Source organism: Pseudomonas sp. H26/SER47-MNA-CIBAN-0231 (assembly GCF_040310465.1).
Taxonomy (GTDB): domain Bacteria; phylum Pseudomonadota; class Gammaproteobacteria; order Pseudomonadales; family Pseudomonadaceae; genus Aquipseudomonas; species Aquipseudomonas atacamensis.
Window position 1 is genome coordinate 1 of sequence record NZ_JBEOPW010000019.1, and the last position, 111,301, is coordinate 111,301.

The window sequence follows — 111,301 nt, forward strand, 5'->3', positions numbered from 1 at the left end:
CGATGGTAGTGTGGGGTTTCCCCATGTGAGAGTAGGTCATCGTCAAGATTAAATTCCGAAACCCCAATTGCGAAAGCGGTTGGGGTTTTGTTTTGCCTGCGAGAAAGTTTTCAGCGCTATGGCGAACAAAATTGCACAGTTATTTTCGAAGCAGAACACTAGAATAGCCCCATCTTTATCGGAGTCAGAGCCTGTATGTCAGAATCGGTTGACGCCCCCGGGCTGTCAGATTTACCGCTGGAAGACTTGATAGCCTGCCACGAGTGCGACCTGCTAATGCGCAAGCCGACACTTGCCCATGGTGAAAAGGCCCTATGCCCGCGTTGTGGTTATGAGTTGTACGCCCACCGCCATAACGTGGTGCAGCGCAGCCTCGCCCTAGTGATTGCCGCGTTATTACTTTACGTACCGGCAAACTTTTTACCCATCATGCAACTCAATATCCTCGGGCAAACTTCGCAGGATACGGTCTGGAGTGGCGTGGTCGGTCTGTTCAATACTGACATGCAAGGAGTGTCGATTGTCGTCTTCCTTTGCAGTATGGCGATACCGTTGCTCAAGTTGCTGTGCCAGCTGTTTGTGTTACTGACGATTCGTTTCGATGTCGGCCGAAGCTACGGTTTGCTGCTCTATCGTATTTACCACCACCTCAGAGACTGGGGCATGCTCGAGGTCTACCTCATGGGCGTCCTCGTCGCGATCGTGAAGCTGGCGGACATGGCGGCCATCACCGTCGGCCTCGGGCTGGCATGTTTCATTGGCTTGTTGTTGGTACAAGTCTGGCTGGAGGTGGTGATGTCACCGCATCAGATCTGGCAGGCATTATCAGGAGAGGATGCCCATGCGGGCGATTGATGCGGGCATTCTGGTGTGCGCCGAATGCCACGAACTGAACAAGCAGGAAGCTGACGTCGATGAGCAAAGCTGTACCCGCTGCGGCGCGCAGGTTCACGCTCGCCGCCCTAACAGCCTGACCCGCACCTGGGCGCTGTTGATCACGGCAGCCATTATCTATATTCCGGCCAACGTCTTGCCGATCATGACGGTCAGCTCTCTGGGCCAGGGTGAGCCGAGCACCATCATGTCCGGCGTGATTGAACTGGTGCAGCACGGCATGATTCCAATCGCGAGCGTGGTGTTCATCGCCAGTATTCTGGTGCCCACGTTCAAACTGGTCGGCATCGCGTTGTTGCTGTTTTCAGTGCAGCGCCGGCAGCCATTGTCGGCCCGTCAGCGCATCTGGATGTACCGATTCATCGAGTTCATTGGCCGCTGGTCGATGCTCGATATTTTCGTGATCGCCATTCTCGTGGCGGTCGTTAACTTCGGCCGTATAGCCAGTGTCGAAGCCAATTTGGGCGCCGTCGCCTTTGCCTCTGTGGTGATTCTGACGATGCTCGCCGCAGTAACTTTCGATCCCCGACTGATTTGGGATAACACGGAGTCGGACGACGACCATGACTGATTTGCCTGTAGCGAAAACCCGACCGGCTTCGAACTGGTCGGCCATTTGGGTGCTGCCTCTGATCGCGCTGATCATCGGCGGCTGGCTCGGCTGGCGTGCTTATTCCGAGACCGGTATCGAAATTCAGGTGCGCTTCGAAAGCGGCGAAGGCATCCAGGCCAACAAGACCGAAGTGGTCTATAAAGGCATGCCGGTCGGCAAGGTCAAGACGCTCAAGCTCGACGATGAAGGCAACTCCAAAGGAGTGATCGCCACTATCGAAATGAACAAGGACGTCGAGCAATACCTGAAGACCAGCACGCGGTTCTGGCTGGTCAAACCGAGCGTGACCCTGGCCGGTATCACTGGTCTGGAGACATTGGTCTCGGGTAACTATGTCGCGATCAGTCCCGGTGAAGGCGAGCCGGTGCGCAAGTTCAAGGCACTCGCCGAAGAACCGCCGCTGTCCGACGCCAAGCCCGGTCTGCATCTGACCATCAAGGCCGATCGCCTCGGCTCGTTGAATCGCGGCAGCCCGGTGTTCTACAAGCAGATCAAGGTCGGTCAGGTCAAAAGCTACGTGCTGTCCGAGGATCAGAGCACCGTTGAACTGAAAGTGTTCATCGAGCCGACCTACGCCAAACTGGTGCGCAAACATACTCGTTTCTGGAACGCCAGCGGCATCAGCATCGACGCTAACCTGTCCGGCGTGAAAGTGCGCAGTGAATCCCTGGCCAGCATCGTCGCCGGTGGTATCGCCTTCGCCACGCCGGAGAATCGCAAGGACAGTCCGGCGACCGATCCGAGCCTGCCATTCCGTCTGTATGAAGACTTCGACGCCGCCGCTGCCGGAATTCGCGTGAAGGTCAAACTCAGTGATTTCGAGGGCCTGCAGGCCGGTCGCACACCGGTGATGTACAAAGGCATTCAGGTCGGCAACCTGAAAGCGCTGAAGGTCGATCCGGACCTGAACAGCGCCACCGCCGAGCTGACCCTTGATCCTTTGGCCGAAGACTATCTGGTTGAGGGCACGCAGTTCTGGGTGGTCAAGCCTTCGATTTCCCTGGCGGGTATTACCGGCCTGGAAGCGCTGGTGAAAGGTAATTACATCGCCGTGCGCCCGGGCGATAAAGGCGCCGCGCCAAAGCGCGAGTTCGAAGCGCGACCGAAAGCACCACCGCTGGATCTGCGATCGCCGGGCCTGCATCTGGTGTTGTTTACCGATTCGCTGGGTTCGATCGATGTCGGCAGTCCGATTCTGTACAAGCAGGTCAAGGTCGGTTCGGTGCAGAGCTACCAGTTCTCCAGAACCAAGAAACAACTGGTCATTGGCGTGCACATCGAGAAGGAATACGAAAACCTGGTCAACGCCTCGACGCGCTTCTGGAACGTCAGCGGCATTACCCTCACCGGTGGCTTGACCGGGGGCATTCAGGTCAAGAGTGAATCCCTGCAAACCCTGATGGCCGGCGGTATCGCGTTCGAAACGCCGCAAGCCAATGCGCCGTTGAAGAAACGCATCCCGCGCTTCCGTCTGTTCGCCGACCACGATGAGGCAAACAAGAAAGGTGCGGTAGTGACGATCAAGGTTGATCGCGCTGACGGCTTGAGCAGCGGTACGCCGGTACGTTTCAAGGGGCTGGATGTCGGCAAGATTGAAAGCGTTGATCTGACCGATGACATGCAGTCGGTAATCCTCACCGCACGCATCACCGAAGTACCGGAAAAGATCGCCCGAGTCGGCAGTCAATTCTGGGTGGTCAAGCCGGAACTGGGCCTGATCAAGACGCAGAATCTGGAAACGCTGGTCACCGGTAAATACATCGAAGTCCAGCCGGCGGCGAAGAATCTTGGCCCGCAGAAGAACTTCGTTGCCTTGGCCGAGGCGCCGGAAGTCACCAAGCAGGAAGCCGGTTTGAGTCTGGTGTTGAGCGCCGCACGTCGCGGTTCGTTGAAGCCGGGTGTGCCAGTGACCTACCGCGAAATCACGGTCGGCAAGGTCACTGGTTATGAATTGGGCCAGACCGCTGACCGTGTGTTGGTGCACATTCTGATCGAGCCGAAGTACGCGCCTCTGGTGCGCAGCGGCAGCCGTTTCTGGAATACCAGCGGCGTGGGCTTCGATTACGGCTTGTTCAAAGGCGTGACGGTGCGCACCGAATCGCTGGAGACGCTGATTCAGGGTGGCATTGCCTTCGCCACCCCGGACGGTGAACGCATGGGCAACCCGGCGCGGGCCGAGCAGACGTTCCCGTTGTTCGACAAATTCGAGGATGAATGGCTGACCTGGGCGCCGAAGATTCAGCTTGGTAAATAGCAGCGTCTGTTGAGACGCCTTCGCGAGCAGGCTCGCTCCCACAGGGGAACGCATTCCAATTGTGGGAGCGAGCCTGCTCGCGAAGGGGCCAGCCAAATCAACACAAAATCCAGGCGATAAAAAAGGGCCGCGATCCCATCAGATCGCGGCCCTTTTTTTGCCTTCAGCTAAAGCCGATCAAACCGCATCCAGCTCCGGCTCATCGGCCTGCACATTCAGCGTGGCCTTGACCACATCATGGCGACGGATGTACTTCCAGTCCGCCTCATCGATGTAGATCCCGGCCGGGCCGCTGCCGCCTTCCAGGTCGATTGCGACACTGGCGCAGACCTGCGGCTTCACACTCGCCAGAATCGGCACGAAGCCCAGTTGCAGACTGGTTTCCAGCAGCGCCGCCTGGTTCTTCTCGTCGATATCCGCCGCCTCGTCGAGGTAGTACGGCAAACGCACGCGGCCGGCCAGATCGCGATCCATCAAGTGCAGCAACAAGTACATGTTGGTAAGCGCCTTGATGGTCATGGTCGTACCGTTGGACGCCGCGCCGTCGATATCGGTGTGGATCACCGGTTGGCCGTTGACCTTGGTGATCTCGAAGGCCAGTTCAAACAAGTCCTTGAGGCCGAGCTGGTTGTGGTTCGCTGCCACCAGCCGCGCGAGGTATTCCTTGGCCTCTTCGTTCTTGTTGTCCTGCTCGGCGCTCTGGCTGAGGTCAAACACCGACAGGGTTTCGCCTTCCTCATACTGGCCGGCGCTGTGGATGATCTGGTCGATGTGCTTGAGCGCTTCCTTGTTCGGCGCGAGGACGATGCGGAAGCTCTGCAGGTTGGAAACCTGACGCTTGTTGATCTCGCGGTTGAACAGCGCCAGTTGGTGCTCGAGGCTGTCGTAGTCGCTGCGGATGTTGCGCAGAGTGCGGGCGATGTCGGTGACCGCCGCGCGCCGCGCCTTGCCGAGGGTCAGGGCTTCATCGGTACGGTGTGCGTAAGCGTTGATCAGCAGCGACAGACGCCGCTCCATGTCGTCTTCGCTGTCGAACTTGGCCACACCTTTCAAACGCACCTGCGCGTACAGCGCCTCGATCTGCCCATCGGCGCGCAGCAGACCCTGCCAGCTATCCTGATAGTCGTTGAGCAGCGGCAGCAGGTTGTCCATCGAGTCATCGACCGGATCCATGAACGGCGTTCCGAACGGCAGGTCCGCTGGCAGCAACTGACGACGGCGCAGCGCGTCGTCGAGGGTGCGCTGCTTGGCTTCCATGTCGGCGATCTGCCGGCCGACCAGTTGCAGCTTGGCCGACAGTTGCTGGACGCGCTCGGTGAACGCATCGCTGGAGCGCTTGAGTTCGTCCTGCGCGGCTTCCATCTGCGCCAGTTGCTCGAGCTTGTCGCTTTCTTCGGCGCTCAGGGTCTGGGTGCGACGGAAATCTTCCAGCGCCTTCTGCGCGTCCAGCACCTGCTGGTACAGCGCTTCGGTCTGGGTCTTGCTCGCGGCGCGGTCGGCGGCCACGGCCTGCTGGGTTTTCAGTTGCTTGAGCTCTTTTTCCAGACGCTCCTTCTGATCGCGCAACGCGGCGCGGTCAGCCAGAGCCTGCAAGGCAGGCGGCTCAATGTGCGAGATGTCGATCGACAGGCCCGGCACTTCGAAGCGCTCGCCCTTGAAGCCGTCAAGAATCAGCTCCACGGATTTGACCCACTCGCCATTCTCGTCGAGGGTGATGCCATGTTCGCCCAGCGGCAGGCTGAACAGCGCGCTGTTGAACAGACGCATCAGACGCTCGACGTCCTGTTGCGAGAACTCTTCGCGCAGGCGGGCGTAGCTGTTGTTGTCGGCGTGATCGAGTTGTTGCTTCACTGACTTCAGGCGTTTTTCCAGATCGCGCAGACGCTCTTCGAGATCTTCGGCACTGAACTGACGCGACTGCGCCAAGGCACCGGCCAGTTCGTCGTGTGCATCCTTGGCCGCGAGCAATTGTTGCTCGAGCACTTTGACGTCATCGACCAGGGCGAAGCGGTTCTTCAGCACCGACAACTCGCCGAGCCAGCGCTGTATACCGGAAATTTCCCGCTCCAGACGCATCAGTTCCTGGGTGCCGCCGCGCTGATCGTTTTGCAGATCGTCCTGCTCGCGGCGGTAGTGCTCGGCCTGGATGGTCAGCTCTTCCTTGCGCGCCGTGGCGTAATCCGACCAGGTGCCGAGCAAGGAATCGAGCAGCGGCGACAGGCGATGCAGTTTGCCGCGCAGCACATCGCGCTGTTTCACGCCGTTGGCCAGCGCTTCAACCAATGGGCCAGCGGCGACCAGCGAGTTGTAGTCCTGCTCCATGCGCCGCACATCGCGGAAAGCTTCTTCGCACGCGGCGATGTAGTCGACGCTGCCGGAACGCAGGCTGTGCTCGAAAGCATCGAGGAACAGTTGCTTGAGCTTGGCCGCGGTGATTTCGCGCATGTGCAGCAGGTTGATGAACAATGCGCGGAATGTCTTCAGGCTCTGCTCGCTGGTGGAGCGCAGCGGGATCAGCGTCAAGTCGAGCGGGATCGACGTATGGCCGCCAACCAGCAAGCGGCGCAGCTCATCCGGCTTGAGTTCGTAAGCCTTCAGGCCTTCTTTTTCGAGATTGCTGAACAGTTCTTTCTGGCGCAGGCAGGTGTCGTTTTTCTGGTAATGCGCCAGATCGAGCTTGCCGGCGTAGGCGAAGAACTGGTGCCCGAAACCGCCGCCCGGGCCGCGACCGACCACGCCGATCACGTGGGGGCCGTGGGGCAGGTTGACTTCGACGAGGATGTAACTGGTGTCGGAGGCGAAGTAGAAGCGCCGCGATTGTTCCAGGCTGTACTTGCCGAAACTCATGTCCGACATGCGCGCCAGAATCGGAAACTGCAAGGCGTTGATCGACGCTGATTTACCGAGGTTGTTCGCGCCGTAAACCGACAACGGTTCTTCCAGCGGGAACAGACCGAGGCTGTAACCGGCGGTGTTCAAAAGGGCAAAGCGGCGGATGCCGTAGCGTTCCTGGCTCATGCATCGGACTCCTGTTCTTCGGCAATGGCGCGGGCCAGTGCGTCTTCTTCGCTTTCTTCTTCAAATTCGGAAAGATCGAGCGGATCGTCGGTTTCGAGGAATTTCGCTTCGGCTTCTTCGTCGATCAGCACCGGCGCCGGCAGCGGCAGAACGCTGTGGACGCTGGCTGCCAGGTCGCGGTCCTGTTGTACCGACAGGCACACGTCGAGGAAACGGTGCATCGGCGGCAGGAAGCGGTAGACGCCGTTTTCTTCGCCGGCAAAACCAAGCTGGGTCATGCGGCGCATGATTTTTTCCTCGAGTTCTTCGACGGTCTGCACTTCGGCCTGGATGAACAGGTCGCGGTACTTGTCCAGCAGCGACGGCAATTCTTCGCGGCCGAGGCTGCCGCCGTCGAGCACGGCGATCGGGTCGCGGCCCTGATCGGCCAGGTGCTCGACGAGGATGAAGGTGAACAGCGCCAGACGCTGGGCGGTCTTGTTCACCGCTGCTGCGGCCATGTCCGGCACGAAGTAGTAGAAACCACGGGTGTCGCAGACCAGTTCAAAGCCCAGCGCCTTGAACAGCGTGCGGTACTGGTCCTGGAAATTCGACAGTTGTGCGTACAGCTCGGGATCACGGCGGCTGACGTGGTAACCCTTGAACAACTCGCGGAAGATCGGCGCCAGTTGCGACAGTTCGGAAAGATCAAGATGCATTTGGGATGCTCGCAGAATCCTCGGCGGCGGTGTCGCTGGCCGAGAGCAGGGCGAAGGAGCGCAGGCTGACCTGGTGCTCGTGAGTGTGGTATTCGCGGCGTTCCAGACGCTCGCGCTTGAAGCGTTTTTCCCGCGACAGGCGCGAGAACCAGTAAAGCAACTCGTCGGTGGCGCCGTCCGGTTCCTGCTCCAGCAGCCAGGTCATCAGATCCGGCATCGGCAGCGATTCTTCGCAACGATCGACCATCTCGCGCACGGTGCGCGGTGCACGTGGAGCGTCGCCCGCCTTCTGGGTTTTGTGCGCCTTGGGGAAGCGCGCCGGTTTCGGCTCGAAACGCGCCAGCGCATAAACGTAGGCTTCGACCTGACTGGCGCTGCCCAGGAAAGTGCTCTGTGGGCGGGTGAACAGCGGCATCGCCGCTTGCGGCACGGCGTCGATGCCTTTACGCCGGATCGCCGCCAGCGCCAGTGCGGCGCCACGGGTCACGGCGTTATGCCGACGCGCTTCTTCACGCAACGGCAGCAGCAGTTCGCGGGCATGGCGCAGGGTCAGTTGCGCGCTGGTCTGCATTTCGAGGATGCGCGCGTGGGTGCGCAGGAGCATGTCGTCATCGACCAGATGGCCGAGGCGCTGCTGTTCGCTGAGCATCTTCAGTAGCACCGTTTCGACCTTGCGCACGCCTTGTTCGAAGGCGCCGTCGGCGTTGACCAGATCGATCATCGGCTCGACGTATTCGTCCCACGTCGCCAGTACTTCGGCGTAACGCTGACGCAGCGGAATCTGCCGGTCGCTGGTCTTCGCCCGTTCGGCGACTGCCACCAGGGCCTGTTCATCGTTGTCGAGTTTCTTCAGTACGTCGCGCACGCGCATGTCGAGCAAGCGCAGCTGGCGCGCCAGATCGTTGCCATCACGAACGTCGAAAGCGTCCTGGATATAACCGGCCAGACGCTCAAGGTGACGCAAGTAGGCTTCGATTTCCAGGCACAGACCGAGGCGGTGTTCGCGGCGCAGATAGGCGAGGAAGTCGTGGATCTGCGCGTTGAGCTCGAAACGGTTCGGGCTTTTCGCCACCGGAACCAGAATATCGAGGCGAATCCACACGTCGAGCAGGCTGGTGATGTCCTGCGGCGTGCTGTCGAGTTGTTGGGCGGCCAGTTGCGTGCGCAGTTCGTTGAGGCTCAGGGTGCCTTGGTCGAAGTGCTCGCACAGTGGCTCCAGAAGTGCCCAGTGTTCAGCGAGGGCGCGCAAGACGCGCTTGGGTTCGATCATCGGAATGGCCGGCTGGTTGGCGATTAAAAGCGGCGATTGTACTGCATCAAAGGCGCGGCGATTCACTCTCGGGACGGGCTGTCGCATTCTTTGCCCAAAGGGCAGCGGCGCAGCGCAGCGCGGGGTATCGATCAACAGCGAGCGATCTTGTGCGAAGGGCGGTAGAATCAGCGCACTTTCCGTTATCCACAAGTGGCCGACCTTTGCTTATCGAGTCCCGCCGCCGCGCCTATTTGAACGCCATGCAGGTGGTCAACTGGCTGCCGCGCACCGAACTGCCTTTCGCCGCGCCTTCGCGGCCCGAGCTGCTGGAGATGCCCGAGCCTGAGCTTGAGGTGCCGGTTGCTCCGGCGCCTCTGGCTGAAGCACCGGCGCAGCCTGCCGCACGTCAGGCCGAGCGACCGAAAATCGAGGTGCCGCGTCCGTCGCTGGCCAGTACCCGCAACGGCGCCAAACCGGTGGAAGAAGTCGACGAGACGCCGGTGGTGGTCAAGCCAGCGCCAGTGCCGCCACCGCGTTTCGCCCTGCAACTGCTGCGCGCCGGGCGCTGCCTGCTGCTGGTCGAGTTACCCACAGGTGAAGCGTTTCAGAGTCGCGATCCGGCCTACCTGCTGCTCAAGGACATGCTGCGCGCCGCCGGTCTGCCGGATGCGCCGCAAATCGTCGGCGAACCTGTGCGCTGGCCGTGGCTCAATCGCGGCACGCTGGATCAGGGCCCGGAAGCGGCGCGCGACTTCGTGCAAGGCTTCCTCTCGGTGCAGATGGAAGCGGCGCCCTGCGCCTGTCTGTGGCTGATCGGCCTGCCGGCGGTGAAATTTGCCGGGGAAGCGGACGCCGAAGCGTTCAATAGTGAATTGCAGATCGAAGGTTTGGGCCTGGCCTGGGCGATTCCCGGTCTGGAACTGTTAATGGAAGAGCCACAGCGCAAGGCCGCTGTGTGGCAAGCCATGCGTCGGCTGATGGCGCGCTGGAAACAATCCGATGAGTGAGGCTGTAACCTTTCGCCCGATGACCGAGGCGGACCTGGACGCTGTGTTGAAGATCGAATACGCCGCGTACAGCCATCCGTGGACCCGGGGCATCTTTCTCGATGGCCTGGGCAAATACCAGATCTGGCTGATGTTCGAAGGGCAGCAGCAGGTGGGCCACGGTGTGGTGCAGATCATTCTTGATGAGGCGCACCTGCTCAATATCACCGTCAAGCCGGAAAATCAGGGGCGCGGGTTGGGCCTGACGTTGCTTGAGCATTTGATGTCGCGTGCCTATGCGGCCGAGGCTCGGGAGTGCTTTCTCGAAGTGCGCGACAGCAACACGGCTGCGTTCAGGTTGTATGAGCGTTATGGCTTCAACGAGATTGGCCGGCGTCGTGATTATTATCCGGCGGTGGGTGGGCGTGAAGATGCGGTGGTGATGGCCTGTACCCTGGTTGACTGATCGACCTTGAAAGCTTCGCGAGCAGGCTCGCTCCCACATTTGATTCTGTAACCATCCCTGAACCCTGTGGGAGCGAGCCTGCTCGCGAACGCGTCAGATCAGGCGCCTCTTATCTCCGCTTGCCATCCAGCGGATCCAGATCCGCCAGTTCCGCCTCATCCAGCCCGTCACCGCCGCCGATGTCATTTTCATCGACCACGCTCAGATCCCAATCCGCCTGATTACCCTCGCCGACTTCCTCGGCATCGCGCGCACCATCCTCGCGAATCAACGTTTCCGGACTCAGGTCATCGTCGGTCGGCTGATGATCATCCACCGAAGCCCCGGTCATGCCAGCCTCACGCACTCGCTCAGCCGGCATCAGTTGTTCGCGTTCACGCTCGGGCAGTTCATCTCCGATTTTCGCGCTGGGCTCTTCGTCGTCGAAATCCAGCTCGTGCACCGAGCCCATGCGGTCTTCGTTATCATCGATGGGTTCCGGTTGCACCGCATCATAAGGGCGTCGTGAATCAGTCATGGCAATTCCTCATAGTGTGGGCCTTACTGAGTGGACTCACCGGGCGCGCGAGAATTCCAACGAAAACACTTTGCGCTGGCGGCGTGACTTCGACGGGTGGTCGTCTATCAAACCTGCGCATCTTTCTTGAGGCCTTATCCATGCACGATCTACAAGACCTGATTGATAACAACGAGCGTTGGGCTGACGCGATCACCAAGGAAGACCCGGACTTCTTCGCCAAACTGGCGCGCCAGCAGACCCCGGAATATCTATGGATCGGCTGCTCCGACGCACGCGTACCGGCCAACGAAATCGTCGGCATGCTGCCGGGCGATCTGTTCGTACACCGCAATGTCGCCAATGTCGTGCTGCACACAGACCTCAATTGCCTGTCGGTGATCCAGTACGCGGTTGATGTGCTCAAGGTCAAACACATCCTCGTCACCGGCCACTACGGCTGCGGCGGCGTGCGTGCTTCGATGCAGGATCGTCAGTTCGGCTTGATCGACGGCTGGCTGCGGTCGATCCGCGATCTGTACTACGAGAAACGCGAAGAGCTGGCCAAGCTGGCGACCGAAGAAGAGCAGGTCGACCGCATGTGCGAACTCAACGTGATCCAGCAAGTGGCCAACGTCGCGCACACCAGCATCATCCAGAACGCCTGGCATCGCGGACAGCCGCTGTCGATCCACGGCTGCATCTACGGGATCAAGGATGGCCGCTGGAAAAGTCTGAACACCACCATCAGTGGTTTCGAGCAATTGCCGCCGCAATATCGTCTGCGCCCGGTCGGCGCGCCGTAACCGTCGCTCTCAACCCCGCCCCGCGTGACGCCAGCGCTGTAAAAAGTGCTGGCCTTCAGGCGTGGGGTGCTCATCGTAACCGGTGATCCAGCCACGGCAGCGCGGCGAGCCGCAATCGCAGGCGAACTGGTGCAGCAGTTTGTCTTCGGTCGATGCGTAATCGATGCTCAGGCGCTCGCCGCTATGGATATCTTTCAAGGCCCACAGCCACAGTTCGCTCATGTCGAGAAAGGCATTCGGGTCGCAGGCGTGTTCCAGCACTCCGCAAAAGCGCGGATCGTAAACATGGATACCGGTTTGCAACTGACGGGTCTGTCGACCGCGGTAGGGCAGCAATTGCCCTGATACCCGACACATTCGGCTGATACGCAGAAATTCGCGGCGCGCGACCACTGCCGTGGCCATGCCACGTTCGTCGTGGATAATCTGAAAGTCCTGGCAGGATGGGAAGCCCAGCCGCACCGGAAGTCCGGCGAACGGATAGATGCCTTCTGTGTCGCGCGGCAGGTGCCGGCCCATGGCTTGATTGTTCATAACGATCCTTGTTGTTGAGTGTTGCCTCCGGGTTGTGCCCATGCCTCGCCAGGCGAGGCATGATTGGATCCAAGCGTCGCGCAATTGAAGGTAGCGGTCTACTGTCAAACCTGACAGGCGCGATCACCGCTGGCCCGCGTCAGCATTGACTGACACGGGGGGCTCCGGCAGCGATTACAGAGCGGGTGCGGGCAAGGCGGCCGCAGGCAGTGGCGCTTTCAACTGCTGCAGTTGTGTCTTGATTCGTGGCGTGGCGCACTTGGCGGCGGCTTGTTCGGCGCTGAGGTCGCGGATCGAGGTGTAGAACAACTCGCAGGTTTTGACCTTTTGCGTCACCTGCCATGTTTGCGTGCAACTGTTCAGCGTGGCCTGCGCATCGCTGCCCGGCTTGCTGCCCATCCCGGCCTGCCAGCAAGCCGCGCTCAAATCCTGGCCCATGACTTTAAGGCCCGCCGCGTCAGCCTTGGCCTGGGCATCGTCGCCGGTATAGCTCTTCGGATCGGCGGCGTACCAGATATAGCTCGGATGATTCGAGCCGAGCACCGGCACATTCACCCCTTCGCTTGGACTGATGCTTGCCAGACCCAATACGCCCACCGTCGGCCCATACTGTTCCTTGATCCAGTTGCGCACCGGCGCCCCGAACGCAACCATCGGCAGCGTCGTGCCGCTGGCGGTCTGGCTGAACTGCTTGACCAGCGTGGTCTGGTAATCCTTGAAGTAGTCGTAGACGTCCTCCAGATCCCCGCCGGCATTGGACGGCGCGGCGATCGGCGCGATGTCGATGATGGTCTGATAGGCCGGCGTCTGCCCGGCGGGGATGCCGTTATCGGTCAGCAACGTCGCCCAGCGATCGGTGGTGTTCGAGCGCAGATAGTCCTGCGCCTGGGTCAGCGAGTAATCAGGCGGGAAGTGCAGCAACTCGATGCTCTTGCGATTTTCCAGGGCCATGCCCAGCGGCAGGAACAGATACCAGCTGTAGGCCCACTTGCCATCGGCATTCAGCTTGCTGGCGCCGGCATACGCCAGGTCGCCGGCATCGAGCAACGCCGACAGCGGCTTGTCATAGTCGTCCGGCACCCCGGTGATCTCGGCGTAGAGCTGATCGTTGTCATTTTTCACCAGCACCTTGGCATCGGCGTAACCGTCGCGCTGTACGCTCTGGTTCAGGTAGTGAGCAACGGTCTGCTCCAGCGTCCAGTTGCGAAAGCAGATCACGCTGCAATTGTTGGGGTAGGCGAAGAGGCGGGTGACGCGCTCGGTGCTGCCCAGTTTCACGTCGACATCGGCGTGGACGGCGGCGCTTAGTGTCAGTGCAACGAGGGTAAGGCCTGCGAGTTTGAACATGCTCAGATCCTTTTCAGCGTGGGTTCCCCTCGATTTGGGGGCGCTTCATAGTGGATCAGAGGTGTTTGACAGAAAAGCGGTTGAGTGTGGATTCTTGCCTGAATGCGGTATTACCCAAGCAGCGCACATATTGTTACGGCTGTGCCAACAAGCACGCTGCCTGGTGCGCGTCCGCACTGCTAGACTGCAGCGACATCGAATTTTCCAAGGGTGAGTCATGAAGCCTTCTACTGCTCTCGACATGCAAAGGTCCGCCGTCCGCGAAGTGATCGGGCGCTTTCGTGTGGCCAACCCGCGTGTATTTGGTTCAGCATTGCTGGGGACGGATCTGGACGGTAGCGATCTCGATCTGTTGGTTGACCCGCTGCCCGGCACGACGCTTTTTGATCTGGGCGGACTTCAGGTTGAGCTTGAAGACCTGCTGGGCGTTGCAGTCGAAGTGTTGACGCCCGGTGACCTGCCAGTGAAATTTCGTCAGCAGGTGCTTGATCAGGCGCGACCCGTATGAACGAGAACCGGCGAGATGATTATCTTGAACATATTCGTCAGGCCGCGAGCGATGCGCTTATCTTCGTCGAGGGCCTGAACAAAGATGAATTTGCTGACGATAAGAGAACGCAACAAGCGGTGATCATGAGCCTGATCATCATTGGAGAGGCAGCGACCAAGATCATGGATCGTTACCCTGAGTTCACTGTTGAAAACGCGCAGGTGCCGTGGCGCAGCATGCGTGGGATGCGTAATCGAATTGCTCACGGTTATTTCGATATCAATCTGGACGTTGTCTGGGAAACCGTTCAGGTTGCGTTGCCTGCACTGTTGAAGTCCCTTCCGACCGCTCAAGGTTGAATACGCCTGTCCGCAGACAGGCGTATTAAAGTCTACCTACGGCATCACCGGCGGCGTATACGCCAATGTCGTCCCCAGCGCCCACAACAGCAGCAGCACCAGTGGCGTGTGCACCAGCAGTTGCACGAACGAAAAGCCGATCAGATCCCGCGCCTTCAACCCGAGCACGCCCAGCAGCGGCAGCATATAGAACGGGTTGATCAGGTTCGGCAAGGCTTCGGCGGCGTTGTAGATCTGCACTGCCCAGCCGAGGTGGTATTGCAGGTCATTGGCGACTTGCATCACGTAGGGCGCTTCGATGATCCATTTGCCGCCGCCGGACGGGATGAAGAAACCGAGAATCGCCGAATAGACGCCCATCAGCAGCGCATAGGTGTCGTGGGAGGCGATGCTGACGAAGAAGGTCGAGATGTGATGTGCGAGGGTTTGCGCATCGGCGCCTTTGACCGTAGTCATCAGTGCGGCGATCGAGCCGTACAACGGAAACTGGATCAACACGCCAGTGGTGGTCGGCACCGCACGGGCCACCGCATCGAGGAAGCTGCGCGGGCGCCAGTGCAACAGCGCGCCGAGCATGATGAACAGGAAGTTATAGGTGTTCAGGCCGGAAATTGCGGTAATCGCCGGTTTGGTCGAGAACTCGTGGAACAGCCATCCCGCCGCCAGAAGCACCAGCACAATGATCAGCAACGGGCTGTGTTCCAGCCATTCACCGGGGCGAGTGCGCGGTTGCAGCGGCGGCAGGTTGAACGCCGGGTCGATGCCGCAGGCCTTGGCGTCGCGTGCCGAGTTCGGCCCGGGCGCGGTGGCGTAGGCGATGATGATCGAAATCACGATCAGCGCCAGCAGCATGACCCCGGACTGCCAGAGAAAAATGGTTTCGGTGAACGGGATTACGCCAGTGATCGACAGGATCGACGGCGGCAGGCTGCCGGGGTTGGCCTGCAACTGCGCGGCCGACGATGACAAGCCCAGTGCCCACACCGCGCCAAGGCCAAGGTATGCCGCAGCACCGGCCGCGCGGTAATCCATTTTCAGATCGGTGCGGCGGGCGAGGGCGCGTACCAGCAGCCCGCCGAATACCAGCGACAGACCCCAATTGAGCAGGGAGGCGACCATCGAGATCAACGCTACCCAGGCCACGGCGGAGCGGCCGTTTTTCGGGATGCGTGCCAGTTTGTCGATCAGTTTGACTGCGGGCGGAGAGCTGGCGACGACGTAGCCGCCGATCACCACGAAGGCCATCTGCATGGTGAACGGGATCAGGCTCCAGAAGCCGTCGCCGAAGGCCATCGCCGCAGCGGTAGGTTTGGCGCCCATGGCCAAAGTGGCCAGCGCAACGATGATCACGGCCAGCGCGGCGAATACCCAGGAATCGGGAAACCAGCGTTCGGCAAAACTGGAACAGCGCAGGGCAAAGCGCGCGGAGCGGCTATCTTCGATATCAACGGCCACGGGAAGTACCTCGGATTTTTATGGTTATTTTGGTCTCTGGCCACAATTTCAGCATTGTCACCGTACCTTGTGGGAGCGAGCTCGCTCGCGAAGGCGTCAGGTCAGTCAACAGTGATGTTGAATGTACCGGCCTCTTCGCGAGCAAGCTCGCTCCCACAGGGATTCATCGTGCTTTGTAAGCTGTGGCCCAGCAGACAGGCGCTAACAGTAAATCAAGCGCCACCCTTTTGTTGAGCAGGTTTTCGCAAACCGAGACTATGGTCTGACGGGTTGTCGATCCGCGCTTTTGCGTAGACCATGAGCGCCTTGGTTTTTGCCGATGCCTGAGTTCTTTGTCATGACTGCCAATTCTCCAGCCCGACCGGCGCCGTTCAGCCGCTCCGACTACAAGACCCTCGCCCTTGCGGCGCTTGGCGGGGTGCTGGAAATCTACGATTTCATCATCTTCGTATTCTTCGCACTGACTCTGAGTCAGCTGTTCTTCCCCCCGGAAATGCCCGAGTGGCTGCGTTTGCTGCAGAGTTTCGGCATCTTCGTCACCGGTTATCTGGCGCGGCCGCTGGGCGGGATTCTGATGGCGCATTTCGCCGACCGCCTGGGCCGCAAAAAGGTGTTCAGCCTGAGCATCCTGATGATGGCCCTGCCGTGTCTGCTGATCGGGATCATGCCGACCTACGCGCAGATCGGCTATTTCGCACCCTTGCTGTTGCTGGCGCTGCGCATCCTGCAAGGCGCGGCGGTGGGCGGCGAAGTGCCAAGTGCCTGGGTGTTCGTCGCCGAGCATGCGCCTGTCGGCCATCGCGGCTACGCCCTCGGATTCCTGCAGGCCGGCCTGACCTTCGGTTACTTGATCGGCGCACTCACCGCGACCTTCCTCGCGCAGGTTTTCACGCCTGCCGAAATTCTCGATTACGCCTGGCGCTATCCGTTTCTGCTCGGCGGCGTGTTCGGCGTGGTGGGCGTTTATCTGCGCCGCTGGCTCAGCGAAACCCCGGTGTTCATGGCCATGGAAGCGCAACGCGAGGCGCGAGTCGAACTGCCGTTGCGCACGGTATTGCGCGAACATCGTCTGGCCATGCTGCCGGCCATGTTGCTCACCTGCGTACTCACCTCGGCAGTGGTGGTGTTCGTCGTCATCACCCCGACCATGATGCAGAAAACCTTCGGCATGACCGCCAGTCACACCTTCGGCCTCAGTGCCCTGGGCATCGTCTTCCTCAATATCGGCTGCGTGATCGCCGGGCTGCTGGTCGACCGCATCGGCGCCTGGCGCACGGTCATGCTCTACAGCTTGTTACTGCCGCTGGGCATTGGCGTGTTGTATGGCTGCCTGATCATGGGCGGGCATTGGATCGGCATGGCCTATGCGGTCGCCGGCCTGGCTTGCGGGGTAGTGGGTGCGGTGCCTTCGGTGATGGTCGGGCTTTTTCCGGCGCGGATTCGCGTGTCGGGCATTTCCTTCACCTACAACATTGCCTACGCGGCGTGGGCAAGTATCACCCCGCTGCTGCTGATTGGTCTGATGCCGTGGAGCCCGTGGGTCTGCGTGATCTTTTGTGCCGTGATGGGCGCTGTGGGGATTGTGACGGCGGCGTATTTCGGTGCGCGCATGCCACGTACCGGACCGTGTCAGGCGGCCGGGGCTGCCTGATCCGCAAGCGCCGGATTATTTTCGACTGACGGGTCTGGAGCTGGCTTCAGAAAAGCTGTGCAAGGCCGATGGCTAGGTTGTATCCGCTAACTACCCTGCCATCGGTGCTTTCCCATGTTCAATAAACGCTTGAAACAAGAGCTGGCTGCTCTGCGCGAAGAACTCTCCAGCCTTGTACAAGTGAAGGAAAGCCTGGAAAGCGAAATGCTCGCGCTGACCCTTGAGCCCGACGGGCGGATTCGTTCGGTCAACCAGAATTTTCTCGATGAAATGCTCTACAAGAGCCAGGACCTGGTCGGCCGGGCAATTGAAGACATCGTGCCGGCCCACGTCAAAACCGACGAATTCCATCAGCGCTTCAAAAACTCGATGAGCCGTGGCGAGCATTTTGCCGGCGCCGTGCGCCTGTTGCGCGGCAATGGCGACGAGGCGTGGCTGCGTTCCATCGTGCAACCGGTGCGCTCGTCCGATGGCCGGATCAGACACATTTCCTTCTACGCCAGCGACCTGACCCGCACCATCGAAGCCTCCCGCGAGCATGAGAACCTGATCGGCGCGCTGGTGCGCTCCACCGCCGTGATTGAATTCGATCTCAACGGCAATGTGCTCAGCGCCAATGACCGCTTCCTCAACGGCATGGGTTACAGCCTGGCGCAGATCAAAGGCAAACATCACCGCACCTTCTGCGCACCGGAAGAATACAACAGCGCCGAATATCAGAATTTCTGGCGGCGCTTGAACAGCGGCGAATTCGTCGCAGGCCGCTTCAAGCGTATCGACAGCCATGGTCGTACGGTGTGGCTGGAAGCGTCCTACAACCCGGTGGTTGATGCCAACGACAAACTGTACAAAGTGGTGAAGTTCGCCACGGTGATCACCGATCAGGTCAACCGCGAGCAGGCGGTTGCCGACGCAGCGAGCATCGCTTACATCACCTCCCAACAAACCGACAGCACCGCACAACGGGGCACCACGGTCGTCACCGAAGCGGTCAACGTGATGCGTGATTTGTCGCGGCACATGCAAGCCGCCGGCGAAGGAATCGAAGCGCTCAACGAGCAGTCGCTGGTGATCGGCACCATCGTCAAAACCATCAGCGGCATTGCCGAACAGACCAACCTGCTGGCGCTCAACGCCGCGATCGAAGCCGCCCGGGCCGGCGAGCAGGGCCGTGGTTTTGCCGTGGTCGCGGACGAGGTCCGGCAACTGGCCTCGCGCACCAGCCAGGCGACGGACGAAATCGTCGGCGTGGTACGGCAGAACCAGGAAATGGCCCGCAATGCCGTGGCGCTGATGACCGACGGCAAGCTTCAGGCTGAACAGGGCCTGGCGCTGGCGGCGGAGGCGGGCACGGTGATTGTCGAGATTCAGGACGGTGCGCAGAAAGTGGTGGATGCGGTGGGGCAGTTTGCCAATCAGCTCTCTCACTGACACCGCACTGATCGTTCCCACGCTCTGCGTGGGAATGCCGCCCGGGACGCTCCGCGTTCCTTCGCTGGCGTGACGCAGAGCGTCACAGGATGCATTCCCGCGCAGAGCGTGGGAACGATCACCGAGGGGCAGCGCCGCATCTGCTCGCTCCCACAGGTTCTGCGATTCTCCAGTGACAGCGCTACAATCGGCTCCTTTTCCTCCGGAGCAGATCCCCATGAGCGTCTCCCACCGCCGTCCGGTGCCTCTGAACAAAGCCTACCGCCTGCTCAATCACGGGCCGACCGTACTGGTCAGCGCCGCTCACGACGGCCAACGCAACATCATGGCCGCCGCCTGGGCCATGCCGCTGGATTTCGAACCGCCGAAAGTCGCCGTCGTCCTCGACAAATCCACCTGGACTCGCCAGTTGCTTGAAGCCTCCGGCACTTTTGTGCTGAACGTGCCTTGCGTCAATCAGGCCGATATCGTGCAAACCGTCGGCAACACCTCCGGCCTGGAACTCACCCGCAACCAAGGTCACGACAAGTTTCAGGCGTACGGTCTGCAAACCTTCGCTGGCGAACAGGTTGAAGCGCCGCTGCTCGAGGGCTGTGTCGCCTGGCTCGAATGCCGCCTGCTGCCGGAGCCGCGCAATCACGAGCAATACGACCTGTTCCTCGCCGAAGTCATCGCCGCCCAAGCCGATGAGCGTGTGTTCAGCGATGGGCGCTGGCATTTCGAGGGGCAGGATGGACTGCGTACCTTGCACCACGTGGCGGGCGGGCATTTCCTGAAGATTGGGGATGGGGTGGATGGCAAGACGTTGGCGGTCTGATTTACTCCCGGGAGAAGGCCTGCTGCTCGGCAGGCCTTTTTCAATGCGGTGTTTCAGTCCCCCAACGCCTCTCCCTCACGCCGAGGGTCGGCACCCCCCGTCAATGTCGCTTTGCCCTGCGCATCCTTCACCCGCACGATTGCTTGGGTGCCGCTGGTCATGTCGATTTCACTGACCGTGTGCCCTTTGTCTTTCAACGCCTGAATCAGCACCGGGCTGAACTGTCCCTGTTCCAGTTCGGTGGGGCCATTGCGGCTGCCGAAGTTGGGCAGGTTGATCGCACTTTGTGCATCGAGGTTCCAGTCGAGCAGGCCGATGGTGGTTTTAGCCACGTATTCGATGATTTGCGAACCGCCGGGCGAGCCGACTGTGGCGACGAATTCACCAGTGTTGCGATCAAAGATCAGCGTCGGCGCCATCGACGAGCGTGGGCGTTTTCCGGGTTCGACGCGGTTCGCGACTTTCTGCCCGTTCTCTTCGGGGATGAAGGAAAAGTCGGTCATCTGGTTGTTCAGCAGAAAACCCTGAACCATCAGGTGCGAGCCGAACGCGGCTTCGATGGTGGTGGTCATCGACACGGCGCCGCCGAGGTCGTCCACCGCCACCACTTGCGAAGTCGAGATGCGCAACGGCGAGCGGTCCGGTGCATAGGCCACCTGTACGCCCGGCGGTGTGCCCGGTTTGGCGCTGCCCATGCTGCGCTCGCCGATCAGGCTGGCGCGGCTGGCCAAGTAGGCTGGATCAAGCAGACCTTTGACCGGCACCGGGACGAAATCGGTGTCGGCCACGTATTGCGCACGGTCGGCATAGGCCAGACGTTCAGCCTCGGCGATCAGATGCACCGCTTGCGGCGCCGGTTCGATGCCGGCCGGCCTATTGCTGTTCACCGGTTTGAGCGGCGTCAGCGACAGGCGTGGGTCGCGAGTCTCCAGCGCCTGCAACGTGCCGAGAATCTGCGCTACGGCAATTCCGCCTGACGATGGTGGCGGCATGCCGCAGACCTGCCAACGCTTGTAGTCGGTACACAGCGGCGCGCGCTCCTTGGCCTGATAACGCTGCAAATCGTTCAGCGACAGGCTGCCGGGGTTGGCGTGCTGTTGAACCTTGGCGACGATCTCTTCGGCGATCGGACCTTTGTACAGCGCATCGGCACCTTCGCTGGCGATGCGTTTGAACACGGCGGCCAACTTCGGGTTTTGCAGGCGTGTGCCTACAGCTTTGACGCTGCCATCGTTATTGAGGAAGTAGGCGGCCATGTCTGGTGACTGGCGTATCAGCGGATCGGCAGTCAGCAGCGAATGCAGGCGCGGGGAAATCGCAAATCCTTGCTCGGCCAGTTTGATCGCCGGCTCAAACAGCTTCGCCCATGGCAAGCGACCGTGCTGCCGATGCGCCAGCTCCAGCGCCCGCAATACCCCGGGCGTACCGACCGAGCGCCCGCCGATCTGCGCTTGCGTAAAGGCCATCGGTTTACCATCAACCTTCAGGAACAGCTCCTCGGTGGCCCCGGCCGGCGCCGTTTCGCGGCCGTCATAGGTGCGCACCTGCTTGCCATCCCACAACACAATCATCGCCCCGCCACCGATCCCGGAAGACTGCGGCTCAACCAGCGTCAACACCGCCTGCATCGCAATCGCCGCATCAATCGCCGAACCACCCTGACGCAACATCTCCCGCCCGGCTTCGGCCGCGAGTGGATTGGCAGCAGCGGCCATGTGCTTATTGGCGTGACGGGTTTGCAGATCAGTGCGGTAACCGGAAGCGGCTTCCGGTGCCAGCGGCAACGAGGAAGAGGGCGGGGCGTTGCATGCGGTGAGGGTCAGAGCGCTGACAAGCAGTGTCAGGGCTGGCAGGCGAAAGCGCTTCAAGGGCTGGGCTGGAAACACGCTGGCTCTCCGTCCGTGGGGTAGAAGTCTTCGGGGACTTTATCGAGCGGGCCGGCGGGGTGCAAACTGCGTGAGGATTACAGCCCTCCCGCTCAGCGGCCGCGCCAATCGATTAGCCGAAAACGATGCCTTTGTGGGAGCGAGCCTGCTCGCGAAAGCGGTAGCTCAGGCGGTGCTATTTTCTTAGTTCTTCGTCGGTGTGAAGCGTGCCGTCGGCCATTTTGCTCGGCAGCATTCCCAGCACAAACACGCTGGCCGGCCCGCCGGCGCCACGGATGGCCCAGTTCAGGCGCTGTTGCAAAATCCCGCCGCCGGCCAGACGCCCCAAAGCCAGGTCGGCGCCTATTGCCGTCGCGATCGCGGTGCTGGCGGATGGCATGAGCATGGCGCCGGCGACCATGATCTTGCCGAAGTTGCTGGCTGGCTCCTTGGCAGTGCCAGCGTCCGTGCGACACCAGTTGTCCGGCGTGCAGGACTTGGCAAATACCCTGTCTTCGCGTGGCTCGGGCGCAGGCCACTCATCCTTCTCGATGTACACCGGCTCCGGTGCTTTCGGTGGAAGCAAAGTAAACCAGGCCCTGCCACCGCTATACGGATTTAATAACCAGTCATCGTCGAGAAGGTATTTGTATTGACGCATGCCAACTCCCTGTATGGCGCTGAATCGAGCCAGGGGAGCTTGTCGGTCGAAGGGCAATTCGGGGAGAGAGGGGCGAGTGCTTGAAGTGATGAAAAATACAGTTCTTACGTGAGCAAAGCCTGCTTCCTACAGGGCTATCTCAGTCCAGCGGTTTTGCGCCTGATTCAGGCAAAACCATTGTCGGTCGCGCCTGTAATCTTTTCCTTTGAATCGCTGACTACGCCGGATTTCTCTTACAGATTATTCAGGTCGACAGCCTACACGGCGTTGCCTGAGGATGGTTTCTGTACGGTTGCCAGGAGGGGCTTCACTTTTGCTGGGCGGTGGAACAAAACAAAGGCAGCAACACGACATCAATCAAAAGAAATCTGGAAGGCGCTGAAGAGGTAGCTCAATGAAAAGCGTAAGCAATCACGAGGGCAGTGTTCTCGAAATGCTGCGCACGGAAGAGAATTTCGCTCTCGAATATCTCGTTGCAGCATTGGAAGAAATTGATGAAGAGGGCGGTGAGTCTGTGTTTCTCACCGCGTTACGACGTGTGGTGGAAGCGAGAGGCGGTTTTGCCGCTGTCTCCAACGCAACCGGACTCAATAGAGGCAATCTTTACCGCCAGTTTTCAGCAGATGGGAACCCAGGCCTTTCTACGCTACTGAAGGTGCTGTCTGCTGTGGGGCTCGGTTTGTCGAAGGTGGTCGCTCACAGTCAGGATGATCAGGAACACACAGCAGCGTGATCCACCGTGGTAATAAGAAGCCCGGCTCGATGTCGGGCTTTCTGATTTTTTCCCTGCGGCATTTCTCTGATGGGGCACGTGGAATTGATCCGCTGACATTAAGCGGTAGGTTGCGAGTGAAGCAGAGCGCAACTTTTCTCAAGGCATAAAAAAACGGCCTACCTTTCGGTAAGCCGTTTTTAGTACTTGGTGGCTACACAGGGACTTGAACCCCGGACCCCAGCATTATGAATGCTATGCTCTAACCAACTGAGCTATGTAGCCAAGTGGCGCGCATTATTCCCCTGAAATGGCAAAGCGTCAAGCGTAAATCGAAAATATTTCTTCCTGTTTTCAACCGCTTATCCTCCAGCCCCGAAAATCGGGGCCGGGGAGGGCGTCAGCGCAGTTGGAATCTGGCGGTATTGGCGCTCAGGGCTTCGCTGCCCTGGCTCAAGGTGTCGGCCGCGAGGTTCACCGCGCGTGCGCCTTCAAGCAAACGCACCGCTGCTTGATCGACCTGCTGGATATTGCCGCTGACTTCGTCGGCGGTGCTGGCCTGTTCTTCAACTGCCGTGGCGATTTGCGCCAGGGTGTCGGTGACGCTCTGTACGGCGCTGGCGATTTCTCCCAGGCGTTCGCCGAGTCCGGTGACCGCCTCGGCATCCGATTGCGCCTGACCACAAGCGGCTTCCATCAGGCTCACCGCTTCGTTGACCGTGGCACGCAGGCTGTCGACGGTGCCGGCGATCTGCGCGGTGGACGATTGCGTGCGTTGCGAGAGGCTGCGCACCTCGTCGGCGACCACGGCAAAGCCGCGACCCTGTTCGCCGGCGCGGGCGGCTTCGATGGCGGCGTTGAGCGCGAGCAGGTTGGTCTGCTCGGCGACGCCGCGAATGGTGTCCACGACCAGTTGAATCTGCTGGCCTTGCTCGCTGACCCGGCCAAGCGCGGCGGCGGTGTCGTTAAGGCGCTGATTGAGCTGCTGAATGCTGGCCGTGGTGCGTTGGCTGTCGCGGCTGCTGTCGGCGGCGATGCGCCGGGTTTGCTGGGCGCTGCCGGAGGCCTGTTCGCAACTTTGCGCGACGCCTTGCGAGGTGGCGGCCAATTGCGTGGCGGCAGCGGCGATCTGGCTGATCTGCAACTGCTGCGCCTCGACTTCGCTCAGGGCGCCGCTGGAGTGTTGGTTGAGGCTGCGTACCGCGTTGCTCAACTGCGAGGTCTCGTGGTCGACGCCGAGCATGCTGCTGCGCAGTTGCACCACAGCGACGTTAAGCGCGGTGCTGATCGCTGCCAGCTCATCGCGCCCCACCACTGGCACTTGCAGGCTCAGGTTACCGTCGCGCAAGGCCTCAGCGAGCAAGGTGATGCCGCTGGCACTGCGGCGGATCGAGGCTTGCAGGCAGACGAACAGGTACAGCGCGGCCAACAGCAGGCAACCGAAGATTGCGGCGACAAGAATGAACTGGCGAATCGCCGAGCTGTAATACGCATCGAGCCGCTGATCCAGCGCGACCAGGGATTGCTGGCGCAGGGAAGCGAGGTCGGTGAGCAGCGCGTCGAGGCTGCGTTCGAAGTCCTCTGGCTTGAGGTTGATGCTGCCGCCAAACACACCGTCGTCGAGGACTTTCAGGCCGCTGTCGAGGTGTTTCAGGCTGTCTTGATATTGACCGGCCCAGGCTTGCAGCTCGGCTGGCAGACGCGCCTCCAGCAGGCTGGCGGTTTTCACCAGTTGCTCGCGGGCGTCCCCGATGCGACTGCGCAGGTCGCGCAACTGCAAGCGGCTCTGCAGGGTGAACTGCCCGGAGACCACCGAGGCTTGGCCGACCGCGGCGAGACGGCCGACCCGCTCGATCAGGTCCGGCGCGTGCTGCGTGGAAATCTGCGTCAGCAGGTAGGTTTCCAGCCACGGTGCAAGGGTCAGGCGATTGTCCATGACGATCTGCTCGCGCAAGGCTTGCAGCGCGCCCAGGGCATTGGTGAAGCGGTCATAACCGTCCGGCCACCAGCCGACACTGCTCAGGCTTTTCGAATCAAGGCCATTGAGCGCGGTTTGCAGCGCCTGAAAGCGTTCGAGGATTGCGCCGTCGGCGCCTTGCTGGTTCAGGGCATTGCCCAGCTCCGTGGTGGCTTGCAGCACCGCCGGTTGCACGGCGTCGAAGGCGGCCATGGCGGCGAGGGTGGCCGGTGTCGGCTGACGATTGGTCTCGGTGGCGCGCCAGCGGGCGGCGCGGTCGCGTTGCGCGGCGAGCAGGTTGTCCAGCGCATCCAGCGCGAGCAATTGACGCACACCGGCACGTTCGCCGGAAATCAGATTGAGCTTCTCGCGATAGTCATGGCCGATCATCAACAGGCTGCCGGCCAGCGGCAGAATGAACAGCAGAAACAACAATTGGAATTTACCTGCGAAGCCAAACCGCCCCAGCAATTTGATCCCCGGTGAAAGGAAAGCCTGCATGCCTCATGACTCCTCTGGACACCACGCACCATTGGCGTGCATCGCGAACCTTTCGGCTGCGACCTGTGCCCTCTAAAAGGCCTCGAAAGTTCACCCATGCCCGCTCTGTAGGCCGGCTCTGTAGCGAAACTTCCCATTGTCGAGCGCCTTTGTAAGGCGATCGTGTTCAAGGGCAGAAGGAAGGCAAGATTCAGACCATGGCGTTGCGCTATCACCGTTTGCTCGACGACCAGTCAGTTAGTTAGCTGCCTAAGGGGATAGCGCGAGCGCACCGAAAAATGGCACATTGACGCACCTGCCTGCGGGCACCCATCTGCTGTCCGGAATTTTCCATGGCTATCAGCAACGTTCAGACCGCCGCTGCCTCGGCGACCGCTGCTCCGCAAAGCAGCCCCTTGGTGATGCGCATCATCGGCGCGGTGGCGCTGGCGCATCTGATCAATGACCTGATCCAGTCGGTTCTGCCGTCGATCTACCCGATGCTCAAAGCCAACTATGGCCTGACCTTCACCCAGGTCGGCCTGATCACCTTGACCTTCCAGTTGACCGCGTCGCTGTTGCAGCCGTGGGTCGGATATCACACTGACCGGCATCCGAAACCGTGGCTGCTGCCGGCGGGCACCGTGTGTACGTTGATCGGCATTCTGATGATGTCGGTGGTCGGCAGCTTCCCATTGATTCTGCTGGCGGCGGCGCTGATTGGTATCGGCTCGTCGACCTTTCACCCGGAAGCCTCGCGTGTTGCGCGACTGGCCTCGGGCGGCCGGTTTGGTCTGGCGCAATCGACCTTTCAGGTCGGCGGCAATGCCGGCTCCGCGTTCGGCCCATTGCTGGCGGCGGCGATCATCATTCCCTTCGGCCAGGGCAATGTGGCGTGGTTCGGTCTGTTCGCAGTGTTTGCGCTGTTCGTGCTGTACCGCATCAGCCGTTGGTACGCCAATCACCTCAACCTGTTCAAGCTAAAGGCCGGCCAGGCGGCGACGCACGGCTTGTCGAAGGGCAGGGTGACCAGTGCGCTGGTGGTGCTCGGGCTACTGGTGTTCTCCAAGTATTTCTACATGGCCAGTTTCACCAGCTACTTCACTTTCTACCTGATCGAGAAGTTCGACCTGTCGGTGGCCAGCTCGCAATTGCATCTGTTCCTGTTCTTGGGCGCAGTGGCGGCGGGGACGTTCTTCGGCGGGCCGATCGGGGACAAGATCGGGCGTAAGGCAGTGATCTGGGTTTCCATCCTCGGCGTCGCGCCGTTCACCCTGATCCTGCCGCATGTCGATCTGTTCTGGACCAGCATTCTCAGCGTGGTGATCGGCTTCATTCTGGCGTCGGCATTCTCGGCGATCGTGGTGTACGCGCAGGAACTGGTGCCAGGCAATGTCGGGATGATTGCCGGGATTTTCTTCGGGCTCATGTTTGGTTTCGGCGGGATTGGCGCAGCGCTGCTCGGGCATCTGGCGGATGTGCACGGGATTGAGTACGTGTACTTCCTGTGCTCGTTTCTGCCGTTGTTTGGTGTGTTGGCGATCTTTTTACCGCGTACCAGAAAGGCCTGAACAGACGAATCGAACTGTGGGAGCGAGCCTGCTCGCGAATGGGTGTGTCAGTTGACGAATGCTTAGCTGACACGCCGCATTCGCGAGCAGGGAAATGTACTCAGTCACTGAATTTCAGGCACAAAAAAGCCGCGTATGAAACGCGGCTTTTTCTTGCCCGGCTGTTGCTTAGACGTTGAAACGGAAGTGCATCACGTCGCCGTCCTTGACGATGTAATCCTTGCCTTCCAGACGCCATTTGCCGGCTTCTTTGGCGCCGGCTTCGCCTTTGTACTGGATGAAGTCGTTGTAGGCGATGACTTCGGCGCGGATGAAGCCTTTTTCGAAGTCGGTGTGGATCACGCCAGCGGCCTGTGGTGCGGTGGCACCGACCTTGACGGTCCAGGCGCGGACTTCTTCGACACCGGCGGTGAAGTAGGTCTGCAGGTGGAGCATTTCGTAGCCGGCGCGGATCACGCGGTTCAGGCCAGGTTCTTCCAGGCCCAGAGCCTCGAGGAACATGTCCTTCTCTTCGCCGTCGTCGAGCTCGGCGATTTCCGCTTCGATCTTGTTGCACACCGGAACGACCATGGCGCCTTCTTCTTCGGCGATGGCCTTGACCACGTCCAGGTGCGGGTTGTTCTCGAAACCGTCTTCAGCAACGTTGGCGATGTACATGACCGGCTTGGTGGTCAGCAGGTGGAAGCCCTTGATCACTGCCTTTTCGTCAGCGCTCATGTTCTTCATCAGGCTGCGCGCCGGTTTGGCTTCGGTGAAGTGCGCGATCAGTTGCTCAAGCAGAGCCTTCTGAACCACGGCGTCCTTGTCACCGCCCTTGGCGTTGCGCGCGACTTTCTGCAGTTGCTTCTCGCAGCTGTCGAGGTCGGCAAAGATCAGTTCCAGGTCGATGATTTCGATGTCGCGTTTCGGGTCGACGCTGTTGGACACGTGGATCACGTTGTCGTCTTCGAAGCAGCGCACCACGTGAGCGATCGCGTCGGTTTCGCGGATGTTGGCCAGGAACTTGTTGCCCAGGCCTTCACCTTTCGAGGCGCCAGCGACGAGGCCGGCGATGTCGACGAACTCCATGGTGGTCGGCAGGATGCGCTTCGGATTGACGATGGCCGCCAGGGCTTCCAGGCGCGGATCCGGCATCGGCACGATGCCGCTGTTCGGCTCGATGGTGCAGAAGGGGAAGTTCTCGGCCGCGATACCGGATTTGGTCAGGGCGTTGAACAGGGTGGACTTGCCGACGTTAGGCAGGCCGACGATGCCGCAATTGAATCCCATGGTGTTTCCCCTCGGGTAAAAGTCAGGCCTTCTGGCTGTGCAGGTTTTTCATCGCGCGGTTCCATTCCCCGGCGAGGATATCCGGCAGCACGCCGAGGGCAAAGTCGATGCTGGCATCGAGTTTTTCCTGTTCGGCGCGTGGCGCACGACCCAGGACGAAATTTGAAACCATACTGGCAACGCCCGGGTGGCCGATGCCAAGCCGCAGGCGGTAGAACGTATTCTGATTGCCCAGTTGCGCAATGATGTCGCGCAACCCGTTGTGACCGCCATGGCCGCCACCCTGCTTGAGCTTGGCAACGCCCGGAGGCAAGTCGAGTTCGTCATGCGCCACGAGGATTTCTTCAGGCTTGATGCGGAAGAAACCGGCGAGTGCCGCCACGGCCTGGCCGCTGCGGTTCATGTAGGTGGTGGGAATCAGCAGACGAACATCCTGACCCTGATGCGAGTAGCGCCCGGTCAGGCCGAAATATTTGCGATCGGCCACAAGATTCACATTCTGTGCGTGGGCGATGCGCTCAACAAAAAGGGCCCCTGCGTTATGCCGGGTCTGTTCGTATTCAGCGCCTGGATTTCCCAGGCCAACGATCAGTTTGATGGCAGTCACGATAGGGGCCCTTCCTTGGAGTGGTGGATAACATCGCCGCGATCGGGGAAAGCGGCGAAAGTGGACGAAAAATGCTCATTTACCATGGATGTAAACTCCGCGTTCTCGCCCGCTTTCTCGCTACGTTCCAGTCCGCGATGTTACTTGCTCACTCCGGCATGACAGAGTGAATTACTCTGCTTCGCCTTCTTCGGTAGGTTCTGCAGCAACACGTGGAGCGTGGACGTTGGCAACAGCCTTGTCATCGCCGTGTGCCAGAGCAACGAACTCAACACCTTTAGGAGCTTTGAGGTCCGACAGGTGAATGATGGTGCCGATTTCTGCTTTCGACAGATCGACTTCGATGAACTCAGGCAGATCTTTTGGCAGGCAGGTCACTTCGATTTCAGCAACAACGTGCGAAACTTCGCCGCCTTTCTTCACTGGAGCTTCTTCGCCAACAAAGTGTACAGGCACGATGGCGGTCAGTTTCTGGCCGGCAACAACGCGTACGAAGTCAGCGTGCATCACGTGGCCTTTGGCCGGGTGACGCTGCAGAGCCTTGATGATGACGTTCTGCTTGGTGCCACCAACGTTCAGCTCGATGATGTGGCTGTAAGCCGCTTCGTTTTCGAGCAGTTTGGCAACTTCTTTGGCCAGCATGCTGATGGATTCAGGGGCTTTGTCGCCACCGTAAACAACAGCTGGAACCAGAGCGGCGAGACGACGCAGGCGGCGGCTCGCACCTTTCCCCAGGTCGGAACGCACTTCAGCATTCAGAGTAAAATCGTTCATTTTGTATCTCCAAAATAGCCATGACCGAGTGGCGTTTGCGACCAGCGCCGAACACGGTATGGGCAAAAAAGCCCCGCCCCGACAGGAATGCCGGGGCGGGGCGCTTTTCGTCAACGAGACATTTCGCGAAGGGCAGGGCCCTTAACGGAACATCGCGCTGATCGATTCTTCATTGCTGATGCGGCGTACCGCTTCGGCAACAACCGGTGCGATATCCAGTTGACGGATACGTGCACAGGCTTGTGCTGCAGCGGACAGCGGAATGGTGTTGGTCACCACCAGCTCGTCCAGCACGGAATTTTCGATATTCTCGATGGCCCGGCCCGACAGCACAGGGTGTGTGCAGTAGGCAAAGACCTTGGCTGCGCCATGCTCTTTCAGGGCCTTGGCCGCGTGGCACAGGGTGCCGGCGGTATCGACCATGTCATCGACGAGAATACAGGTACGCCCTTCGACATCACCGATGATATGCATCACTTCAGAGTGATTGGCTTTCTCACGGCGTTTGTCGATGATCCCGAGATCGACGCCCAGCGACTTGGCAACAGCCCGTGCACGCACGACGCCACCAATGTCCGGGGACACGATCATCAGGTTTTCGAAGCGCTGATCTTCAATGTCATCCACCAGAACCGGGGAGCCGTAGATGTTATCTACCGGAATATCGAAGAAGCCCTGAATCTGGTCAGCATGCAGATCAACCGTGAGAACACGGTCGATGCCGACTACGGTAAGCATGTCAGCAACGACTTTCGCGCTGATAGCCACACGTGCGGAACGCGGACGGCGATCCTGACGGGCATAACCAAAATAAGGAATAACAGCAGTGATACGAGTAGCCGAGGAGCGGCGGAAGGCATCAGCCATCACTACCAGTTCCATCAGGTTATCGTTGGTCGGAGCGCAGGTCGGCTGAATAATGAAGACGTCTTTACCGCGAACGTTTTCATTGATCTCGGCTGTGATTTCGCCGTCGGAAAACTTGCCGACAGAGATGTCACCGAGAGGGATATGCAGCTGACGTACGACACGCCGAGCTAGATCGGGGTTGGCATTCCCCGTAAAGACCATCATCTTGGACACGCGCAGTACCTAGAGGCTGAGGGTAACCTGGATGAGTAGAGAAAATGGCAGGGGCGGCTGGATTCGAACCAACGCATGGCAGGATCAAAACCTGCTGCCTTACCGCTTGGCGACGCCCCTGTATCTGTTGCTTTCAAGTGCCGGGCACTTGATTCCTTTAGAGCAGACTTTGCAGCTTGCGATGCAACATCGAAACGTTGCTTCCTTTCGCTACAAACCCTGTAAGGGTCTCTGTCAGAAGGGCCGAGACTTTATCAGCTTCAGCTTTGCTTGGGAAGCCCCCAAACACGCAACTTCCAGTTCCGGTGAGCTTTGCTTCGGTAAATTTACCTAACAAATCCAATGCGTTACGTACCTCTGGATAACGCCTTGCGACCACCGGCAAGCAGTCATTTCGACTGTTTCCCTCGGGAACGGGGCGCACTTTAATGGGCGGTGTGTTACGTGTCAACAAAGGATCGGAAAAAATTTCTGCCGTACTAACAGCGACTTGCGGCACGAGCACCAGATACCACGGTTCTTCGGGGTCGACCGGGGTCAGTTTCTCGCCAACACCCTCGGCAAATGCCGCATGGCCACGGACGAACACCGGTACGTCGGCACCGAGTGACAGGCCCAGTTCCGCCAGGCGATCTTCATCCCAGCCCAGTTGCCACAAATGGTTGAGACCGAGCAAAGTCGTCGCCGCATTCGAACTGCCGCCACCGATGCCGCCGCCCATGGGCAGGACTTTGTCGATCCAGATGTCGATGCCGAGCGCGCAGCCGGACTGTTGCTGCAACATCTTCGCCGCGCGCACGATCAGGTTGCTGTCGTGGGGCACACCGGCGAACTCGGTGTGCAGTTGAATCACGCCGTCATCGCGCACGGCGAAAGTGAGTTCATCGCCGTAATCGAGGAATTGAAACAGCGTCTGCAATTCGTGATAACCGTCTTCACGGCGACCGAGAATGTGCAGCATCAAGTTGAGTTTGGCCGGCGAGGGCAGGGTCAGGCGTGCAGCGGTCATGCTTTATTGCCCCAACTTGCGCGGTTGCCAGGTCTTGATCACCAGCGTTACGTCAAGGTCGGTGCCGTGCAGCTTGATGCGCTCGGGCAGCCAGTAACCATTCTGTTCGGTGTAGGCGGTGTATTCGACTTTCCAGCCGTCCTGCTCAAGGCTGGCCAGACGACTGTCGGCGTCCAGGTTCAAGCGACTCTTGCTTTCCGGCGCGGGCAGGCCACGAACCCACCAAGCCAGATTGGATACCGGCAATTTCCAGCCCAGCTGTTCTTCGAGCAGGGCTTCAGGAGATTGCGATTCGTAGCGGCCCTGGTTGGCGACTTCCAGCGACACCTTGCCCGGGCGCCCGGTCAGGCGTGCCGCGCCACGACCCAGCGGGCCGGACAGGCGAATGTCGTAGTAATCCTGACGCTGCAGCCAGAACAGCGTGCCGCTGCCGGAATCCTTCGGCGCGCGGATGCCGATCTTGCCGTCGATCTGCCAGCCATCAAGGCCGGTCAGTTGCTGTTTGTTCGCTGCCCATTGAGCCGGGCTGCCGTGACCCTCGACTGATTCGCGAGTGCCGAAACCCGAGCAACCGGCGAGCAGGGCGATGAAGCTGAAAACAATAACGTGGCGCAAAAGCATGGTTTAAAGATTCTCGGATCCGGTCAGGCGCTTGATGGTGCTGCGCAGAATGGTGCTGTCGGGCTGATCCTTGAGGAACTTGCCCCACACTTGTTTGGCTTCGCGTTGATTGCCCTTGGCCCAGAGGACTTCGCCAAGGTGCGCGGCGACTTCGTGGTCAGGGAAACGCTCGAGCGCCTGGCGCAGGTATTTCTCCGCGTCGTCCAGATTGCCCAGGCGATAGTTTACCCAGCCGAGGCTGTCGAGTACCGCCGGGTCTTCCGGATTGATCTGGTGCGCCTGCTCGATCAGCGTTTTCGCTTCAGCGTAGCGGGTGGTGCGGTCGGACAAGGTGTAGCCCAGTGCATTGAGCGCCATGGCGTTGTCCGGGTCGCGCTTGATGATCAGGCGCAGGTCTTTCTCCATCTGCGCCAGATCATTGCGTTTCTCCGCGAGCATGGCGCGGGTGTAAAGCAGGTTGAGATCGTCCGGGTATTTCTGCAGCGCTTGTTGCAGAACCTTCCAGGCCTTGTCGTCCTGTTTATTGGCCGACAGGCTTTCCGACTCGATCAGATACAGCTGGATCGCGTAATCGGGCTGCTCGTCACGCTCGGCCGCCAGTTTGCTTTGCGCTTCGGCGGTCTTGCCGTTGCTCATCAGAATATCGGCCTGACGCAGCTGTGCCGGCAGATAGTCATTGCCCGGACCGACCTGGGCGTATTCGATGAGCGCGCCTTGCGGGTCGTTGCGCTCTTCGGCAATCCGGCCGAGATTCAGATGCGCTGAATCGACGTGGCTTTCGCGAGCGATCAGGTCTTCCAGATAACCTTTGGCCTCATCCCACGCCTTGGCTTCCAGGCACACCAGCGCCAGCGAATAACGCAGTTCATCGTCTTCCGGGTATTGCTGAACGAGGGTGGAGAATTCGGCCTTGGCGTCGTCCATGCGGTCCTGTTCGACGAGCATGCGCGCGTAAGTCAGGCGCAGGCGTTTGTCTTCCGGGTATTTCCTGATGCTTTTCTGCAACAGCGGCAGCGCTTCGTCGCCACGGTTGAGCAACTGAAGCAGGCGCGCACGCAGCAGGATCGGTGCGATTTCGCCGTCTTCCGGCGGATTGTCTTCAAGCAGAGTAAGCGCACCTTGATTGTCGCCGTCCTGCTGCAACAGCAGGGCCTTGCCGAAAATCAGCTGATTGTTGTTCGGGTGGCGCTCAAGCAAACGGTCGAAGCTTTTCATCAGACCGTTGCGGGTTTCCTGATCGGTGTCGGCGGCCGACAGCGCGAGGAAATCGAAATGGGTATCGCCCTTGCCCTGCAGGACTTTCTCCATGTAGACCATGGAGTCGTCGTAGCGCCCGGCGCGGGCCAGCTGCACGGCGGCGGCGCGTTGCGCTTCGAGATCGTCCGGGGCATTGCGGGCCCAGATCAGCGCGGTGTCGAGGGCCGGTTGATCGGCGCCCAGATATTCGGCGATGCGGAAAGCCCGCTCGGAGACACCCGGATCCTGGGTGTTGATGGCCTGGGTCACGTAGTTGTCCAGGGCAATGTCGAAACGATTGCGCTGGCCGGCGAGTTCGGCGCTCAGCAGGCTGAACACGGTTTCCTCGCTGAATGAGCCGTAAACCTTGGGCTTTTCAGGTGCGGGCGTGGTGTCTTCGACCGGCGGGGTGCCGTCCGGCGCAACGGGCGCCATGGCCTGGCAGCCGCTGAGGAAGACAAAAGCGAGGAGCAACGCGGAAGATCTATTCATATAGGAAGAGGACGACTAACCTGCGGTCGGATCATCATGACACAAGCCTTCGGCCAAACATAACCGAGACTCAATTGTGGCCATTATAGGGGCTGACGATTGGGACAATAGTCAGCGGTAGTTGTTCTGAATCTTTCGAAGTAGGACAATTGCCGGCTTCACGTCACCACCAGCGACCTTGAATGGCCTTCCTTGCACTCGGTATTAACCACAAGACTGCTTCAGTAGACGTCCGCGAGCGCGTGGCCTTTACCCCTGAGCAGCTGGTGGAGGCCTTGCAGCAGCTCTGCCGACTGACCGACAGCCGCGAAGCCGCGATCCTCTCCACCTGCAATCGCAGTGAGCTTTATATAGAACAGGATCAGCTCTCGGCCGATGTCGTGCTGCGCTGGCTGGCCGATTATCACCATCTGAGCCTCGACGAGCTGCGCGCCAGTGCCTATGTGCATGAAGACGATGCGGCTGTTCGTCACATGATGCGCGTCGCCTCCGGGCTCGACTCGCTGGTGCTGGGCGAACCGCAGATTCTCGGCCAGATGAAATCGGCCTACGCCGTGGCCCGCGAGGCCGGCACCATCGGTCCGCTGCTGGGGCGGCTGTTTCAGGCGACGTTCAATGCCGCCAAGCAGGTGCGTACCGATACTGCGATCGGCGAGAACCCGGTGTCGGTGGCGTTTGCTGCGGTGAGCCTGGCGAAACAGATTTTCAGCGATCTGCAACGCAGCCAGGCGCTGCTGATCGGTGCCGGCGAGACGATTACGCTGGTCGCGCGCCATTTGCATGAGCTGGGGGTCAAGCGCATCGTCGTCGCCAACCGCACGCTGGAGCGCGCCAGCCAGTTGGCCGAGCAATTCGGCGCTCACGCCGTGCTGCTCTCGGACATTCCGGCGGAACTGGTGCGCAGCGACATCGTCATCAGTTCGACCGCCAGCCAGTTGCCAATCCTCGGCAAGGGTGCGGTGGAAAGTGCGCTGAAGCTGCGCAAGCACAAGCCGATCTTCATGGTCGACATAGCGGTACCGCGCGATATCGAGCCAGAAGTCGGCGAGTTGGACGACGTTTACCTGTACAGCGTCGACGATCTCCACGAAGTGGTCGCCGAGAACCTCAAGAGCCGTCAGGGCGCTGCGCAAGCGGCGGAGGAAATGATTTCGGTCGGCGCCGACGATTTCATGGTGCGCCTGCGCGAACTGGCGGCAGTCGATGTGCTCAAGGCCTATCGTCAACAGAGCGAACGCTTGCGTGACGAGGAATTGCAGAAGGCCCTGCGTCTGCTGGCCAACGGCGGCAACGCCGAAGACGTGCTCGGGCAACTGGCCCGTGGCCTGACCAACAAACTCTTGCATGCGCCCAGCGTGCAGTTGAAAAAGCTGTCTGCCGAAGGCCGCCTCGATGCGCTGGCCATGGCCCAGGAACTCTTTGCCCTTGAGGGCTCACCGGATAGTTTTTCGGATAAAAAACCGCAATGAAAGCGTCACTGCTCAACAAGCTGGACATTCTCCAGGACCGTTTCGAGGAACTGACCGCGCTGCTCGGCGACGGTGAAGTCATTGCCGATCAGGCCAAGTTCCGCGCCTATTCCAAGGAGTACGCCGAACTCGAGCCGGTAGTGGCCGCCTATAAAAAGCTGCTCGGCGTACAAAGCGATCTTGAAGGCGCGCAGGCGCTGCTCAAGGACAACGACCCGGACATGCGCGAAATGGCCGTGGAAGAAGTTCGCGAAGCCAAGGAGTTGCTGGTCACGCTGGAATCCGATCTGCAGCGCATGCTGCTGCCTAAAGATCCGAATGACGGGCGCAACGTCTTCCTCGAAATTCGCGCCGGCACCGGTGGCGACGAGGCGGCGATCTTCTCCGGCGACCTGTTCCGCATGTACTCGCGTTATGCCGAGCGGCGTGGCTGGCGCGTCGAGATCCTCTCGGAAAACGAAGGCGAACACGGTGGCTATAAAGAAGTCATCGCGCGCATTGAAGGCGACAACGTTTACGGCAAGCTGAAATTCGAGTCCGGCGCACACCGCGTCCAGCGCGTACCCGCCACCGAATCCCAGGGTCGGATTCACACGTCGGCCTGCACCGTGGCGGTATTGCCCGAGCCGGACGAGCGCGAAGCCATCGAGATCAACCCGGCGGATCTGCGTGTCGACACTTACCGTTCCTCCGGGGCCGGTGGTCAGCACGTCAACACCACCGACTCGGCGATCCGCATTACCCACATCCCGACCGGCACCGTCGTCGAGTGTCAGGAAGAACGCTCCCAGCACAAGAACCGTGCCCGGGCGATGGCGTGGCTGTCGGCAAAACTCAACGATCAGCAGAACGCAGCGGCAGCCAACGCGATTGCCAGTGAGCGCAAGTTGCTGGTCGGCTCCGGCGATCGTTCCGAGCGTATCCGCACCTACAATTACGCCCAGGGCCGGGTCACCGACCATCGCGTCAACCTGACCCTGTATTCCCTGGATGAAATTCTCGCCGGTGGCGTTGAAGCCGTGATCGAGCCATTGCTGGCTGAATATCAGGCTGACCAACTCGCAGCGATAGGTGAATAAATGACCATCATCGCCAGCCTGTTGCGCGCTGCCGAGTTGCCGGACTCGCCGACTGCGCGTCTGGACGCTGAATTGCTCCTGGCCGCCGCATTGGGCAAGTCGCGCAGCTTCCTGCACACCTGGCCCGAGCGCATCGTGCCGAGTGAAGCGGCGCTGACCTTTGCCGAGTATTTGCAACGGCGGCGTAGCGGTGAACCGGTGGCCTACATTCTCGGCCAGCAGGGCTTTTGGAAGCTGGATCTGGAAGTCGCGCCGCACACGCTGATTCCGCGTCCTGACACCGAATTGCTGGTGGAGGCAGCCCTTGAGCTGCTGCCGGCAACTCCGGCCAAGGTTCTTGATCTGGGCACCGGCAGTGGCGCGATTGCTTTGGCCTTGGCCAGCGAACGGCCGGCGTGGAAAGTCACCGCCGTGGATCGTGTGCTTGAAGCCGTGGCCCTGGCCGAACGCAATCGCCAGCGTCTGCACCTGAACAACGCTACGGTGCTGAACAGCCATTGGTTCAGCGCCCTCGAGGGCCAGCGTTTCCAATTGATCATCAGCAACCCGCCGTACATTGCCGCCGCCGATCCGCATCTGGTCGAAGGCGATGTACGCTTCGAACCGGCCAGTGCGCTGGTCGCCGGTGAAGATGGCCTCGATGATCTGCGCCTGATTGTTGCGCAGACGCCGGATCATCTTGAAACCGGCGGCTGGCTGATGCTCGAACACGGCTATGATCAGGCCGAAGCGGTGCGTGATCTGCTGCTTACCCGTGGCTTTGAAGAAGTCCATAGCCGCACCGATCTGGGCGGCCATCAACGCATCAGTCTGGGGCGCCTGCCGTGCTGAATGATCAGGAATTGCTGCGCTACAGCCGGCAGATTCTGCTGCAACACATCGACATCGACGGGCAGCTGAAACTCAAAGGCAGCCGCGTGCTGATCGTCGGCCTTGGCGGCCTCGGCGCGCCAGTGGCGTTGTATCTGGCAGCGGCGGGCGTCGGCGAATTGCATCTGGCGGATTTCGACACGGTCGATCTGACCAATCTGCAACGGCAGATCATTCACGACACCGACAGTGTCGGCATGTCCAAGGTCGACTCGGCGCTCAAGCGCCTGGGCGCGATCAATCCGGAAATTCAACTGGTCGCCCATCGCCAGGCGCTGGACGCCGATTCCCTCGCCGCAGCGGTGGCGGCGGTGGATCTGGTCCTCGATTGCTCGGACAACTTCTCTACCCGTGAGGCAGTCAACGCCGCCTGTGTTGCCGCGCGCAAGCCCTTGGTCAGCGGTGCGGCGATTCGTCTGGAAGGGCAGTTGTCGGTGTTCGATCCACGACGTGCCGACAGCCCTTGCTATCACTGCCTGTACGGTCACGGCAGCGAAGCCGAACTGACCTGCAGCGAGGCCGGCGTGGTCGGGCCATTGGTCGGTCTGGTCGGCAGCTTGCAGGCGCTGGAAGCGTTGAAAGTACTGGTCGGCTTTGGCGAACCCTTGGTGGGGCGGTTGTTGCTGATCGATGCGCTGGGTTCGCGATTCCGTGAGCTGCGGGTCAAGCGCGATCCGGGCTGCAGCGTCTGTGGCGCGCGCCATGCGTGAAGCGCCGATCGGCGTGTTCGATTCCGGGGTCGGCGGCTTGTCGGTCCTCGGCGAAATTCAGCGCTTGCTGCCCAACGAATCGCTGCTTTACGTCGCCGATTGCGGGCACATTCCTTACGGCGAGAAAACCCCGGAATTCATCCGCCAGCGTTGCAGTGCGATGGCAGGATTTTTTCGCGAGCAGGGTGCCAAGGCTTTGGTGCTGGCCTGCAATACAGCGACCGTGGCCGGTGTGGCCGATCTGCGTCGTGATTTCCCCGACTGGCCGATTGTCGGCATGGAACCGGCGGTCAAACCGGCCGCAGCGGCCACACGAAGCGGCGTGGTTGGCGTCCTGGCCACGACCGGCACGTTGCAGAGCGCGAAGTTTGCCGCGTTGCTTGATCGTTTCGCGGCCGACATAAAAGTCATCACCCAGCCCTGTCCGGGACTGGTCGAACTGATCGAAACGGGTGATCTGCACAGCGCCGAATTACGCACTTTATTGCAAGGTTACGTCGCTCCATTGCTGGCGCAAAACTGCGACACGATCATTCTTGGCTGCACCCATTATCCCTTCCTCAAGCCGTTACTCAGGTCGATGATCGCCGACGATGTCAGCCTGATCGATACCGGAGCTGCCGTGGCCCGGCAGTTGCAACGCTTGCTCGCCGAGCGTGATCTGCTGGCGCAACGTCCGAGCCAGCCGGTGAAGTTCTGGACCAGCGGGGATCCGCAATCCCTCAGAAAAATCCTACCGTTGCTGGGCCAAACTGCGTCGAATGTGCAAAACTTCGACTTGTAAAAAAAATGTGAAATAACTGAAAAAACGCTGAACTTCTGACCAAGCGCGGATTTCTATAGCGACAGCAGCAACTAAAAACCAAACGATCGTTCCGGAAAAGGAAGTTTCAAAGTGAAGCGACTATTCTGCTTGGCCGCGATTGCGGCCGCACTGATGGGGCAAAGCATTTCTGCACAAGCCGCTGGCGTTGAATTCGCCGTCGGCGGTACCAGCGATTCGACAATGACGTATCGCTTAGGCATGAATTTCGACTGGGACAAGAGCTGGCTGCAGAGCGACGTCGGTCGCCTGACTGGCTACTGGAGCGGTGCCTACACGTACTGGGAAGGTGACAAGACTTCCAGCAACAACAGCCTGTCGTTCTCGCCTGTATTCGTTTACGAATTTGCCGGTCAGTCGGTCAAACCGTACGTTGAAGCGGGTATCGGCGTGGCGTTCTTCTCCAACACCGAATATGAGAGCAACAAGCTGGGCGGGTCCTTCCAGTTCGAAGACCGCATCGGTGTCGGCCTGCGCTTCAACGGCGGCCACGAAGTCGGCATCCGCGCCACGCACTACTCCAACGCCGGCCTTTCCAGCGACAACGATGGTGTAGAAAGCTACGCGCTGCATTACACAATGCCGCTGTAACACGCCGCTACGCGGAACCGACGTGGGAGCGAGCCTGCTTGCGAAAGCTGAGTGTCAGTCAATTCAAATGGTGGCTGACACACCGCCTTCGCAAGCAGGCTCGCTCCCACAGTTGTTTCTGCGCCGTCAAACAAATCAGCGGTAGGCTGTCGCAATACCCCGGCGCTCTTCGATGCACTCCGGCGCGCCCATTTCAAACTCGCGGCAAATCAGCGGGCGTCGTTCATAGATCGTGCACATCATGCTGTCGCGATCCAGCGCCGCGCACCAGCCGTCGTCCAGACGCAGCATCACTTCACCGCCCCATTCATCGGTATCGATAAAGCGATCAGGCACGCCGGTGTCGGTGATCAGCATCACTTCGAGCTGGCAGCAGCACGCCGCACAGGTCGAGCAGGTGACCGCCGGTTCGGCAATTTGGGTGTGGGGGATGGTTTTCATCGTGGCAGTGTAAGGCACTGATCGCTGTGGGTGTGAAAGCGCTGACGGACGCTCACGGCGCCAGACGCCGCGCCATCAAATGCAGCAGTGGGAACAAGCCTGCCCAGAGCAGCCCGATAACAATCAGCGTCGCCGCCTCGCCATAGGGAAATTGCACGCCTGCCAGGCGTCCGCCAGCGTAGTACGACAATGCGCCGCCTACCGCGCCAAGTGCGCTGGCCAGCCACCATGGCCGCGCGCTCCAGGCCAGGCAGTGGCGCAACGTGGTGGCGAGCAGCGCCCACAGCAGCATCAGCCACAGCGGAATCAGCGGTGAGGCGTCTGCAAAGCGGAACACGTCGAGGTAACGCAAGACGCTGTCCACCGCCGTGCCGACAATCACCACGCACAGAATCAAACGACCTTCCGCCGCCCAACTGCTGATCCAGCGCAGATGAATCACCAGTGCCGCCAGCGCCAGCAACAGCCATAAACTGTTGCCGCCGAGCACGCAGGCCAGCCAGCCGAGCTGAAACAGCACGGCATTGGCGATTCGCTCACGCATCGAAGCGCCCGAGCAGCGGCGCGGTCATCGCCGCCGGTTTGGCCAGCAGCAATTGCGCGGTGCCGATGGTGCGTTCGAGGAATCCGCCCTCGCAGTAGCACAGATAGAACTCCCACAGGCGCAGGAAATAATCGTCGTAGCCCAGTTCGCTCAGGCGACCATGGGCGAGACGAAAGTTCTCGTGCCACAGGCGCAGGGTCTTGGCGTAATGCAGGCCGAAATCCTCCATGTGCAGCAGGTTCATGTCGGTCTCGCGGCTGACCACATCGAGCATCTTGTGCACGGAGGGCAGGGCGCCGCCGGGGAAGATGTAGCGCTGGATAAAGTCGACGCTGCGCTTGGCCTGTTCGTAGCGTTGCTCGCGAATGGTGATCGCCTGGAGCAGCATCAGGCCGTTGCTCTTGAGCAACTGCGCGCATTGCTTGAAGTAGGTCGGCAGGAACCGATGGCCGACCGCTTCGATCATCTCGATCGACACCAGTTTGTCGTACTCGCCGCTCAGGTCGCGGTAATCCTTGAGCAGCAAGGTGACGCGATCCTGCAAGCCGAGTTGTTCGATACGCTTGGCAGTGAACGCGAACTGCTCTTTCGACAGCGTCGTAGTGGTCACGCGGCAACCGTAATGCTGCGCTGCGTACAGGGCCATGCTGCCCCAACCGGTGCCGATTTCCAGCAGGTGGTCGCTGGGTTTGAGCGCGAGTTTCTGGCAGATGCGCTCGAGTTTGTTCAGTTGCGCCTGTTCCAGGGTGTCGCTCGGCGAAAGGAACTGGGCGGCGGAATACATCATGGTCGGGTCGAGAAACTGTTCGAACAGTTCATTGCCGAGGTCGTAGTGCGCGGCGATGTTTTTCTGTGATCCCTTGCGCGTGTTGCGGTTGAGCCAGTGCAGGCCTTGCACGAAGGGCCGGCCCAGACGCGCCAGGCCACCTTCCATGGCATCGAGTACATCGAGATTGCTGACGAACACGCGCACCACAGCCGTCAGGTCCGGCGAACTCCAATAGCCGTGGATGAATGCTTCGCCGGCGCCGATCGAGCCGCTACTGGCGACCATGCCCCACAGGGCCGGGTCGAGTACATGGACTTCGCCGAGCAGAGCACTGCCCGGGGTGCCGAAAAGCATTTGTTCGCCATCCTCGACGACCATCAATTGTCCGTGTTTGAGCTGGGCCAATTGGCGCAACACGCCACGGCGCAGCAGCGAGCCGGTCAAACCGTTGGTGCTGAAGCGACCGAGCGGCAGGCTAGAGGATTTCATGGTGCGGCTCCTTCGGAGGCACAGTGGCGGTTTTAAAGCTGCCGTCGGCAGCCTGGTGAGGGAAGATCGGCGCGCGCTTGAGCAGCAGTCGCAGTGCTTGCCAATAAATCGCCAGAGCGGTTTTTGCGGTCATCCACGGAAAGCGCCGCAGATAGCGATGCAGGCTGCGACGATCGAGCGGTTCGCGGCGCAGATTCAGTGTGGCGTCGAACAGTTTCTCGCTGCCCTGCCAATCGGCCATGTGCACACCCAGGCTTTGCGCGGCCGGGCTGAAGCTCATGCGGTATTCGAGGTCGCGGGGCAGAAACGGCGAGACGTGAAACGCCTTGGCCACAGCGAAATGCTGATGGAAATCCACCAGGCTGGTCGGCGTCTGCGCCGGCAGCACATAGTGATAACGCTCGCGCCACGGCGTGTTGGTCACTTCACAAACGATCGCCGCCAGTTGCCCGTCGGCTTCATGGCAATAGAAGAAACTCACCGGATTGAACGACAACCCCCAACTGCGCGGCTGGGTCAGCAGGCACACCGCGCCTTGTGGCTCATGACCGATGGCTGCGCCGACCTGCTGGCGCACCGCGTCGATCAGGCGCATGCCCTTGCCGGTGAAGGCTTTCAGGTAATCGGTTTCGCGAAACGAGAACGGCGCAAAGCGGCTGCGCCCGGCCAGTGGCGACAAGGCCAGCACGGCGTCCTGTTCGCTCAGGTCGAGGTAGAGCAAACCGATGCGGTAGCGGAATTCGTGGCGGCGCGGCGCAAAACGTCGGTGGCCGATGACGCCGCTGTACAGAGCGCTGTTCACAGGGTTTCACCGAACGCGGCGGCTACGCGCAGCCCGCTGACCACGCCATCTTCATGAAAGCCGTTGGCCCAGTAGGCGCCGCAATAATGCGTGTGCTGCTCGCCATCGAGTTCGCCCCAACGGTTTTGCGCGGCCGCTGCGGCGAGCGTGTATTGCGGGTGGGCGTAGGTGTAGCGGGCCAGTACCTTGTCCGGGCTGATGCCGGCAGTCTGGTTGAGGCTGACGCAGAACGTAGTGTCGCTTTCGATGCCCTGCAGAATGTTCATGTTGTAGGTGACCGCCGCGCGCGTATGGCCGGCGCCGCCAAGGCGATAGTTCCAGCTGGCCCAGGCAAGTTTGCGCGTTGGCAGCAGGCGCGTGTCGGTGTGCAGCACGACATCGTTATCGGCGTAGAGCAGGGCGCCGAGAATCGAGCGCTCGGCGTCGCTCGGGTTGGCCAGCAGGTTCAGCGCCTGATCGCTATGACAGGCGAACACCACTTTGTCGAAATGTTCGAGGCCGGCCGGGCTGTGGATAACTACGCCGTGCTGGTTGCGCTCGACGCGCTTGACTGGGCAGTTCAGGCGAATCCTGTCACTGAATGAAGCGGTCAGTGGCGCCACATAAGCACTGGAACCGCCTTCAATGACCTGCCACTGCGGACGATCGCTGACTGAGAGCAGGCCATGATTCTTGAAGAAACGCAGGAAGAATTGCAGCGGGAAATTGAGCATTTCCGCCATCGGCATCGACCAGATCGCCGCGCCCATCGGCACGATGTAGTGCAGGATGAAGCGCTCGCCGTAGCCGCCGGCCTTGAGGTAATCATCGAGGGTGGTGTCGGCGGCGATGCGCAGTTCGATCAGGTCGCGCTGGGCTTCTTTGTTGAAGCGCAGAATGTCGCGCAGCATGCCCCAGAACCCCGGCGACAACAGATTGCTGCGCTGGGCGAACAGGCTGTTGAGATTGTTGCCGTTGTACTCCACGCCAGTGTCCGGGTCGGTTACCGAAAAGCTCATTTCGGTCGGCTTGAACGCCACGCCGAGCTGGTTGAGCAAGCGAATGAAGTTCGGGTAGGTCCAGTCGTTGAACACGATGAAACCGGTATCGATGGCGAACGATTGCCCGGCCACGCTGACCGGTACGGTGTGGGTATGGCCGCCGACCCAGTCACTCGCTTCGAACACAGTGATGTCGTGGCGGCGGTTCAGCAGGTAGGCGCAGGTGAGCCCGGCGATACCGCTGCCAATTACGGCGATTTTCATATCGGGTCCCGCTGCGGTGGGTTCTTGCGCACCATGCGTTTGCCGATCGCCAATTGCGCGCGGGCGGGCAGTTTCGACAGCGGCCACAGCGCGGCCATGAACAGTCCCGGAAAGGCAATTTCCAGCGGACGGTCCTTGAGTTTGGCGAAGATGTGCCGCGCCGCTTTATCCGCAGGCCAGCTCAGCGGCATCGGGAAATCGTTCCTTTCGGTCAGCGGCGTTTCGACAAAACCCGGGCTGATGATGGTGACTTCAATGCCTTCATCCGCCAGATCGATGCGCAGCGATTCGAACAGGTAACGCAGCCCGGCCTTCGATGCGCCATAGGCTTCGGCCCGTGGCAGCGGCAGGTAAGTCACCGAGCTGGCCATGCCGACCAGGTGCGGCGCGGTGCCTTTGCGCAACAGCGGCAGGGCGGCCTCGATGCAATAGCTGCTGGCGAGCAGATTGGTGCGCACCACGTGCTCGATGATCGACGAATCGAACTGGCGCGCGTCGACATATTCACAGGTGCCGGCGTTGAGAATCACGCTGTCCAGCGATCCCCAGGCCTCGGCGATCTGCTCACCGATTTCGCGCACGGTCTGACTGTTGGTCAGATCGCCGGGCACCACCAGCACCTGGCCCGGGTAACGCTGGGACAAAACCTTGAGCGGCGCGGCCGAGCGCGAGCTGACCGCCAGGTGCGCGCCGCTTTTCAGAATGTCCTCACACAAGGCTGCACCGATGCCACTGCTGGCGCCGGTCAACCAATACCGCCGTGGAGGTGTACGACTCATCCCATTCTCCTTTTCAGCCAGGCAATCACCCGGCCCAATATTGGCAAGTGTTCATACAGCAGCGCCCCGGCATCGAAATAATCCCGATGGCGATAAACCTTGTCGCGCCAGAGCAGGTGCGAGCAGCCACCGACCCTGATTTCCCGACCGTTGGCCAGGCGCGGATGGCGATAACTCATGACCCAGCGCAGGTAACCCTCACCTTCGCGGATCTGGTCAAAGCCGTGAAAATCGAAACGCAGATCGCTGACGTTGGCGTACAGCTCACTGAAGTAATCCCGCAGTTGTGCCAGGCCCTGAACTTCGTGCAGCGGATCGGTGAAATGAATGTCGTCGCTGTACAGCTCGCCGAGGCGATGCAGGTTGTCTTTGTTCAACCCGCAAAACTCGCGGGCGAAGCTGCGCAGGAATTCACTCATCGCTGCCGCCCACAGGCTGGCGCGACGGCAGGTTCTTGAACGCCGTCAGCGCACGCTCGCGTGAGGCGCTGAGGTTGACGATCGGGGCCGGATAATCGGCCACGCCGAACAGTCCTCCGGCTGCCGCCGGATTGTGCACTTCCTTCTTGTTGAGCCCGGCCAGTTCCGGCAACCAGTGCTTGATGAACACGCCTTCGGCATCGAATTTTTCCGACTGGCTCAACGGGTTGAAGATACGGAAGTACGGCGCCGAGTCGGTGCCGGTCGATGAGCTCCACTGCCAGCCACCGTTGTTGGCCGCCAGGTCGCCGTCGATCAGGTGGCGCATGAAAAAGCGTTCGCCCTCGCGCCAGTCGATCAACAGATTTTTGGTCAGGAACATCGCCACGACCATGCGCAGGCGATTGTGCATCCAGCCGGTTTCGAGCAATTGGCGCATCGCCGCGTCGATGATCGGCAGTCCGGTGCGTGCCTCCTGCCAGGCCTTGAGTTCTTCCGGCGCATCGCGCCAGGCCAGCGCTTCGGTTTCCGGGCGGAAGGCGCGATGCCGGGAGACGCGTGGGTAGCCGACCAGAATGTGTTTATAGAACTCGCGCCACAGCAGCTCGTTGATCCAGGTCACTGCGCCGACTTTGCCGCTTTCGAACTCGCCCTGATTGCTTTGCAGTGCAGCGTGCAAGCACTGGCGTGGCGAGATCACCCCGGCGGCGAGGTACGCCGACAATTGGCTGGTGCCGGGTTTGGCCGGGAAATCGCGTTCGCTGCGGTAGTAGTCGATCTGCGCGTCGGTGAAGGTGTCGAGGCGGCGCCGCGCCTCTTGCTCGCCGGCCGGCCACAAGGCGCGCAGGGATTCGCTCGGCGTGGCGAAGCCTTTGACCGCCTCCGGAATTGCGTCACTTTCGATACCCAGAGCGGCCTGTTTGCCCGGTGCCTTTACAAGTGCAGGCATCGAGCGATGCAGGCGCTCGTAGCAGACCTTGCGAAACTGACTGAACACCTGGAAGTAGGTGCCGGTCTTGGTCAGGATCGTGCCGGGTTTGAACAGCAACTGATCCAGATAGCTGTGGAACTCGATGCCCTCGGCCCGCATCGTTTCGGCCACGGCTTCATCGCGGCGGCTTTCGTGGACGCCGTATTCCTCGTTGACGTGCACCGCCTCGATCTCCAATTGCCGGCACAGCTTGAGCAGTTCTGCTGGCGCCTGATCCCAGTGCGGCGCGCTGCGAATCAACAGCGGAATGTTCTGCGCGCCGAGGCTCTGGCTCAGTTCGCGCAAATTGCGCAGCCAGAAATCCACTTTGCACGGCGCATCGTCGTGCTCCAGCCATTGCTGCGGACTCAACAGATACACCGCCACGGCCGGGCCGCGCGCTGCGGCGGCCGCGAGGGCGGTGTTGTCATGTTGGCGCAGGTCGCTGCGCAGCCAGATCAGTTGCATGTGATTAAACCCATCATCAAATCAATCCGCGCTCGAGCAGCGCCTGGTGTGCGGCAAGCGGATCTTCAGCCAGGAACAGATCGGCAGTCTGGGCGGTGCGTGCGGACAACTCGGTGTGGTGAATGTGCACCGTGGGGCCAGCAATCAAGGTCGGGCAATTGACGTTCGCCAACAGCTTGGGCAACTGCGCCAGTTGCATGGCTTTGCTCGAATACAGCAGCACGCCACGGGCTTGCAGATGCTCGACGGTCAGCGCCAGTTCACCGGCCGGCAGTGGCCAGTCGAACACTTGCACCGGGCAATCGGCACTGCTGATCAGCCATGCGCACAGCCACAGATGTGGCTCCAGCGGCAGGTCGGAATGATTGATCAACAGCAGCGGCGCCGAATGCAGCTGGCGGTTGTTATGGTAGATGCGTGCGCCGAATTTGCTGCGCAACCAGGAAAAGAAAAACGTCCGTTCCATCTGTGCGCCGAACTGGCCCTGCCAGCGCTGTTCGAGCTCGGCCAGCAGCGGCATCAGCAATTGCTCGCACAACGTCCGTGGCGGATACAAGGCGATGGCCTGATTGACGCTGTCATCCAGCGCGCGCTCATTGAGCGAGGTGACCTCCGACAGCAACGTCTGATGCAGACGCTGCCAATCGTTTTCCACGGTTTCCGTGAAGGCCTGCGGCGCATCGAGCAGTGGCTTGACCTGGCTGACCGCAACGCCACGGTTGAGCCAGGTGAGGATGGCCATGATCCGCTGCACATGTTCAGCGCTATACAGTCGATGGCCCTTGGGCGTGCGCTGGGGCACCACCAACCCATAGCGACGTTCCCACGCGCGCAGGGTGATGGCGTTGACGCCGGTCTGCCGCGCTACTTCGCGAATCGGCAACCAGCCCTCGTCGAGGGCTTTCTTGAAGTCGGCGCCGAGGTCTTCCCGGGCGCTGCTATCGGTTTTATCGTTCATTAGATCGCGTTTCGCAGACTGAGGTTTTCCGGATGCGGCTGCAGGTAAACCTGCTGCGCGATGTACGGGTCCGGATGGAGTCGAAAATGGTGTTTGAGCAGCGTCAACGGCACCACCAGCGGCACGATGCCCTGGCGATACTGGCCGATGATCTGCTGCATTTCCTGTTTGTCTTCGGCGCTCAGCGATTGTTTCAAATAACCGCTGAGGTGCAGCAGCACGTTGCAATGGGTGCCGCGAGTGGCGCATTTCTTCAGCGCGGCCATCAGCTCGCTGAAATAGCGCGGGCCGAGTTCGGCGGGATCGCTGTCGGCCATGTTGCCGAGCATCTTGCCGAGGTTTTTGTATTGCAGCGGGTTGTGCGCCATCAGCAGGTACTTGTAGCGCGAATGGAACTCGGTAAGGGCGCGGCGGCTCAGGCCCTCGGCGAGCACTTGCTGCCAAGCGCTGTAGGCCAGGACGCGGGTGATGAAGTTTTCCCGCAGCACCGGATCGTTGAGGCGTCCGGCTTCTTCCACCGGCAGATCCGGATGCTGTGCACAGAATGCCTGCGCATAGATGCCGCGTCCGCCACCATTCACTGGCGCGCCGTTGTCGTGATAGACCTTGACCCGTTCCAGCCCGCAGGAGGGCGACTGCTGCATGAAGATGTAGCCGGACAGGTCCTGCAACTCGGCGGCCATTTTCTCGCCGTATTCGGCCAGCGGCCTGGTGACGTTGATGGTCCGGTCGACGGTGCCGACGGCCTCGGGTTGTTCAGGGTCGCCGACCAGCCGGATCGGCTCACGGGGAATGCCCATGCCGATGGCGACTTCCGGGCACAGCGGGACGAAATCGAAATATTCGGTGAGGGTACGGCTGCACAGCCGCGATTCCTTGTGCCCACCGTTGTAGCGCACTTCTTCGCCCAACAGGCAGGCGCTGATGGCGATCTTCGGCTTGGACAGGGAAGCAGTAGACATGAGCACCTCGAATCTATACCTGTACAGAGAGTTATCTCTGTACAACTTTTCCTCAGCATAGATCGATGGATGTACAAGTCAAATGATTTGTATAAGATTTTTCTACAGCGCTGAATATGTGGGAGCGAGCCTGCTTGCGAAAGCGGTGGGTCAGCAAAGGAATTTGTATCTGATACAGCGCTTTCGCGAGCAGGCTCGCCACCACAAGGGAAATCTATTTCCAACCGAGTAACCAGTGCTCGCTGTCTTTCAGCACCTGCCAATCCAGTCGCTCGCTACGCTGGGTCAGCACCGCCTGCAATTCAACTTCCAGCACCGTACCTTCCTCGTCGCGGATCAGTTCGGTGACCAGAAAATGTTTTTCGCGATTTTGCGGGTGGGCTGCTGTCCACTTCGACAGCAGCAATTTACGCGGATTGATGCGATTCATTGCAGGTGTTCGTGCAAGCGACGTGCAGCCTCCTGACCACTGAGCCAGGCGCCTTCAACGCGGCCCGACAGGCACCAGTCGCCACAGGCGTACAGGCCCAGATCGACATCGGCCAGTGTGGTCCATTCATGGCCGGTAGCGGGGCGGGCGTAGAGCCAGCGGTGAGCGAGGCTGAAGGTCGGCGCAGGCATGGCGCTGTGCAGCAGTTCGGCGAAAGCACCGTGCAGATGCTCGATCACCGCCTCCTTGGAGAGGTCGATGTGTTGCCGGCTCCAGGCGCTGGTTGCATGCAGCACCCACGTGTCGAGAGTGCTGTCGCGCCCGGGTTTGCTGCGGTTGCGCGCCAGCCAGTCGAGTGGGCTGTCCTGTACGAAGCAGCCTTCGATCGGCGTATCGAGCGGGGTTTCGAAGGCGAGAGCGACGGCCCAGGTCGGCTCCATTTTCACCCCGGCAGCGACGCCGGCAAGTTTCGGTGCGGCGGCCAGCAGCGCGGTGGCTTGCGGTGCCGGTGTGGCGATCACCACATGGCTGAAGGGGCCGTGGGTGCAGCCGTCGGCGTCCTGCAGATGCCAGTGTTCTTCGCCACGATAGACCTCGGTGATGCGGCAGGCAAACTGCACGTCCAGGCCATCGAGCAGGCCACGGGTGATGGCGCTCATGCGCGGCGTGCCGACCCAGCGGGTCTGCTCGTCCGGCGACATGTTCAGTTGGCCGCCCTGGAAGGTGTACAGCTGCGGCGTCCACTCAGCGGCCCAGCCCCGGCTCTGCCAGCGCTGCACTTCGGTGACGAAGCGCCGGTCGCGCGCGGTGAAGTATTGAGCGCCCAAGTCCAGCGAGCCGGCGTCGCTGCGCTTGCTCGACATGCGCCCCCCGCTGCCGCGGCTTTTATCGAACAGTTGAACGGTATGCCCGGTCTCTGTCAGAGCCTGAGCGGCGGAGAGCCCGGCGATGCCGGTGCCGATGATTGCGATAGGTACAGTCATAGGGGCCTCGTTTACCTTTCTGTACAGACTACGCCGTCGATGAAACCTGTACAATTCTGTTTTTTGGTATAACTTCTAGCGTTCTCGTTCTGACAGCTTGGCCTATTGTTAAACCATAGAGCCTGCCCGATCGAAAAGATCCCTGCCTATAAAAATAGACTAGTGATCCGGGTTAAACGCCACGCGAGGAAGATGTCATGCACATATTGCTGACCGGCGGTACTGGTTTGATCGGACGTCAGCTCTGCCGGCACTGGCTGGAGCAGGGCCATCGGCTGACGGTGTGGAGTCGCCGCGCGGAAAAAGTCGCGCAGATCTGCGGCGCGCAGGTGCGCGGAATTTCGCGTCTGGAGGACCTCGGCGAAGAGCCGCTGGATGCGATCGTCAATCTCGCCGGCGCGCCGATTGCCGACCGCCCCTGGACCCATCGTCGCAAGGCGTTGCTGTGGAGCAGCCGCATCACCCTGACGGAAACGCTGCTGGCGTGGCTGGAAACTCGCGCGCAGAAACCGTCGCTGCTGATTTCCGGCTCGGCGATCGGCTGGTACGGCGACGGTGGCGAACGCGAGTTGACTGAAGAATCACCGCCGGGCATCGACGACTTCGCCAGTCAGTTGTGCATCGCCTGGGAAGAAACCGCCCTGCGCGCCGAAAACCTCGGCATCCGCGTGGTACTGGTGCGAACCGGTCTGGTGCTGTCGGCTGAGGGCGGCTTTTTGTCGCGGCTGTTGCTGCCGTTCAAGCTCGGGCTGGGCGGGCCTTTGGGCAATGGTCGGCAGTGGATGCCGTGGATTCACATCGACGATCAAATCGCCCTGATTGATTTTCTTCTGCACCGGAATCAGGCGAGCGGTCCTTATAATGCCTGCGCGCCGAAACCTGTGCGCAACCGCGAATTTGCCAAGACCCTGGGCAGTGTGTTGCACCGCCCGGCGTTCATGCCGATGCCGACCCTGGCGCTGAAAGTCATGCTCGGCGAGCTGTCACTGTTATTGCTCGGCGGCCAGCGTGCGACGCCGGCACGCCTGGTGGAAGCGGGGTTCAGCTTCCGCTTTACGGATTTACGCGCGGCTCTGGATGATCTCTCCAGCCGCCTCTGAAATAGGACGTTGCATGACCGATCACGCTTTGCTTCTGGTCAACCTGGGCTCTCCGGCCTCCACCTCGGTGGCCGATGTGCGCAGCTACCTCAATCAATTTCTGATGGACCCCTACGTGATCGACCTGCCATGGCCGCTGCGGCGGTTGCTGGTGTCGCTGATCCTGATCAAGCGTCCCGAGCAATCGGCCCATGCCTATGCCTCGATCTGGTGGGAAGAGGGCTCGCCGCTGGTGGTGCTCAGCCGCCGCTTGCAGGAGCAGATGACCCGGACTTGGAAACACGGCCCGGTGGATCTGGCGATGCGTTATGGCGAGCCGTCGATCGAAACCTGTCTGCTGCGCCTGGTCAAAGCGGGACACAAGAAAATCACGCTGGCGCCGTTGTATCCGCAGTTCGCCGACAGCACCACGACCACCGTGATCGAAGAAGCCCGGCGCGTGCTGCGCGAGAAGAAACTCGACGTGCAGTTGTCGATCCTGCAACCGTTCTACGATCAGCCGGAATACATCGAAGCACTGGCCGCCAGCGCGCGTCCGCATCTGCAGCAGGACTACGATCATCTGCTGCTGAGCTTTCACGGCTTGCCTGAGCGCCATCTGAGCAAACTCGACCCGACGGGCAATCACTGCCTCAAGGGCGCCGATTGCTGCCAGACCGCCTCGCCGGAGGTATTGGCAACCTGTTATCGCGCGCAGTGTTTCCGTACCGCCGCCGCCTTCGCCAAAAGCATGGGCCTGGCGGACGGCAAATGGTCGGTGTCGTTTCAGTCGCGCCTGGGCCGGGCGAAATGGATCGAGCCGTACACCGAAGCGCGGCTGGATGAACTGGCCAAAAGCGGGGTGAAAAAGATTCTGGTGATGTGCCCGGCGTTCGTCGCCGATTGCATCGAGACGCTGGAAGAGATCGGCGATCGCGGCAAGGAACAGTTCCGCGAAGCGGGGGGCGAGGAGTTGGTGCTGGTGCCGTGCCTGAACGACGACCCGCAATGGGCCAAGGCGCTGGCGACCCTCTGCGAACGAGCGCCGCTGGCCCTCTGAGCAAGCCCGCTCACACAGTGATCGTTCCCACGCTCTGCGTGGGAATGCAGCCCGTGACGCTCCGCGTCACTGGACGCGGAGCGTCCCTTGAGGCATCCCCACGCGGAGCGTGGGAACGATCATTGCGGGGGGTTAAATCAGCGGCTCATCCGCCTTCTTCTGCTTCCAGCCATCATTGCCCGGCAGGATCAGGTTCAGCGCAATCGCCACCACCGCGCACAGCGCGATGCCTTTGAGGCCGAAGTCATCAGGACCGGTGCCGGTGCCGACCAGCACGCCGCCGATACCGAACACCAGCGTCACCGAAACAATCACCAGGTTGCGCGCTTCGCCCAGGTCGATCTTGTGACGGATCAGGGTGTTCATGCCCACCGCTGCGATCGAACCGAACAACAGGCACAGGATCCCGCCCATCACCGGCACCGGAATGCTCTGCAGCAGCGCGCCGAACTTGCCGATGAACGCCAGGGTGATGGCGAAGATCGCCGCCCAGGTCATGATTTTCGGGTTGTAGTTCTTGGTCAGCATCACCGCGCCGGTCACTTCGGCGTACGTGGTATTGGGCGGACCTCCGAACAGGCCGGCGGCGGTGGTGGCGATGCCGTCACCGAGCAGGGTGCGATGCAGGCCCGGCTTCTTCAGGTAATCGCGACCGGTCACGCTACCCACGGCAATCACGCCGCCGATGTGCTCGATCGCCGGGGCCAGCGCCACCGGAACAATGAACAGAATCGCCTGCCAGTTGAACTCCGGCGCGGTGAAGTGCGGCAGAGCGAACCATGGCGCTGCAGCAATTTTCGCTGTGTCGACCACGCCGAAATAGAACGACATGGCAAAGCCCACCAGCACGCCGGAAATGATCGGCACCAGACGGAAGATGCCTTTGCCGAACACCGCCACGATCAGCGTGGTCAGCAGCGCCGGCATGGAAATCATCATCGCCGTCTGATAGTGGATCAGCTCGCTGCCGTCGCCGGCCTTGCCCATCGCCATGTTCGCGGCAATCGGCGCCATGGCCAGGCCGATGGAGATGATCACCGGACCGATCACTACCGGCGGCAGCAAACGGTCAATGAAGCCGGTGCCTTTGATCTTCACAGCCAGGCCGAGGAAGGTGTAGACGAAACCGGCCGCCATCACGCCGCCCATGGTCGCGGCGAGGCCGAACTGGCCCTTGGCGAGGATGATCGGCGTGATGAAGGCGAAGCTCGACGCCAGGAACACCGGCACCTGACGCCCGGTGACGATCTGGAACAGGATCGTCCCCAGACCCGCGGTAAACAGTGCCACGTTGGGGTCCAGGCCGGTGATCAGCGGCATCAGCACCAAGGCGCCGAAGGCCACGAACAGCATCTGCGCGCCGGACAGCACCGTGCGCCAGAGCGGATCGTTGAACTCTTGCTGCATGGTCACGCGTCCTTCTGCTTGGTGCCGAAGATCTTGTCACCGGCGTCGCCAAGCCCAGGAATGATGTAGCCGTGCTCGTTCAAGCGTTCATCGATGGACGCGGTGTAGATGGTCACGTCCGGGTGCGCCTGTTCGACGGCAGCAATGCCTTCCGGCGCGGCCACCAGGACCATGGCACGGATGTCGCGGCAACCGGCCTTTTTCAGCAGGTCGATGGTGGCAACCATGGAGCTGCCGGTGGCGAGCATCGGGTCGATGATCATCGCCAGGCGCTCGTCGATTTCCGGTACCAGTTTTTCCAGATAGGTGTGCGCTTGCAGGGTCTCTTCGTTGCGGGCAACGCCCACAGCAGAGACCTTGGCGCCCGGGATCAGGCTGAGCACGCCTTCGAGCATGCCGATGCCGGCACGCAGGATCGGTACGACGGTGATCTTCTTGCCGGCGATCTTCTCCACCGACACGGTGCCGCACCAACCGGCAATGTCGTAGGATTCGAGCGGCAGATCTTTTGTAGCTTCATAGGTCAACAGGGCGCCGACTTCCTGAGCGAGCTCGCGGAAATTCTTGGTGCTGATGTCAGCGCGGCGCATCAGGCCGAGTTTATGACGGATCAGCGGATGGCGGATCTCGAGGATGGGCATGGGAAAGGCTCCGGCGGCGGGCAAAAAAACCGGCCTAGATTAATCTATCCGAGAGTGATGTCCTATAGGACATTCTGTACGTTAGTCCATAAGAGCTTGATTCGACCTCGCGGGATGCGTACCTTTGCCCGCTTTTCCAATTCCGCCAACCCCTGGAGAGCGCCATGTCCGCTGATCTCGAGCATATCCGTCAAATCATGCGAGAGGCTGACTGCCTGTACACCGAGTCTGAAGTCGAGGCGGCCATCGCCCGCGTCGGTGCACAAATCAACGAACAACTGGCTGACAGCAATCCGGTGGTGTTCTGCGTGATGAACGGCGGCCTGATCTTCTCCGGCAAACTGCTGACGCATCTGCAATTCCCGCTGGAAGCGTCCTACCTGCACGCGACCCGTTATCGCAACGAAACCAGCGGCGGCGACCTGTTCTGGAAAGCCAAGCCGGAAGTCTCGTTCATCGACCGCGACGTGCTGATCATCGACGACATCCTCGATGAAGGTCATACCCTGGGCGCGATCATCGACTTCTGCAAACACGCCGGCGCACGCAAAGTGCACACCGCCGTGCTGATCGACAAGGACCACGACCGCAAGGCACGTCCTGACCTGAAAGCCGATTTCGTCGGCCTGCCATGCATCGACCGCTACATCTTCGGTTATGGCATGGACTACAAGGGCTACTGGCGCAACGCCAACGGGATTTACGCCGTTAAAGGCATGTAAGAACCTGCATTGCCCCCTGTGGGAGCGAGCCTGCTCGCGAAGGCGTCGTGTCAGTCAGCATCATTGAAAACTGACACACCGCTTTCGCGAGCAGGCTCGCTCCCACAGTTGTTTTTGTGTGTGCTGATCCTTGCGCGACAGCCATGCTAGAGTGCTCGGCCCCGCCTCCGGAGCCTGTCATGCGCCTCTTGATCCGCAGTCTCGCCGCCCTGTTGCTGTCCCTCAGCCTGCCGCTGTCCGCTGCGCCGATGCACAGCCAGTTCCTGCCGCCGGACGATCTGACCCTGCGCGACGCTGAACCCGAGCAGCAGCAACTGCTGCAGGTCAGCGAGTATTCGGTGGTGGTCGGTGCGCAGCGCCAGTCCAATCAGCAGCCGATTCCGGTCACCTCATCCTTGTTGATCCGCCTCAAAGGCAAATCGCTGAACAAGGGCGCGAGCATTTCTCAGGTGCTGGTGAGTTTCGACGGCGAGAGCAAAAGCCTGAAAAAGCCGGCCTACGATGACAAAAGCAAAACCCTGACGCTGTTCTATCCGCTCGCTCAATACCGCGTGGTGATGGATCTGCTGCGTAATGACACGGTGTATGTGCAGTTCCTCAGTTATGCCAACGGCCATATCTGGGCCGATTTGCACACCGGGGCGATTCGTCCGCGTTGAGCCGGGCGGTCGGGCAGGGGTAAACTGCCCGCCCCGTGTCATGTCTGCGAGCTGGAGTCGGCAATGCGTAAAGATAAGAAACAAGTGATTGGTGACGAGATCGGCGATGAGCAGATCAAGCTGTTCCTCGATTTTGAGCCGGTCGACGCCACTTCGCCGTCGCTGCACAAACTGATCAAGGCCTACCGCGGTTTGCGCATCGATGACTTCGAGCGCTTTCTGGGCTTCTTTGTTGCGGCGGGTTATGACGTCGATGGCAAGGACGCGCAGGGCAAGACTTTTGTCGAGCTGATCAAGGATCAGCGTAACGCCGCTGAGTACATCGAATTGATCGACAAGGCTCGCAGCTGAGGCCATCTCACTACAAAGGTCTGTAAGCCAGGATTATTGGTTCTTGCCTGGCCATAAAAAAACGCCCCGCACTCAACGAGTACGGGGCGTTTTTTATGCCGCAAGATCAAGCGAAGCTTGGTGTCTCGCTGCTTTCTTCAACCAGTTCCAGGGCGATGTTGTTCTGCGTGTTGATCTTGCGATACAGCGCAGCATCGGTTTCCAGAACCTTTTCACGGGCCGGGAAGATTTCCGCCAGTTTGCTTGCCCACTCGCCGGACGCCTTGGCCGGGAAGCACTTCTCGATCAGCTCGAGCATGATCGAAACGGTCACCGACGCACCTGGCGATGCGCCGAGCAGGGCAGCGAGGGAGCCGTCCTTCGCCGCGACCAGTTCGGTACCGAACTGCAGGATGCCGCCCTTTTTCGGGTCCTTCTTGATGATCTGCACCCGTTGGCCGGCCACTTCCAGGCGCCAGTCTTCGGCTTTCGCCTGCGGGTAGAAACGGCGCAGGGATTCCAGACGCTGTTCCATTGACTGCATCACTTCGCTGACCAGGTACTTGGTCAGGTCCATGTTGTTTTTCGCCACCGCCAGCATCGGCCCGATGTTGCCGGCGCGCACCGACATCGGGAGGTCCATGAAGGAGCCATGCTTGAGGAACTTGGTGGTGAAACCGGCGTATGGCCCGAACAGCAGGGATTTCTTGCCGTCGACGACGCGAGTGTCGAGGTGCGGCACCGACATCGGTGGCGAACCCACGGCTGCCTGGCTGTAGACCTTGGCCTGGTGGTGCTTGACCACTTCCGGGTTATCGCAACGCAGCCACTGGCCACTGATCGGGAAGCCGCCGAAGCCTTTGCTTTCTTCGATGCCCGAAGCCTGCAGCAACGGCAGGGCCGCGCCACCGGCACCGAGGAAGACAAACTTCGCGTCGACTTCGCGGGTGTTGCCGTTGTTGACGTCCTTGATGCTGACGGTCCAGCCGGCGCCGTTACGCTTGAGGCCGGTCACGCGCTTGCAGTATTTGACCTGGGTGTCCGGAGCACTGCTCAGGTGCTTGAGCAACTGATTGGTCAGGGCGCCGAAGTTGACGTCGGTGCCGTTCATCACACGGGTGGCGGCTAGGACTTCGTCGGGCGAGCGGCCCGGCATCATCAGCGGCATCCACTCGGCCATCTTGCCTTTGTCTTCGGTGTACTCCATGTCGGCAAACGCGTGGTGCTTGCTCAGGACATTGAATCGCTCCTTGAGGAACGACACACCGCTTTCGCCCTGAACGAAACTCAGGTGCGGTACCGGGCTGATGAAGGATTTGCACGAGCCGAACGTGCCTTTTTTGGTCAGGTACGACCAGAACTGCTTCGACACCTCGAACTGGGTGTTGATGTGCACGGCTTTCTTGATGTCGACGCTGCCATCGGCAGCCTGCGGGGTGTAGTTCAGCTCGCACAGGCCGGCGTGACCGGTACCGGCGTTGTTCCACGGATTGGAACTCTCGGCGGCGCCGGAATCCATCAGCTCGACGACTTCCAGCTTGATCGCGGGGTCGAGCTCTTTGAGCAGTACGGCCAGGGTGGCACTCATGATGCCGGCCCCTACCAGAACTACGTCGACTGCTTCGTTATGCGCCATTTAACGCGTCTCCCAAATCTGCAGCACCAAATTGTCGGCATGGCTGCCAGGCGTTCCAGGGCAGGTCAGTGGGCCCGGGCTATCCGTGGTCAGGTGGGCCATGTCCGAATCTTCGCAATTTTTCGCAACTTCGACGGATGCGTGCGGCCTGGTTTCAAGCGTTCCATGAACGCATTTTCACGCAGGGCTGGCAATTCGACTTATGGTCGAGTCATCCGTTTTCGTGCAACCAAATCCGTAGCGGACAGGCTTCAGGCTCCGATGTTCGAGGTATACCCGGTCCTGTGTCGTTGGGCTGTTTCAGACGCTAATGGTGCATGTTCAGACGCAAAACTATTCATTTGCTCGCCACACTCTTGTGAAGTTGTGAAAACCCGTTTTTTTCACGCTCTTTTGAAGACGTGAACCTCAAAAAAGGGCTGCCTTGGCCTGGCACCTGCCCGCTAGGGCAAAACAACGCGGTGGCCGAGCGAATGACAGCTCTGCAGATTCGCGAAAAGCGGGTTTTTGCCGGAAGAACAGGCAAGCGCGCCAACTTCACTCGATCTGTGTGGGCGGCTCTCTGTGGGCGATTTTGATGTCGATGCATGCGCATTGACGCTGTTGCGGGGCCCGATCAGGAGACGTCCTTATAATCGGGGGGAGATTGTAGCGAAGAAATGCGCGCAGTTGCTCGTGTTTAATGACTTTTATTAGGCATCCGGTCAGATGCTCAACTGCACCTGACCCCGTGCGCGCATTTGTCGCGGTACGACCCGGGCGCTGGCGGGCAGCGGCTGGTTCAACCAGGTCAGGCGGATTTCTTCAATTTCCACCCAGCCGTCGCCCATCGGTTGCAGGCTGCACTGTTTGAAAGCCTGGCAACGGCCGTTGCGGTCGAGCAGGGCGAAGCTGCGATGCAGCGGGCGTGGGGCGAACAGCGAGATCAGATAACGCATGGCAGAGTTCCTTGAAGGAGGACTGCTTTGAAGATTGTCGGCAAGCCATGACGCCAGGGTGTATGGACGGTGAAGAATGTGTGACAGGAACCGCTTTCGGCGGGGTTTGTCTGACATTGCAGTATTCACTGTGCGGCGCTGGTTACGCGCAGTGGCCCACCGCTATACTGCCGGCCTGTTTGTGCCTGATTCTGGAGAGAAGAGCATGTTGCAACGCCTGTTGTTCGGTTTGATCACTGTCGCCGGTTTGACCCTCGCCGGCTGCGCCCACAGCCCGCAACAACTGAATCCGGAGCCGAAGCTGACCACGCAATTGCCAGCGGTCGGTCGCGGCCAGCCTGTCATCGTGCGTGTGGTCGACGGTCGTCCGTCGCCAACCCTCGGCACCCGTGGCGGTCTGTACCCGGAAACCAGCGCCATCACCGTACAGCGCGAGCAGATCCTGCCGAAGCTGCAGGCCCAGGCCGAAGCCGCCGTACGCCTGCTCGGCTTCACCCCGACCACTAACGCACCCAACGCGCCGCAGCTGACCGTGACCCTGGCCGAGCTGAAATACCAGTCGCCGAAAGAAGGCATGTACGTGACCGAAGCCACCATCGGCGCGACCTTCCGCTCCGACGTGCAGAATGCTAACCGCCGTTACAGCGGCCGTTACGGTGCGTCGCTGGACCAGCGCTTCGGCATGGCGCCGAATCAGGAAACCAACACCAAACTGGTCAGCGATGTATTGAGCGATGCACTGACGCGTCTGTTCAAGGACCCGACCGTGGGTCAGGTGCTCGCTGAGTAAGTTTGCAGCGAATGTGAAAAAGCCCGGGGCCAGTGATGGTTCCGGGCTTTTTTGTGAATCTGAGATTTGTGTCGTATGGGAAATCGATTCCCCTCACCCCAGCCCTCTCCCGAGGGAGAGGGAGCCGATCGCGTGTGCTTCAAAACCTGAATTCGGCGCGGTATCTCATGTCGGCGCATCTACCGCAAACACCTCGGTCAGTCCCCTCTCCCTCTGGGAGAGGGCTAGGGTGAGGGTGCTTTTGACGTTCAGGCAGCCTGGGAATAGAAATCAAGCACGCTCACGCCAGTCAACAAATCGGTCTCGGGCAAGTCCGCATGCTGATGCCCGCCCAGCGCGCAATACACCAGCCAGTGTCGATCCTGCACGTTGAAGGCAAGGCTGCCGACCAGGCTTTGCTGGTCGTCGTAAGGAGTGATGAGGTACAGGCGATCCTGGTTTTCCGCGTGCAGCATGTCGCATTCCATTCGGGTTTCGAGGCGCGCAGGGTGAAGCATCCACGTGACGATGCCATGACACAGGACAGCCATCGGTCGATTGTCAGGTTATTTGTCGCAAAGGCTGGGGCAGGGCGTCAGGGTTTGGGTAGAATCCGCGCCGCGGTCGTCGGTCTGGCGTCTGCCACACCGGTTAAGTTCGAGGTCTGTAATGTCGCTGCACTTGATGACGCTGTTTACCGCCCATCCCGCCAAGTTGATCAACCTGCTGGCCTTGCTCCTGGCCTTTCCGGGCAGCTGGCTGCTGCACGCGACCCGCCGCCGTGAGCAACGCGCGCAGGCCAGTCTCGCCGCCCAGCGCCAGGCGCAGCCCAATGCCGAGCCGATGCTCGATTGGGCGACGTTGCGCATGAACCGGTTTTTCTATCGTTTTGGTTTTGCTTGCCTGGGGCTTGCTTTGATCGTCTCCTGGATCAGCACCCGCTTCTGAAGCAATAGCAAACCTGTGTTGAGGGGATAAATCCCCTCGCCACTACAGCGGCAATCCAGCCTTGACCCGATACTGATTGCGCACCGGCGTTGCATATTGCAGCACCAGGTACGGGCGATGCTCAGCGGGGCAGGCGTCCAGACGGCTTTGCCACTCATCCTGCGCCTTGGCCAGTTCGTCAGCCGGGAACACCTCGGCCGCCGTTGGCACATTCAGTTGCGGATCGGCATCCGCCCACTGCGCATACGCCAGGTAATGCACCGGGAACAACCGGTAGCCGCCGAGAATCTGCTTGTCCATCTCGATCGCCAATTGCTTGGTGTCCTCGAACACTTCGGTGATCGGCGCGGCGAAGTTCACGTGCACCCGGCCCTTGTAGCCGGTGATGCCTTTGGCGATGCTCACGTCATCCTCGCCCGGCGCCTTGGCGTAGGTGCCGGTGGTGGCGCGGATGTAGAGTTCGCGGGCCTTGGCCTGATCGCACGGGTCGTACTCATAGCTGATCGACACCGGCGTCACGTTCAGCGAGCGGATCACTTCGCCGAACGGCTCGTCCTTGCGGCTCATGTGGAACATCTTGAGGATCGCCGACTCGGTACGGTCGTCGCCGTCCTTCGCCCGACCTTCCGCCTGAGCAATCCAGATCGACGCGCAATCGTTGCGGATCGAGTGGTTGATGTACGCCGAAAGCAGTTGATACGCAGCCATTTTCTCGCGGCGGCCGGTGATCGAACGGTGGACGATGAAGCTCTTGTTCAAGCGCATCAGGTCACTGACAAACGGCTTTTGCAGCAGGTTGTCGCCAATCGCGATGCGCGGCGTCGGCAGGCCGGCGTGGTACACGGCGTAGTTGACGAAGGCCGGGTCCATGACGATATCGCGGTGGTTGGCGATGAACAGGTAGGCGCTGCCGGACTTGAACTGCTCGACACCGGTATACGTCACGCCGTCGGTGGCGCGCTCGATGGTGTGGTCGACGTAGAACTCGACTTTGTCCTGTAAGGTAGCCACGGAATTCACGTCGGCAAACTCACGACGCAGCCGATGGGCTATAAGAGGTTTGAGCATCCAGCCGAAGGCACCGGCAAAACGCGGGAAGCGGAAGTGGGTGAGGATATCTAGAAACGCCTTGTCGCCGAGCAGCCTTGCCAGTACCGCAGGTACTTCGCTGTCGTCGTAAGGTCGGATGGCATCGAATTCGCCCATCATGCTCTCTTGTTGGAAACGGCTAGGGTAAGTAAAGGGTTAGATCGAAAACCCGCGGGGCACGGTCTGAAAATTAGCCAGACAAAAATAGCCCTGCAAATAGACCGGCGATTATACGCACAAGTCACTGGGGAGACCGCGATGCTGGAAAATGCACTGTATGAATGTCCGTATTGCGGTGAGGAAGTGGAGACCACTCTGGATTTGTCTGCTGGGGATCAGACGTATATCGAAGACTGCCAGGTGTGCTGTCGTCCGATCACCTTTGTCCTGCAGGTACATGAAGAAGAGTGGCATCTGGAAGTCTTCAGCGAAAACGAGTGAGGGCCGCGTATGCAGCGCATCTACGAACCGGCGAACCTGATGGAGGGCGAAATGCTCAAGGGCATGCTTGCCACTGAGGGGATCGAGGCGCATCTGATCGGTCGTGATCTGGTGGGCGGTGCGGGTGAATTGCCGATCTTCGGCCTGCTCTGGCTGTCGGTGGATAACGATCAGGCCGAATACGCCCGCGAGTTGATCACCGCGTACAATGCCGCGCTGCCGCTGCCCGGCGACGAACCGGAAAGCTTTCCCGGCACGCTGGTCTGTTAGGCTGGCCTTCGTTTTATTCAGAGTCGTGTTGCCCCATGTGTGGACGTTATGCCCTGTTTCGCTGGAACCGCGAGTTCGCGGCCCTGCCAGGTTTTCCCGCCGATCAGCAGGCGCAGTGGAACATTTCCCCGAATGATTCGGTGTTGATGCTACGTGCCGAAGAAGACGGCCAGCGCACCTTGGCCCGTGCACGCTGGGGCCTGACGCCGCCGTGGCTGACCGATCTGTCGAAGACCCCGGCCCATGCCCGCGCCGAAACTGTCGCAGAACAGCCGATGTTTCGTGAGGCCTTGCGCTTGCGTCGCTGCCTGCTGCCGGCCAACGGCTTTTACGAATGGCGCGGCACCCAGCGCAAGCGGCCTTACTGGTTGACGCCGGGGGAGGGCTCGTCGTTGTTTTTCGCGGCGATCTGGGAAGCGTATCCGGTGCAGGAACAGGTCTGGCTGAGTACGGCGGTGATTACTCAGTCGGCGGCGAGTCAGCGCCGGCCGTTGATTCTTGATGAAGCGGGGCAGGCTGCCTGGCTTGATCCCGAAACGCCGATGCATGTCTTGCAGGGTTTGCTCGCCAGTGAACCGGCGGCGCTGCGCGAGCGGGTGCTGGCGAATCTGGTGAATGATCCGAAGTTGAACGGGCCGGAGTGTTTGACCCCGGCTTGATTTGCGTGGATCAAAAGCCCCTCACCCCAGCCCTCTCCCGGAGGGAGAGGGGGCCGAATGGGGATACTTCAAAGGTTCACCGACCTGACCGATCTGTTGTGAATCCATAATCGACTGTTTTTTTCAGGTCGATGTATAGCGCAAGACATCGCGGTCGGTCCCCTCTCCCTCCGGGAGAGGGCTAGGGTGAGGGGCTCTTGATCTTTCAGACCTTGAACTGATTGATCAACCGCCGCTGCTGTTCCGCCAGTTTGGTCAACCCGGCGCTCGCCGAACTCGACTCATCCGCACCGCCCGCCACTTCATTCGCCACCTGACCGATATTGATCACATTGCGGTTGATGTCGTCGGCCACTGCACTTTGCTCTTCCGCCGCACTGGCGATTTGCGTGTTCATGTCATTGATCACCGACACGGCCTGGGTGATCGTCTCCAGCGCTTCGGCCGCTTTCGCCGCGTGTTGCACGCTTTCGTCGGTGCGGTTCTGGCTGTCTTCCATCACGCGCACCACATCGCGGGTGCCCTGTTGCAACTGCTGGATCATGCTCTGGATTTCTTCAGTGGCCTTTTGGGTTTTCTGCGCCAGATTGCGCACTTCATCCGCGACCACGGCAAAACCGCGACCCTGCTCGCCGGCCCGGGCGGCCTCGATTGCCGCGTTCAGTGCCAGCAGATTGGTTTGCTCAGCGATGCCGCGAATGGCGGTGAGGATGGCGTTGATGTTTTCGCTGTCCTTGGCCAGCGTCTGCACCACCTCGACAGCCTTGCCGATTTCCACCGCCAGTACGCCAATCGAATTCGAGGTGTCGCGGACGATCTGCATGCCCTGGCTGGCGGCCTGGTCGGCGTGGCTTGCCGCTTGTGCTGCCTGGGTGGCGTTGCGCGCGACGTCTTGGGCGGTGGCGGTCATTTCCTGCACCGCTGTCGCCACTTGATCGATTTCGGCCATTTGTTTCTGCACGCCGATGTTGGTGCGGATGGCGATGTCGGCGGTGTGTTCCGAGGAATCGCTGACGCTCTGCACCGAGGTCACCACTTGGGTGATCATCGCCTGCAACTTGGCGAGGAAAGTGTTGAAGCCTTTGGCAATCGAGCCCAATTCGTCGCTGCGGTCGCTGCTCAAACGCCGGGTCAGATCGCCTTCGCCCTGAGCGATGTCATCAAGCATGGCGACCATTTGCTTGAGTGGCCGCGCAATGCCGTGCCCCACCAGCCAGATCACCAGCAGGCCGATGCCGGCGATGATCAGGCCGACCATGGCCATGCCGAAGGTGTCGGATTTGCGCTGGGCATCAAGATCAGCCTGGAGGTTTTGCAGATCGGCCATGACCGCGTTGAGCGGCAATTGCAGCATCAGTGTCCAGCGCGCGTCGGTCTGGCCGATGCCGAACGGCAGGTACAGTTCGATGCGGCCCTTGGCCTGATTCACCGAATAGGTGACCTCGTCGCGCTTGAGACTGGCGAGATTGCTGGCCTGTTCGGCGTCGAGGATGTCGCTGACTTTTTCACCGAATTTGCTCGAGTCCTTGGTGTAGGCAACGATCCGCCCATTGCCGCCGACCAGCGCCATTTCGCCGGCACCGCTGTAGAGTTTCTGGTTGGCGGCGAGCAGCATGTCCTGAATGAAGTTCACCGAGAGGTCGGCGCCGACGATGCCCTGGAACGCGCCGTTGACCATGATCGGTTCGATGAACGAGGCGAGCATGACGATCTTGTCACCGACCTTGTACGGTGCCGGGTCGATCACGCAGGGTTTCTTCGTCTCTTTCGAGCACAGGTAGTACTCGCTGGCGCGTATGCCGGTGGACAAGGTTTTCTGGTCGTCGACATCGGCCAGTTTGTCCACGCCCAGGCTGCCGTCGGTATTGCGGAACCACCACGGCAAAAAGCGCCCGGTGGCCGGGTCGATACCGACCACGGCGCTGCCGATGTAGGCCGCGTCATTGTGGTCCAGTGCGTTTTTTTCCCAGCCGATGTAGGTGCCGAGAATCTTCGGGTTCTTTTCGACGTTTTCCTTGATCAGGCTGATCAGTTGCTCGCGGCTGACGCTCAGGCGTGGCTGGCCATCGGCGGCGGTTGTGCCGAGCAGGGCGTTGACCCGTACCAGACCGCCGGCAATCAGCAGCGGCGCTTCGAGTTCGCGCTGGATCTGGCTGACCTGGGTCTGCGCCAGCGAAGTCAGGCGCTGCTCGATGACTTGCTCGAACTGCGCCTGGGTGCGCTGTTGCACCATTTCTTGCGTGCGAGCGCCGGAGAACAGCGCGTACAGCACCAGCGCCGCGACCACGCTGAGAACGATGGCGCCGGCCAGGGCGGCGACGGAAAACTGGATCGACTTGAACTTCATGGGAGCTCCGCACGCAAGAGGACAATCTGCGAGGGATTTATCGGCGGGGTGTGCAGGGCCATAAGAGACGTTGGTCGGAATCGGCCCGCGATGTCGCTGATGGATCGGTGCGCGGCGGATTCAATGCGCTTGAGGAATTTCCACGAGGTCTTGCGGCCATAGGTGAATGTACGCGCAATGCGTCCGTTGTATCTGGCGCCGATACAATTAGCCGCCTAGGATACGCCTCAGGTTTTCAGGGAGCTTTTGAATGAACAAGACATTAGTAGTAAGTGCTTTGAGCGCAGCGCTGTTGCTGGCCGGTTGTCAGTCGGTCAACACCACCAGCGGCGGTGCCGTGGGCGTGGAGCGCAAGCAGTACATGTTCAGCATGCTGTCCTCGCAAGAGGTCGATCAGATGTACGCGCAGTCGTATCAGAAGACCGTCGGCGAGGCGTCGAGCAAAGGTGTGCTGGACAAGACCAGCCCGGAAGCCAAACGCGTGCAGACCATCGCCAACCGCTTGATCGCCCAGGCGCCAACCTTCCGCCCGGACGCGGCGCAGTGGCAATGGGAAGTCAATCTGATCAAGAGCGATGAGCTCAACGCCAACTGCGGTCCCGGCGGCAAGATCATCTTCTACACCGGGCTAATCGACAGTCTGAAACTCACCGACGATGAAATCGCTGCGGTCATGGGCCATGAAATCGCCCACGCCCTGCGCGAGCACGGTCGTGAAGCGATGTCCAAGGCATACGGGATGGAGATGGCGAAGCAGGGCGCCGGTGCCTTGTTCGGTCTGGGCCAGGACAGCCTGGCGCTGGCCGACACCGTGGCCAACTACGGCATGACCTTGCCCAACAGCCGCGCCAACGAAAACGAAGCCGACCTGATCGGCCTGGAACTGGCCGCCCGCGCCGGTTACAACCCGAACGCGGCAATCACCCTGTGGGACAAGATGAGCAAGGCTTCCGAAGGCGCGCCACCGGAATTCATGAGCACCCACCCGGCATCCAGCAGCCGCATTGCTGCGTTGCAGGCAGCGATTCCGAAAGTGATGCCGCTGTACGAAAAAGCCCCGAAGTCCTGAGATTGACGGGGTCATGATCGTTCCCACGCTCTGCGTGGGAATGCCGCAAGGGACGCTCCGCGTTCCAAGCGGGACGCAGAGCGTCCCCGGCTGCATTCCCACGCGGAGCGTGGGAACGATCCTTCTCTCAGGGTTAAACCCAGCCGCTGCTCTGCATCGCTTTATAAACCGCAACAATCGCCAGAATCATGAACGCCGAAGCCGCGAGGCGGCGGATCAGGGTCAGCGGCAGTTTCTCTGCAGCAAAGTTACCCGCCAGGACCACCGGCACGTTGGCAATCAGCATGCCCACGGTGGTGCCGATAATCACCAGCCACAGTTCCGGATATTGCGCGGCGAGCATCACCGTGGCGATCTGCGTCTTGTCGCCGATTTCCGCGAGGAAGAACGCGATCAGCGTGGTCAGGAACGGCCCGAACTTGCGCGCCGTGCTGGCTTCGTCGTCATCCATTTTGTCCGGGACCAGGGTCCACAGCGCCGTGGCGGCGAAGCTGGCGGCGAGGATCCAGTGCAGGACGGCGTCGGAGAAGAAACTGCCGACCCAGGCACCTACCGCACCAGCTGCTGCGTGGTTGGCCAAAGTCGCGGCGACAATCCCGGCAATGATCGGCCAGGGTTTGCGAAAGCGAGCGGCGAGAATCAGCGCGAGCAGTTGCGTCTTGTCGCCGATTTCGGCCAAGGCAACGATAGCGGTGGGAACGAGTAGCGAGTCCAGCATCAGGGATTTCCTAAGGGGCGGGTCGACACGGCTATGACACGTACAGCCTTCCCGCCCCGGGTAAGGTGTGCGTGTCATAGGTCTTGTCAAACCCTGCGATCCGTCTGTTGCGGACGCTTGGGTCGCATACGCCATGATCTGAGGATCAAGTGTGTTGACGTATGCCGGACGAGCTTGGTGCTCGTGGGAGACTACTCCCCTAGGACGGAGCGGATTCTGCCTAGGCAAATCCGATTGGGCAAGAACAAATTTTCAACCGCGCTTGGCCCGGTAAATCCGGAAACCATTGCCTTCAGCCTTGATCGCACACACGCCCAAGTGCTCCTCGATCAACGGCTGATACTTGAGAAAGCTGTTCGCCACAAGGCGCAGTTCGCCACCGTTTTTCAGATGTTTAGCCGCTTTTCGCAGCAGGTTCTCCGTAGCGAAATAATCGGTGTGCACGCCGACATGGAATGGCGGATTGCTCAGAATCGCGCTCAAACCCATCGGCGCGGCGTCGATGCCGTCGCCGGTCAGCACTTCGGCTTCCAGGCCATTGGCAGCCAGGGTCAGACGGCTGCTGGCGGCGGCGAACGCGTCGACATCCAGCAACGTCACCTGATTGTGCGGATAGCGACGTTTCACCGCAGCCCCGAGCACGCCGGCGCCGCAACCGAAATCGAGCAGATGGCCGCTCGGCAGTTTGTCCAGATGCTCCAGCAGCAGGGCGCTGCCGCGATCCAGGCGCCCATGGCTGAACACGCCCGGCAGGCTGATGACTTTCAACGGCCCTTCGGCCAGCGGCAGTTCGTAGGTCTGCGCCAGGCTTTCCAGCGGTTTCGCTTCAGGCGCATTGGCCACGGTGACTTGCCAGAGCTGGCAGTGGCGAGCGCTGTCGAGTTTGCGCGGCTTGCCGAACGGGTTGAGCTGTTTGGACGCGCCTTCGATGCCGCTGCGTTTTTCCCCGACCAGAAACACCTCGCGCCCGGCCAGACGCGACGCCACGGCGTTGAGGATGTAATCGGTCAGGTCCTTTGACTTGGGCAGGAACACCACAGCGCTGTCGAACTCGCGCTCCGGGACATTCACGCCGAACTGGCTGCGGCCCTCGAAACGCGCGTCCAGTGCGGCTTGGTCGCCAGCGTGCCAGCACCAGCCGAACGCATTCGGCAGACGCCCGAGCAGATCATCGGCGGGCAGGCCGGCCAACAGCAGCGAACCCTGGAATAACTCGGCCTGACGAAGCAGTACTTCACTGCGCGGATCCATAACTGCTCCTTGAAAAAAAGTGCCGCAGTTTATCAACTGACGACCCGCAGCGCCTCACTGCTGAAGAACGCCTGGGCGTTTTCGCTCAGTTGCCCGACGATCCGCTGGCGCGCCTCGCGACTGCCCCAAGCGTTATGCGGGGTGACGATCAGGCGCGGGATATCGGCGGCGAGCAGCGGATTGCCCTGGGTCGGTGGCTCGACACTCAACACATCGGTCGCCGCACCGCCGAGGTGACCGCTGCGCAAAGCGTCGGCCAGCGCCTGCTCATCAATCAGGCCGCCGCGGGCGGTATTGACCACAAATGCGCCGGGCTTCATCGCGGCCAGTTCGCCGGCGCCGATGAAGTTCCGGGTGTGCTCGTTGAGCGGGCAGTGCAGGGTCAGGGCGTCGATCTGCGGCAGCAGTTCTTTCAGCGGCAAGCGATCCGGTCGCGCCGGGCGCCCCGGAATCTGCCCGAGCAACACACGCATGCCGAACGCTTCGGCCAATCGCGCCACGGCGCCACCGAGCTCGCCATGGCCGAGCAGGCCAAGGGTTTTGCCTTGCAGTTCGACGATCGGGTAGTCGAGCAGACAGAACTGTTTCGCCTGTTGCCAGCGGCCTGCGCCCACAGCCTTTTGATAGTCGGCCAGGCGTGTGGCGAGGTTGAGCAACAGCATGATCGTGTGTTGCGCCACCGACGGCGTGCCGTAAGCCTGGCAATTGCACACGGTGATGCCGTGAGCGCGGGCGGCAGCGAGGTCGACGTTGTTGGTGCCGGTGGCGCTGATCAGGATCAGTTTCAGTTGCGGGTTGGCAGCCATTGCAGCGGCGTCGATCACGACTTTGTTGGTGATCGCCACACTGGCGCCGTGCAGGCGTTCGCTGACCTGTTCCGGCAGAGTCTGGGCGAACAGCTGCAAGTCGCTGAAGCATTCGCGCAACGGACCGAGGTCCAGATCGCCGAGATCCAGCGAAGGGTGATCAAGGAATACCGCGCGGCGCATGTTCGTCATCAACTGTACCTTTTGTGCTGTGAGCGGAGGGCGTACTCTGCCGAGCCTACCAGATGAAACAAATCGTTACGCTGACCCCGCAGCGGACACATAACCTTGTGGCGAGGGGATTTAGCGAAACGTCGCACCGCCCCGATCGGCTGCGCAGCAGTCGCAAAATCATTGCCTGCGGGCCAGACAGAAGTTTTTGGGGCTCCTTCGCAACCCAACGGGGATGAATCCCCTCGCCACCGGACTGTGTTCTTTACAGATTTTTTATTGACCAAGCTGCCCCAAAGGAGCCCCCATGTACTGGACCGAGTTCTTGACCGTTGCCCTGATCCATCTGCTCGCCGTTGCCAGCCCCGGCCCGGACTTTGCCGTGGTCGTGCGCGAGAGCGTGACCCATGGGCGCCGCGCCGGCACCTGGACCGCGCTGGGCGTGGGCTCGGCGATTTTCCTGCATGTCGGCTATTCGTTGCTCGGCATCGGTCTGATCGTGTCGCAGTCGATCGTGCTGTTCAACGCGCTGAAGTGGGCGGCGGCGGCTTACCTGCTGTACGTCGGCTTCAAGGCCTTGCGCGCACAACCGGCGAAAACCGTCACCGATGACTTGCACCGGGAAACCGGCGTACGCACCGCGCGGGGCGCGTTTACCTCGGGCTTCGTCACCAACGGTCTGAACCCGAAAGCCACGCTGTTTTTCCTTTCGCTGTTCACCGTGGTGATCAACCCGCACACACCGCTGGCGGTGCAGGCCGGTTACGGCGTTTACCTGGCGGTGGCGACGGCGATCTGGTTCTGCCTGGTGGCGATGCTGTTCAGCCAGCAACGCGTGCGCGCCGGCTTCGCCCGCATGGGCCACTGGTTCGACCGCACCATGGGTGCCGTGCTGATTGCTCTCGGCGTGAAAATCGCGTTCACCGAGATGCATTGAGAACTGGAATACATCAATCCCTGTGGGAGCGAGCCTGCTCGCGAAAGCGCCAGTCCAGTCACCAAAAGTGTCGACTGACCCGACGCCTTCGCGAGCAGGCTCGCTCCCACCGGTCGTGTTTTCTTCAATTTCGGCCCGAAATGCTGGCGCAAAGCTAGCATTTGTACGGCTCTGCAAATCATTCCTTTGGCTGATTTGACTGTCATGCAGGCGCACTAGAGTACGCATCTCTCCGCCAACACCGTGCAGTCAGAAAAGGGATTCTTATGTTGCAGACTCGGGTCATTCCGCCGGCCGATGGGGCCTACCAGTATCCATTGCTGATCAAACGGCTGCTGATGTCCGGCGCCCGTTACGAGAAAACCCGCGAAATCATCTACCGCGACCAGTTGCGCTACAGCTATCCGACCCTGATCGAGCGGGTTGCGCGGCTGGCCAATGTGCTGACGGCTGCCGGCGTCAAGGCTGGTGACACCGTGGCGGTGATGGACTGGGACAGCCACCGTTATCTGGAATGCATGTTCGCCATTCCGATGATCGGCGCGGTGATCCACACCATCAACGTGCGCCTGTCGCCGGAGCAGATCCTCTACACCATGAACCACGCCGAGGACCGCTTCGTGCTGGTCAACAGCGAGTTCGTCGGGCTGTATCAGGCCATCGCGCCGCAGCTGATCACGGTGGAGAAAACCCTGCTGCTGACCGATCTCCCGGAGAAAACCGCAGAGCTGCCGAACCTCGTCGGCGAATATGAGCAACTGCTGGCCGCTGCGAGTGCGCAATACGATTTTCAGGACTTCGACGAAAACTCGGTCGCCACCACGTTCTACACCACCGGCACCACGGGCAATCCGAAAGGCGTGTATTTCACCCATCGGCAACTGGTGCTGCACACCATCGGCGTGGCGACGATCATGGGTTCGATCGACAGCGTACGCCTGCTCGGCACCAACGATGTGTACATGCCGATCACGCCGATGTTCCACGTTCACGCCTGGGGTTTGCCTTACGTGGCGACCATGCTCGGGCTCAAGCAGGTTTATCCGGGGCGCTACGATCCGGAGTATCTGGTGGAGTTGTGGCGCAAGGAGAAGGTCACCTTTTCCCATTGCGTGCCGACCATCCTGCAGATGCTGCTCAACGCCAAAGCCGCGCAGGGTGCCGACTTCGGCGGCTGGAAAATCGTCATCGGCGGCAGCGCACTCAATCGCAGTCTTTATGAAAACGCCAAGGCCCGTGGCATTCAGCTGACAGCCGCTTACGGCATGTCGGAAACCGGGCCGCTGGTGTCCTGCGCGCACCTCAACGACGAACTGATGGCCGGCAGCGAAGACGAGCGCACCACTTACCGGATCAAGGCCGGCGTGCCGGGGCCGTTGGTCGAAGCGGCGATTGTCGACGGCGAGGGCAATTTCCTTCCGGCCGACGGCGAAACCCAGGGCGAACTGGTGCTGCGCGCGCCATGGCTGACCGAAGGTTATTTCAACGAGCCGCAGAAGGGCGCCGAGCTCTGGGCCGGTGGCTGGTTGCACACCGGTGACGTCGCCACGCTCGACAGCATGGGCGTGATCGATATTCGTGATCGCATCAAGGACGTGATCAAGACCGGCGGCGAGTGGATCTCCTCACTCGACCTCGAAGACCTCATCAGCCGGCATGCGGCGGTACGCGAAGTAGCAGTGGTGGGCATCGCCGATCCCCAGTGGGGCGAGCGCCCGTTTGCCTTGCTGGTGGTCCGCGAAGGGCAGGTGATCGGTGCACGGGAACTGAAGGAACACCTCAAGCCGTTCGTCGAGCTGGGGCACCTGAGCAAGTGGGCGATCCCCAGTCAGATCGCCCTTGTTACCGAAATTCCCAAGACCAGTGTCGGCAAGCTCGACAAGAAGCGCATCCGCCTCGACATCACCGAATGGCAGGCCAACAACAGCACCTTCCTTTCGACTCTATGAGTGTCTGCTGGCGCGCCGAAACCGGCGCGCCAGACCCACCAAGCAAGCGCTTGGCTTGTGAAATCGAAAAAATCAGCCATCCTTGCCGTGCCGACTTGTGTCGGACTGGCGAAAGGACTGTTCCAGAGTGGTTGGCGGCTGCAAATCACACTTTAGAGGGATCAAGCACTACCACCCGCTGGCTATAGTCCGCTCAAGGACTTTTTAGAAACGGAGCACACGCACTGATCGGGGCGAGCAACTCTGGAGCGATTTCGGGCAGCCTTGGCGCCCGGTCCTCCACAGCGTTTTTAAAAGTACTCACTGCCATAACAATAATGCACATGGAGTAGCGTCGATGACCTCAGTAAACCAGTTCTGGCGCCGGGCGAAACTGCCTCTGGCGGTCAGTCTTGCCTCCTCGCTCGCCGGGCCTGCATTCGGCGTCAGTTTCAACGTCGGTGAAATCGAAGGCCAGTTCGACTCGTCCCTGTCGATCGGTGCCAGTTGGTCTACTCAGAGCCCGAACAAGAACCTTATCGGCGTCAACAACGGCGGCCGTGGCCTGTCGCAGACTTCCGATGACGGGCACGCCAACTTCAAGAGCGGCGAAACCTTTTCGAAGATCTTCAAGGGTATCCATGACCTTGAATTGAAATACGGCGACACCGGCGTGTTCGTCCGTGGCAAGTACTGGTACGACTTCGAACTGAAGGACGAGAGCCGCCAGTTCAAGGACATCAGCGACAGCAACCGCAAAGAGGGCGCCAAGTCCTCCGGCGGGCAGATCCTCGACGCCTTCGTCTACCACAACTATGCGATTGCCGATCAGCCGGGCTCCGTGCGTCTGGGCAAGCAGGTAGTGAGCTGGGGTGAAAGTACCTTCATCGGCGGCGGCATCAACTCGATCAACCCGATCGACGTCTCCGCGTTCCGTCGTCCGGGCGCCGAGATCAAGGAAGGCCTGATTCCGGTCAACATGTTCTACGTGTCGCAGAGCCTCACCGATAACCTCTCGGCCGAAGCGTTCTACCAACTGGAATGGGACCAGACCGTCGTCGACAACTGCGGCACCTTCTTCTCCCAGCCGGACATCGTTGCTGACGGTTGCGACAGCAATCTGCGCGTACTGAACAAGCGTTCGCAGATTCCGGCGATCGCTTTGGGGCCGTTGGCCGCCAACGGTGTGAACGTCGACCAAGAAGGCGTGCTGGTGCGCCGTGGGCCGGACCGTGACGCGCGCGACAGCGGTCAGTGGGGCGCGTCCCTCAAATACATGTTCGAGCCACTCGACACCGAGTTCGGCGCGTACTTCATGAACTACCACAGCCGTGCGCCGATCTTCAGTGCAACCGGCGCACCGCAGTCGGTCTACAACACTGCCGCCGCGCTGCCGGGGCCGTTCGCTGCACTCGCACCGCTGCTGGTCGCGGGCAATTCGAATTACTTCATCGAATACCCGGAAGACATTCGTCTCTACGGCCTGAGTTTCTCCACCACCCTGCCTACCGGTACGGCGTGGAGCGGTGAGATCAGCTACCGTCCGAACGCGCCGGTACAACTGAACTCCACCGACATCCTGTTTGCCGGCGTGCGTCCATTGGGCGGTGCACTGACCAACGCTTCGCTGCTGACCGGCGTGCCGGGTCAGGATCTGCATGGCTATGAGCGCAAGGAAATCACCCAGATCCAGACGACGTTCACGCACTTCTTCGATCAGGTCATGGGCGCCAGCCGTCTGACCCTCGTCGGTGAAGTCGGTGCGACCTACGTCGGTGGCCTGGAAAGCCGTTCTGACAAACGCTATGGCCGCGATCCGGTCTACGGTCCGGGTGAGTTGCCTGCTACTGGCACAGTCGATACCTGCGCCAACATCCTCAACAACAGCACCATCAACGGCGCAGGTCCCGGTTCGCCGCAGAACAACCGCAGCCGCAATTGCGAAAACGACGGTTTCACCACGTCGATGTCGTGGGGCTACCGTGGTCGGGCGATCTGGGAATACAACGACGTGTTTGCCGGTGTGAACCTGAAGCCGAACGTGGCCTGGTCCCACGACGTCAGCGGTTACTCGCCAGGCCCTGGCGGCAACTTCGAGGAAGGTCGCAAAGCGGTCAGCCTGGGCGTCGACGCCGAATACCAGAACACCTACACCGCGAGCCTGGCCTACACCAATTTCTTCGACGGCAAGTACACCACCGTGGATGACCGCGACTTCGTGGCGCTCAGCTTCGGCGTGAACTTCTAAGCACTGCATTTCAGGACGAACGAATTTATGAAAATAACAAAGAGTCTGTTCCACGCCGGTGTTCTGGGCCTGTCGCTGCTGGCGACCAGTGTCATGGCGGCGGTGCCTGCTGCCGAAGCGGATAAACTGGGCAAGAGCCTGACGCCGATGGGCGCGGAAATGGCCGGTAATGCTGACGGTTCGATCCCGGCCTGGAAACCGCTGCCGAAGAATGCCGGCAGCGTCGACAGCAAAGGCTTCCTGTCCAACCCTTACGCCAGTGAGCAACCGCTGTTCACCATCACTGCCAAGGATGTCGACAAGTACAAGGACAAGCTTGCCCCGGGCCAGTACGCGATGTTCAAGCGCTACCCGGAAACCTTCAAGATGCCGGTCTATCCGTCCCATCGCGGCGCCACCGTGCCGGATGACGTGTTCGCCGCGATCAAGAAGAACGCCACCAGCACCAACCTGGTGTCCGGCGGCAACGGTCTGGAAAACTTCGATACCGCCGTGCCGTTCCCGATCCCGAAAACCGGTGTGGAAGTGATCTGGAACCACATCACCCGCTATCGCGGCGGCAGCGTGACCCGTCTGGTGACCCAGGCCACGCCACAACCGAACGGCTCGTACAGCCTGGTGTACTTCCAGGATCAGTTCGTATTCCGCGACAAGATGAAGGACTACGATCCGGCGAACCCGGGCAACATCCTGTTCTACTTCAAGCAGAAAGTGACTGCGCCGGCGCGTCTGGCCGGTGGCGTATTGCTGGTGCACGAGACGCTCGATCAGGTCAAGGAGCCGCGTTCGGCGTGGGTCTACAACGCCGGTCAGCGTCGTGTGCGCCGTGCACCGCAAGTGTCGTATGACGGCCCGGGTACTGCCGCCGACGGCCTGCGTACCTCCGACAACCTCGACATGTACAACGGTGCGCCGGATCGTTACGACTGGAAGCTCGAAGGCAAGAAAGAGATGTACATCGCCTCCGACAGCTACAAGCTCGACGATCCGAAACTGAAGTACTCGGACATCATCAAGGCCGGTCACATCAACCAGGACCTGGCTCGCTACGAGCTGCGCCGCGTCTGGCACGTGGTCGCGACCCTGAAGGAAGGCCAGCGCCACATCTACGCCAAGCGTGACTTCTACATCGACGAGGACACCTGGCAGGCAGCGGTCATCGACCACTATGACGGTCGTGGCCAACTGTGGCGTGTAGCCGAGGCACATGCCGAGAACTACTACGACAAGCAAGTGCCGTGGTACGCCCTCGAAACCCTCTACGACCTGCAGTCCGGCCGTTATCTGGCACTGGGCATGAAGAACGAAGAGAAGCAGGCGTATGACTTCGGCTTCACCGCCACCACCAGCGACTTCACTCCGGCCGCCCTGCGTCAGGATGGTGTTCGCTAAACCTGCGTAAACCCGAGGCCGCATCCTCGTGAAAACGCCCCGACCGGTTCGGGGCGTTTTTGTGTCTGTAGCCTTTTTGTAGCCATTTGTAGCAGTGACCTTCATTACCTCTTCGTTTAAGGCTAGGCTGCGGACATCTGCAACGCCGCCAATCGCCTTCGAACAAGAGCCGGCCATGACTGATCTGTCCCCACTTCCGGGTCCCGCAAGCATCACCGTCGCAGCACTGGACGGGCGTTTTTTTCGCCCACCGCTGCCTGACGGCTATGTCTTGCGGCCGCGCCTTTGCCAGCGTCTGCAGGCCGGGCTCGGAGGTCGGTTGCTGCTGGTCAGCGCCCCGGCCGGGTTCGGCAAAAGCTCGCTGGCGGTGGAGTTCTGTCAGAGCCTGCCGGCGCACTGGCAAAGTCTCTGGCTGGGCTTGAGCCCACGGGACAGCGATCCCGGACGTTTTCTTGAGCGCTTGCTCGAAGGTCTGCAGGACTATTTTCCTGCGTTGGGCGCTGGTGCCCTCGGCCTGTTGAAAATGCGTCAGCGCCATCAGCCGTTTGCTTTCGAAGAATGGCTCGACGGTCTGCTCGATGAGCTGGCGCTGCATCTCGATCCTGCTGCACCGCTGCTGCTGGTGCTCGACGACTACCACCTCGCCCAAGGGCCGGTGCTGGATCGTTGCCTGCAATTTTTCCTCAATCATCTGCCCGATGGCTTGCTGGTGATGGTCACCAGCCGTCAGCGCCCGGACTGGCATCTGGCGCGTCTGCGCCTGTCGCGGCAGTTGCTCGAGCTGCACGAACAGGATTTGCGCCTGACCCACGACGAAGCCCTGACCTTGCTCGACCGCCACAGCAGCTCACTGCGCGGCGAAGCACTGGAAAGCCTGATCCAGCGCAGCGAAGGCTGGGTCGCCGGCCTGCGCTTCTGGCTGCTGGCGGTGGCCGAGGCGGGCAATGATGCCGCGCTGCCGCAAGCATTGAACGGCGGCGAAGGGTTGATCCGCGATTATCTGCTCGAAGAAGTCATCGATTGCCTGCCGGCCGAAGTGCAATCGTTTCTCTACGAAACAGCTCCGCAGGAGCGCTTTTGCAGCGAGCTGTGCGACGCCGTCCGCGAAGCCCATGACAGCGCCGAGATCCTGCGCTTTCTCCTCGCTCACCAAGTGTTTCTGGTGCCGCTGGACGAGCACGGTCACTGGTACCGCTATCACCATTTGTTTTCTGACTTGTTGCGCAGCCGGCCAATCGCCCAGGCGATGGTGCCCAACGCTACCCTGCATTTGCGCGCCTGCCGCTGGTTCAACGCACAGGGCTTGCTCGACGAAGCGGTGGAGCAGGCGTTGCGTGCCGGGCATCTCGATGTCGCGGCAAATCTGGTACAGAACCTCTCCGAAGAGCAACTGCTCGCTGAGCAGAACGTCGGCATGCTGCTGCGCTGGAAAATGGACTTGCCCGACAGTCTGCTGATCAGCACGCCTCGGCTGATCGTGCTCTACAGCTGGGCGCTGGGGCTGGCCTGTCAGCTCGATGCCGCTGAAGAGCTGGCAAGCCATTTGAGCCGTTTCCTGCCGGCGCCTTCGGCCACTGCGCAGAAATCCATGCTGGCGCAATGGCTGGCGCTGAGCGGGATCATCGCTCGCGGACGCGGCCATCGCGAACTGACCCTGCGCTATTGCAGTGAAGCGCTGGAGAGCCTGCCGGCCAAGCGTTATGGCCAGCGGCTGATGTGCCTGTCGACCTTGTCCAATCTGGCGATCGCGGACGGCGATCTGTGGCGCGCCCGTGGCCTGAACCGTGAATCCCTCGAGCTGGCACAGCGGGTCGGCAATCCATTATTCGAAGCACTGGCGCACTACGACAGGGCGCGGGTTCTGCAATCACGGGGCGAGATTCTGCGTGCGCTGGATGAAGTGCATCAGGGCCTGGAACGCTTGCGCGGTCTGTCGCCGCAACGACTGTACGCCGTGCGCGCACGGCTGACGTTGTACGAAGGTTTCCTGCTGGCGATGCGTTTGCAGCCGCAGGCTGCACGCGTACGCCTGCTGGCCGGCATTGGCGAAGCGCGCGCCTGTCGCGACATCAGCGTGCTGATCGGCCACTGCGTGATTGCCCGCCTCGACGGCGCCAGCGGCGAGTTCGCCAAGGCCTTCGCCGAACTCGCCGAGGCCGAACGCCTGATGCACATCTGGGACGTACCGCCGATTTACTATCTGGCGATGATCACTCTGGTCAAATGCGAGCTGTGGCTGGCTCAGGGCCGGATTGATCTTGCCGAGGCGTGGCTTGCACGATTGGGCCAGACCTACACCGGCGAAAACGCTGCGGCACCGCCGGAATTCCATCCGCAACTGCCGTTGCATGTGGAGCTGCAACAGGCGCTGCTCGATGTGATTCAGGGGCAGCCGATGCTCGCCGAAGGGCGGTTAAACGTGTTGCATGAAAACGGCCAGCGGACCGGACGCCAGTTGCTCAGTGTGATGGCGTTGACGCAGAAGGTGGCGCTGTTGCTGTCGAGTGGACGCGAGCCCGAGGCGCGCAAAACCTTGAATCTGGCGCTGGAAGCTGCCGCCGGCGGCGTCTTCCAACCCTTCGATGCGCTGCTGAAAAACCAAACCGACTGGATGCGCGGACAACTGCAGACGCTCACTTGCAACGCGGTGAGCCAGCAATTGCTCACGCATTTTCCAACAGCTGCGCCGCGACCGAGCGTAGAAAACTCAACTACCGAACAACTCAGCAGCCGGGAATTGGCGGTGCTGCGCCTGATCGCTCAAGGCTGTTCCAATCAGGAAATCAGCGAGCAGTTGTTCATTTCCCTGCACACCGTGAAAACCCATGCCAGCCATATCAACAGCAAGCTCGGGGTTGAGCGGCGTACGCAGGCAGTGGCGCGGGCGAAGGCGTTGGGGTTATTGCTCTAGCGACGGTAAAATTCGCCATCGGCCGTTGCCAACGGCGTTGACCCTGTCCAGGATTTTTCCATGACCACGCCCAGCCCTGCACTTATCCGCGAAACCTTCCCCGTCGGCCCATTGCAGTGCAACTGCACCATCATCGGCGACCCGCTCACAAAAAAAGCCATCGTCGTCGATCCCGGCGGCAACCCTGATCTGATCATGGCGCGCCTCGACGCCCATGGCCTGAAAGTCGTCAGCATCATCCATACCCACGCGCATCTCGATCACTTTCTCGCTTCAGGGCAGATGAAGGAGAAAACCGGTGCGACCCTGCATCTGCACAAGGAAGACCAGTTCCTCTGGGACAACCTTGAAATGCAATGCCAGATGTTCGGCGTGCCGTACACCCCGGTGCCGTCGCCGGATCGTTGGCTGAGCGATGACGAAGAACTCGCCTGCGGTTGCGGCGTGGCCCTGCACACGCCGGGACATACACCCGGTTCCATGAGCTTCTGGTTTTTCGAGGCTAAGCTGTTGATAGCCGGCGACACGCTGTTTCGTCGCGGGGTAGGGCGCACGGATTTGTGGGGTGGCGATCAGGCGACCATCGTGCGTTCAATCAAGCAGAGGCTGTATACGCTGGACGAGGACGCAACGGTTATCACCGGGCACGGTCCGGATACGCGTCTGGGTGATGAGATGCGCGAGAACCCGTTTGTGCGTGCCTGAATTTTTTGTCACGGGTGTGCGGCGGAATTTTTGCGCATTGTCATGATCCAACGCCCGCGCAGGTCCATTGATTGATCAGTGGCCGCTGCACCACAGAATGCAAAAAGACCAGGAGCTCTCCATGTTCACCACGCGTCGTTTGATTATTGTCGCTACTGCCGTGGCCGTGCTGTCCGGCTGCGCCTCGCCCAATCCGTATGACAATCAGGGTCAGGCCGACGGTGGCTCGCAAGGCATGAGCAAAACCGCCAAATACGGTGGCCTCGGTGCGCTGGCCGGTGCACTCGCCGGTGCCGCCATCGGCCACGACAACCGTGGCAAGGGCGCCTTGATCGGCGCTGCCGTGGTCGGTGCTTCCGCAGCAGGCTACGGCTACTACGCCGACCAGCAGGAAAAGAAACTGCGCGCGAGCATGGCCAACACTGGCGTTGAAGTGCAGCGTCAGGGCGATCAGATCAAGCTGATCATGCCGGGCAACATCACCTTCGCCACCGATTCGGCGAACATCGCTTCCAGCTTCTATCAACCGCTGAACAACCTGGCCAACTCGCTAAAAGAGTTCAACCAGAACCAGATCGAAATCGTCGGCTACACCGACAGCACCGGCAGCCGCCAGCACAACATGGACCTGTCCCAACGTCGTGCGCAGAGCGTGGCGACCTACCTGACCTCTCAAGGTGTCAGCGGTGCCAACCTGTCGGCCCGTGGCGCCGGCCCGGATAACCCGATTGCCAGCAATGGTGACGCCAATGGCCGCGCACAGAACCGCCGGGTCGAAGTCAATCTGAAGGCTATTCCGGGTCAGCAGTACGGTGGTCAGCAGCAACAGCCGGGTACGGTGCAGCAGTATCCATAAGCGATTGCCCGAATGAAGAAATGCCCGGTCCTGTGATCGGGCATTTTTTTGTTTCATCGGTGCGGACCCTTTCGCGAGCAGGCTCGCTCCCACATTTGAAATGCATTCCCCCTGTGGGAGCGAGCCTGCTCGCGAAGAGGCCGGCGAGGGCAGCGAAGATTGCAGATACAAAAAAGCCCCCGGACACATCACTGTCCGGGGGCTTTTTGTTCGCAGCGAAGACTGCTTACTTCTTCAAACCATAATGCTCATCGAGCATGCCAGGGGAATTTGGCGATTTCGGTGCATAGTCACGCGGTGGTTCCTGATCGCGCGGTGGCGTCAGGCGTTCACGTGGTGCCTGCGCTGCGTCGGCGTGCAGGGCGGCGATCAGGCGCTGGCGGGTCTGCTCGTCCAGGGCCAGACGATTGGCGCCCTCGGCGAGGTGGTCCTGCACTTCCTGATAGCTCTGGGTCAGCTTCTTGACCAGCATCGCGGTGCTGTTGAAGTGGGTGACCACCTCGTTTTGATAACTGTCGAAGCGCTCCTGGATATCATCCAGTTGACGCTGCGTGCGGCTCGGTGCGGCGTTCGGCGCAACGCGCGCGATCAGGAATCCAATGGCGACACCCACAACCAGGGCAAGAGTCGGTAACAACCAAACTAAGAGCGAGTGTTCCACGAGTCCTTCCTCTATAAACGGCTTTGCTTTACGTTAACGGCTCGAACCTGCGCTGTATACCGCGATTCACTCGCAATAGATTGGCACAGACAATTTGCTAGACGAGTCGACCCGATTCGAGGTCACGGAGTTCCTCCCTTGCTGATGCGTGAAACCCCTGTAGTGATTGACGGCCCTGTCGGCCAAATTGAGGCTTTGTATCTGGATAACGAGCAGCCGCGCGGCATCGCGCTGATCTGCCATCCGAACCCGGTGCAGGGCGGCACCATGCTCAACAAGGTCGTCTCGACCCTGCAGCGCACCGCGCGCGACGCAGGCCTGATCACCTTGCGTTTCAACTATCGCGGCGTCGGCGCCAGCCAGGGCACGCACGACATGGGCACCGGCGAAGTCGACGACGCCCAGGCCGCCGCCACATGGCTGCGCGAAAAGCACCCGGATCTGCCGCTGACCCTGTTCGGTTTCTCCTTCGGCGGATTTGTTGCAGCAAGTCTCGGCGGCCGTCTCGAAGCCCAAGGCGTGCAGCTTGCACACCTGTTCATGGTTGCCCCGGCGGTGATGCGTCTGGGCGAGCAGGATCAACTGCCGCAGCACGGCGGGTTGACCGTGATCCAGCCGGAAACCGATGAAGTCATCGATCCGCAACTGGTCTACCAGTGGTCGGAACAACTCCAGCGCCCCCATGAGCTGCTGAAAGTGGCAGAATGCGGACACTTTTTTCACGGCAAGCTGACCGATCTCAAGGATCTGCTGCTGCCGCGTCTCTCGAATTGATTGCAGTCTGACAAGCGATTACCCATGACCAACCGTACCCGCATTCTCACCGGCATCACCACCACCGGCACGCCGCACCTGGGCAACTACGCCGGCGCGATTCGCCCGGCAATCCTCGCCAGCCGCGACAGCCAGGCCGATTCGTTCTATTTCTTGGCCGACTACCACGCCCTGATCAAATGCGATGACCCGCTGCGCATCCAGCGCTCGCGTCTGGAAATCGCCGCGACCTGGCTGGCCGGTGGTCTGGACGTTGATCGCGTGACCTTCTACCGCCAGTCCGACATCCCAGAAATCCCCGAGCTGACCTGGCTGCTGACTTGCGTCGCCGCCAAGGGCCTGCTCAACCGTGCGCACGCGTACAAGGCCTCGGTGGACAAGAACGTTGAAACCGGTGAAGACCCGGATGCCGGCATCACCATGGGCCTGTACAGCTATCCGGTGCTGATGGCCGCGGACATTCTGATGTTCAACGCGCACAAGGTGCCGGTCGGTCGCGATCAGATTCAGCACGTGGAAATGGCCCGTGATATCGGTCAGCGTTTCAACCATCTGTTCGGCCAGGGCAGAGAGTTCTTCACCATGCCCGAAGCGCTGATCGAAGAAAGTGTGGCCACCTTGCCGGGCCTCGACGGTCGCAAGATGTCGAAGAGCTACGACAACACCATTCCGCTGTTCTCCAGCGCCAAGGAAATGAAGGACGCGATCTCGCGGATCGTCACCGACTCCAAGGCGCCGGGCGAAGCGAAAGATCCCGATAATTCGCACCTGTTCACTCTGTTCCAGGCCTTCGCCACACCGGCGCAGGCCGATGAATTCCGCGGTGAGCTGCTCGGTGGTCTGGGCTGGGGTGAGGCGAAGAATCGCCTGTTCCAGTTGCTCGACAACGATCTCGGCGAAGCGCGCGAGAAGTATCACCAGTTGATCGAGCGTCCTGCGGACCTGGAAGACATCCTGCAGATCGGTGCGAAGAAGGCCCGCGCCGTGGCCACGCCGTTCCTCAACGAATTGCGCGAAGCCGTTGGCCTGCGTTCCTTCGTCAATCAGGTTCAGGTCGCCGCGACTACCAAGAAAAAAGCCGCGAAAACCGCGCGTTTCGTCAGCTTCCGCGAGGACGACGGCAGCTTCCGATTCCGTCTGCTGGCGGCCGATGGCGAGCAATTGCTGCTGTCGCGCAACTTCGCCGACGGCAAAACTGCCGGCCAGGTGACCAAACAGTTGCAGTCCGGCGAGCCGCTGGACGTGCGTACTGAAGAATTGAGCTTCAGCGTCTGGCTGGCCGGTGAGTGCGTCGGCGACAGCCCGGCCTTCGCCGACGCTGCCGCGCGAGACGCCGCCATCGAGGCGTTGCGCGTCGCACTGACTCCAGCTCAAGACTGATCGGCGGCACGACCCGACCAAGGGCCGATTGCCATTCCCACAGGCCGTCGCTACAGTGACGGCCCGTTTTTGTTGCCTTGCTAACGAATTATGACGCCCCTAGAACGATATCAAGCTGATCTGAAACGCCCGGACTTCTTCCATGACGCCGCGCAGGAAACTGCTGTGCGTCACTTGCAGCGTCTGTACGACGACTTGATCGCCGCTGACCAGAACAAGCCGGGTTTGCTCGGCAAGCTGTTTGGCAAAAAGGATCAGGCACCGGTCAAGGGCCTGTATTTCTGGGGCGGCGTCGGTCGCGGCAAGACTTACCTGGTCGACACCTTCTTCGAAGCGTTGCCGTTCAAGGAAAAGACCCGCACACACTTCCACCGCTTCATGAAGCGCGTGCACGAAGAAATGAAGACCCTGGGCGGCGAGAAGAACCCGCTGACCATCATCGCCAAGCGCTTCGCGGCCGAGTCGCGGGTGATCTGCTTCGATGAATTCTTCGTCTCCGACATCACCGACGCGATGATCCTCGGCACGCTGATGGAAGAACTGTTCAAGAACGGCGTGACCCTCGTCGCGACGTCGAACATCGTTCCGGACGGCCTGTACAAGGATGGCCTGCAGCGCGCGCGCTTCCTCCCGGCGATCGCGCTGATCAAGCAGAACACCGAGATCGTCAACGTCGACAGCGGTGTCGATTATCGTCTGCGTCACCTCGAGCAAGCCGAGCTGTTCCACTATCCGCTCGACGAAGCCGCGCACGAAAGCCTGCGCAAGAGCTTCAAGGCGCTGACGCCGGAGTGCACGGCGGCGGTGGAAAACGATGTGCTGATCATCGAGAACCGCGAAATCCGCGCTCTGCGCACCTGCGACGACGTGGCCTGGTTCGACTTCCGCGAACTGTGCGACGGCCCGCGCAGCCAGAACGACTACATCGAACTGGGCAAGATCTTCCACGCCGTGCTGCTCAGCGGCGTCGAGCAGATGAGCGTCACCACCGACGACATCGCCCGGCGCTTCATCAACATGGTTGACGAGTTCTACGACCGCAACGTCAAACTGATCATTTCTGCCGAAGTCGAGCTGAAGGATCTGTACACCGGCGGACGCCTGACCTTCGAGTTCCAGCGCACGCTGAGCCGACTGCTGGAGATGCAATCTCACGAATTCCTGTCGCGGGCGCACAAGCCTTAAACGGAGTTTCGGCAACGAACAAGGCCTGCGATTGCAGGCCTTTTTATGCGCTGAAGTTTTTCCCTGTGGGAGCGAGCCTGCTCGCGAAGGCGCAGTAACTGATCGTTCCCACGCTCCGCGTGGGAATGCATCCCGTGACGCTCCGCGTCACTTGCGAGCCGGACGCAGAGCGTCCAGTGGCGGCATTCCCACGCAGAGCGTGGGAGCGATCATCAGGCCGGGTTACGCAGCCTGCTGAAACTGCTGCCGATACTGATTCGGCGACAGCTCGGTGTGCTGGCGGAACAGTCGCGCGAAGAAGCTCGCATCGTCGTAACCGACCTCATAACTGATGGTCTTGATGCTCTTGCGCGTGCCCGAAAGCAGGCCCTTGGCCGTTTCGATGCGCAGGCGCTGCAAGTAGTGCAGCGGTTTGTCGCCGGTGGCGGTCTGGAAGCGGCGCATGAAGTTGCGGATGCTCATGCCGTGCTCGCGGGCGACGTCTTCGAAGCGGAACTTGTCGGCGAAATGTTCTTCGAGCCACTGCTGGATCTGCAGGATGATCACGTCCTGATGCAGCTTCTGCCCACCAAAACCGATACGTCCCGGCGAATAGCTGCGCTGCACTTCGTAGAGAATGTCGCGGGCTACGGCTTGCGCCACGTTCGCGCCGCAGAAGCGCTCGATCAGATAAATGTAGAGATCGCAGGCCGAGGTGGTGCCGCCGGCGCAGTAAAGATTGTCGGCGTCGGTCAGGTGCTTGTCCTGATTCAGATAGACCTTGGGAAAGCGCTCGGCGAAGGCATTGAAGAAGCGCCAGTAGGTGGTCGCTTCCTTGCCGTTGAGCAGCCCGGCTTCGGCGAGCCAGAACACCCCGGTGGCTTCGCCGCATAACACCGCGCCGCGCGCATGCTGTTCGCGCAGCCACGGCAGGATTTGCGGGTAACGGCTGCACAGCGTGTCGAAATCGTCCCAGAACGCCGGGAGGATGATCACGTCGGCGTTTTCCAGGCCGCCGTCGACCGGCATCACTACGTCGCTGAAGCTTTTTACCGGTTTGCCATCCGGGCTGACCAGGCGAGTTTCGAACGCCGGAGTCAGGCCGTGGCCCAGTTGTTTGCCGTAACGCAGGCTGGCCACATGGAAAAAATCCTTGGCCTGCATGAGGGTGTAAGCGAAAACCCGGTCGATGGCCAGGATGCTGACGCGCCGCAAGGGCGGGGAGACGTGCTTAGACATAATTCAACTTTTGTTTTGTTTTTATAAGGGAAAGTGGTCACCAGACGGCTGGATCGTCTTATTTTTTGTCGGATGTGTCCAGTGTCCCATAGCAGGAGTCGGGCTTAGTCTCTGAGAGCCGTATCCCTCCAACAACAAAGAAAGGTGCCGCATGATCCCCAGAACCCTGTTCAGCTCCGAGCACGAATTGTTCCGCGACAGCGTGCGAACTTTCCTCGAAAAAGAGGCCGTGCCGTATCACGCGCAGTGGGAGAAGCAGGGACACATTGATCGCGCGCTGTGGAACAAGGCGGGGGAGGCGGGGATGCTCTGTTCGCATCTGCCGGAAGAGTACGGCGGGCTCGGCGCGGATTTCCTCTACAGCACCGTGGTGATTGAAGAAGTCGGGCGTCTGGGACTGACCGGCATCGGCTTTTCGCTGCACTCGGACATCGTCGCACCGTACATCCTGCATTACGGCAGCGAGGCGCTGAAACACAAATACCTGCCGAAACTGGTCTCGGGGGAAATGGTCACGGCGATCGCCATGACCGAGCCTGGCGCCGGTTCCGACCTGCAAGGGGTGAAAACCACGGCGGTGCTCGACGGTGACGAATATGTGATCAACGGTTCGAAAACCTTTATCACCAACGGCTTTCTGGCTGACCTGGTGATCGTGGTGGCCAAGACCGACCCGAAGGCCGGTGCCAAGGGCACCAGCCTGTTTTTGGTGGAGGCGAATACGCCGGGCTTCGAGAAGGGCAAGCGCCTGGAGAAGGTCGGCATGAAGGCGCAGGACACCTCGGAACTGTTCTTCCAGGACGTGCGCGTGCCGAAGGAAAACCTTCTCGGCCAGGCGGGGGCCGGGTTTGCCTATCTGATGCAGGAGTTACCGCAAGAGCGCCTGACCGTGGCGATTGGCGGCCTGGCCTCGGCTGAAGCGGCGTTGCAATGGACGCTGGATTACACCCGTGATCGCAAGGCGTTCGGCAAGGCGATTGCCGACTTTCAGAACACCCGCTTCAAACTGGCCGAAATGGCTACAGAGATCCAGATCGGCCGGGTTTTTGTCGACCGCTGCCTGGAGCTGCATCTGCAAGGCACACTCGATGTGCCGACGGCGGCAATGGCCAAATACTGGGGCACCGACCTGCAATGCAAAGTGCTCGACGAGTGCGTGCAACTGCATGGCGGCTACGGCTTCATGTGGGAATACCCGGTGGCCCGGGCGTGGGCGGATGCGCGGGTGCAGCGGATTTATGCCGGCACCAATGAAATCATGAAGGAGATTATTGCGCGGTCGCTTTGATGATCGTTCCCACGCTCTGCGTGGGAATGCCGCCGGGGACGCTCCGCGTTCCGCTGTTGAGGTAATCCGACTGGCCTCTTCGCGAGCAGGCTCGCTCCCACAGGTACAGTGTTCCACTGTGGGAGCGAGCCTGCTCGCGAAGCTTTTGGCGGTCAGTTACGGCGCGGGATTCGGATGATCCTTGTGAATCGCCTCAATCCCGGCCAGCACTTCATCGGACAGTTTCAGATCAAAACTGGCAATGTTGCTGTCCAGTTGCTCAAGCGTCGTCGCGCCAATGATGTTGCTGGTGACGAAGGGTTGCTGGGTCACGAAGGCCAGGGCCATTTGCGCCGGATCCAGACCGTGTTCGCGGGCCAGTGCAACGTAACGGCTGCACGCCGCTTCGGATTGCGGGTTGAAATAGCGGCTGAAGCGGCTGTAGAGGCTCAGACGGCCTTTCGGTGGACGGGCGCCGCCTTCGTACTTGCCGGAGAGGAAGCCGAACGCCAGTGGCGAGTAGGCGAGCAGGCCGCACTGTTCGCGAATGGCGATCTCGGCCAGGCCGACTTCGAAGCTGCGGTTGAGCAGGTTGTACGGGTTCTGGATCGACACCGCACGCGGCCAGCCACGGGCTTCGGCCAGAGCGAGGAAGCGCATGGTGCCCCACGGCGTCTCGTTGGACAGACCGATGTGGCGGATCTTGCCGGCCTTCACCTGTTCGTCGAGGGCTTCGAGGGTGTCTTCCAGCGGCGTCAGGTTGGCTTCGATCTTGTGCTTGTAGCCCAGCTGTCCGAAAAAGTTGGTGCTGCGTTCCGGCCAGTGCAGTTGATACAGATCGATGTAATCGGTCTGCAGGCGCTTGAGGCTGCCGTCCAGCGCCTCGGTGATGTGCTGGCGGTTATGGCGCAGGTTCTTGTCGCGGATGTAATCGATGGTGTTGCCGGGGCCGGCGATCTTGCTGGCGAGGATCCACTCGGCGCGATCACCGCGACTCTTGAAGTAATTGCCGAGGTAGCGCTCGGTGGTGGCGTAGGTTTCGGCTTTTGGCGGCACCGGGTACATTTCGGCGGTGTCGAGGAAATTGATCCCGGCTTCCTTGGCCCTTTCGATCTGGGCGAAGGCTTCAGCCTCAGTGTTTTGCTCGCCCCAGGTCATGGTGCCGAGGCAGATTGCACTCACGTTCAGGTCGGTACGGCCTAGCTGGCGATAGTCCATCGGGTGCTCCTTGGGCAAAACAATCATAAAAGCAGGTTGAAAAATTTTTCGCAATCTGCATAATTGCCGACCTCTTTCTGCAGTGGAAGTGATGCGCCGCCGCCGAAGAATCTTGCCGTTGAACGGACGCGCCGACCCGAGCCCCCGAAAGCGTCTGTATCCGGCTGCCTTTGACTTGTCAAAGTACGCACTATTCAGTAAGATCCGCCGTCTTATTTACAGGCGGCCCCTGAGGCTATAAAGAATGAAAACTTTTACTGCTAAACCGGAAACAGTAAAGCGCGACTGGTTTGTCGTCGACGCTGCTGGTCAGACCCTGGGTCGTCTGGCCACCGAAATCGCGAGCCGTCTGCGTGGCAAGCACAAGCCTGAGTACACTCCTCACGTTGACACCGGCGACTACATCGTCGTCATCAACGCCGAGCAGATCCGTGTTACCGGCGCTAAAACCACTGACAAAATGTACTACTCCCACTCCGGTTTCCCGGGCGGCATCAAGTCGATCAACTTTGAAAAGCTGATCGCCAAAGCCCCTGAGCGCGTGATCGAGACCGCGGTTAAAGGCATGCTGCCTAAAAACCCACTGGGTCGCGACATGTACCGTAAGCTGAAAGTCTATGCGGGCGCTGCACACCCTCATACTGCTCAGCAGCCCCAAGAACTGAAGATTTAACGGAATAGTTCATTATGTCGGCGACTCAAAATTACGGCACTGGCCGTCGCAAGACCGCAACCGCACGCGTTTTCCTGCGTCCGGGTACTGGTAACATCTCCATCAACAACCGTTCGCTGGATAACTTCTTCGGCCGCGAAACTGCCCGCATGGTAGTTCGTCAGCCGCTGGAGCTGACCGAGACTGTCGAGAAGTTCGACATCTACGTCACCGTGATCGGCGGTGGTGTAAGTGGTCAGGCTGGCGCAATCCGCCACGGCATCACTCGCGCTCTGATGGACTACGACGAAACCCTGCGTAGCGCTCTGCGCAAAGCTGGCTTCGTTACCCGCGACGCCCGTGAAGTTGAACGTAAGAAAGTTGGTCTGCGTAAAGCGCGTAAGCGTCCGCAGTACTCGAAGCGTTAATTCCGCTTCCACGTTCAAAAAAGAACGCCCGCCTCCTCACGGAAGCGGGCGTTTTTTTATGCCTGCGATTTATCAAAGAATTGCGTTGTGACAACTTGCCACAGCCGTAGACCCCCTATACTCCAAGGCTTAAGGGGCTGAGCCCCGGGGAATTAACCTTGTCAGAATTGGGGGTTTTCATTACCATTCGGGCAAAATTTTTATAAGTAACATTTGATTTATTTAGTAGACGCCTGATTTAACAGGCCAAAAAAGCTGATGGGAGAGGACTGAATGAGCAATGACGGCGTGAATGCAGGCCGGCGTCGCTTCCTGGTGGCAGCCACATCCGTGGTGGGTGCTGCAGGAGCGGTGGGGGCTGCGGTCCCGTTCGTGGGGTCATGGTTTCCCAGTGCCAAGGCGAAAGCTGCCGGTGCACCGGTGAAAGTGAATGTCAGCAAAATCGAGCCAGGCCAGCAGATGATTGCTGAATGGCGCGGCCAGCCGGTGTTCATTGTCCGCCGTACCGAGGAAATCCTGGGGAATCTCAAGAAGATCGAGGGTCAGCTCTCCGATCCGACCTCCAAAAACTCCACGCAACCCACTTATGTCGACCCTGAAGTACGCTCGATCAAGCCGGAAATTCTCCTGCTGATCGGGATCTGTACGCACCTGGGTTGCTCACCGACCTTCCGTCCCGAAGTGGCACCTGCGGATCTGGGCAAGGACTGGGTCGGCGGCTATTTCTGCCCGTGCCACGGTTCCCACTACGATCTGGCTGGCCGCGTCTACAAGTCGCAACCTGCGCCTTTGAACCTGCCAGTTCCCCCGCATTCCTATGAGACCGATGACCTGATTGTCATTGGCGTCGATACGGAGAAAGCGTGATGAGCAAGTTCATGGATTGGGTTGATGCGCGCTTTCCCGCGACCAAAATGTGGGAAGACCATCTCAGCAAGTATTACGCACCAAAAAACTTCAACTTCTTCTATTTCTTCGGCTCGCTGGCGCTGCTGGTGCTGGTCAACCAGATCGTCACCGGTGTCTGGCTGACGATGAGTTACACGCCGTCGGCAGAAGAAGCCTTTGCTTCCGTTGAATACATCATGCGCGACGTCGAGTACGGCTCGATCCTGCGTCTGCTGCACTCGACCGGCGCTTCGGCGTTTTTCATCGTCGTCTATCTGCACATGTTCCGCGGCCTGCTCTACGGCTCGTACCAGAAACCGCGCGAGCTGGTCTGGGTGTTCGGCATGCTGATCTACCTGGCACTGATGGCCGAAGCGTTCATGGGCTATCTGCTGCCGTGGGGCCAGATGTCCTACTGGGGTGCCCAGGTGATCATCTCGCTGTTCGGTGCGATTCCGCTGATCGGCGATGACCTGACGCAGTGGATTCGTGGTGACTACCTGATCTCCGGAATCACTCTGAACCGCTTCTTCGCCTTGCACGTTGTCGCGCTGCCGATCGTGATTCTCGGTCTGGTGGTCTTGCACATTCTGGCGCTGCACGAAGTCGGTTCGAACAACCCTGATGGCGTCGATATCAAGAAGCACAAAGACGAAAACGGCATCCCTCTGGATGGCATTGCGTTCCACCCGTACTACACGGTGAAGGACATTGTCGGCGTTGTGGTGTTCCTGTTCATCTTCTGCTTCATTGTGTTCTTCTTCCCGGAAATGGGCGGCTACTTCCTCGAAAAACCTAACTTCGAGCCGGCCAACCCGTTCAAGACGCCTGAGCATATTGCCCCGGTCTGGTACTTCACGCCGTTCTACGCAATCCTGCGTGCGGTGCCGGACAAACTCCTGGGCGTTATCGCCATGGGTGCGGCGATTGCGGTGCTGTTCGTGCTGCCTTGGCTGGATCGCAGTCCGGTGAGATCGATGCGCTACAAGGGCTGGCTGAGCAAAATCTGGCTGGTGGTGTTCTGCATCTCCTTCGTGATTCTTGGCATCCTTGGCGTTCTGGCGCCGACGCCGGGGCGCACGTTGCTGTCGCAGGTCTGCACCTTCCTGTATTTCGCCTACTTCATTCTGATGCCGTTCTACACCCGGCTCGAGAAGACCAAACCGGTTCCGGAAAGGGTGACTGGCTGATGAAAAAGTTATTTCTTGCTCTGATTTTTGCTGCGCTGCCTTCCCTGGTTTTTGCTGCCGAGGGTCATGGTCCGGAACTGGAAAGTGTCGATATCGACGTCTCCGACAAAGCCGCCCTGCAGGATGGTGCGCGGACCTTTGCCAACTATTGCATGGGTTGCCACAGTGCCAAGTTCCAGCGTTACGAGCGCGTCGCCGATGACCTCGGCATTCCGCACGAGTTGATGCTGGAGAAGCTGGTGTTCACCGGTGCCAAGATTGGCGACCACATGAACATCGGCATGCAGCCGGCCGACGCCAAGACCTGGTTCGGCGCGGCGCCGCCGGACCTGACGCTGGTGGCACGGGTACGCGGCACCGACTGGCTCTACGGTTACTTGAAGTCGTTCTACGAAGACCCGGCGCGTCCATGGGGCGTGAACAACAAGGTCTTCCCGAACGTCGGCATGCCTAACGTGCTGGTCGGCCTGCAAGGTCGGCAGGTCGTCGGCTGCAAACAGGTGCAGATCGTCGAGGACGGCAAGAAGCAATACGATCCGCTGACCGGCACGCCGCTGACCCATGAAGCGTGCGATCAGTTGACCATCGTGCCGAAGTCCGGTGCTCTGAACGAAGAGCAGTTCGATGAGAAGGTCAAGAATCTGGTAACCTTCCTGGCTTACTCGGCTAACCCGGTTAAGCTGCAACATCAGCGCATCGGTACTTATGTCTTGCTGTACCTGGCGTTCTTCTTTGTGTTCGCCTACCTGCTCAAGCGTGAATACTGGAAAGACGTGCACTGATACGCTTCAAGCATTGCTGTTAATCGCGCGCGCCCAAGGGCGCCTCCGCTAAAGCAGGATCTGCTCAGTCAGACCCTGCGGGAGGTGCCCTCTGGGCGCGCGCGTTTTTCCGGTTCCGACAAATTCAACAAGCGAGGAGGATCGCCATGGGCGTGACCAATCGGTTGGCCTGTTACTCCGACCCCGCCGACCACTATTCCCACCGAGTGCGCATCGTGCTTGCAGAGAAGGGTGTCAGCGCCGAAATCATTTACGTGGAAGCGGGCCGCCAGCCGCCTAAACTGATTGAGGTGAACCCTTACGGCAGTCTGCCGACGCTGGTCGATCGTGACCTGGCGTTGTGGGAGTCGACCGTGGTGATGGAGTATCTGGATGAGCGTTACCCGCACCCGCCGCTGATGCCGGTTTATCCGGTGGCGCGGGCCAACAGCCGTCTGCTGATCCACAGGATTCAGCGTGACTGGTGCGGGCTGGTGGATCTGATTCTGGATCCCAAGAGCAAAGAGGCTGCACGGGTCGTGGCGCGCAAGGAACTGCGCGAAAGCCTGACCGGCGTTTCGCCGCTGTTTGCCGACAAACCGTTCTTCCTCAGTGAGGAACAAAGTCTGGTGGATTGCTGCCTATTACCCATACTCTGGCGTTTGCCGATTCTGGGTATTGAACTGCCGCGGCCGGCCAAGCCGCTGCTTGATTATATGGAGCGCCAGTTTGCGCGTGAGGCTTTCCAGGCGAGTCTGTCTGGTGTCGAACGCGATATGCGCTAAGGCTTAAGGAGCCGCTATGAACTCCAGTCGACCTTATCTGGTCCGCGCGCTCTACGAGTGGATTGTGGATAACGATTGCACCCCGCACATGCTGGTCAACTCCGAGTACCCGGCGGTGCAGGTGCCACAGGGTTTTGCCAGTGACGGCCAGATCGTCCTGAACATCTCACCGAGTGCCGTGCGTCATCTGCACATGGATAACGACGTGGTGACGTTCGAAGGCCGCTTCGGCGGTGTTCCGCACAGTCTCTACGTGCCGATCAGCGCGATCCTGGGCATTTATGCGCGGGAGAACGGCCAGGGCATGGTGTTTGACCTCGAGTTGCCGATGGACGACGAGGAAGACATCGGGCCGGATGACGACTCGCCGCCACCGGGCAGCGAGCCGCCACGCCCGAGTGGCCGGCCAAGCTTGAAGGTTGTGAAATAAAAAAAGGCGATCCGGATGGATCGCCTTTTTTGTGTCTGCCTTTTACGGTCAGTCGATGTATTCGAACAGCTTCACAATCTTCTGCACACCAGACACACCCTGAACCAGATTGGTTGCCTGAGTGGCTTCCTGTTTGGTCAGCAGGCCCAGCAGGTAGACGATGCCGTTCTCGGTCACGACCTTGATGCGCGAGCCAGGAATGCTGGCGTCGGTGAGCATCTGGGTCTTGATCTTGGTGGTCAGCCACGCGTCGTTCTGGCGCGCGAGCAGGGAGGACGGTTGCAGCACTTGCAGTTCGTTGTGCACCTTCTTCACGCGCTGGACGTTGGCGGCGGCTTGCTCAGCCTTGGCCTTGAGGTCTTCACGTGGCGTTTGGCCGGCGAGCAGGACCACGCCGTTGAAGCTGGTGATGACGATGTGCGAGTCGTTGTCCAGTGCCGGATCGGCCTTGGCGATGTTCACGCCCGCTTTGGTTTCGATCAGCGAGTCGTCGATCTTGCTGCCGAAGGTGCGCGTGCCACGGTCGTCTTCGATCGGCGCTTCACGGCTGGCGTTCACCACCGAGGTGCAGCCGCTGATGCCGAGGCACAGGGTCAAGGCCAGAAGGCCAAGGCGATTAGGGGTCATTCTTCACTCCCGAACAGTTGGCTGTCGATCAGATCGCAAAGGCAATGGATCGCCAGCAAGTGGACTTCCTGAATACGTGCAGTGACGTTGGCCGGTACGCGAATCTCGACGTCCTCGGGCAACAGCAGCGACGCCATGCCGCCGCCATCGCGTCCGGTCAAAGCTACGACAATCATTTCGCGATCATGTGCGGCCTGGATCGCTTGAATAATGTTCGCCGAGTTGCCGCTGGTCGAAATCGCCAGCAACACATCGCCCGGCTGGCCGAGCGCGCGGATCTGCTTGGAGAACACTTCGTTGTAGCTGTAATCGTTGGCGATCGAAGTGATCGTCGAAGTGTCGGTAGTCAGCGCAATCGCCGGCAGACTCGGACGCTCGCGCTCGAAGCGGTTGAGCAGCTCCGAAGAAAAATGCTGGGCATCGCCGGCCGAGCCACCGTTGCCGCACGAGAGCATTTTGCCTTCGTTGAGCAGGGCATTGACCATGATCTGGCTGGCTTGCTCGATGTGCGGTGCAAGTACGTCCATCGCCTGTTGCTTGGTGTCGATACTGGCCTGGAAAAGCTGGCGAATTCGGGATTGCATGTCCATCTGTGTGACCTTAAGTGGCGCGGCTGTTCGGCACGTGAATGTGCAGCCGGCAAAGCAAAGAGCAAAATGTGTCGGACGAAAACAGGGCAGGGTGCAGGCGATCAACTGTCGAAAGCATTCTGCAACCAGTTCAGCTGATTCGGGTGGCTGTCGATCGCCACCACATCGAAGCGGCAGGGGGAATTGGCCCAACGCGACTCGCGCTGAAGAAAATACTGTGCTGCAAAGATCAGTTTCTGCTGCTTGCGCTCGTCGATACTGGCGAGCGCGCCACCCCATTGAGTGTTTTTTCTGTAGCGAACTTCAACGAATACTACTGTATCGCCATCAAGCATGACCAGATCAAGCTCGCCGCGTTTGCATAACCAGTTCTGCGCCAACAGGCGCAGACCTTGTTGTTGCAGATGTTCGAGCGCCTGGCGCTCGGCATCCTTGCCGCTTTGCGAGCGTGACCTGTCGGGCATTAGCGCGGTGTGTCCGGCAGGCGCTGCACCTGACCACTGACGAACTGTGCCCATGGCAACTGGCGCACTACGCGCTGGGTCTGTGTCATGCCGAGGCTGCCCGATTGACCTTCGATGCGGCTGTCCGGCAGGGCCTTGAGTTGGCCCAGGCGCGGGGCCAGGCGATAGGCGTCGGCGCCCATGGCGTACAGGCGACCGAGGCTGCCATTGGCTTGCGGCCATTGCGCAGCCACTTGCTGGCGCAGCGGATCGCTGGTTTCCAGCAACCATGGGGTTTCGCAGAAGCGAATGCCGTTCATGTCGTTGTACTGGTTGACGTCGCCGCTGGCGCTGTACACATGGGAGGTCGCGTAGACCGGCACGTCACCGGCGTACTGGAAGTTCAGGGTCGGCTTGATCTGCTGGGCCTGTTGCGGCGTCGCGGCCAAGAAGATGAATTCGATGTCCTGGCGACGCGAAGGCTGGGCGGCGACATTGGTGCCGGCAACATTCTGCAGGCTCTTGGCGCGGGCTTCGCTCTGACGCAGCTGGAACATGTCGGCGATCTGCTGGGCCAGTTGCACCGGCTGATCGACACGCTCGGTGGCAACGATACTGCCGCCATTGGCTTGCCAGTCCTGGCTGAAGGCACGCAGGACGCGATCGCCCCATTCGCCCTTCGGCACCATGATCGCGGCGCGATGCAGGCCGTCGGCACGAGCGCGACGGGAAACTTCGCGAGCTTCGTCTTCAGCCGCCAGACCGAACTGGAACAGTTGCGCCGGGCCTTGCTCGCCTTCGCTGTAGTTCAGCGCCAGGGTGGTGATTGGCAGTTGCGGGCGAGTGCTCAGTTGCTTGACCAGTGGTTTTTCCAGCGGGCCGACTACCAGTTGCACGCCGTCAGCTTGGGCCTTGCGATAGAACTCGTCCATCGAGGTCAGCTTCGAGCTGTCGTAGAACTCGATGGCAGGTGGGTTCTGGCCGGCCTGTTGCGCCTGATAATGCGCGGCCATGAAGCCTTCACGCAGCGCTTTGCCGACCGACGCCAACTGGCCGTCCTGTGGCAGCAGCAGGGCGATTTTGCTCAGTGGCTGGCTGGCCAGTTCCTTGAGCTTGGTCAGCGGCAGCGGCAGGTTGATCGCCGCCGGGTGCTTTGGATTCTGCGCACGCCAGTTGTCGATCGCGGCTTGTTGCTGTTCCAGCGTGCCTGCGGTTTTCACCGCTTGCGCCAGTGCCATCCAACCGCCGAGATCGTCGGTGTTGTTCGGTTGCAATTGATCGGTTGGCAGCGAAGCGATCAGGGTCCAGATCGCTTCGTGATTCTTGCTCGCCGCTTCGCCTTCCAGCATCGGTGCGATGAACACACGTTCGCGGGCAGCGGCCAGTGTCTGGCCGTCGGCTTCAAGGGCGCGGGCGTGAACAGTGCCAGTGCGCACTTGCTGCTCTTCCGGCATTTCCCCGAGCTTCTGGAAGCTCGGATGGCTCAGGGCGGTCAGCGCAGCTTTCGGCTGATTGCGCGTCATGGCCAGTTCGGCGGACAGCGTATTGGCGAAAATCTGCTGGCCTGGCTTGAGTTGCTCCACCGGCACTTGTTGCAGGATTTGCGCGGACTGGCCGGCATTGCCTTGGCGGTAAGCCTGGTCCGCCGCGCTCAGGCGCAGCAGGGCGGCTTGTTCCGGGGTTTTAGCCTGCGCAGCCTGTTCGAGCAGTTGCTCGATGCTGGCGTCCGGAGTCCGTGGAAGTTCGCCAAGGCTGGAGGAAGGGGAGCTGGCACACGCGGCCAACAAGGCAGCGAGGCAGAGGGCAGTGAACAGCCGCAGGCAAGCGATCATGTAAGTGTTCCTGATACTCGATCAAATTAGCGTGGAATTGTACCCAAGCACTGGCCGGGGCGCGATGTTACTGGCGTGAATCGGTCAATTTAGCTGGAGTAAATGTTGCGGCAGCGCACAACCGGGCGAAAAACCACACTCGGCCGGAGCGCATCGCAAGCCTCATGACGCGCTACAATGGCCGCTTTTACCGATCACGAGGTGTGCGCTTTGACTGCTCCAGGTCCTTTGAATTCCGCTGCTGGCTCGCTTTATGTGGTGGCGACGCCCATCGGCAACCTGGACGACATCAGCGCCCGGGCCTTGAAAATCCTCCGTGAAGTGGCCCTGATTGCAGCGGAAGATACCCGGCATTCGGCGCGCCTGATGCAGCACTTCGGCATAGGCACGCCCTTGGCCGCATGTCACGAACACAACGAACGGGATGAGGGTAGCCGCTTTATTACCCGGTTGTTGGCAGGCGACAACGTCGCGCTGATCTCCGATGCCGGTACGCCGCTGATTTCCGATCCGGGTTATCACCTGGTGCGTCAGGCCCGTGCGGCCGGCATCAACGTGGTGCCGGTGCCGGGTGCCTGCGCGTTGATCGCGGCGCTGTCGGCGGCGGGATTGCCGTCCGACCGTTTTATCTTCGAAGGTTTTCTGCCGGCCAAGTCGGTCGGACGCAAAGCGCGTCTGGAAGCGGTTAAAGAAGAGCCGCGCACATTGATTTTCTATGAAGCGCCGCATCGCATTCTCGGATGCCTGCAGGATATGGAAGCGGTGTTTGGCGGCGAGCGTCAGGCTCTGCTGGCGCGGGAAATCACCAAAACCTTCGAAACCCTCAAAGGCCTGCCGCTCAGCGAACTGCGTGCGTTCGTCGAGTCCGACAGCAATCAGCAGCGCGGCGAGTGCGTGGTTCTGGTGGCCGGCTGGACGGCGCCGGAGTCGGAGGACGCGGTCAGCAGCGAAGCCATGCGCATCCTCGATCTGCTTCTGGAGGAAATGCCGCTCAAGCGCGCCGCCGCACTGGCAGCGCAAATCACTGGCGAGCGCAAAAACGTGTTGTATCAGGTGGCGCTGGATAAACAGAAAGGCGTGTAAGCCGTCGCCCATGGCGTTCCTGAGGGTTTTAGCGCTTGTTCTTCCGGCGCTCTGCCGTTAACCTTCGCGGCGGAGAGTCGATCGGACAGTCGCTGCCCTCTATGAAAATTAGGGGGGGGAGGAAAGTCCGGGCTCCATAGGGCGAAGTGCCAGGTAATGCCTGGGAGGCGTGAGCCTACGGAAAGTGCCACAGAAAATAACCGCCTAAGCGCGCAAGCGCCGGTAAGGGTGAAAAGGTGCGGTAAGAGCGCACCGCACGTCTGGCAACAGTTCGTGGCTAGGTAAACCCCACTTGGAGCAAGACCAAATAGGGTCCCAAGGCGTGGCCCGCGCTGGGACCGGGTAGGTTGCTAAAGATGTCCAGTGATGGCCATCGTAGACGAATGACTGTTCAAGACAGAACCCGGCTTACAGATCGACTCTCCACCTTTTTCTTTCCCTGCTTGAAACAAAAAAGACGCGGCTGTGTAATATCAGCCGGCCTGGTCTGAAACTCCGGCAGCGGCAAACGCGGTAATAGCCTTTTCCCACCCTGCTTCAATCAACAGCCGAAGCGCCTTTGTAATACCGAAAAAATCTTACTCTTAACAAACTACTTTAACTTTCGAGCGCAGCTTTCAGTGCTGCATCAAGTTATTGGTCGAAACTTCACGTCAGATTCTCGTTGAGCCTCCTTTTACGTCGCTAAATCTCCGTTCTGTAAGGCTTTTCCTTTAATCCGCGCCTTGACGGTGTGGTGGGCGCATTCCTATAGTGTGCGCAAGTGGCGGAAAGTGGCATGAAGTGGGTTTTTTGAGCTCAAAACGATAAAAATTGGAGAAACGCTGACGTGTTTCGCGGAGCTAACGCTATCAGTCTCGATGCAAAGGGCCGTCTCGCCATGCCGAGCCGGTACCGTGACGAGCTCGATTCGCGCAGTTCCGGCCAATTGATCGTGACCATTGATGCCGTTGATCCATGCCTGTGTGTCTATCCGCTCGATGAGTGGGAAATTATTGAAACCAAGTTGCGCGCACTCCCTTCGCTTCGCGAAGAGAACCGTCGCCTGCAACGTTTATTGATTGGTAATGCCGTCGACCTCGAACTCGATGGCAGTGGTCGTTTCCTGGTTCCGCCGCGTCTGCGCGAGTACGCCAAGCTCGATAAGCGCGCGATGCTGGTCGGCCAACTGAACAAGTTCCAATTGTGGGACGAGGATGCATGGAATGCGGTATCTGCCGCTGACCTTGCTGCTATTCAACAACCGGGCGCGATGCCTGATGAACTGCGTGATTTGATCCTGTGACTATTGATAGCGGCTTTAACCACATCACCGTACTGCTTGACGAAGCCGTCGAGGCTCTCGCCGTACGTCCTGATGGCTGCTATCTGGACGGCACGTTCGGGCGCGGCGGGCACAGTCGGTTGATCCTCAGCCAGCTCGGGCCGGACGGTCGACTCATCGGATTCGACAAGGATCCTCAAGCGATTGCCACCGGGCAAACGCTAGCGGCCGAAGACGGCCGCTTTGTCGTTGTGCAGCGCAGCTTTGCCGAGCTCGGTTCGGTGGTTGCCGAGCAAGGCCTGACCGGCAAGGTCAGCGGCATTCTGCTCGACCTCGGTGTGTCTTCGCCGCAGCTCGATGACGCCGAGCGCGGCTTCAGTTTCCTCAATGACGGGCCGCTGGACATGCGCATGGACCCGTCCCGTGGCATCAGCGCTGCCGAATTCGTCAACACCGCGCCGGTGGAAGAAATCGCCCGGGTGTTCAAGGAATACGGCGAAGAACGTTTCTCCGGGCGTATGGCCCGTGCCGTTGCCGAGCGCCGTGACATCAAGCCGTTCGAGCGCACCGCCGATCTGGCCGAAGTGCTGAAAGTCGCCAACCCGGCGTGGGAAAAGGGCAAGAACCCGGCCACCCGCGCGTTCCAGGGTTTGCGCATTCACGTCAATAACGAACTCGGCGATCTGGAAGCCGGTCTCGACGCCGCGCTTCAAGCGCTGGAAGTTGGCGGCCGTCTGGTGGTCATCAGCTTCCACTCGCTGGAAGACCGCATCGTCAAACTGTTCATGCGCAAGCTGGTGAAAGGCGAGGCCGACAATCTGCCGCGCAACCTCCCGGTTCGCCACGTCGCCTTCGAACCGAAAATCAAAATCCACGGCAAAGCGCAGACGGCCTCCGACGCCGAACTCAAAGCCAACCCACGTTCCCGTAGCGCCGTCATGCGTGTCGCGGAGAAGTTGCGGTGAGCAAGCTTTTCGCCAAACCACTGCCCGGCGGCAGCTTTCTGATGCTGCTGCTGTTTATCGGCGTGCTGTTTTCGGCCATTGCCGTGTCGTACAGCGCGCACTGGAACCGGCAGTTGCTCAACACCCTTTATAACGAACTCAGCGTGCGCGACAAGGCGCAGGCCGAGTGGGGGCGGCTGATTCTCGAGCAGAGCACCTGGACCGCGCACAGCCGCATCGAAGTGCTGGCCACTGAACAACTGAAAATGCACATCCCTGGCGCGGCTGACGTGAAGATGGTGGCGCCATGATGAAACTCGAAGGCGCACTGTTCCCATGGCGCTTCCGCCTGATGGTGGCGCTGCTCGGTCTGATGGTCGCGGCGATCTGCTGGCGCATCATCGACCTGCAAGTGGTCGACCGTGACTTCCTCAAAGGCCAGGGCGACGCGCGCAGCCTGCGGCACATTCCGATTCCGGCGCACCGTGGCCTGATCACCGACCGTAACGGCGAGCCTCTGGCGGTCAGTACGCCGGTGACCACGCTGTGGGCCAACGCCAAGGAAATGCAGTCGGCCAAAGAGAAGTGGCCGGCACTCGCCGCCGCGCTGGGCCAGAACCCGAAAGCCCTGAGCGAACGCCTCGAAGCCCAGGCCAACAAAGAATTCATTTATCTGGTGCGCGGGCTGACCCCCGAGCAGGGTCAGGCTGTGCTCGATCTGAAAGTGCCGGGCGTCTACGGCATCGAAGAATTCCGCCGCTTCTACCCGGCCGGTGAAGTCACCGCGCACATGGTCGGCTTTACCGACATCGACGATCACGGTCGCGAAGGCGTCGAGCTGGCCTATGACGAATGGCTGGCCGGGGTGCCGGGCAAACGACAAGTCATCAAGGATCGCCGTGGCCGGTTGATCAAGGATGTTCAAGTCACCAAGAACGCCAAGGCCGGCAAGCCCTTGGCGTTGTCGATTGACCTGCGTCTGCAATACCTGGCCAACCGCGAGCTGCGCAACGCGATCATCGAAAACGGCGCTAAGGCCGGCAGTCTGGTGATCATGGACGTAAAGACCGGCGAGATCCTGGCCATGGTCAACCAGCCGACCTACAACCCGAACAACCGTCGCAACCTGCAACCGGCGATGATGCGCAACCGCGCCATGATCGACGTGTTCGAGCCGGGTTCGACCATGAAAGCCATTTCCATGAGCGCGGCAATCGAAACCGGCCGCTGGAAACCGAGCGACACCGTCGAGGTGTATCCGGGCTCGTTGCAGATCGGCAAATACACCATCAAAGACGTGTCGAAGACCGAAGGGCCGGTGCTCGATCTGACCGGCATCCTGATCAATTCCAGTAACGTCGGCATGAGTAAAGTCGCCTTCGATATCGGCGGCGAAACCATTTTCCGTCTGGCGCAGAAAGTCGGCCTCGGCCAGGACACCGGCCTGGGCTTCCCCGGCGAACGTGTCGGCAATCTGCCCAACTACCGCGAATGGCGCAAGGCTGAAACTGCAACCTTGTCTTACGGCTACGGTATTTCCGTGACTGCGATCCAACTGGTGCATGCCTTCTCGGCACTGGCCAACAACGGTCGTCTCGCGCCGCTGACCCTGATCAAAACCGACAAGATGCCGCAGACTACCCAAGTGCTGCCGGAAGCCGTGGCGAAAACCATGCAGGGCATGTTGCAGCAGGTAATCGAAGCGCCGCGCGGCGTGTTCCGTGCGCAGGTGCCGGCTTATCACGTCGGCGGCAAGTCGGGTACCGCGCGCAAGACCTCGGTCGGCACCAAAGGCTACGCGGAAAACTCCTACCGTTCGCTGTTCGCCGGCTTCGGCCCGATGAGCGATCCGCGTTACGCCATTGTTGTGGTGATTGATGAGCCGACCAAGGCCGGTTACTTCGGTGGTCTGGTGTCGGCGCCAGTGTTCAGCCGTGTGATGTCCGGCACCCTGCGCCTGATGAACGTGACCCCGGACAACCTGCCGACTACGCAACAGGCCAACGCCACCCCGGTCGTTCCGCTGAAAGCCAATGGAGGGCGCGGCTGATGTCATTAAGTCTGAACAAGATATTCCCCCACGCCGGCCACGATCTGTTGATCCGTGAACTGGCGCTGGACAGCCGCAACGTGCGCGCCGGCGATCTGTTTCTCGCCGTGCCCGGTGGCCGCTTCGATGGCCGTGCGCACATCGCCGATGCCTTGCAACGCGGCGCGGCTGCCGTGGCTTATGAAGTCGAAGGCGCCACCGTGCTGCCGATCACTGACGTGCCGCTGATTCCGGTCAAAGGTCTGGCGGCGCAGCTGTCGGACATCGCCGGGCGTTTTTACGGTGAGCCGAGTCACCATCTGAACCTGATCGGCGTCACTGGCACCAATGGCAAGACCAGCGTGACCCAATTGGTCGCGCAGGCGCTGGATCTGCTCGGCCAGCATTGCGGCATCGTCGGTACGCTGGGTTCCGGTTTCTACGGCGCGCTGGAAAGCGGCCTGCACACCACGCCGAATCCGATTGCCGTGCAAGCAACCCTGGGTGACCTGAAAAAGGCCGGCGCGAAAGCCGTGGCCATGGAAGTGTCGTCCCACGGTCTGGATCAGGGCCGGGTCACCGCGCTGGCGTTCGACGTGGCGGTGATGACCAACCTGTCCCGCGATCATCTGGATTATCACGGCACCATGCAGGCGTACGCCGAGGCCAAGGCCCGGCTGTTCGCCTGGAATGACCTGAAGTGCCGCGTGGTCAACCTCGACGACGATTTCGGCCGGCAACTGGCGGCGGAAAAACGCGAGTCGCGTTTGATCACCTACAGCCTGCTCGACAGCAGTGCCTACCTGTTCTGCCGCGAAGCGCAGTTCGACGACCATGGTGTACGCGCCACGCTGGTCACGCCGCAGGGCGAGCATCACCTGCGCAGTACGCTGCTTGGTCGTTTCAACCTGAGTAACGTGCTGGCCGCAGTCGGCGCCTTGCTCGGTCTGGATTACGCCCTCGACGAAATTCTCAAAGTGCTGCCGAAGCTCGAAGGCCCGGCCGGGCGCATGCAGCGTCTGGGTGGTGGTACGCAGCCGCTGGTGGTGGTCGATTACGCCCATACGCCCGATGCGCTGGAAAAGGTTCTCACTGCGCTGCGCCCGCACGTCAAAGGCCAACTCCTGTGCCTGTTCGGCTGCGGCGGTGATCGTGATCGCGGCAAACGTCCGTTGATGGCCGAAGTGGTCGAACGTCTTGCCGACCAGGTGCTGGTCACCGACGACAACCCGCGCACCGAAGACCCTGCTGTGATCTTCGACGACATCCGCGCCGGTTTCACCGCTGTGGATAAAGTCACTTTCGTCGCCGGTCGCGGCCAGGCCATTGCGCAATTAATCGCCGGCGCAACCGCTGACGACGTGATTGTGCTGGCCGGCAAAGGTCACGAGGACTATCAGGAAATCAACGGCGTGCGCCATGCGTTTTCCGATCTGGTCGAGGCCGATCATGCCCTGACCGCGTGGGAGGTGGCCCATGCTTAAGGCCCTGACACTCAGTGAACTGACCAACGCCCTCGAAGCCCGTTTGATCGGCGCTGACGCGAGTTTCGACGGCGTCAGCATCGACAGCCGCGCCATTCAGCCCGGCCAGTTGTTCATCGCCCTGACCGGCCCGCGTTTCGACGGTCATGACTACCTGAACGACGTCGCCGGCAAAGGCGCCGTAGCGGCACTGGTCGAGCGCGAAGTCGCCGACAGCGCGTTGCCGCAATTGCTGGTCAAGGACACCCGTCAGGCCCTCGGCCAACTCGGCGCGTTGAACCGTGCTGCGTTCACCCAGCCAGTGGCGGCGGTGACCGGTTCCAGTGGCAAGACCACGGTCAAGGAAATGCTCGCGAGCATCCTGCGCACGCGCGGTCCGGTGCTGGCGACCCGTGGCAACCTGAACAACGACCTCGGCGTCCCGCTGACCCTGATCGAACTGGCGCCGGAGCACACCTCCGCCGTGATCGAACTGGGCGCTTCGCGTCTCGGTGAAATCGCCTACACCGTCGGCCTGACCAAGCCGCACGTGGCGATCCTGAACAACGCCGGCACCGCTCACGTCGGTGAGTTCGGCGGTCCGGAAAAAATCGTCGAAGCCAAAGGCGAAATCATCGAAGGCCTGGCCGCCGATGGCATCGCCGTGCTCAACCTCGATGACAAGGCTTTCGGTATCTGGAAGACCCGCGCTGCCGGTCGTCAGGTGCTGACCTTCGCCCTGAGCAACAGCGAGGCGAATTTCCACGCCAGCGATCTGGCCACCGATGCCCGCGGTTGCCCGGCGTTCAATCTGCACACCCCTGAAGGCAGTGAGCGCGTGCAACTGAATCTGCTCGGTACCCATAACGTCGCCAATGCCCTGGCTGCCGCCGCTGCTGCCCACGCCTTGGGCGTATCGCTGTTCGGCATCGCCACCGGCCTCGGCGCGGTGCAACCGGTCAAAGGGCGCACCGTCGCGCAACTGGCGAAAAACGGCATGCGCGTCATCGATGACACCTACAACGCAAACCCCACCTCGATGTGCGCGGCCGTTGATATACTCGCCGGCTTTTCCGGCCGCACCGTCCTGGTGCTCGGAGATATCGGCGAGTTGGGCGACTGGGCGGAGCAGGGGCACCGCGACGTGGGCGAGTACGCCCGAGGCAAGGTTTCCGCGCTTTACGCGGTCGGGCCGAACATGGTCCACGCGGTAAACGCTTTCGGTGAGCAGGCGCAGCACTTCGGCACCCAGGCCGAGCTGATCCAGGCCCTCGCCGCCGAGCAGGACACAAACACCACCATTTTGATCAAGGGTTCGCGCAGCGCAGCGATGGAAAACATCGTTGCGGCTCTGTGCGGGTCCAGTCTGGAGAAACATTAATGCTGCTGCTGCTAGCGGAGTATCTGCAACAGTTCTACAAAGGCTTCGCGGTCTTCCAGTACCTGACCCTGCGCGGGATTCTCGGTGTGCTGACCGCGCTGGTCTTGTCGCTGTGCTATGGCCCGTGGATGATCCGTACTCTGCAGAACCGTCAGATCGGCCAGTCGGTACGTAACGACGGCCCGCAATCGCACCTGTCCAAATCCGGTACGCCGACCATGGGTGGCGCGCTGATTCTGTCTTCGATCGGCGTCAGCACTCTGCTCTGGGCTGACCTGAGCAACCGCTACGTTTGGGTGGTGCTGCTGGTGACCCTGCTGTTCGGCGCCATCGGCTGGGTCGACGATTACCGCAAAGTCATCGAGAAGAACTCCCGTGGCCTGCCGAGCCGCTGGAAATACTTCTGGCAGTCGGTGTTCGGCCTAGGCGCTGCGATCTTCCTTTATATGACTGCCGCGACGCCGGTGGAAACCACGCTGATCCTGCCGATGCTCAAGGACTACAGCATTCCGCTGGGCGCCGGTTTCATCGTGCTGACCTACTTCGTGATTGTCGGCTCGAGCAACGCGGTCAACCTGACTGACGGCCTCGACGGTCTGGCGATCATGCCAACCGTAATGGTCGGCGGCGGCCTGGGGATTTTCTGCTACCTGTCGGGTAACGTGAAATTCGCCGAGTATCTGCTGATTCCTTACGTACCGGGTGCGGGCGAGCTGATTGTGTTCTGCGGCGCGCTGATCGGTGCCGGCCTCGGTTTCCTCTGGTTCAACACTTATCCAGCGCAAGTGTTCATGGGCGACGTCGGTGCCCTGGCACTCGGCGCGGCACTGGGCACCATTGCCGTGATCGTCCGTCAGGAAATCGTCCTGTTCATCATGGGCGGCGTCTTCGTGATGGAAACCCTGTCAGTGGTCATTCAGGTTGCCTCCTTTAAGCTGACCGGTCGCCGCGTGTTCCGCATGGCGCCGATTCACCACCACTTTGAACTCAAGGGCTGGCCGGAGCCGCGCGTGATCGTCCGTTTCTGGATCATCACCGTGATTCTCGTCCTGGTCGGCCTTGCCACCCTGAAGCTGAGGTAGAACGAGTGTCTCTGATCGCTTCTGACCACTTCCGCATCGTTGTCGGCCTCGGCAAGAGCGGCATGTCCCTGGTTCGCTTCCTGGCGAACCGGGGCACGTCGTTTGCTGTGGCCGACACGCGGGAAAATCCACCGGAACTGGCCACGCTCAAGCGTGACTATCCGCACGTGGAAGTGCGTTGTGGCGAGCTGGACGTCGAATTCCTCTGCCGTGCCGACGAGCTCTACGTGAGCCCCGGCCTGGCGCTGGCGACCCCGGCCCTGCAAGCCGCCGCCGCCCGTGGCGTCAAAATGTCCGGCGACATCGAGTTGTTCGCGCGTAACGCACGGGCGCCGATCGTGGCCATTACCGGTTCCAACGCGAAAAGCACCGTGACGACTCTGGTCGGTGAGATGGCGGCTGCGGCCGGCAAGCGCGTCGCTGTCGGTGGCAACCTCGGCACCCCGGCGCTGGATCTGCTCAGCGATGATGTCGAGTTGTACGTCATGGAGTTGTCGAGTTTCCAGCTGGAAACCACCGACCAGCTCAACGCCGAGGTCGCCACCGTACTGAACATCAGCGAAGACCACATGGATCGCTACAGCGGTCTGCCGGCCTATCACCTGGCCAAGCACCGGATCTTCCGGGGCGCGAAGCAGTTTGTGGTCAACCGTCAGGACGCCCTGAGCCGTCCATTGATCGGCGAAGGCCAGCCATGCTGGACCTTTGGCCTGAGCAAACCGGATTTCAAAGCGTTCGGGATCCGCGAAGAAGACGGCGAGAAGTACCTGGCCTTCGAATTCCAGAACCTGATGCCGGTGCGTGATCTGAAGATTCGCGGCGCGCACAACCAGTCCAACGCTCTCGCCGCATTGGCACTGGGTCACGCGGTGGGCCTGCCGTTCGACGCCATGCTCTCTGCATTGCGTACGTTTGCCGGCCTCGAGCATCGCTGCCAGTGGGTGCGCGATCTCGACGGCGTGGCCTATTACAACGATTCCAAAGCCACCAACGTTGGCGCCGCTCTGGCCGCGATCGAAGGCCTCGGCGCGGACATCGACGGCAAGGTCATTCTGATCGCCGGCGGTGACGGCAAGGGCGCCGAATTCAATGATCTGCGTGATCCGGTGGCGGCCAACTGCCGCGCCGTGATCCTGATGGGCTGCGACTCCGACAAGATCGGCGAGGCCATCGGTGATGCCGTGCCGCTGATCCGCGCGTCCTCGCTGGTCGACGCCGTCGCGCAATGCCGCGCCGCTGCCCAACCCGGCGATGTGGTGCTGCTGTCGCCGGCCTGCGCCAGTTTCGACATGTTCAAGAATTACGAAGACCGTGGTCACCAGTTCGTCCGCGCTGTGGAGGAACTGGCATGAACCTGAGAAACATCATCAAGCCGTACCCGTCGCCGCTGATCACCGGGCGTGGCATCGACCTCGACTTCCCGATGCTCGCCGGTTGCCTGGCGTTGCTCGGTCTCGGCCTGATCATGATCGCCTCGGCGTCCACCGAAGTGGCGGCGGCGCAGTCGGGCAGTCCGCTGTATTACATGATTCGCCACCTTATCTATGTGGTGCTGGGTCTGGGCGCGTGCATTGTCACCATGATGATCCCGATCGCCACTTGGCAGCGCCTCGGCTGGATGATGCTGATCGGTGCGTTCGGCCTGCTGGTGATGGTGATCATCCCCGGCATCGGCCGCGAAGTGAACGGTTCGATGCGCTGGATCGGTTTCAGCTTCTTCAACGTGCAGCCGTCGGAAATCGCCAAGGTGTTCGTGGTGATCTACCTCGCCGGTTATCTGGTGCGCCGGCAGAAAGAAGTACGCGAAAGCTGGATGGGCTTCTTCAAGCCGTTCATCGTTCTGCTGCCAATGGCCGGTCTGTTGCTGATGGAACCGGACTTCGGTGCCACCGTAGTCATGATGGGCGCGGCGGCGGCGATGCTGTTCCTTGGCGGGGTCGGGCTGTTCCGCTTCTCGCTGATGGTAGTGCTGGCGGTTGGCGCGGTGGTTTTGCTGATCCAGATGCAGCCGTATCGAATGGCGCGTCTGACCAACTTCGCCGACCCGTGGGCCGACCAGTTCGGCGCCGGTTATCAGTTGTCGCAGGCCTTGATCGCTTTCGGTCGCGGCGAGTGGCTGGGCGTCGGCCTGGGCAACAGCGTGCAGAAACAGTTTTATCTGCCGGAAGCGCATACCGACTTCGTGTTCTCGGTACTTGCCGAAGAACTGGGCGCCGTGGGTTCGTTGTGCACCGTCGCGCTGTTCGTGTTCGTGTGTATTCGCGGCATGTACATCGGCCTGTGGGCGGAGAAGGCCAAGCAGTTCTTTGCCGCTTACGTGGCTTACGGCTTGTCGTTCCTGTGGATTGGTCAGTTCCTGATCAACATCGGTGTGAACGTCGGCCTGCTGCCAACCAAAGGTCTGACCTTGCCGTTCCTCAGTTACGGCGGCAGCTCGCTGGTGATCTGCTGCGCTTGTCTGGGCCTGTTGTTGCGCATCGAGTGGGAGAGTCGGACCCACCTGGGCAGCGAAGAGATGGAATTCCAGGAGAGCGACTTCGCCGAGGAGCCGACTCATGGGCGCTAACGTATTGATCATGGCCGGCGGTACCGGCGGCCACGTGTTCCCGGCGCTGGCCTGTGCCCGCGAGTTTCAGGCGCGCGGCTACACCGTGCACTGGCTCGGCACGCCACGCGGGATCGAAAACGAACTGGTTCCGGCGGCAGGGCTTGAACTGCACCGGATCAATGCCAGCGGTCTGCGCGGCAAGGGCAAGCTGTCGCTGCTCAAGGCGCCGCTGATGCTGCTGAAATCGGTGTGGCAGGCGCGGGCGATCATGCGCCGTCTGAAGCCGGTGTGCGTGGTTGGCTTCGGCGGTTATGTGACCGGCCCTGGTGGCCTTGCTGCGAAACTGGCCGGCGTGCCAGTGATCGTTCACGAGCAGAACGCTGTCGCCGGCACCGCCAATCGGTTGCTGGTGCCGTTCGCCGCCCGAGTGTGTGAAGCGTTCCCCGACACCTTTACTCTGTCGGACAGCCGCCGTACCACCGGAAATCCGGTGCGCAGCGAGCTGTTCCTCGACACATCGCGACCGGCGCTGGCCGGGCGCAAAGCGCGTTTGCTGATCCTTGGCGGCAGCCTGGGCGCAGAACCGTTGAACAAATTGCTGCCTGAAGCCCTGGCCCAAGTCGCTCCCGACCTGCGCCCGGAAGTGTTTCATCAGGCCGGCAAAAATCACGATGAAGTGACTGCCGAGCGTTACCGCGCCGTGGGTGTGGAAGCGCAGGTGCAGCCGTTCATCAAAGACATGGCCCAGGCCTATGGCTGGGCTGACCTGGTGGTGTGCCGCGCTGGCGCGTTGACCATCAGTGAGCTGGCGGCCGCCGGTCTGCCCTCGATGCTGGTGCCCTTGCCCCACGCGATCGACGATCACCAGACCCGCAACGCCGATTATTTGGCCCGCGAAGGCGCTGCCTTCCTGATGCCGCAAAGAACGACTGGTGCCGCGGATCTTGCCGCGCGCCTGACAGAGGTCTTGATGCAACCGCAACGACTCGAAGCAATGGCCCAAGCGGCCCGCCGACTGGCCAAACCCGATGCCACCCGTAGCGTGGTCGATACCTGTCTGGAGGTGGCCCATGGTTGAGAATCAGAAAGCCATGCCACAACCGGAAATGCGCCGCATCCGTCGCATCCACTTCGTCGGCATCGGCGGCGTGGGCATGTGCGGCATCGCTGAAGTGTTGCTGAACCTGGGCTACCAAGTTTCCGGTTCCGACCTGAAAGCGTCGCCGGTCACCGAGCGCCTTGAATCGTTTGGCGCGCAGATCTTCATTGGTCACCGTGCCGAGAACGCCGCTACCGCCGACGTGCTGGTGGTGTCGAGCGCAGTGAACACGTCCAACCCGGAAGTGGCGACTGCCCTTGAACGCCGCATTCCCGTAGTGCCGCGTGCAGAAATGCTCGCCGAGCTGATGCGCTATCGCCACGGTATCGCCGTCGCCGGTACCCACGGCAAAACCACCACCACCAGCCTGATCGCTTCGGTGTTCGCGGCCGGTGGTCTGGACCCGACATTCGTGATCGGTGGTCGTCTGAATGCAGCGGGCACCAATGCCCAGCTCGGCACCAGCCGTTACCTGATCGCCGAAGCCGACGAAAGCGATGCGAGCTTCCTGCATCTGCAGCCGCTGGTGGCCGTGGTCACCAACATCGACGCCGACCACATGGCGACCTACGACGGTGACTTCAACAAACTGAAGAAAACCTTCGTCGAATTCCTGCACAACCTGCCGTTCTACGGGCTGGCGGTGATGTGCCTGGACGATCCGGTGGTGCGTGAAATCCTGCCGCTGGTGAAACGTCCGACCGTGACCTACGGCTTCAGCGAAGACGCCGACGTACGCGCAATCAATGTCCGTCAGCAGGGCATGCAGACCTTCTTCACCGTGCTGCGCCCGGATCGCGAGCCGCTGGACGTGTCGGTGAACATGCCCGGCAACCACAACGTGCTCAACTCGCTGGCGACCATCTGCATCGCCACCGACGAAGGCGTCAGCGATGAAGCCATCGTTCAGGGCCTGTCAGGCTTCCAGGGTGTTGGCCGACGCTTCCAGGTCTACGGCGAACTGCCGGTAGACGGCGGCAACGTGATGCTGGTCGACGACTACGGTCACCACCCGACCGAGGTCGCTGCGGTGATCAAAGCCGTGCGCGGTGGCTGGCCGGAGCGTCGTCTGGTGATGGTCTACCAGCCGCATCGCTACAGCCGCACCCGTGATCTGTACGACGACTTCGTCAATGTACTGGCCGACGCCAACGTGCTGCTGCTGATGGAAGTCTATCCGGCCGGCGAAGAGCCGATCCCGGGCGCCGACAGCCGCAAGCTGTGCAACAGCATCCGTCAGCGCGGTCAGCTCGACCCGATCTACATCGAGCGTGGCGTTGACCTGGCGCCGTTGGTCAAGCCGCTGCTGCGCGCGGGCGACATTCTGCTGTGCCAGGGCGCTGGTGATATCGGCGGTCTCGCGCCGAAGCTGTTGAAAAGTGAATTGTTCGCCGGCGCCGTGGCGGCGCCGGTCGAGGGGAAGTTGAAATGACTGCTGCCTACGCCAAGCTGTTCTCCACCATCGCGCCGAAAGACTTCGGCCGCGTCGCCGTGCTCTTCGGCGGCCTGAGTGCCGAGCGTGAGGTTTCGCTGAAATCCGGCAACGCCGTGCTCGAGGCACTGCAAAGCGCTGGCGTCGATGCGTTCGGTATCGATGTGGGCGAAGACTTCCTGCAGCGTCTGCTCAGCGAAAAGATCGACCGCGCGTTCATCATTCTCCACGGTCGCGGCGGTGAAGACGGCAGCATGCAGGGCCTGCTCGAGTGCGCGGGCATCCCTTACACCGGCAGCGGCATTCTTGCTTCCGCACTGGCGATGGACAAGCTGCGCACCAAGCAGGTCTGGCACAGCCTCGGGATTCCGACGCCGCGTCACGCCGTACTGTGCAGCGAAGCCGATTGTATTTCCGCAGCGACGGAACTGGGCCTGCCTTTGATCGTCAAACCGGCGCATGAAGGTTCAAGTATCGGGATGGCCAAAGTGAATTCTGCGTCCGAGTTGATCGACGCATGGAAAGCGGCCAGTACCTACGATTCGCAAGTGTTGGTCGAGCAATGGATTCAAGGTCCGGAGTTCACCATCGCCACCCTGCGTGACCAGGTGTTGCCTCCTATCGCCCTGGGTACACCGCACACGTTCTACGACTACGACGCCAAGTACATCGCCAACGATACCCAGTACCGCATTCCGTGCGGGCTCGACGCGGCCAAGGAACAGGAACTCATGGAGCTCACGGCCAAGGCCTGTGAGGCGCTGGGTATCGCCGGTTGGGGCCGGGCGGACGTGATGCAGGACGCCGACGGGCAGTTCTGGTTCCTCGAAGTCAATACCGCACCGGGCATGACCGATCACAGCCTGGTGCCGATGGCGGCGCGGGCTGCCGGTCTGGATTTCCAGCAACTGGTTCTGGCCATTCTGGCCGCCAGCGTTGAAGACGCAGGCGCAACA

The 111,301-nt window shown here is 60.6% G+C and carries 106 protein-coding genes, 2 tRNA genes, 1 other RNA gene, 3 pseudogenes and 1 riboswitch (1 of these 113 cut by a window edge); of the genes and pseudogenes, 63 read left to right on the top strand and 49 right to left on the bottom strand.

The annotated features are described in order from the left end of the window. Positions 1 to 195: 195 nt before the first annotated feature. Genes AAEZ10_RS22730 through AAEZ10_RS22740 form a run of 3 tightly spaced genes read left to right on the top strand, consistent with a single transcriptional unit; the run spans position 196 to position 3,761 of the window. Positions 196 to 855, top strand: coding sequence for a paraquat-inducible protein A (locus tag AAEZ10_RS22730; protein ID WP_073473550.1), 660 nt, complete (start codon positions 196 to 198; stop codon positions 853 to 855). Further along, positions 842 to 1,465, top strand: a complete 624-nt coding sequence (locus AAEZ10_RS22735) for a paraquat-inducible protein A (RefSeq protein WP_110646137.1) — start codon at positions 842 to 844, stop codon at positions 1,463 to 1,465. Before AAEZ10_RS22730 ends, AAEZ10_RS22735 begins: the two co-directional genes overlap by 14 nt. After that, a complete protein-coding gene (locus tag AAEZ10_RS22740) occupies positions 1,458 to 3,761 on the top strand; it encodes a PqiB family protein (RefSeq protein WP_016773187.1) in 2,304 nt (767 codons plus the stop codon). The genes AAEZ10_RS22735 and AAEZ10_RS22740 overlap by 8 nt, the downstream gene beginning before the upstream one ends. A 177-nt stretch (positions 3,762 to 3,938) precedes the next feature. On the opposite strand, the gene mksF is transcribed toward AAEZ10_RS22740, so the two are convergent. From mksF to mksB, 3 genes are read right to left on the bottom strand one after another with little or no spacing between them, the layout of a single operon-like run. Next, a complete protein-coding gene (gene mksF / locus AAEZ10_RS22745) occupies positions 3,939 to 6,779 on the bottom strand; it encodes an Mks condensin complex protein MksF (protein ID WP_041480021.1) in 2,841 nt (946 codons plus the stop codon). After that, entirely contained in the window at positions 6,776 to 7,477 is a 702-nt protein-coding gene (mksE, locus tag AAEZ10_RS22750) for an Mks condensin complex protein MksE (protein ID WP_016773189.1), read from the bottom strand. Before mksE ends, mksF begins: the two co-directional genes overlap by 4 nt. Next, positions 7,467 to 8,747, bottom strand: a complete 1,281-nt coding sequence (gene mksB / locus AAEZ10_RS22755) for an Mks condensin complex protein MksB (protein ID WP_160768349.1) — start codon at positions 8,745 to 8,747, stop codon at positions 7,467 to 7,469. The genes mksE and mksB overlap by 11 nt, the downstream gene beginning before the upstream one ends. Positions 8,748 to 8,989: 242 nt before the next feature. On the opposite strand from mksB, the gene AAEZ10_RS22760 reads away from it, so the two are divergent. Both AAEZ10_RS22760 and rimI read left to right on the top strand, forming a co-directional pair. Continuing rightward, on the top strand, positions 8,990 to 9,736 hold the full coding sequence (locus AAEZ10_RS22760) for an energy transducer TonB (RefSeq protein ID WP_073473544.1): 747 nt from the start codon (positions 8,990 to 8,992) through the stop codon (positions 9,734 to 9,736). Next, positions 9,729 to 10,181, top strand: coding sequence for a ribosomal protein S18-alanine N-acetyltransferase (gene rimI / locus AAEZ10_RS22765; protein WP_076564123.1), 453 nt, complete (start codon positions 9,729 to 9,731; stop codon positions 10,179 to 10,181). Before AAEZ10_RS22760 ends, rimI begins: the two co-directional genes overlap by 8 nt. A 109-nt stretch (positions 10,182 to 10,290) precedes the next feature. On the opposite strand, the gene AAEZ10_RS22770 is transcribed toward rimI, so the two are convergent. Next, on the bottom strand, positions 10,291 to 10,698 hold the full coding sequence (locus AAEZ10_RS22770; protein ID WP_024014311.1) for a hypothetical protein: 408 nt from the start codon (positions 10,696 to 10,698) through the stop codon (positions 10,291 to 10,293). Positions 10,699 to 10,838: 140 nt separating this feature from the next. On the opposite strand from AAEZ10_RS22770, the gene can reads away from it, so the two are divergent. Beyond that, complete coding sequence (can, locus tag AAEZ10_RS22775; RefSeq protein ID WP_039761245.1) at positions 10,839 to 11,483, top strand: carbonate dehydratase; 645 nt, start codon at positions 10,839 to 10,841, stop codon at positions 11,481 to 11,483. Between the two features lie 9 nt (positions 11,484 to 11,492). Here the strand turns inward: can and AAEZ10_RS22780 are convergent, their stop codons facing one another. After that, entirely contained in the window at positions 11,493 to 12,017 is a 525-nt protein-coding gene (locus AAEZ10_RS22780; protein ID WP_350571103.1) for an SET domain-containing protein, read from the bottom strand. A 174-nt stretch (positions 12,018 to 12,191) separates the two neighbouring features. Then, a complete protein-coding gene (locus AAEZ10_RS22785) occupies positions 12,192 to 13,364 on the bottom strand; it encodes a hypothetical protein (protein WP_350571105.1) in 1,173 nt (390 codons plus the stop codon). Between the two features lie 217 nt (positions 13,365 to 13,581). On the opposite strand from AAEZ10_RS22785, the gene AAEZ10_RS22790 reads away from it, so the two are divergent. Then, positions 13,582 to 13,872, top strand: coding sequence for a nucleotidyltransferase family protein (locus AAEZ10_RS22790; protein WP_042609686.1), 291 nt, complete (start codon positions 13,582 to 13,584; stop codon positions 13,870 to 13,872). Continuing rightward, positions 13,869 to 14,213, top strand: a complete 345-nt coding sequence (locus tag AAEZ10_RS22795; RefSeq protein WP_110646143.1) for a HepT-like ribonuclease domain-containing protein — start codon at positions 13,869 to 13,871, stop codon at positions 14,211 to 14,213. Before AAEZ10_RS22790 ends, AAEZ10_RS22795 begins: the two co-directional genes overlap by 4 nt. A 36-nt stretch (positions 14,214 to 14,249) precedes the next feature. Here the strand turns inward: AAEZ10_RS22795 and AAEZ10_RS22800 are convergent, their stop codons facing one another. Then, the gene (locus tag AAEZ10_RS22800) at positions 14,250 to 15,668 is read right to left on the bottom strand and encodes a short-chain fatty acid transporter (protein ID WP_016773194.1); all 1,419 of its coding nucleotides are present in this window, start codon (positions 15,666 to 15,668) and stop codon (positions 14,250 to 14,252) included. A gap of 337 nt (positions 15,669 to 16,005) precedes the next feature. Between AAEZ10_RS22800 and AAEZ10_RS22805 the strand changes: the two genes are divergently transcribed. The 4 genes and pseudogenes from AAEZ10_RS22805 (at position 16,006) to AAEZ10_RS22815 (ending at position 19,567) form a co-directional block, all read left to right on the top strand. Beyond that, the gene (locus AAEZ10_RS22805) at positions 16,006 to 17,319 is read left to right on the top strand and encodes an MFS transporter (RefSeq protein WP_350571108.1); all 1,314 of its coding nucleotides are present in this window, start codon (positions 16,006 to 16,008) and stop codon (positions 17,317 to 17,319) included. Between the two features lie 204 nt (positions 17,320 to 17,523). Then, positions 17,524 to 18,210: pseudogene (locus tag AAEZ10_RS28030) on the top strand (PAS domain-containing protein); the annotation flags it as partial. A 105-nt stretch (positions 18,211 to 18,315) separates the two neighbouring features. Then, a pseudogene (locus tag AAEZ10_RS28035) lies at positions 18,316 to 18,750 on the top strand (methyl-accepting chemotaxis protein); the annotation flags it as partial. Between the two features lie 217 nt (positions 18,751 to 18,967). Continuing rightward, the gene (locus AAEZ10_RS22815) at positions 18,968 to 19,567 is read left to right on the top strand and encodes a flavin reductase family protein (protein WP_130929606.1); all 600 of its coding nucleotides are present in this window, start codon (positions 18,968 to 18,970) and stop codon (positions 19,565 to 19,567) included. A 53-nt stretch (positions 19,568 to 19,620) separates the two neighbouring features. On the opposite strand, the gene ggt is transcribed toward AAEZ10_RS22815, so the two are convergent. Continuing rightward, a complete protein-coding gene (gene ggt, locus AAEZ10_RS22820; RefSeq protein ID WP_350571112.1) occupies positions 19,621 to 21,453 on the bottom strand; it encodes a gamma-glutamyltransferase in 1,833 nt (610 codons plus the stop codon). 175 nt (positions 21,454 to 21,628) lie between these two features. Continuing rightward, a complete protein-coding gene (locus AAEZ10_RS22825; RefSeq protein WP_282384372.1) occupies positions 21,629 to 22,093 on the bottom strand; it encodes a hypothetical protein in 465 nt (154 codons plus the stop codon). Positions 22,094 to 22,487: 394 nt separating this feature from the next. Between AAEZ10_RS22825 and AAEZ10_RS22830 the strand changes: the two genes are divergently transcribed. Beyond that, positions 22,488 to 22,826: a helix-turn-helix domain-containing transcriptional regulator gene (locus AAEZ10_RS22830; protein ID WP_350571114.1), complete on the top strand. Its 339-nt coding sequence runs from the start codon at positions 22,488 to 22,490 to the stop codon at positions 22,824 to 22,826. A gap of 187 nt (positions 22,827 to 23,013) precedes the next feature. Here AAEZ10_RS22830 and AAEZ10_RS22835 read toward each other — a convergent pair. Beyond that, a tRNA-Met gene (locus tag AAEZ10_RS22835) sits at positions 23,014 to 23,090 on the bottom strand. A gap of 115 nt (positions 23,091 to 23,205) precedes the next feature. Further along, on the bottom strand, positions 23,206 to 25,263 hold the full coding sequence (locus AAEZ10_RS22840) for a methyl-accepting chemotaxis protein (protein WP_350571116.1): 2,058 nt from the start codon (positions 25,261 to 25,263) through the stop codon (positions 23,206 to 23,208). Positions 25,264 to 25,595: 332 nt separating this feature from the next. Between AAEZ10_RS22840 and AAEZ10_RS22845 the strand changes: the two genes are divergently transcribed. Then, positions 25,596 to 26,813, top strand: a complete 1,218-nt coding sequence (locus AAEZ10_RS22845) for an MFS transporter (protein ID WP_350571118.1) — start codon at positions 25,596 to 25,598, stop codon at positions 26,811 to 26,813. 168 nt (positions 26,814 to 26,981) lie between these two features. Here the strand turns inward: AAEZ10_RS22845 and ychF are convergent, their stop codons facing one another. The 8 genes from ychF to AAEZ10_RS22885 all read right to left on the bottom strand — a co-directional run bounded on the left by ychF (position 26,982) and on the right by AAEZ10_RS22885 (position 33,904). After that, complete coding sequence (gene ychF, locus AAEZ10_RS22850) at positions 26,982 to 28,082, bottom strand: redox-regulated ATPase YchF (protein ID WP_016773202.1); 1,101 nt, start codon at positions 28,080 to 28,082, stop codon at positions 26,982 to 26,984. Positions 28,083 to 28,104: 22 nt separating this feature from the next. Continuing rightward, a complete protein-coding gene (gene pth, locus AAEZ10_RS22855; RefSeq protein ID WP_016773203.1) occupies positions 28,105 to 28,689 on the bottom strand; it encodes an aminoacyl-tRNA hydrolase in 585 nt (194 codons plus the stop codon). Positions 28,690 to 28,860: 171 nt separating this feature from the next. Then, entirely contained in the window at positions 28,861 to 29,463 is a 603-nt protein-coding gene (locus tag AAEZ10_RS22860; protein WP_024014298.1) for a 50S ribosomal protein L25/general stress protein Ctc, read from the bottom strand. Positions 29,464 to 29,604: 141 nt separating this feature from the next. Beyond that, the gene (locus AAEZ10_RS22865; protein WP_003171603.1) at positions 29,605 to 30,546 is read right to left on the bottom strand and encodes a ribose-phosphate pyrophosphokinase; all 942 of its coding nucleotides are present in this window, start codon (positions 30,544 to 30,546) and stop codon (positions 29,605 to 29,607) included. Between the two features lie 45 nt (positions 30,547 to 30,591). After that, positions 30,592 to 30,666, bottom strand: a tRNA-Gln gene (locus tag AAEZ10_RS22870). A 37-nt stretch (positions 30,667 to 30,703) separates the two neighbouring features. Continuing rightward, complete coding sequence (gene ispE, locus AAEZ10_RS22875; protein WP_016773206.1) at positions 30,704 to 31,555, bottom strand: 4-(cytidine 5'-diphospho)-2-C-methyl-D-erythritol kinase; 852 nt, start codon at positions 31,553 to 31,555, stop codon at positions 30,704 to 30,706. Positions 31,556 to 31,558: 3 nt separating this feature from the next. Continuing rightward, a complete protein-coding gene (gene lolB, locus AAEZ10_RS22880) occupies positions 31,559 to 32,176 on the bottom strand; it encodes a lipoprotein insertase outer membrane protein LolB (RefSeq protein WP_016773207.1) in 618 nt (205 codons plus the stop codon). Between the two features lie 3 nt (positions 32,177 to 32,179). Then, on the bottom strand, positions 32,180 to 33,904 hold the full coding sequence (locus AAEZ10_RS22885; protein WP_041480005.1) for a tetratricopeptide repeat protein: 1,725 nt from the start codon (positions 33,902 to 33,904) through the stop codon (positions 32,180 to 32,182). Positions 33,905 to 34,086: 182 nt separating this feature from the next. On the opposite strand from AAEZ10_RS22885, the gene hemA reads away from it, so the two are divergent. From hemA to AAEZ10_RS22915, 6 genes are all read left to right on the top strand, one after another. Next, positions 34,087 to 35,373, top strand: a complete 1,287-nt coding sequence (gene hemA, locus AAEZ10_RS22890) for a glutamyl-tRNA reductase (RefSeq protein ID WP_350571123.1) — start codon at positions 34,087 to 34,089, stop codon at positions 35,371 to 35,373. Continuing rightward, positions 35,370 to 36,452 carry a peptide chain release factor 1 gene (prfA, locus tag AAEZ10_RS22895; protein WP_016773210.1) on the top strand — a complete coding sequence of 361 codons (1,083 nt, stop codon included), beginning with the start codon at positions 35,370 to 35,372 and terminating at the stop codon, positions 36,450 to 36,452. The genes hemA and prfA overlap by 4 nt, the downstream gene beginning before the upstream one ends. After that, on the top strand, positions 36,453 to 37,283 hold the full coding sequence (gene prmC / locus AAEZ10_RS22900; protein ID WP_252884831.1) for a peptide chain release factor N(5)-glutamine methyltransferase: 831 nt from the start codon (positions 36,453 to 36,455) through the stop codon (positions 37,281 to 37,283). It abuts the gene before it with no gap. Next, the gene (locus AAEZ10_RS22905; RefSeq protein WP_350571126.1) at positions 37,277 to 38,032 is read left to right on the top strand and encodes a molybdopterin-synthase adenylyltransferase MoeB; all 756 of its coding nucleotides are present in this window, start codon (positions 37,277 to 37,279) and stop codon (positions 38,030 to 38,032) included. Before prmC ends, AAEZ10_RS22905 begins: the two co-directional genes overlap by 7 nt. Continuing rightward, on the top strand, positions 38,025 to 38,816 hold the full coding sequence (murI, locus tag AAEZ10_RS22910; protein WP_024014292.1) for a glutamate racemase: 792 nt from the start codon (positions 38,025 to 38,027) through the stop codon (positions 38,814 to 38,816). The genes AAEZ10_RS22905 and murI overlap by 8 nt, the downstream gene beginning before the upstream one ends. Positions 38,817 to 38,927: 111 nt before the next feature. Continuing rightward, the gene (locus AAEZ10_RS22915; protein ID WP_073473508.1) at positions 38,928 to 39,446 is read left to right on the top strand and encodes an acyloxyacyl hydrolase; all 519 of its coding nucleotides are present in this window, start codon (positions 38,928 to 38,930) and stop codon (positions 39,444 to 39,446) included. 135 nt (positions 39,447 to 39,581) lie between these two features. Here AAEZ10_RS22915 and AAEZ10_RS22920 read toward each other — a convergent pair whose 3' ends face one another. The 12 genes from AAEZ10_RS22920 to AAEZ10_RS22975 all read right to left on the bottom strand — a co-directional run bounded on the left by AAEZ10_RS22920 (position 39,582) and on the right by AAEZ10_RS22975 (position 49,704). Then, on the bottom strand, positions 39,582 to 39,887 hold the full coding sequence (locus AAEZ10_RS22920) for a YkgJ family cysteine cluster protein (RefSeq protein ID WP_024014290.1): 306 nt from the start codon (positions 39,885 to 39,887) through the stop codon (positions 39,582 to 39,584). A 52-nt stretch (positions 39,888 to 39,939) separates the two neighbouring features. Further along, positions 39,940 to 40,431 carry a DUF2878 domain-containing protein gene (locus AAEZ10_RS22925; RefSeq protein WP_281120849.1) on the bottom strand — a complete coding sequence of 164 codons (492 nt, stop codon included), beginning with the start codon at positions 40,429 to 40,431 and terminating at the stop codon, positions 39,940 to 39,942. Then, positions 40,424 to 41,689, bottom strand: a complete 1,266-nt coding sequence (locus AAEZ10_RS22930; RefSeq protein ID WP_016773216.1) for an SAM-dependent methyltransferase — start codon at positions 41,687 to 41,689, stop codon at positions 40,424 to 40,426. Before AAEZ10_RS22930 ends, AAEZ10_RS22925 begins: the two co-directional genes overlap by 8 nt. Further along, on the bottom strand, positions 41,676 to 42,491 hold the full coding sequence (locus tag AAEZ10_RS22935; RefSeq protein ID WP_130928623.1) for a DUF1365 domain-containing protein: 816 nt from the start codon (positions 42,489 to 42,491) through the stop codon (positions 41,676 to 41,678). Before AAEZ10_RS22935 ends, AAEZ10_RS22930 begins: the two co-directional genes overlap by 14 nt. After that, entirely contained in the window at positions 42,488 to 43,735 is a 1,248-nt protein-coding gene (locus AAEZ10_RS22940; RefSeq protein ID WP_016773218.1) for an NAD(P)/FAD-dependent oxidoreductase, read from the bottom strand. Before AAEZ10_RS22940 ends, AAEZ10_RS22935 begins: the two co-directional genes overlap by 4 nt. Next, positions 43,732 to 44,514 (bottom strand): SDR family NAD(P)-dependent oxidoreductase, encoded by a 783-nt coding sequence (locus AAEZ10_RS22945; protein WP_016773219.1) that lies wholly within the window; start codon positions 44,512 to 44,514, stop codon positions 43,732 to 43,734. Before AAEZ10_RS22945 ends, AAEZ10_RS22940 begins: the two co-directional genes overlap by 4 nt. Next, entirely contained in the window at positions 44,511 to 44,933 is a 423-nt protein-coding gene (locus AAEZ10_RS22950) for a nuclear transport factor 2 family protein (RefSeq protein ID WP_071173575.1), read from the bottom strand. Before AAEZ10_RS22950 ends, AAEZ10_RS22945 begins: the two co-directional genes overlap by 4 nt. Then, the gene (gene phrB / locus AAEZ10_RS22955) at positions 44,926 to 46,371 is read right to left on the bottom strand and encodes a deoxyribodipyrimidine photo-lyase (protein ID WP_350571131.1); all 1,446 of its coding nucleotides are present in this window, start codon (positions 46,369 to 46,371) and stop codon (positions 44,926 to 44,928) included. Before phrB ends, AAEZ10_RS22950 begins: the two co-directional genes overlap by 8 nt. Positions 46,372 to 46,387: 16 nt before the next feature. Continuing rightward, a complete protein-coding gene (locus tag AAEZ10_RS22960; RefSeq protein WP_350571133.1) occupies positions 46,388 to 47,329 on the bottom strand; it encodes a MerR family transcriptional regulator in 942 nt (313 codons plus the stop codon). Next, positions 47,329 to 48,291, bottom strand: coding sequence for a YbgA family protein (locus AAEZ10_RS22965; RefSeq protein ID WP_041479992.1), 963 nt, complete (start codon positions 48,289 to 48,291; stop codon positions 47,329 to 47,331). Before AAEZ10_RS22965 ends, AAEZ10_RS22960 begins: the two co-directional genes overlap by 1 nt. Positions 48,292 to 48,505: 214 nt before the next feature. Further along, entirely contained in the window at positions 48,506 to 48,721 is a 216-nt protein-coding gene (locus tag AAEZ10_RS22970) for a TIGR02450 family Trp-rich protein (RefSeq protein WP_076564097.1), read from the bottom strand. After that, positions 48,718 to 49,704 (bottom strand): NAD(P)/FAD-dependent oxidoreductase, encoded by a 987-nt coding sequence (locus AAEZ10_RS22975; RefSeq protein ID WP_071173571.1) that lies wholly within the window; start codon positions 49,702 to 49,704, stop codon positions 48,718 to 48,720. Before AAEZ10_RS22975 ends, AAEZ10_RS22970 begins: the two co-directional genes overlap by 4 nt. Before the next feature lie 197 nt (positions 49,705 to 49,901). On the opposite strand from AAEZ10_RS22975, the gene AAEZ10_RS22980 reads away from it, so the two are divergent. Beyond that, positions 49,902 to 50,804, top strand: a complete 903-nt coding sequence (locus AAEZ10_RS22980) for a TIGR01777 family oxidoreductase (RefSeq protein ID WP_056790263.1) — start codon at positions 49,902 to 49,904, stop codon at positions 50,802 to 50,804. Positions 50,805 to 50,817: 13 nt separating this feature from the next. After that, positions 50,818 to 51,843 (top strand): ferrochelatase, encoded by a 1,026-nt coding sequence (hemH, locus tag AAEZ10_RS22985; RefSeq protein ID WP_056790260.1) that lies wholly within the window; start codon positions 50,818 to 50,820, stop codon positions 51,841 to 51,843. 132 nt (positions 51,844 to 51,975) lie between these two features. Here the strand turns inward: hemH and AAEZ10_RS22990 are convergent, their stop codons facing one another. Both AAEZ10_RS22990 and upp read right to left on the bottom strand, forming a co-directional pair. Further along, positions 51,976 to 53,250: a uracil-xanthine permease family protein gene (locus AAEZ10_RS22990; protein ID WP_071173568.1), complete on the bottom strand. Its 1,275-nt coding sequence runs from the start codon at positions 53,248 to 53,250 to the stop codon at positions 51,976 to 51,978. Positions 53,251 to 53,252: 2 nt separating this feature from the next. Further along, entirely contained in the window at positions 53,253 to 53,891 is a 639-nt protein-coding gene (gene upp / locus AAEZ10_RS22995) for a uracil phosphoribosyltransferase (RefSeq protein WP_024014279.1), read from the bottom strand. 164 nt (positions 53,892 to 54,055) lie between these two features. Here upp and AAEZ10_RS23000 point away from each other — a divergent pair, with 164 nt between their 5' ends. The 3 genes from AAEZ10_RS23000 to AAEZ10_RS23015 all read left to right on the top strand — a co-directional run bounded on the left by AAEZ10_RS23000 (position 54,056) and on the right by AAEZ10_RS23015 (position 55,623). Then, entirely contained in the window at positions 54,056 to 54,613 is a 558-nt protein-coding gene (locus AAEZ10_RS23000; protein WP_016773231.1) for a hypoxanthine-guanine phosphoribosyltransferase, read from the top strand. Between the two features lie 179 nt (positions 54,614 to 54,792). After that, on the top strand, positions 54,793 to 55,272 hold the full coding sequence (locus tag AAEZ10_RS23010; RefSeq protein WP_071173567.1) for a hypothetical protein: 480 nt from the start codon (positions 54,793 to 54,795) through the stop codon (positions 55,270 to 55,272). Between the two features lie 63 nt (positions 55,273 to 55,335). After that, entirely contained in the window at positions 55,336 to 55,623 is a 288-nt protein-coding gene (locus AAEZ10_RS23015; RefSeq protein ID WP_122706673.1) for a PA4642 family protein, read from the top strand. A 106-nt stretch (positions 55,624 to 55,729) separates the two neighbouring features. Here the strand turns inward: AAEZ10_RS23015 and mqo are convergent, their stop codons facing one another. Together mqo and AAEZ10_RS23025 are read right to left on the bottom strand one after the other, a co-directional pair. Continuing rightward, positions 55,730 to 57,238: a malate dehydrogenase (quinone) gene (gene mqo, locus AAEZ10_RS23020; RefSeq protein WP_024014277.1), complete on the bottom strand. Its 1,509-nt coding sequence runs from the start codon at positions 57,236 to 57,238 to the stop codon at positions 55,730 to 55,732. A 704-nt stretch (positions 57,239 to 57,942) separates the two neighbouring features. Then, positions 57,943 to 58,176, bottom strand: coding sequence for a hypothetical protein (locus tag AAEZ10_RS23025; protein WP_016773235.1), 234 nt, complete (start codon positions 58,174 to 58,176; stop codon positions 57,943 to 57,945). A gap of 205 nt (positions 58,177 to 58,381) precedes the next feature. Here AAEZ10_RS23025 and AAEZ10_RS23030 point away from each other — a divergent pair, with 205 nt between their 5' ends. Continuing rightward, positions 58,382 to 58,966 (top strand): YajG family lipoprotein, encoded by a 585-nt coding sequence (locus AAEZ10_RS23030; protein WP_024014276.1) that lies wholly within the window; start codon positions 58,382 to 58,384, stop codon positions 58,964 to 58,966. Positions 58,967 to 59,214: 248 nt separating this feature from the next. Here AAEZ10_RS23030 and AAEZ10_RS23035 read toward each other — a convergent pair whose 3' ends face one another. Beyond that, positions 59,215 to 59,421, bottom strand: a complete 207-nt coding sequence (locus tag AAEZ10_RS23035) for a hypothetical protein (RefSeq protein WP_016770662.1) — start codon at positions 59,419 to 59,421, stop codon at positions 59,215 to 59,217. Between the two features lie 193 nt (positions 59,422 to 59,614). Between AAEZ10_RS23035 and AAEZ10_RS23040 the strand changes: the two genes are divergently transcribed. Continuing rightward, positions 59,615 to 59,893: a hypothetical protein gene (locus AAEZ10_RS23040; RefSeq protein WP_016770663.1), complete on the top strand. Its 279-nt coding sequence runs from the start codon at positions 59,615 to 59,617 to the stop codon at positions 59,891 to 59,893. A 42-nt stretch (positions 59,894 to 59,935) separates the two neighbouring features. Here the strand turns inward: AAEZ10_RS23040 and AAEZ10_RS23045 are convergent, their stop codons facing one another. Further along, positions 59,936 to 61,102 carry a 1-acyl-sn-glycerol-3-phosphate acyltransferase gene (locus AAEZ10_RS23045; protein ID WP_041479984.1) on the bottom strand — a complete coding sequence of 389 codons (1,167 nt, stop codon included), beginning with the start codon at positions 61,100 to 61,102 and terminating at the stop codon, positions 59,936 to 59,938. Between the two features lie 138 nt (positions 61,103 to 61,240). Between AAEZ10_RS23045 and AAEZ10_RS23050 the strand changes: the two genes are divergently transcribed. The 3 genes from AAEZ10_RS23050 to AAEZ10_RS23060 are packed head-to-tail and all read left to right on the top strand — an operon-like array spanning position 61,241 to position 62,352. Next, positions 61,241 to 61,423 (top strand): CPXCG motif-containing cysteine-rich protein, encoded by a 183-nt coding sequence (locus AAEZ10_RS23050; RefSeq protein ID WP_016773238.1) that lies wholly within the window; start codon positions 61,241 to 61,243, stop codon positions 61,421 to 61,423. A gap of 9 nt (positions 61,424 to 61,432) precedes the next feature. Further along, the gene (locus AAEZ10_RS23055) at positions 61,433 to 61,693 is read left to right on the top strand and encodes a putative signal transducing protein (protein ID WP_016773239.1); all 261 of its coding nucleotides are present in this window, start codon (positions 61,433 to 61,435) and stop codon (positions 61,691 to 61,693) included. Between the two features lie 35 nt (positions 61,694 to 61,728). After that, entirely contained in the window at positions 61,729 to 62,352 is a 624-nt protein-coding gene (locus tag AAEZ10_RS23060; protein WP_071173563.1) for an SOS response-associated peptidase, read from the top strand. Positions 62,353 to 62,557: 205 nt separating this feature from the next. Here AAEZ10_RS23060 and AAEZ10_RS28040 read toward each other — a convergent pair whose 3' ends face one another. Both AAEZ10_RS28040 and AAEZ10_RS28045 read right to left on the bottom strand, forming a co-directional pair. After that, complete coding sequence (locus tag AAEZ10_RS28040; protein ID WP_370593580.1) at positions 62,558 to 63,400, bottom strand: methyl-accepting chemotaxis protein; 843 nt, start codon at positions 63,398 to 63,400, stop codon at positions 62,558 to 62,560. Between the two features lie 12 nt (positions 63,401 to 63,412). Further along, positions 63,413 to 64,699: pseudogene (locus AAEZ10_RS28045) on the bottom strand (methyl-accepting chemotaxis protein); the annotation flags it as partial. A gap of 250 nt (positions 64,700 to 64,949) precedes the next feature. Between AAEZ10_RS28045 and AAEZ10_RS23070 the strand changes: the two are divergent. After that, positions 64,950 to 65,768 (top strand): M48 family metallopeptidase, encoded by an 819-nt coding sequence (locus AAEZ10_RS23070; RefSeq protein WP_016773242.1) that lies wholly within the window; start codon positions 64,950 to 64,952, stop codon positions 65,766 to 65,768. Between the two features lie 133 nt (positions 65,769 to 65,901). On the opposite strand, the gene AAEZ10_RS23075 is transcribed toward AAEZ10_RS23070, so the two are convergent. From AAEZ10_RS23075 to AAEZ10_RS23085, 3 genes are all read right to left on the bottom strand, one after another. After that, complete coding sequence (locus tag AAEZ10_RS23075) at positions 65,902 to 66,486, bottom strand: TMEM165/GDT1 family protein (protein WP_041479980.1); 585 nt, start codon at positions 66,484 to 66,486, stop codon at positions 65,902 to 65,904. 88 nt (positions 66,487 to 66,574) lie between these two features. Next, positions 66,575 to 66,699: riboswitch (yybP-ykoY riboswitch) on the bottom strand. A 39-nt stretch (positions 66,700 to 66,738) separates the two neighbouring features. Next, positions 66,739 to 67,737 carry a methyltransferase gene (locus AAEZ10_RS23080; RefSeq protein WP_016773244.1) on the bottom strand — a complete coding sequence of 333 codons (999 nt, stop codon included), beginning with the start codon at positions 67,735 to 67,737 and terminating at the stop codon, positions 66,739 to 66,741. A gap of 32 nt (positions 67,738 to 67,769) precedes the next feature. Beyond that, positions 67,770 to 68,735: a 2-hydroxyacid dehydrogenase gene (locus AAEZ10_RS23085; RefSeq protein WP_350571144.1), complete on the bottom strand. Its 966-nt coding sequence runs from the start codon at positions 68,733 to 68,735 to the stop codon at positions 67,770 to 67,772. Between the two features lie 286 nt (positions 68,736 to 69,021). On the opposite strand from AAEZ10_RS23085, the gene AAEZ10_RS23090 reads away from it, so the two are divergent. From AAEZ10_RS23090 to AAEZ10_RS23120, 7 genes are all read left to right on the top strand, one after another. Further along, positions 69,022 to 69,651, top strand: coding sequence for a LysE family translocator (locus AAEZ10_RS23090; protein ID WP_122507850.1), 630 nt, complete (start codon positions 69,022 to 69,024; stop codon positions 69,649 to 69,651). A 266-nt stretch (positions 69,652 to 69,917) separates the two neighbouring features. Continuing rightward, a complete protein-coding gene (locus AAEZ10_RS23095) occupies positions 69,918 to 71,600 on the top strand; it encodes a fatty acid--CoA ligase (protein WP_350571146.1) in 1,683 nt (560 codons plus the stop codon). 337 nt (positions 71,601 to 71,937) lie between these two features. Then, a complete protein-coding gene (locus AAEZ10_RS23100; RefSeq protein ID WP_073473478.1) occupies positions 71,938 to 73,827 on the top strand; it encodes a DUF1302 domain-containing protein in 1,890 nt (629 codons plus the stop codon). Positions 73,828 to 73,854: 27 nt separating this feature from the next. Next, on the top strand, positions 73,855 to 75,219 hold the full coding sequence (locus AAEZ10_RS23105) for a DUF1329 domain-containing protein (protein WP_024014265.1): 1,365 nt from the start codon (positions 73,855 to 73,857) through the stop codon (positions 75,217 to 75,219). Positions 75,220 to 75,394: 175 nt separating this feature from the next. Next, on the top strand, positions 75,395 to 78,130 hold the full coding sequence (locus AAEZ10_RS23110) for a winged helix-turn-helix domain-containing protein (protein WP_151551831.1): 2,736 nt from the start codon (positions 75,395 to 75,397) through the stop codon (positions 78,128 to 78,130). A 60-nt stretch (positions 78,131 to 78,190) separates the two neighbouring features. Next, on the top strand, positions 78,191 to 78,835 hold the full coding sequence (locus AAEZ10_RS23115) for an MBL fold metallo-hydrolase (RefSeq protein WP_350571149.1): 645 nt from the start codon (positions 78,191 to 78,193) through the stop codon (positions 78,833 to 78,835). A gap of 121 nt (positions 78,836 to 78,956) precedes the next feature. After that, entirely contained in the window at positions 78,957 to 79,691 is a 735-nt protein-coding gene (locus tag AAEZ10_RS23120; RefSeq protein ID WP_071173556.1) for a YiaD family glycine zipper/OmpA-like lipoprotein, read from the top strand. Positions 79,692 to 79,917: 226 nt separating this feature from the next. Here the strand turns inward: AAEZ10_RS23120 and AAEZ10_RS23125 are convergent, their stop codons facing one another. Beyond that, on the bottom strand, positions 79,918 to 80,352 hold the full coding sequence (locus AAEZ10_RS23125; RefSeq protein WP_016773251.1) for a Z-ring associated ZapG family protein: 435 nt from the start codon (positions 80,350 to 80,352) through the stop codon (positions 79,918 to 79,920). Positions 80,353 to 80,496: 144 nt separating this feature from the next. Here AAEZ10_RS23125 and AAEZ10_RS23130 point away from each other — a divergent pair, with 144 nt between their 5' ends. From AAEZ10_RS23130 to zapE, 3 genes are all read left to right on the top strand, one after another. Further along, entirely contained in the window at positions 80,497 to 81,126 is a 630-nt protein-coding gene (locus AAEZ10_RS23130; RefSeq protein WP_051600784.1) for an alpha/beta hydrolase, read from the top strand. Between the two features lie 24 nt (positions 81,127 to 81,150). Beyond that, complete coding sequence (locus AAEZ10_RS23135; protein WP_350571152.1) at positions 81,151 to 82,506, top strand: tryptophan--tRNA ligase; 1,356 nt, start codon at positions 81,151 to 81,153, stop codon at positions 82,504 to 82,506. Positions 82,507 to 82,596: 90 nt separating this feature from the next. Next, positions 82,597 to 83,691 carry a cell division protein ZapE gene (gene zapE / locus AAEZ10_RS23140; RefSeq protein ID WP_016773254.1) on the top strand — a complete coding sequence of 365 codons (1,095 nt, stop codon included), beginning with the start codon at positions 82,597 to 82,599 and terminating at the stop codon, positions 83,689 to 83,691. A gap of 222 nt (positions 83,692 to 83,913) precedes the next feature. On the opposite strand, the gene AAEZ10_RS23145 is transcribed toward zapE, so the two are convergent. After that, positions 83,914 to 84,810, bottom strand: a complete 897-nt coding sequence (locus AAEZ10_RS23145) for a GlxA family transcriptional regulator (protein ID WP_162999820.1) — start codon at positions 84,808 to 84,810, stop codon at positions 83,914 to 83,916. A 250-nt stretch (positions 84,811 to 85,060) separates the two neighbouring features. Between AAEZ10_RS23145 and AAEZ10_RS23150 the strand changes: the two genes are divergently transcribed. Continuing rightward, the gene (locus AAEZ10_RS23150) at positions 85,061 to 86,197 is read left to right on the top strand and encodes an acyl-CoA dehydrogenase family protein (protein ID WP_122706655.1); all 1,137 of its coding nucleotides are present in this window, start codon (positions 85,061 to 85,063) and stop codon (positions 86,195 to 86,197) included. Between the two features lie 156 nt (positions 86,198 to 86,353). On the opposite strand, the gene AAEZ10_RS23155 is transcribed toward AAEZ10_RS23150, so the two are convergent. Continuing rightward, positions 86,354 to 87,394: an NADP(H)-dependent aldo-keto reductase gene (locus AAEZ10_RS23155; protein ID WP_273526183.1), complete on the bottom strand. Its 1,041-nt coding sequence runs from the start codon at positions 87,392 to 87,394 to the stop codon at positions 86,354 to 86,356. Positions 87,395 to 87,638: 244 nt separating this feature from the next. Between AAEZ10_RS23155 and rplM the strand changes: the two genes are divergently transcribed. The 7 genes from rplM to AAEZ10_RS23190 all read left to right on the top strand — a co-directional run bounded on the left by rplM (position 87,639) and on the right by AAEZ10_RS23190 (position 92,528). Further along, entirely contained in the window at positions 87,639 to 88,067 is a 429-nt protein-coding gene (gene rplM / locus AAEZ10_RS23160) for a 50S ribosomal protein L13 (protein ID WP_003228062.1), read from the top strand. A gap of 14 nt (positions 88,068 to 88,081) precedes the next feature. Then, entirely contained in the window at positions 88,082 to 88,474 is a 393-nt protein-coding gene (rpsI, locus tag AAEZ10_RS23165) for a 30S ribosomal protein S9 (RefSeq protein WP_003228056.1), read from the top strand. A gap of 273 nt (positions 88,475 to 88,747) precedes the next feature. Beyond that, positions 88,748 to 89,341: a ubiquinol-cytochrome c reductase iron-sulfur subunit gene (petA, locus tag AAEZ10_RS23170; RefSeq protein ID WP_007917031.1), complete on the top strand. Its 594-nt coding sequence runs from the start codon at positions 88,748 to 88,750 to the stop codon at positions 89,339 to 89,341. Continuing rightward, a complete protein-coding gene (locus tag AAEZ10_RS23175; protein WP_024014252.1) occupies positions 89,341 to 90,552 on the top strand; it encodes a cytochrome b in 1,212 nt (403 codons plus the stop codon). The genes petA and AAEZ10_RS23175 overlap by 1 nt, the downstream gene beginning before the upstream one ends. After that, positions 90,552 to 91,334 (top strand): cytochrome c1, encoded by a 783-nt coding sequence (locus tag AAEZ10_RS23180; protein WP_024014251.1) that lies wholly within the window; start codon positions 90,552 to 90,554, stop codon positions 91,332 to 91,334. Before AAEZ10_RS23175 ends, AAEZ10_RS23180 begins: the two co-directional genes overlap by 1 nt. Positions 91,335 to 91,480: 146 nt before the next feature. Further along, positions 91,481 to 92,098: a glutathione S-transferase N-terminal domain-containing protein gene (locus tag AAEZ10_RS23185; protein ID WP_007961620.1), complete on the top strand. Its 618-nt coding sequence runs from the start codon at positions 91,481 to 91,483 to the stop codon at positions 92,096 to 92,098. Positions 92,099 to 92,114: 16 nt separating this feature from the next. Beyond that, positions 92,115 to 92,528: a ClpXP protease specificity-enhancing factor gene (locus AAEZ10_RS23190; protein WP_350571157.1), complete on the top strand. Its 414-nt coding sequence runs from the start codon at positions 92,115 to 92,117 to the stop codon at positions 92,526 to 92,528. A gap of 48 nt (positions 92,529 to 92,576) precedes the next feature. Here AAEZ10_RS23190 and AAEZ10_RS23195 read toward each other — a convergent pair whose 3' ends face one another. The 4 genes from AAEZ10_RS23195 to AAEZ10_RS23210 all read right to left on the bottom strand — a co-directional run bounded on the left by AAEZ10_RS23195 (position 92,577) and on the right by AAEZ10_RS23210 (position 96,020). Further along, the gene (locus AAEZ10_RS23195; protein ID WP_024014250.1) at positions 92,577 to 93,155 is read right to left on the bottom strand and encodes a BON domain-containing protein; all 579 of its coding nucleotides are present in this window, start codon (positions 93,153 to 93,155) and stop codon (positions 92,577 to 92,579) included. Continuing rightward, positions 93,152 to 93,745: a phosphoheptose isomerase gene (locus AAEZ10_RS23200; protein ID WP_008082788.1), complete on the bottom strand. Its 594-nt coding sequence runs from the start codon at positions 93,743 to 93,745 to the stop codon at positions 93,152 to 93,154. The genes AAEZ10_RS23195 and AAEZ10_RS23200 overlap by 4 nt, the downstream gene beginning before the upstream one ends. A gap of 101 nt (positions 93,746 to 93,846) precedes the next feature. Continuing rightward, the gene (locus AAEZ10_RS23205) at positions 93,847 to 94,209 is read right to left on the bottom strand and encodes a YraN family protein (protein ID WP_016773265.1); all 363 of its coding nucleotides are present in this window, start codon (positions 94,207 to 94,209) and stop codon (positions 93,847 to 93,849) included. After that, positions 94,209 to 96,020, bottom strand: a complete 1,812-nt coding sequence (locus AAEZ10_RS23210) for a penicillin-binding protein activator (RefSeq protein ID WP_073473468.1) — start codon at positions 96,018 to 96,020, stop codon at positions 94,209 to 94,211. The genes AAEZ10_RS23205 and AAEZ10_RS23210 overlap by 1 nt, the downstream gene beginning before the upstream one ends. 177 nt (positions 96,021 to 96,197) lie before the next feature. Between AAEZ10_RS23210 and rsmI the strand changes: the two genes are divergently transcribed. From rsmI to AAEZ10_RS23280, 14 genes are all read left to right on the top strand, one after another. Next, entirely contained in the window at positions 96,198 to 97,103 is a 906-nt protein-coding gene (gene rsmI / locus AAEZ10_RS23215) for a 16S rRNA (cytidine(1402)-2'-O)-methyltransferase (protein ID WP_350571160.1), read from the top strand. 73 nt (positions 97,104 to 97,176) lie between these two features. After that, positions 97,177 to 97,530: RNase P RNA component class A (rnpB, locus tag AAEZ10_RS23220), an RNA gene on the top strand. Between the two features lie 402 nt (positions 97,531 to 97,932). Continuing rightward, positions 97,933 to 98,388: a division/cell wall cluster transcriptional repressor MraZ gene (mraZ, locus tag AAEZ10_RS23225; RefSeq protein WP_007917012.1), complete on the top strand. Its 456-nt coding sequence runs from the start codon at positions 97,933 to 97,935 to the stop codon at positions 98,386 to 98,388. Then, complete coding sequence (gene rsmH, locus AAEZ10_RS23230; protein ID WP_016773268.1) at positions 98,385 to 99,332, top strand: 16S rRNA (cytosine(1402)-N(4))-methyltransferase RsmH; 948 nt, start codon at positions 98,385 to 98,387, stop codon at positions 99,330 to 99,332. Before mraZ ends, rsmH begins: the two co-directional genes overlap by 4 nt. Beyond that, positions 99,329 to 99,622 carry a cell division protein FtsL gene (gene ftsL / locus AAEZ10_RS23235; protein WP_016773269.1) on the top strand — a complete coding sequence of 98 codons (294 nt, stop codon included), beginning with the start codon at positions 99,329 to 99,331 and terminating at the stop codon, positions 99,620 to 99,622. The genes rsmH and ftsL overlap by 4 nt, the downstream gene beginning before the upstream one ends. Further along, positions 99,622 to 101,361 carry a peptidoglycan D,D-transpeptidase FtsI family protein gene (locus tag AAEZ10_RS23240; protein WP_174823877.1) on the top strand — a complete coding sequence of 580 codons (1,740 nt, stop codon included), beginning with the start codon at positions 99,622 to 99,624 and terminating at the stop codon, positions 101,359 to 101,361. Before ftsL ends, AAEZ10_RS23240 begins: the two co-directional genes overlap by 1 nt. Beyond that, positions 101,361 to 102,824: a UDP-N-acetylmuramoyl-L-alanyl-D-glutamate--2,6-diaminopimelate ligase gene (locus AAEZ10_RS23245; RefSeq protein ID WP_016773271.1), complete on the top strand. Its 1,464-nt coding sequence runs from the start codon at positions 101,361 to 101,363 to the stop codon at positions 102,822 to 102,824. The genes AAEZ10_RS23240 and AAEZ10_RS23245 overlap by 1 nt, the downstream gene beginning before the upstream one ends. Next, positions 102,817 to 104,184, top strand: coding sequence for a UDP-N-acetylmuramoyl-tripeptide--D-alanyl-D-alanine ligase (locus AAEZ10_RS23250; RefSeq protein WP_024014246.1), 1,368 nt, complete (start codon positions 102,817 to 102,819; stop codon positions 104,182 to 104,184). The genes AAEZ10_RS23245 and AAEZ10_RS23250 overlap by 8 nt, the downstream gene beginning before the upstream one ends. After that, entirely contained in the window at positions 104,184 to 105,266 is a 1,083-nt protein-coding gene (gene mraY, locus AAEZ10_RS23255) for a phospho-N-acetylmuramoyl-pentapeptide-transferase (protein ID WP_016773275.1), read from the top strand. The genes AAEZ10_RS23250 and mraY overlap by 1 nt, the downstream gene beginning before the upstream one ends. 5 nt (positions 105,267 to 105,271) lie before the next feature. Then, the gene (murD, locus tag AAEZ10_RS23260; protein ID WP_350571164.1) at positions 105,272 to 106,618 is read left to right on the top strand and encodes a UDP-N-acetylmuramoyl-L-alanine--D-glutamate ligase; all 1,347 of its coding nucleotides are present in this window, start codon (positions 105,272 to 105,274) and stop codon (positions 106,616 to 106,618) included. After that, positions 106,615 to 107,832 (top strand): putative lipid II flippase FtsW, encoded by a 1,218-nt coding sequence (gene ftsW / locus AAEZ10_RS23265; RefSeq protein ID WP_016773276.1) that lies wholly within the window; start codon positions 106,615 to 106,617, stop codon positions 107,830 to 107,832. The genes murD and ftsW overlap by 4 nt, the downstream gene beginning before the upstream one ends. Beyond that, on the top strand, positions 107,822 to 108,892 hold the full coding sequence (gene murG, locus AAEZ10_RS23270; protein WP_041479961.1) for an undecaprenyldiphospho-muramoylpentapeptide beta-N-acetylglucosaminyltransferase: 1,071 nt from the start codon (positions 107,822 to 107,824) through the stop codon (positions 108,890 to 108,892). Before ftsW ends, murG begins: the two co-directional genes overlap by 11 nt. Next, complete coding sequence (gene murC / locus AAEZ10_RS23275; RefSeq protein ID WP_039761387.1) at positions 108,885 to 110,345, top strand: UDP-N-acetylmuramate--L-alanine ligase; 1,461 nt, start codon at positions 108,885 to 108,887, stop codon at positions 110,343 to 110,345. The genes murG and murC overlap by 8 nt, the downstream gene beginning before the upstream one ends. Then, positions 110,342 to 111,301, top strand: the 5' portion of a protein-coding gene (locus AAEZ10_RS23280) for a D-alanine--D-alanine ligase (RefSeq protein WP_016773280.1). 15 nt of this gene lie beyond the right edge of the window; only the first 960 of its 975 coding nucleotides appear in the window; it begins with the start codon at positions 110,342 to 110,344; the stop codon falls past the right edge of the window. Before murC ends, AAEZ10_RS23280 begins: the two co-directional genes overlap by 4 nt.

What these genes read in the sequence shown, in the direction of transcription:
- AAEZ10_RS22770 (WP_024014311.1), bottom strand. Translation starts at nt 10,698, where the DNA reads ATGACTGATTCACGACGCCCTTATGATGCGGTGCAACCGGAACCCATC.
- AAEZ10_RS23045 (WP_041479984.1), bottom strand. Translation starts at nt 61,102, where the DNA reads ATGATGGGCGAATTCGATGCCATCCGACCTTACGACGACAGCGAAGTA.
- AAEZ10_RS22920 (WP_024014290.1), bottom strand. Translation starts at nt 39,887, where the DNA reads ATGAAAACCATCCCCCACACCCAAATTGCCGAACCGGCGGTCACCTGC.
- AAEZ10_RS22960 (WP_350571133.1), bottom strand. Translation starts at nt 47,329, where the DNA reads ATGAACGATAAAACCGATAGCAGCGCCCGGGAAGACCTCGGCGCCGAC.
- AAEZ10_RS23250 (WP_024014246.1), top strand. Translation starts at nt 102,817, where the DNA reads ATGCTTAAGGCCCTGACACTCAGTGAACTGACCAACGCCCTCGAAGCC.
- rplM (WP_003228062.1), top strand. Translation starts at nt 87,639, where the DNA reads ATGAAAACTTTTACTGCTAAACCGGAAACAGTAAAGCGCGACTGGTTT.
- AAEZ10_RS23155 (WP_273526183.1), bottom strand. Translation starts at nt 87,394, where the DNA reads ATGGACTATCGCCAGCTAGGCCGTACCGACCTGAACGTGAGTGCAATC.
- AAEZ10_RS23095 (WP_350571146.1), top strand. Translation starts at nt 69,918, where the DNA reads ATGTTGCAGACTCGGGTCATTCCGCCGGCCGATGGGGCCTACCAGTAT.
- AAEZ10_RS22965 (WP_041479992.1), bottom strand. Translation starts at nt 48,291, where the DNA reads ATGTCTACTGCTTCCCTGTCCAAGCCGAAGATCGCCATCAGCGCCTGC.
- AAEZ10_RS23115 (WP_350571149.1), top strand. Translation starts at nt 78,191, where the DNA reads ATGACCACGCCCAGCCCTGCACTTATCCGCGAAACCTTCCCCGTCGGC.
- AAEZ10_RS22860 (WP_024014298.1), bottom strand. Translation starts at nt 29,463, where the DNA reads ATGAACGATTTTACTCTGAATGCTGAAGTGCGTTCCGACCTGGGGAAA.
- AAEZ10_RS22970 (WP_076564097.1), bottom strand. Translation starts at nt 48,721, where the DNA reads ATGAATCGCATCAATCCGCGTAAATTGCTGCTGTCGAAGTGGACAGCA.
- zapE (WP_016773254.1), top strand. Translation starts at nt 82,597, where the DNA reads ATGACGCCCCTAGAACGATATCAAGCTGATCTGAAACGCCCGGACTTC.
- AAEZ10_RS23040 (WP_016770663.1), top strand. Translation starts at nt 59,615, where the DNA reads ATGTCGCTGCACTTGATGACGCTGTTTACCGCCCATCCCGCCAAGTTG.
- AAEZ10_RS23195 (WP_024014250.1), bottom strand. Translation starts at nt 93,155, where the DNA reads ATGACCCCTAATCGCCTTGGCCTTCTGGCCTTGACCCTGTGCCTCGGC.
- ftsW (WP_016773276.1), top strand. Translation starts at nt 106,615, where the DNA reads ATGAACCTGAGAAACATCATCAAGCCGTACCCGTCGCCGCTGATCACC.
- AAEZ10_RS23080 (WP_016773244.1), bottom strand. Translation starts at nt 67,737, where the DNA reads ATGGATCCGCGCAGTGAAGTACTGCTTCGTCAGGCCGAGTTATTCCAG.
- AAEZ10_RS23130 (WP_051600784.1), top strand. Translation starts at nt 80,497, where the DNA reads ATGCGTGAAACCCCTGTAGTGATTGACGGCCCTGTCGGCCAAATTGAG.
- AAEZ10_RS23025 (WP_016773235.1), bottom strand. Translation starts at nt 58,176, where the DNA reads ATGCGTTATCTGATCTCGCTGTTCGCCCCACGCCCGCTGCATCGCAGC.
- AAEZ10_RS23185 (WP_007961620.1), top strand. Translation starts at nt 91,481, where the DNA reads ATGGGCGTGACCAATCGGTTGGCCTGTTACTCCGACCCCGCCGACCAC.
- AAEZ10_RS23050 (WP_016773238.1), top strand. Translation starts at nt 61,241, where the DNA reads ATGCTGGAAAATGCACTGTATGAATGTCCGTATTGCGGTGAGGAAGTG.
- AAEZ10_RS22830 (WP_350571114.1), top strand. Translation starts at nt 22,488, where the DNA reads ATGAAAAGCGTAAGCAATCACGAGGGCAGTGTTCTCGAAATGCTGCGC.
- AAEZ10_RS22790 (WP_042609686.1), top strand. Translation starts at nt 13,582, where the DNA reads ATGAAGCCTTCTACTGCTCTCGACATGCAAAGGTCCGCCGTCCGCGAA.
- AAEZ10_RS22885 (WP_041480005.1), bottom strand. Translation starts at nt 33,904, where the DNA reads ATGAATAGATCTTCCGCGTTGCTCCTCGCTTTTGTCTTCCTCAGCGGC.
- AAEZ10_RS22740 (WP_016773187.1), top strand. Translation starts at nt 1,458, where the DNA reads ATGACTGATTTGCCTGTAGCGAAAACCCGACCGGCTTCGAACTGGTCG.
- AAEZ10_RS22990 (WP_071173568.1), bottom strand. Translation starts at nt 53,250, where the DNA reads ATGCAGCAAGAGTTCAACGATCCGCTCTGGCGCACGGTGCTGTCCGGC.
- AAEZ10_RS23085 (WP_350571144.1), bottom strand. Translation starts at nt 68,735, where the DNA reads ATGACGAACATGCGCCGCGCGGTATTCCTTGATCACCCTTCGCTGGAT.
- AAEZ10_RS23205 (WP_016773265.1), bottom strand. Translation starts at nt 94,209, where the DNA reads ATGCCCGACAGGTCACGCTCGCAAAGCGGCAAGGATGCCGAGCGCCAG.
- AAEZ10_RS22975 (WP_071173571.1), bottom strand. Translation starts at nt 49,704, where the DNA reads ATGACTGTACCTATCGCAATCATCGGCACCGGCATCGCCGGGCTCTCC.
- AAEZ10_RS22730 (WP_073473550.1), top strand. Translation starts at nt 196, where the DNA reads ATGTCAGAATCGGTTGACGCCCCCGGGCTGTCAGATTTACCGCTGGAA.
- AAEZ10_RS23000 (WP_016773231.1), top strand. Translation starts at nt 54,056, where the DNA reads ATGTCCGCTGATCTCGAGCATATCCGTCAAATCATGCGAGAGGCTGAC.
- AAEZ10_RS23240 (WP_174823877.1), top strand. Translation starts at nt 99,622, where the DNA reads ATGAAACTCGAAGGCGCACTGTTCCCATGGCGCTTCCGCCTGATGGTG.
- AAEZ10_RS23100 (WP_073473478.1), top strand. Translation starts at nt 71,938, where the DNA reads ATGACCTCAGTAAACCAGTTCTGGCGCCGGGCGAAACTGCCTCTGGCG.
- AAEZ10_RS23030 (WP_024014276.1), top strand. Translation starts at nt 58,382, where the DNA reads ATGTTGCAACGCCTGTTGTTCGGTTTGATCACTGTCGCCGGTTTGACC.
- murG (WP_041479961.1), top strand. Translation starts at nt 107,822, where the DNA reads ATGGGCGCTAACGTATTGATCATGGCCGGCGGTACCGGCGGCCACGTG.
- rimI (WP_076564123.1), top strand. Translation starts at nt 9,729, where the DNA reads ATGAGTGAGGCTGTAACCTTTCGCCCGATGACCGAGGCGGACCTGGAC.
- AAEZ10_RS22950 (WP_071173575.1), bottom strand. Translation starts at nt 44,933, where the DNA reads ATGAGTGAATTCCTGCGCAGCTTCGCCCGCGAGTTTTGCGGGTTGAAC.
- AAEZ10_RS28040 (WP_370593580.1), bottom strand. Translation starts at nt 63,400, where the DNA reads ATGATCACCCAAGTGGTGACCTCGGTGCAGAGCGTCAGCGATTCCTCG.
- AAEZ10_RS23210 (WP_073473468.1), bottom strand. Translation starts at nt 96,020, where the DNA reads ATGATCGCTTGCCTGCGGCTGTTCACTGCCCTCTGCCTCGCTGCCTTG.
- AAEZ10_RS22940 (WP_016773218.1), bottom strand. Translation starts at nt 43,735, where the DNA reads ATGAAAATCGCCGTAATTGGCAGCGGTATCGCCGGGCTCACCTGCGCC.
- rpsI (WP_003228056.1), top strand. Translation starts at nt 88,082, where the DNA reads ATGTCGGCGACTCAAAATTACGGCACTGGCCGTCGCAAGACCGCAACC.
- AAEZ10_RS22980 (WP_056790263.1), top strand. Translation starts at nt 49,902, where the DNA reads ATGCACATATTGCTGACCGGCGGTACTGGTTTGATCGGACGTCAGCTC.
- can (WP_039761245.1), top strand. Translation starts at nt 10,839, where the DNA reads ATGCACGATCTACAAGACCTGATTGATAACAACGAGCGTTGGGCTGAC.
- phrB (WP_350571131.1), bottom strand. Translation starts at nt 46,371, where the DNA reads ATGCAACTGATCTGGCTGCGCAGCGACCTGCGCCAACATGACAACACC.
- lolB (WP_016773207.1), bottom strand. Translation starts at nt 32,176, where the DNA reads ATGCTTTTGCGCCACGTTATTGTTTTCAGCTTCATCGCCCTGCTCGCC.
- AAEZ10_RS22780 (WP_350571103.1), bottom strand. Translation starts at nt 12,017, where the DNA reads ATGAACAATCAAGCCATGGGCCGGCACCTGCCGCGCGACACAGAAGGC.
- AAEZ10_RS23245 (WP_016773271.1), top strand. Translation starts at nt 101,361, where the DNA reads ATGTCATTAAGTCTGAACAAGATATTCCCCCACGCCGGCCACGATCTG.
- AAEZ10_RS22805 (WP_350571108.1), top strand. Translation starts at nt 16,006, where the DNA reads ATGACTGCCAATTCTCCAGCCCGACCGGCGCCGTTCAGCCGCTCCGAC.
- AAEZ10_RS23150 (WP_122706655.1), top strand. Translation starts at nt 85,061, where the DNA reads ATGATCCCCAGAACCCTGTTCAGCTCCGAGCACGAATTGTTCCGCGAC.
- ychF (WP_016773202.1), bottom strand. Translation starts at nt 28,082, where the DNA reads ATGGGATTCAATTGCGGCATCGTCGGCCTGCCTAACGTCGGCAAGTCC.
- AAEZ10_RS22930 (WP_016773216.1), bottom strand. Translation starts at nt 41,689, where the DNA reads ATGAAATCCTCTAGCCTGCCGCTCGGTCGCTTCAGCACCAACGGTTTG.
- AAEZ10_RS23180 (WP_024014251.1), top strand. Translation starts at nt 90,552, where the DNA reads ATGAAAAAGTTATTTCTTGCTCTGATTTTTGCTGCGCTGCCTTCCCTG.
- AAEZ10_RS22795 (WP_110646143.1), top strand. Translation starts at nt 13,869, where the DNA reads ATGAACGAGAACCGGCGAGATGATTATCTTGAACATATTCGTCAGGCC.
- AAEZ10_RS23110 (WP_151551831.1), top strand. Translation starts at nt 75,395, where the DNA reads ATGACTGATCTGTCCCCACTTCCGGGTCCCGCAAGCATCACCGTCGCA.
- petA (WP_007917031.1), top strand. Translation starts at nt 88,748, where the DNA reads ATGAGCAATGACGGCGTGAATGCAGGCCGGCGTCGCTTCCTGGTGGCA.
- AAEZ10_RS23055 (WP_016773239.1), top strand. Translation starts at nt 61,433, where the DNA reads ATGCAGCGCATCTACGAACCGGCGAACCTGATGGAGGGCGAAATGCTC.
- AAEZ10_RS23075 (WP_041479980.1), bottom strand. Translation starts at nt 66,486, where the DNA reads ATGCTGGACTCGCTACTCGTTCCCACCGCTATCGTTGCCTTGGCCGAA.
- AAEZ10_RS22945 (WP_016773219.1), bottom strand. Translation starts at nt 44,514, where the DNA reads ATGAGTCGTACACCTCCACGGCGGTATTGGTTGACCGGCGCCAGCAGT.
- mksE (WP_016773189.1), bottom strand. Translation starts at nt 7,477, where the DNA reads ATGCATCTTGATCTTTCCGAACTGTCGCAACTGGCGCCGATCTTCCGC.
- AAEZ10_RS22925 (WP_281120849.1), bottom strand. Translation starts at nt 40,431, where the DNA reads ATGCGTGAGCGAATCGCCAATGCCGTGCTGTTTCAGCTCGGCTGGCTG.
- AAEZ10_RS23035 (WP_016770662.1), bottom strand. Translation starts at nt 59,421, where the DNA reads ATGCTGCACGCGGAAAACCAGGATCGCCTGTACCTCATCACTCCTTAC.
- prmC (WP_252884831.1), top strand. Translation starts at nt 36,453, where the DNA reads ATGACCATCATCGCCAGCCTGTTGCGCGCTGCCGAGTTGCCGGACTCG.
- murC (WP_039761387.1), top strand. Translation starts at nt 108,885, where the DNA reads ATGGTTGAGAATCAGAAAGCCATGCCACAACCGGAAATGCGCCGCATC.
- hemH (WP_056790260.1), top strand. Translation starts at nt 50,818, where the DNA reads ATGACCGATCACGCTTTGCTTCTGGTCAACCTGGGCTCTCCGGCCTCC.
- rsmI (WP_350571160.1), top strand. Translation starts at nt 96,198, where the DNA reads ATGGCCGCTTTTACCGATCACGAGGTGTGCGCTTTGACTGCTCCAGGT.
- AAEZ10_RS22825 (WP_282384372.1), bottom strand. Translation starts at nt 22,093, where the DNA reads ATGCGTCAATACAAATACCTTCTCGACGATGACTGGTTATTAAATCCG.
- prfA (WP_016773210.1), top strand. Translation starts at nt 35,370, where the DNA reads ATGAAAGCGTCACTGCTCAACAAGCTGGACATTCTCCAGGACCGTTTC.
- AAEZ10_RS23070 (WP_016773242.1), top strand. Translation starts at nt 64,950, where the DNA reads ATGAACAAGACATTAGTAGTAAGTGCTTTGAGCGCAGCGCTGTTGCTG.
- ispE (WP_016773206.1), bottom strand. Translation starts at nt 31,555, where the DNA reads ATGACCGCTGCACGCCTGACCCTGCCCTCGCCGGCCAAACTCAACTTG.
- mqo (WP_024014277.1), bottom strand. Translation starts at nt 57,238, where the DNA reads ATGGCGCATAACGAAGCAGTCGACGTAGTTCTGGTAGGGGCCGGCATC.
- AAEZ10_RS23090 (WP_122507850.1), top strand. Translation starts at nt 69,022, where the DNA reads ATGTACTGGACCGAGTTCTTGACCGTTGCCCTGATCCATCTGCTCGCC.
- AAEZ10_RS23010 (WP_071173567.1), top strand. Translation starts at nt 54,793, where the DNA reads ATGCGCCTCTTGATCCGCAGTCTCGCCGCCCTGTTGCTGTCCCTCAGC.
- AAEZ10_RS22760 (WP_073473544.1), top strand. Translation starts at nt 8,990, where the DNA reads ATGCAGGTGGTCAACTGGCTGCCGCGCACCGAACTGCCTTTCGCCGCG.
- AAEZ10_RS23015 (WP_122706673.1), top strand. Translation starts at nt 55,336, where the DNA reads ATGCGTAAAGATAAGAAACAAGTGATTGGTGACGAGATCGGCGATGAG.
- AAEZ10_RS23120 (WP_071173556.1), top strand. Translation starts at nt 78,957, where the DNA reads ATGTTCACCACGCGTCGTTTGATTATTGTCGCTACTGCCGTGGCCGTG.
- AAEZ10_RS22735 (WP_110646137.1), top strand. Translation starts at nt 842, where the DNA reads ATGCGGGCGATTGATGCGGGCATTCTGGTGTGCGCCGAATGCCACGAA.
- mraY (WP_016773275.1), top strand. Translation starts at nt 104,184, where the DNA reads ATGCTGCTGCTGCTAGCGGAGTATCTGCAACAGTTCTACAAAGGCTTC.
- AAEZ10_RS23200 (WP_008082788.1), bottom strand. Translation starts at nt 93,745, where the DNA reads ATGGACATGCAATCCCGAATTCGCCAGCTTTTCCAGGCCAGTATCGAC.
- AAEZ10_RS23175 (WP_024014252.1), top strand. Translation starts at nt 89,341, where the DNA reads ATGAGCAAGTTCATGGATTGGGTTGATGCGCGCTTTCCCGCGACCAAA.
- AAEZ10_RS23105 (WP_024014265.1), top strand. Translation starts at nt 73,855, where the DNA reads ATGAAAATAACAAAGAGTCTGTTCCACGCCGGTGTTCTGGGCCTGTCG.
- AAEZ10_RS23060 (WP_071173563.1), top strand. Translation starts at nt 61,729, where the DNA reads ATGTGTGGACGTTATGCCCTGTTTCGCTGGAACCGCGAGTTCGCGGCC.
- hemA (WP_350571123.1), top strand. Translation starts at nt 34,087, where the DNA reads ATGGCCTTCCTTGCACTCGGTATTAACCACAAGACTGCTTCAGTAGAC.
- mksB (WP_160768349.1), bottom strand. Translation starts at nt 8,747, where the DNA reads ATGATCGAACCCAAGCGCGTCTTGCGCGCCCTCGCTGAACACTGGGCA.
- upp (WP_024014279.1), bottom strand. Translation starts at nt 53,891, where the DNA reads ATGCCCATCCTCGAGATCCGCCATCCGCTGATCCGTCATAAACTCGGC.
- AAEZ10_RS23135 (WP_350571152.1), top strand. Translation starts at nt 81,151, where the DNA reads ATGACCAACCGTACCCGCATTCTCACCGGCATCACCACCACCGGCACG.
- AAEZ10_RS22785 (WP_350571105.1), bottom strand. Translation starts at nt 13,364, where the DNA reads ATGTTCAAACTCGCAGGCCTTACCCTCGTTGCACTGACACTAAGCGCC.
- AAEZ10_RS22815 (WP_130929606.1), top strand. Translation starts at nt 18,968, where the DNA reads ATGAGCGTCTCCCACCGCCGTCCGGTGCCTCTGAACAAAGCCTACCGC.
- murI (WP_024014292.1), top strand. Translation starts at nt 38,025, where the DNA reads ATGCGTGAAGCGCCGATCGGCGTGTTCGATTCCGGGGTCGGCGGCTTG.
- AAEZ10_RS22840 (WP_350571116.1), bottom strand. Translation starts at nt 25,263, where the DNA reads ATGCAGGCTTTCCTTTCACCGGGGATCAAATTGCTGGGGCGGTTTGGC.
- AAEZ10_RS23190 (WP_350571157.1), top strand. Translation starts at nt 92,115, where the DNA reads ATGAACTCCAGTCGACCTTATCTGGTCCGCGCGCTCTACGAGTGGATT.
- AAEZ10_RS22845 (WP_350571118.1), top strand. Translation starts at nt 25,596, where the DNA reads ATGGCTATCAGCAACGTTCAGACCGCCGCTGCCTCGGCGACCGCTGCT.
- mksF (WP_041480021.1), bottom strand. Translation starts at nt 6,779, where the DNA reads ATGAGCCAGGAACGCTACGGCATCCGCCGCTTTGCCCTTTTGAACACC.